The organism is Nocardia arthritidis (genome assembly GCF_011801145.1).
In the GTDB taxonomy this organism is placed as follows: Bacteria; Actinomycetota; Actinomycetes; order Mycobacteriales; family Mycobacteriaceae; genus Nocardia; species Nocardia arthritidis_A.
Map to the genome: position 1 here is coordinate 1 of NZ_CP046172.1, position 115343 is coordinate 115343.

A 115343-nucleotide genomic window follows, 5' to 3' on the forward strand; every position below is an offset into this window, starting at 1 on the left:
TTGGACGACGAGCAGAACGTTTTGGCCACCGTATGGCCCGAGGTGGTTGCCGAGCTCACCACCGGTTCGCCGGATGGTGCCATCCCGGCCGTGACCAGGGCCCAGCAGGCCTGGCTCAAGCTGGTCAAACCGCTGACGGTGGCGCAGGGATTCGCGCTGCTGTCGGTGCCGTCGTCGCTGGCCCAGGAGGCCATCGAACGCGACCTGCGCGAACCCATTCTGCGCTCGCTGGCTCGCAGGCTCGGCCTGCAGGTGGAGGGACTCGGCGTTCGGATCGCGGCGCCCGCCACCCAGCCCGCCGACCGATCCGGTGCCAATCCGCGCCACGCCAGGATGACGAGCAGGCCCGAGCGCAACCGGGACGCCGGTCGTGCACAGGGCGGTTACCCGGCTGTGGACTATCCGGCCCGCGGCGACTATCCGGCGCCGCGTTATGCACAGCCGAACGACTTCGCGCCATCGGCCGAGTACCCGGGCGCGGCGGAGTACGGACCCGCCGCCGAGTATTTGCCACAGGCCGACTACGGCCGCGACGACTACCCGACCACGGAATACCCGGCCCGCGGCGACTATCCGGGCCCCGACGGCCTGCCGCACGATCCGCCCCCGCCGCGCCGCGAACCCGGACTGCCGCCCCGCCGGGATTCCTCGATTCCGCCGGGTCAGGAATCGCTGTTCAATCCCGAGCCGACGCCGGCGCCGCGCGGTCAGGGCCGACCGCAGCTGCGCGAACCCGCGCCGGTCGACGAACCCGGAATCGCCGCGGCACACGAATCGGTGCGCGAGCCGATACCGGACGAGCACGGTGACGACGAGCCGGTGGTCCAGGTCCGCAACCCGGCTTGGCCCACGTACTTCACCAAGAGCCAGGAGAATCCGGCGCCCGCCGCGCCGTCCTCGGCAAGCCTGAATGCCAAGTACACCTTCGAGACCTTCGTCATCGGCGCGTCCAATCGCTTCGCGCATGCCGCCGCGGTGGCCATCGCCGAGGCGCCCGCCCGGGCCTACAATCCGCTATTCGTTTGGGGCGCTTCGGGTTTGGGCAAAACCCACCTGCTGCACGCGGCGGGCCACTACGCACAGCGGCTGTTCCCGGGCATGCGGGTGAAATACGTCTCGACCGAGGAATTCACCAACGACTTCATCAACAGCCTCCGCGACGACCGGAAGGTGGCGTTCAAACGCCGCTACCGGGAGACCGACATCCTGCTGGTGGACGACATCCAGTTCATCGAGGGCAAGGAAGGTATCCAGGAGGAGTTCTTCCACACCTTCAACACGCTGCACAACGCGAACAAGCAGATCGTCGTCTCCTCCGACCGCCCGCCCAAGCAGTTGGCGACGCTGGAGGAGCGGTTGCGCACCCGATTCGAATGGGGCCTGATCACCGATGTGCAGCCGCCGGAGCTGGAGACCCGCATCGCCATCCTGCGCAAGAAGGCGCGGATGGATCGGCTCGACGTACCGCACGACGTGCTGGAGCTGATCGCGAGCCGGGTCGAGCGCAATATCCGCGAGTTGGAGGGCGCGCTGATCCGGGTGACCGCGTTCGCCTCGCTGAACGGGCAACCGCTAGATCTGCCGCTGGCCGAGGTGGTGCTGCGCGACCTGATGCCGGATACCGCGGCGCTGGAGATCAACGCGGCGACGATCATGGCCGTCACCGCCGAATACTTCAACACCACGCTGGAGGAGCTGACCGGCCCGGGTAAGGCGCGGCCGCTGGCGCAGGCCAGGCAGATCGCCATGTATCTGTGCCGCGAGCTGACCGACCTATCCCTGCCCAAGATCGGACAGGCCTTCGGACGCGACCACACCACGGTGATGTACGCGGAGAAGAAGATCCGCAAGGAGATGACCGAACGGCGCCGGGTCTACGACCAGGTTCAGGAACTCACAGCCCGAATCAAACAGCGCTCGCGCTGAACCTCCGCTAACACCCGAGCACCGCCTCTGACCTGGGGCGGTGCTTTTTTATGGGTTGTGGATTCCTCGAGGAATACGTGTGGAGTCCTCGAGGAATCACGAGGTTATCCACCGGTTCGTCCACAGCTGTGGGGAGCGTCGCGGCGGCCGTTCGCTAACACGGTGGAATCAACAGTTTCCACAGCTGAATCTATGCACGGCCCCTGACCAGCGACGTACCGGCGTTTCGGGCTGTGGAATCCTCGAGGAGTCATTGTTGAGTCCTCGAGGATTCCACGGGTAGTCCACGATTTCCTGCACACGTGTGAACAACCGGGTGAATCCGGTGGAACAACTCGAGGACGGCTCGAGGATGATCGGTGGACAGACTCCGAACCTCCACAGACGCCTCGCGTTCATCCTCGAGTCACCCGACGGTCATCCCCACGGCACCACACCCTGTGAGCTGCGAAAACGGCCCAACTCCACAGATTCCACAGTGCCTACTACTACTTCAGTTCTTCTTCTTAGAAATCTCTCTTCAAAACAGGCTGTGTGGAAAGTTGGTCGACGAGGGTCCGGCCGCCGAGCGACTCACCGACCGAGGAGCAAGGAGAAGACGAACGGGCTCCGGCGAATCGAGAACGTCGCCCGCACTCGGCGCACAATGACCGGAGGGTCGGACTAGGTAGCCGTCGCGCACGCGGGTACGGTTTGATGTCGGTCGCCTGTGCCAGACTTCGAATCGCGGCGACAAGGCATCCCTGACGAGAACCACGCTGACGAACCGACTACAGATCAGAGATCACGGAACTGGAGAGGACAGATCGGGCGATGGAGCTTGCAAGCACGACGTCTCGGGTCGCCCGAGAGGATTTCGATTCCGGTGCCATGAAGTTCCGGGTCGCCCGTGAGGATTTCGCCGATTCGGTGGCTTGGGTGGCACGCAGCCTGCCCTCGCGCCCGCCGGTTCCGGTGCTCGGTGGTGTGCTGCTGGTCGCCGATGAGGACGGGCTCACCGTCTCCGGCTTCGACTACGAGGTGTCCGCGCAGATGCGGGTCGCCGCCGAGGTCGCCGGTCCCGGCCAGGTCCTGGTCTCGGGTCGTCTGCTCGCGGATATCACCAAGGCGCTGTCCAACAAGCCGGTCGACGTCTCGGTCGACGGCACCCGCGTGCTGATCGCCTGTGGCAGTGCGAAGTTCTCGCTGCCGACCATGCCGGTGGAGGACTACCCGCAGCTGCCCGAGGTGCCCGAGCAGACCGGTGAGTTGAGTGTCGACGTCTTCGCTCAGGCGGTCGGTCAGGTCGCCGTCGCCGCGGGCCGGGACGACACGCTGCCGATGCTGACCGGTATCCGGGTGGAGATCGAGGGTTCGCGTGCGGTGCTCGCGGCCACCGACCGGTTCCGGCTCGCGGTCCGGCATATCGAATGGCAGCCCGCCAAGCCGGATATCGAGACCGCCGTGCTGATTCCGGCGCGCACGCTGTCCGAGGCCGCCAAGACACTCGGCGCATCCGATCAGCCGGTGCAGCTCTCGCTCGGTACCGGTGCGGGCGCGGACGGCCTGCTCGGCATCGTCAACGCCGGTCGCCGCACCACGACGCGACTGCTGGACGCGGAATTCCCCAAGTTCCGTCAGCTGCTCCCCAAGGAGCACACGTCTATCGCCACGCTGCCCGTCGCATCGCTGATCGATGCCATCAAGCGCGTCGCCCTGGTGGCCGAGCGCGGCGCCCAGGTGCGGCTGGAGTTCTCCGGCGAGGGCCTGCTGCTCTCGGCGGGCGGTGACGACGCGGGCCGTGCCGAGGAGTGGTTGGAGGCCGACTTCCGTGGCGAATCGCTGACCATCGCGTTCAACCCGGGTTACCTGATCGACGGCCTGTCCGCACTGCACGCCGACAGGGTGACCTTCGGATTCACCACGCCGAGCCGTCCCGCGGTGCTGCTGCCCGCGGCCGAGGAGGAGCCCGAGGCGCTGGATTCGGGTGCGTTCGCCGCGCTGGAAAGCGACTACATCTACCTGCTCATGCCGGTCCGGTTGCCGGGCTGATTCGTTCGGGCATCTGTGTTCATACGGGCACTCGCGCTGCGCGACTTCCGTTCCTGGGAGCACAGCGAACTCGAATTATCCCCAGGCCGAACGGTTTTCTTGGGATCGAACGGCAACGGCAAGACGAATCTGCTCGAGGCCGTCGGCTACTTGGCCACCCTCGGTTCGCACCGGGTGGCGGCCGACGCACCGCTCATCCGGATGGGAGCCGAGCGTGCGCGGATCGGTGCCACCGTTGTCAACGCGGGCCGAGAGCTGCGCATCGATATCGAGTTGCAGCAGGGTGCGGCAAATCGCGCCCAGCTCAACCGATCTCCGGTGCGCCGACCCCGCGAAATTCTCGGCATCCTGCAGACGGTGCTGTTCGCGCCGGAGGATCTGGCCCTGGTCCGCGGCGATCCCGGTGAGCGCCGCCGGTTCATGGACGAACTGTGCACAACTCGGCTGCCCCGGCTCGCCGGTGTGCGTTCGGATTACGACCGGGTGCTGCGGCAACGCTCCGCGCTGTTGAAAACCGCTGGGCGCCACGTGCGTTCGAAGGCCGACCTGAGCACGCTCGATGCCTGGGACGGTCATCTGGCCACCCATGCCGCGGTGTTGCTGGCGCAGCGGCTCCGGCTGGTGCACGAGCTCTATCCACATCTGGCACAGGCATATCGGTCGATCGCGCCCGAATCACGCTCCGCCGCAATCGGATACCGCAGCTCCTATCTACCGCCGGAGTTCCTGGATCCGGCACGCGAACCCCAGGCGGATGACACGGCGGAACTGGAGGCGATCGTGCTGCGGGAATTGGGCGCCGCGCGATCCAGGGAGTTGGAGCGCGGGGTCTGCCTGGTGGGCCCGCACCGCGACGAACTGGATCTGCTGCTCGGCACGGCACCCGCGAAGGGCTTTGCCAGTCATGGGGAATCGTGGTCTTTCGCGCTGGCGCTGCGGCTCGCCGCATTCGAACTGCTGCGCACCGCGGGTACCGAGCCGGTGCTCTTGCTCGACGATGTGTTCGCCGAACTCGATCGGCGCAGGCGCACGGCCCTGGCCGCGGTGGCGGCCGGCGCCGAACAGGTGTTGATCACCGCGGCGGTGCCGGAGGATGTGCCTGCCGAACTGGCGGCCGTACCGCTGCGGGTGGAAACCACCGGTGCGGCCGATCGGCGGACCTCGCACATCGTCGAGGCGGCGGGACCGGTCGCCGGGTGATCGTTTCCACAGATATGACCTGATTTATCAACAGTTGTGGAGAGACCGATGACTCGTCACCTGACGAATCTCGGGTGCGGCCGCGGCAAACGCTCCACAGCGACATTGTGTACCGGACAGTGCCGGGACGCGCGGCGCACGGCGGCCGACGGTGCGCTGTCGTACAGTTGCCGTGCGTCGCGGCCCGCGCCGCGCCGTCGCCGTCCCGGATTATCCCCAGGACCTGTGGAGAACTTCGGTGCGGTGATCAGGTCTCGGATCTCAGCTATCGGCTGGACAGGCGGTGGCGGGGCCTGTGGGCAACTCGAATAATCACCACGAACGGGTGTTCGATCGACGACCGTGGTTGTGGGCCACCACGGAACCGTCCGCCAGCAACACCACCCCGAGGCTGGGGATAGTTGAACAAATCTGGGGACAACCCAGTCGGAAACGGAGCGTGCGATGACCGAGCAGCAGGGCGATCGGGAGCCCGGCGACGAGCCGGAATTGCGCGGTATCGACCTGGCCCGCCGGGCGCTGGAGGAGGCCAGGGCCGCGGCGCGGGCCAGCGGTAAATCGGTCGGTCAGGGCCGGGCCTCGCCGCGCCGGTCCCTGCGGACCGGTGCACGGCGGCGCACCGGTTGGTCGGGCGCCCGGCCCGACGACCGGGACCCGCAACTGCTCTCCAGCCTCACGACATCGATCGCCAAGAGTCGCGGTTGGTCCGGAAAGGTCGCCGAGGGAACGGTTTTCGGCCGCTGGGCCGGTGTGGTCGGCGAGGATATCGCCGCACATGCCACCCCGATTTCGCTGAAGGACGGCGTGTTGAGCATCGCCGCCGAATCGACGGCCTGGGCCACCCAACTCCGGATGCTGCAGAGCCAGATCCTGGCGAAGATCGCCGCCGCGGTCGGCAACGGCGTGGTGACCTCGGTGAAGATCTCCGGCCCCGCGGCGCCCAGTTGGCGCAAGGGCGAGCGGCACATCAAGGGCCGCGGCCCGCGTGACACCTACGGATAATCCGGCTGTGCGCCCGGCGGCACGTTATCCACAGAAGCTATCCACATGTCGATGAATTCGTTGATCGACACCGCAACTGCGCCAACCGGTTTCGTATGCCGGAGGTTCGCGGAGGCGCGGTGTCAGCGACTCGGACGACGGCAGGTCCAGCCGATGGACGGTTTCACGTGGAACCCAATCGGCTCGCCGACCGACGCGCCCGCCCCGGCGCCCCATGGGTCGGCCCGGAACGGTCCGAACGTGCGGAGGGGGCCGCGAAACCGGCCGTAGGCACAACCGGACCCGTGACAATCCGATTTCTCGCATTCACGGAGCCGTGAGGGGTGTCGTAGGTGCACTGTAGGTTGGCCGTACCAGTAGGATGGTGACGTAACTAGCGGCGATACCTTCGGCGCGTTCCGGACAGCCCGCGCGCGGACCCGTAATTCTCGACCAGTCAAGACCACGGGGCCATACGTGTGCTGTTCGACGGCTGCGCCAGGGATCAGCAAGTAAGGAGAGCTACCGACCAGTGGCTGCCAACGACTCCAACGCAGACGGTTCGACCCAGCCCAAGTCAGGCAAGCAGACGTACGGTGCCGACTCCATCACCGTTCTCGAGGGTCTCGAAGCGGTACGCAAACGCCCCGGTATGTACATCGGCTCCACCGGTGAGCGCGGTTTGCACCATCTGATCTGGGAGGTCGTCGACAACTCGGTCGACGAGGCGATGGCCGGATATGCCTCGCAGGTGGATGTCACCCTCCTGGCCGACGGCGGTGTCGAGGTGGTCGACGACGGTCGCGGTATCCCGACCGATATGCACGCGCAGGGCATCCCCACCATCGAAGTGGTCATGACCCAGCTGCACGCCGGTGGCAAGTTCGACGGCGAGTCCTACGCGGTATCCGGCGGTCTGCACGGCGTCGGCATCTCGGTGGTGAACGCGCTGTCGACCCGCCTCGAGGCCGAGATCAATTACGGCGGCTACCACTGGACCCAGGAGTACAAGGACGCCAGGCCCGGCAAGCTGGTCCAGGGTGAGCCCACCAAGCGCACCGGTACCACCATCCGGTTCTTCCCGGACCCGGAGATCTTCGAGACCACCACCTTCAGCTTCGAAACGGTTTCGCGCCGCCTGCAGGAGATGGCATTCCTGAACAAGGGCCTGACCATCACGCTGACCGATCAGCGGGTGAACGAGGGCGACATCACCGATGAGGTGGTCAGCGAAACCGCCGAGGCGCCCAAGCACGCCGACGAGAACACGCCGCCGGCCGAGCCGAAGGTGAAGACCAGGACCTATCACTATCCGGGTGGTCTGGAGGATTTCGTCAAGCACATCAACCGGACGAAGCAGCCGATCCACAACTCCATCGTCTCCTTCACCGGCAAGGGCACCGGCCACGAGGTCGAGGTCGCCATGCAGTGGAATTCGGGTTATTCCGAATCGGTCCACACCTTCGCCAACACCATCAACACCCATGAGGGCGGTACCCATGAGGAGGGTTTCCGCGCGGCGCTCACCACGGTGGTGAACAAGTACGCGAAGGACAAAAAGCTCCTCAAGGAGAAGGACGGCAACCTCACCGGTGACGATATCCGCGAGGGTCTCGCCGCCATCGTGAGCGTGAAGATCGCGGATCCGCAGTTCGAGGGCCAGACCAAGACCAAACTCGGCAATACCGAGGTCAAATCGTTCGTCCAGCGCACCTGCAACGAGCACATCTCGCACTGGTTCGAGGCCAATCCGGCCGATGCCAAAACCATTGTGAACAAGGCGGTTTCCTCGGCGCAGGCCCGGGTCGCGGCGCGGAAGGCGCGCGAGCTGGTGCGGCGCAAGAGCGCGACCGATCTGGGCGGGCTGCCCGGCAAGCTGGCCGACTGCCGATCCAAGGATCCGCACAAGTCCGAGATCTACATCGTGGAGGGTGACTCCGCCGGTGGTTCGGCCAAGTCGGGCCGCGACTCGATGTATCAGGCGATCCTGCCGCTGCGCGGCAAGATCATCAACGTCGAGAAGGCGCGCATCGACCGGGTGCTCAAGAACAACGAGGTCCAGTCGATCATCACGGCCTTCGGCACCGGTATCCACGACGAGTTCGACATCACCAAGCTGCGGTATCACAAGATCGTGCTGATGGCCGACGCCGACGTCGACGGCCAGCACATCTCGACACTGCTGTTGACCCTGCTGTTCCGCTTCATGCGGCCGCTGGTCGAACACGGACACGTCTATCTGGCGCAGCCGCCGCTGTACAAGCTCAAGTGGCAGCGCGCCGATCCGGAGTTCGCGTATTCGGACCGAGAGCGCGATGGTCTGCTCGAGGCGGGTCTGGCCGCGGGCAAGAAGATCAACAAGGACGACGGCGTGCAGCGCTACAAAGGTCTCGGCGAGATGAACGCGAAGGAGCTGTGGGAAACCACCATGGACCCGGCGGTGCGGGTGCTTCGTCAAGTGACGCTCGACGACGCGGCCGCGGCCGACGAGCTGTTCAGCATCCTGATGGGCGAGGACGTAGAGGCACGTCGCAGCTTCATCACTCGCAATGCCAAGGACGTTCGCTTCCTCGACGTGTAGCCGGCGCGGAATTCCGCTGCTACAGCGCCATTTCCAGCCAGGCTTCTAAGGAGACCACCGCATGACTGAGACCACGCTGCCCCCGAACGGCGGTGCAGGTGACCGGATCGAGCCGGTCGACATCCAGAACGAAATGCAGAGCAGCTACATCGATTACGCGATGAGCGTGATCGTCGGCCGTGCGCTGCCCGATGTGCGCGACGGCCTCAAGCCGGTGCACCGCCGCGTGCTCTACGCGATGTACGACAACGGCTACCGGCCGGATCGCGGCTATGTGAAGTCCGCCCGCCCGGTCGCCGAGACCATGGGTAACTACCACCCGCACGGCGACGCGTCGATCTACGACACGCTGGTCCGCATGGCGCAGCCATGGTCGCTGCGCTACCCGCTGGTGGACGGCCAAGGCAATTTCGGTTCGCGCGGTAATGACGGCGCGGCCGCGATGCGGTACACCGAATGCAGGCTGACCCCGCTCGCGATGGAGCTGCTGCGCGAAATCGACCATGAGACGGTCGATTTCGCGCCGAACTACGACGGCCGCTCGCAGGAACCGGTTGTCCTGCCGAGCCGGGTGCCGAACCTGCTGATGAACGGCAGCAACGGCATCGCGGTCGGTATGGCGACCAACATTCCGCCGCACAACCTCAACGAACTGGCCGAGGCCATCTACTGGGCGCTGGAGCACCACGACGCCGACGAAGAGGCCACCCTCGCCGCCTGTATGGACCGGGTCAAGGGTCCGGACTTTCCGACCTACGGCCTGATCGTCGGCAGTCAGGGCATCCGCGACGCGTACACCACCGGTCGCGGCTCGATCCGGATGCGCGGCGTCGTCGAGATCGAAGAGGACAACCGCGGCCGCACCACGATCGTCATCACCGAACTGCCGTACCAGGTGAACACCGACAACTTCATCAACTCGATCGCCGAGCAGGTGAAGGACGGCAAGATCGCCGGCATCTCCGATATCCACGACGAGTCGTCGGACCGCGCGGGTATGCGGATCGTGGTGACCGTCAAGCGCGACGCGGTCGCCAAGGTCGTGCTGAACAACCTGTACAAGCACACCCAGCTGCAGACCAGCTTCGGCGCGAATATGCTCTCGATCGTCGACGGTGTGCCGCGCACGCTGCGCCTGGATCAGATGATCCGGCTCTACGTCGAGCACCAGTTGGACGTCATCATCCGGCGCACCCGCTACCTGCTGCGCAAGGCCGAGGAGCGCGCGCACATCCTGCGCGGTCTGGTCAAGGCGCTCGACGCGTTGGACGAGGTCATCGCGCTGATCCGGCGGTCGGCCAATACCGATACCGCGCGCACCGGCCTTATGCAGCTGCTCGATATCGACGAGATCCAGGCGACGGCCATCCTCGATATGCAGCTGCGCCGCCTGTCCGCCCTGGAACGGCAGAAGATCATCGACGAGTTGGCCAAGATCGAGGCCGAGATCGCCGATTTGAAGGACATCCTGGAGAAGCCGGAGCGTCAGCGCGCGATCGTGCGCGACGAGCTCGCCGAGATCGTGGAGAAGTACGGCGACGAGCGGCGCACCCAGATCATCTCCGCCGACGGCGACGTCGCCGACGAGGATCTGATCGCCCGCGAGGACGTGGTCGTCACGATCACCGAGACTGGATACGCCAAGCGCACCAAGACCGATCTCTACCGCTCGCAGAAGCGCGGCGGCAAGGGTGTGCAGGGCGCGGGTCTCAAACAGGACGACCTGGTCAAGCACTTCTTCATCACCTCGACGCACGACTGGCTGCTGTTCTTCACCAACAAGGGCCGGGTCTACCGGGCCAAGGCGTACGAGCTGCCCGAGGCGAACCGCACCGCCCGCGGCCAGCATGTGGCGAATCTGCTCGCCTTCCAGCCGGATGAGCGGATCGCCCAGATCATCCAGATCAAGTCGTACGAGGACGCCCCGTATCTGGTGCTGGCCACCAAGAACGGCCTGGTGAAGAAGTCGAAGCTGTCCGATTTCGATTCCAACCGCAGCGGCGGCATCGTCGCGGTGAACCTGCGCGACAACGACGAACTCGTCGGCGCCGTACTGTGTTCGGCCGATGACGACCTGCTGCTGGTGTCGGCGAAGGGGCAGTCGATCCGGTTCTCCGCCACCGACGAGGCGCTGCGCCCGATGGGCCGGGCCACCTCCGGCGTGCAGGGCATGCGGTTCAATGCCGATGACGAGCTGTTGTCGCTCAATGTCGTTCGCGAAGACACCTATCTGCTGGTGGCGACTTCGGGCGGTTATTCCAAGCGCACCGCGATCGAGGAATACACTCCGCAGGGACGTGGCGGTAAAGGCGTATTGACCATCCAGTACGACGAGCGGCGTGGCACGCTGGTCGGTGCGCTCATCGTCGACGACGAAGACGAGCTCTACGCGATCACCTCCGGCGGTGGTGTCATCCGCACGGCGGCGAATCAGGTTCGGAAGGCTGGACGACAGACCAAGGGCGTGCGATTGATGAACCTCGCGGATGGGGATACGTTGCTTGCTATCGCGCGCAACGCCGATGAACCCGACCCGGACGCCAACGACGACTCCACCGGTTCTTCCGATCAATAAATCCTCACACCGGCGGCAACGAACGGATCTAAGGAATCCCATTGACCACTCCGAATCAGCCGAACGACGAGCGGCACCAGACGAACGGCGTGACCGAGCGGATCGCACCGTCACCGATCCCGCCGCGGCCGATTCCCCGGCCGGTCGCGTCCGGTGACAACGGGCAGCCGAACGGCGGCCAACCGGGTGGTGCCCAGCCGCACGACAGCCAAGAGTCGTCCGGCGCCGAGGCGGCGGCACCGGATAACGCGGAACAGTCCAACGGCAATGCGCAGTACCAGGACGGGTGGTCGCAGCTTCCGCAGCGGGAACCGCAGTCCAACCTGTTCCGGCCCGGGCAGGCGCCGGTCACCGGGCGGCCCGCCGGATCGGTCGGGCTCGGCGGCGGTATGACCAACGCGCGCACCACCGCCGACCTCGCCGCCAAGGCCGCACGCAAAGAGGCGGCGATGGTGAAGTCCGTCGGCATCGACGGACCGACCCGCAGCATCGCCCGCCCCGAACTGATCAAGGACATGCCGGACCTCTCCGAGATCCGGCATCCCCTGCCACCCACCGAAACCACCGGACCGCAGGCGCCGATCTCGCCCGCGGTACCGGTCGCGGTCGCACAATCCGTCGCCACCGGCGAACCATTGCGGGCAACCGTACAAATCCGCCGCATCGACCCGTGGTCGACGCTGAAAATCACCCTGGTGATCAGCGTCGCCATGTTCTTCGTGTGGATGCTCGCCGTCGGATTGCTCTACATCGTGCTCGAGGGCATGGGCGTATGGGGACGGCTCAACAGCAGCTTCACCGATATCGTCTCCTCCGACAGCGGATCCGGCGGATTGATCAGCGCCGGAACGGTATTCGGCTACGCGGGTGTCATCGGGCTCATCAATGTGGTGTTGTTCACCGCACTGGCCACCGTCGGCACCTTCATCTACAACCAATGCTGCGATCTCGTCGGTGGCATCCAGGTCACCCTGGCCGATCCGGACTGATTCAGCGCACTCGCACAACGGTCGGTACCGCCCCCAAAGGGTCGGCTACCGGCCGTTTTGGTTATCCGACGGGAGGTAAGGTAATCTCGTGCCTCGGTTCGGTTAACAGCTCCGGCAGGCAATCGAACACGATGAGGGCCTATAGCTCAGGCGGTTAGAGCGCTTCGCTGATAACGAAGAGGTCGGAGGTTCAAGTCCTCCTAGGCCCACTCCCGAACATCACAGTAGGGTGGGAACCATGAAAATTCTCCTCACAATCGGTGTTGTTGTAGCGGTTCTCATCGGAATCTCCAAGCTGCGGCAACGCAACGATGCCGACCTGTGGCACGAGGTAACCACCCGCTGAAAAATCCCTACGGGGTATCGAGCTCGGGGCCTTAGCTCAATTGGCAGAGCACTGCCTTTGCAAGGCAGGGGTTAGGGGTTCGATTCCCCTAGGCTCCACAAATGGGAGGCGAGTGCTCGCGCGAGCGCTCGCCTTGTTTGTTTCGCGTTGTTTTGTGGGGGCGAAGCCCCCACACCCCCACCCGGCGGGGCTGCGCCCCCCGGACCCCCCTTGGGGCTCCGCCCTTTCCCCTGATCCGTGTGGTTGCGGGGTGTTGGGGGTTTCGTTTTTTGATGGTGGGACGGGGTTGTTGCGTTTCTTTGTGGTTGTCTCGTGCCGCATACCAGCGCCAAGGGCCGCACCACCTGGAAGGTGCGCTACCGCATCGAACGCACGCCGGCGAAACCCTCGGGACCTCACAGACATTCGATGTCGCCGAGCGGGCGTGGTGGTTCTCCAGGCTGCTGGACCAGGTTGGTGCGGCCGAGGCCGAGCGCACCCTCGTGCTGTTGGTGCCGTATCTGCTGCAGTACGTGGCCGGGCTGACCGGGATCGAACCCGAAACCCGCAGACGCTACGGCAGATTCATCGATGTCGACATCGTGCCCTACTACGGCGAGCCCATCCCACTCGAGTTGGTCACCCAGCGACTGGTGCTGATCTGGGTCGCTGTCAACGCCAGCCTCTTTCGTTCATCCGCTGGAAGAATTCGTCGTCTGCGGCTTGGATTTCTTCCTCGGTCTGCGGTGAGCGTGGGGATGACTCGGGCGAGCCTGTGGTGGTTTGGAGTTCGTCGAGGCTGGTGCGGAGGCGTGGATCGGCTTTACGCACAAGCTTTTCGACTCGCGTTTTGGCGTCGACGCGGGCGCGACGATGGCAGTCGAGCAGGGCTTGTGTGAGTTGTGTGCTGGTCCAACGCATGGCGGTTGGCGCGATCTGCAGGCTGGTGATCTCACCGGTTGTGTCGACTTCGATGTTGACACCGGGGACCTCGCCGCGCCCGCGGACAGCGGTGACGGCTCGGTTGAGTTCGGCTGCGCTGCTTTGGATTTCGGCGAGGTCTCGGTGGAGCTGCTGTTCCCAGTTCGGTAAGTCGCTCACCTCGGTCCTTCCAGATGTTGCCCAACCTGGATGTGGGCGTGGTCGCGTCGGTCGATGATCAGTGTGAATCGACCGGGTTCGCGGCTGCTGTGGAATTCCACCCCGAGTACGGTGACCGGTTTTCCGGTGGTGGCATTACGCAGGACGTCACCGGCGGTGATCTCGCCGGAGACCAGTTGCCCGGCGACCAGGAGGCCGTCGCGGGTCTGGATATCGAATACGTCGGTCACGGTGAAGTTCACCTCGGTCACGGCTGTTCTCCTCGGAATCGGGCGAGGGCTGGTACTTCGGCTGCGTAGGCCTCGTCTTCCAGCCCGCGGATGGTGTCGGTTCCTAGGCGTACCTGGTCGCGGAGTTGTTGGACATGTTTGGCTTCGTGGGCGAGGGTGGCGACCAGGGTTTCCTCGTCGGTGAACGCGGCGGGGCCGAATCGGATTTGCCTACCGCCCAATTCGGCGGGGGTGACTCCGCAGGCGTCTTGGAAGTCGAGGTAGCGGGCCTCTTCCATGTCCTTGACGATGTGGAGTTCGACACCGGACAGATCGACTCCGGCCTTCTGTGCGAGCGCCAGAATGATTTCTTGGGTCATGGGGATGTGGCCGCCGTTGGTGAGCACGTCGACGTTGGTCCGTACGGCACTGCGGGAGTACAGCTGCAAACCTGTTTCGCCGCCTCGCCAGATTTTGGCCACGGCTTGTTCGAGCCATCGGCCGAGTTTGGAGGTCATCACCTTCAGCGTGGTCGAGGCGAGGCTGCCGACACGGCGGGCGATGGCCAGGACCTTGGTGCCGAGTTCGGTGATGATGCGCCCGATGCGGGCGGCGTAGATGCCGATTCGCGCGAGAACACCGGCGTTGCCGGCTTCCGACAGGCCGCCGGTGAAGAACGCGCCGATCTGGATGACCCCTTCCATCGCGGCGGTCTCGATGAGCATCTTCCGTAGTTCGGACAGGATCTCGGAGTGGGCGTCATCGAGGTGCTGGGCGTATTGCTCGCAGGCATCCCCGATCGCACGGTAGGCGCCAGCCAGTTGGTCAGCGTTGACGGCCATCTCGTTGCAGGTCCGGATGGCACTCGCGATTTCAGGGGATTGCTGGTTTTCCAGCAATCCGACTGCGGTGGGGATGGGGCCGGTCGCGTCGACCAACGCTGTTGCGGCACTGTGCCATACGGATTTCGCGGCCCGTAGCTGGTCTTGGTGGCCGTCGGGCCATGCCAGATCCGACACCGTCTTGATCAGACCCCATCCGAAGGGTTCGGGTCCGCTGTCCCCGGACGCCGATGGGTGGAACAGCGCCAGGGATGGCTCTGTGCTGAGGTTCGGTGGTGACGGCGGCGCGGTGGTCTGCGGGTTGGAGGCCGCTTCGCCCGCGGCGTGGTTGTAGGCACCGGCCGCCAGCAGATTGGCGGTGCGTCCGAACGCGGACACCAGTTTCGCCGACGCTTCCAGGGCGATACCCGCCGCTTCGTCGTAGGACTTGGCCCAGTCGGTACCGGTTTTATCGGTTCCGGCCATGCCTCCATAGTTCGCCAGTGTGGTGACCAACCCGCCGTGTACATCGACGGCGTTGTCCCGTACGGCAGTGAGCGACTCGCCTGCGGAGTGGTAGTCCTCATGACGGACGACGATGACTGGGAATGTCGGCGCCATCTAGGGCCACATTCCCTCGTTGGTGCGTCCGACCTCGGAGTAGTGGGTATGCGCGCGGTGCGCGACTTCCCGTAGCTCGTCGAGATTTTCTCGCATCTCGGCCGCACCGGCCATCCACCGGTCATGTGCGGCGCGCTGTGCCTGCGCGGCGTCGCTACTCCAGGACAGATGCAAATCGGCGACATGCCGGTCGACATCGGCCAGGATGCCGTCGACCTCCGTACCGAAGCTCGCCATCGCCTCGATCGCCTCGTCCAGCTGTGTCAGATCCACTCGGTAGCTGTAATCGTCGGACATCATCACATCCGATCGCCGTACTGGGTGAGTTTGCCGCTGGTGGCGGCATCCTGGGCCTGATATCGGTTGGCGGCGTCGACAAGCTTGGTCGCCGAGGTTTTCAACGCGTCGACGACCTTGTCCGCGCCGGCCTTCCACTCCACCCAGCTTTCGTCATACGCCGAGGCTGATTTGCCGCGCCAGCCATCGGCGAGCAGTTCCTTGCCGACAGTGTCGTCCAACTGCTTCACCCGATCACGAATACCCTGCGCCTTACCGGCGATGAACCGGGCCGCCTCCCGCAACCGCTCCGGATCAACCTGCAACTCATCGGCCACACTGCCCTCCCCTCGCCATGCCGCGACACTGATCGCTATCGACTATAAGACCGCCTGCGTGGGTGGGTGGGGTGCGCCCTACCGCCGTCGATAGAGGTGCGGACACGGTACACAAAGTCGGGGTATCGTCGGTGTTCCGACAGACAACGAGATGTTCTCAGATGTCCGGAAATGCTCAGTGACTTGCGATTTCGCTGGTTTGCCTCGTAAAGGCAAAGGGGTGGAAGGGGTTCGATTCCCCGGGGTTCACAAATGGGAGGCGAGCGCTCGCCTTATTCATTTGGTGCGGTTGGCGTTTGGGGCCATATAAGGGCGTTACGGTCGCTGGTTGTGGTCCACTGCGACGAATGAGATCAGCAGGGCTGCTGTCCACAGGAGGGCGGCGCCGATGGCCAGGAAAGGTAGTGCGTTCGCGAAGTGGGGGGTGTTCGGGGTGCCGGCTAGGGCGCCGAAGATGGCTACGCCGCTTGCGGTGCCGATCTGGCGGGACGTGTTGGAGACGCCGGTGGCCAGGCCGGAGCGGTCCGGTGGGGTTGCGCGCACTACGGCGGCTACGGCGGCGGTGGTGGTGAAGCCGGCGCCGCAGCCGAGAAGTGTCAAACCGGCTAGTAGCCAACCGATTTCGCTGTGGGTGTGCAGCTGGGTCAGCAGGGTGGAGCCGGTTATGGCCAGTAGGCAGCCGAGGACGAGGGCCGGGCGTGGGCCACGCTGGGCGGTGAGGCGGCCGGAGAACGGTGCGAGAACTACTAGCGGGACGGCCATCGGTAGTACCGACGCACCTGCGGCGAGGGGTGAGTAGTGCTGCATTTCCTGTAGGTAGCGGGTTATTACGAAGAGCAGGCCGTTGAAGACCAGGTTCATGATCAGTGCGACCTCGTTGGGGGCGCGGAAGTCGCGGCGGCGCAACAGATCCAGGGGCAGCACCGGATGTGGGGCGTGCCGTGCGGATAGCACCGCGACGGTCAGTGCGGCACAGGTCAGGGTCGCCGATATCGCGATGATTGCGATATTCGCGTGGTGACCGACCGAGATGACGGTGAAGACGAGGCCGCCGAGTCCGACGACGAACCCGGCAAGCCCAGCGATATCGAGCCGGTCGCCGTGCCTGCGGCCGGGCCGGTCCGGCACTACCAGGAGTGCGGCGGCGATTGCCAGCGCGGTGAGCGGCACATTGAGCCAGAAGACCGGGCGCCAGCCCAGCCAGCCGACCAGCAGGCCGCCGAGTAGCGGGCCGGCGGGCAGCGCCAGGGAGGAGATGGCTGCCCAGGTGCCGATCGCTTTGGCCTGCGCGGTCCGGTCGGGGTAGACGTCGACGATTACCGCCATGGTGCTCGGTAGCAGCAGTGCACCGCCGACGCCCTGCACGATGCGACCCGCGATCAGCACGCCGATGGCCGGGGCCAGCGCGCAGATCAGCGATGCCGCGCCGAATATCCCGAAACCGGTCAGCAGCACGCGGCGATGGCCGATTCGGTCGCCGATCGTGCCGCCCGCCAGCAGTAGGCCCGCGATGGCGACGACGTAACCGTCCACCACCCATTGCAGCAGCGGGGTGCTCGCGTCGAAACCGTTGCGGATGCTCGGCAGGGCGACGTTGACGATCGTGACATCGAGCAGCACCAGGAACATGCCCGCACACATCACGGCCAGCACCCGGCTCGGTCGCGCGACGGCGGTCGGTGATGGATGGGTGGTCGTAGCAGTCATGACCGCAGTCTGGCGCGCGAATCGTTCGGTCCTCGCCGAACAAAATCCTCGGCGGCCACCGAAACCTTGCGCACGGATCCGGTCACCCAGGCGTGGGGCGATGTCATGGACTGGCACACCGGGCACTGCCTCTGATCGGGCCGATGCCCTGGACCGATAGGCGAAAACAGCGGTTGACGAGCGGCGCGGGTCGGCTATCGTGACGGCGTGATCCACTGCCGGGTGCTCGGCCCGATCCAGGTCGAGATCGGCGGTAGCCCGATCGAACTCGGCGGCCCGGTGCCGCGCAGGCTGCTGGCCTCGCTATCGCTCGGCGGCGGGCTACCGGTATCGAATTCGGTGCTGGCCGAGACCGTTTGGGATGCGGAACCGACCGCGGAGGTGGTCAACGCCATCCGGGTGGTTGTGCACCGATTGCGGGCCGCGCTCGGCCCGGAGGGACGTGCCTGCGTCGAATCGGCGAGCTCCGGTTACCGGCTGGCGCTGACGCCGGAACAGACCGACAACGGCCGGTTCACGAGTTTGGTCGGACAGGGCATCGAGCAGCTGACGGCGGATCCGGCGACCGCCGCGGCCACCTTCGAATCGGCGCTGGCGCTGTGGCGCGGCCAGCCGTGGGCGGAACTCGGTGATTCGCTGCATGTTTCGGGTCCGCGGGCGCGTTTGGTGGAATTGCGCGGCGTCGCCGTCGAGGAATTGCAGGCGGCGCGGCTGGCCTGTGGTGACACCGCCCGAGCGATCGCGGAGCTGAGCGAGGCGGTGATCGAGACGCCCTACCGCGAAAGGCGTTGGGAACTGCTGGCGCTGGGGCTGTACCGGAGCGGTCGCCAGGGTCAGGCGCTGGCGGAGCTGCGGCGGGTGCGCGATCTGCTCGTCGACGAACTCGGTGTCGAACCCGGTCCCGCGCTGCGCGAGCTGGCGCGCCGGATGCGCGAACACGACCCGGAACTGCTGCTCATCGCCGCGCCCGGCCGCACCGACCGACCGGTGAGCGCGGCGCCGCCACCGCCGCGGATAACCCGGCCACTGTCCAGGTTCATCGGCCGTCAGGTGGAATCGGCTCTGCTCGCCGAATTGCTCGCCGATTCGCGCATGGTGACGGTGGTCGGCCCGGCCGGGGTCGGAAAGACCCGTCTCGCCATCGAATTCGCCGCCGACCGGTCCGATGCCTGGCTGGTGCGGCTGGCCGACGTGCACGATCCGCAGGTCATCGCGGCGACGGCCGCCGCGGCTATCGGTGCGATCGGTGCCGATCCGGTGGCGGCGATCCGCCGCACCCTCACCGAGCGGCCCGGTCTGCTGGTGCTGGACAACTGCGAACATCTGGTCGACGATCTGGCCGGATTCGTGCTGTCGCTGCTGACGGAATGTCCGGGGCTGCGGGTCCTCGCGACGAGCAGACGTCCGACCGGTATCGAGGGTGAGCAGGTGCTGCCGCTGGCGCCGCTGCCGATCGACGGGGACGGCGCGCTCGAGCTGTTCTTCGACCGGGTGCGGGCCAGCCGCGCCGACTGGCGGCCCACCGCGGCGGACCGGGCATCCGCGCAGGAGATCTGCGTCGCCGTCGACGGGCTGCCGCTGGCGCTCGAGCTGGCCGCCGCGCGGGCGCGCTCCTTCGGTCTGGCCGATATCGCCGCGCGGCTGCGCGAGCGTCTGGACGTGCTGGGCGCCACCCCGCGCGGTTCGGTCTCGCCGCACGCCTCGCTGGATGCCGCCATCGGCTGGAGCATCGACCAGCTGGCCGATCCGGAACGCGCACTGCTGCTGCGGCTTTGGCCGTTCGAGGGCGGATTCACCTGGCAGGCGGCCGAATTCGTGCGCGGCCCGGATGCCGGTGTCGCTATCTTCGCCGGGCTCGCCGCGCTGGTCGACCGTTCGGTGTTGACCGCGGATGTGACCACCGGGCATGCCCGCTATCGAATGCTGGAGACGATCCGCCGCTACTGTGCCGCGGCCGATCCGGATCCGGCGGCCACCCGCGCGGCACATGCCGCCTGGGTGCGGAATTTCGTCCGTGAGCAGGTGGCGCTGTTCACCGGGCCCGGCCTGGCAGGCGCCCTCGTGGCGCTCGCGGCCGAGCTGGCGAATATCCGCGCGGGCTTCGCCGAAGACCTGCACCATGCGCCGCTGCACGCGCTGCGCACCGCGGGCGGGGTCGCCTACATGTGGGTCACCGCGGGCGCGGTTCGGGAGGGCGAGCGGGTGTTGCGCCAGGCCCTATCCGGTTGTCCCGATGCGGATCCCATCGACACGGCCAGGGCGCATATCGGGTTGTCGCTGGCCGCGGCGCATACCGGTGCGCCCGAGCGGGCGTTGCACCACGCCGACTCGGCGCTGCGGTTGCTGGACGAATCCGATCCCGCCCACGACGTCTCGCTCCTGGAGGCGCATCTGCGCCGCTGCAACGCGTTGGCGGATCTGCACGATGTGGCCGGTCTGCGCGTCGCGGCGGCCGATTTCGTGGCGGCCTGCGAGCGCCGCGACGCACCGGAGTACCTGTACGCCACCGCGCTGTGGGGGATCGGCGTCGTTCGATTCCAGGATGGCGATCTGGATGCGGCCGTCGAAAGCCTCACTCGGGCACGCGAACTCAGCGTGCGCTGCGGATTCCATTCGGGTGCGGGTATTTCCGATGTGCTGCTGGCCTGGTGCCTGCTCGCCGACGACCTCGCCGACCGGTCGGAAGTCGTTCGGGCACTGGAGTTGTCGCGCCGCGCGCTGGCCGTCTTCCACGCGGAGTCCAATGTCTCCGAGACCCTCTCGGCGGTGTATACCGTCGCGTACGCCCTGGCCCGGCTCGACGCGAAAGACACCGCGGCCCGCCTGCACGCCGCCGTCACCGACCACGCCGAGCGGCTCGGCACCGACCCACGCCGCTACCTCGGATTCGCCGGGACGGATTTGGCCGAACGGGTGGCCGAGGAATTCGCGAGGGCGACCGATTTCGTTGCGCCACAACAGCTGTCGTGGTCCGAGCTGATCGAGCTCGCCGCCGCCGAGCGGCCGGATCTGTAAGCCGATTGAAACCGGCCGCGGTCAGGCTTTGCGGGTGCAGCCGATCCGACCGCCCCGGTCCACCGACGATCTGCGCGTCGTCGCGGACTGGTACGACGCATTGGCCCGCGGCGATCTCGATCGGGTGCGGGCCAAGCTCACCGCCGACTTCACCATGCGGCAGTCCTCGCGTTTGCCTTGGGGTGGAAGCTATTTCGGTCCGGATGGCTTCTTCGAGTGTTACGGCCGCCGGATCAGCCACCTGGATACCACCCTGTGTATCGATCATCTCTTCGACGCGGGCGACCGGATCGTGCAGCTGGGGCGGCTCGAGGGCACGGTGCGCGGCACCGGCGTCCCGGTGTCCGTCCGCGAAATCGACACGGTGGAACTGCGCGACGGCGCGGTGGTCCGCTACACCGCGCTGGTCGATGTGCCCGCGCTGCTCACCGCGCTGGAGATTCCGGTGTAATTCCGGTGAAACGTCGGCCGCCTAGCGTCTGACCTCGGTAGATAGCCGACGAACGGGGGGTCACCACGATGACGTACACCGCACAAGACCTGCGCAGCACCGCGACCAGGGCGATCCAGCTGATGGCTTCGGGCAGCGAGGACGAGTTCGCGGCCGTCATCCACCCGGACGCGATCAATCGGGAGAGCAAGGCCGAACCCGCGGCCTGTCGCGGCCGCGGGCCGTCGGCCTGCTATGCCAGCGCGCTGTGGTTGCGCTCGGCGTTCTCCGATATGCGCTGGGATATCCACGAGGTGGTCGTGGAACGCGACCTGGTGGTGCTGCATACAACGGCGTACGGCACGCATACCGGAACGTTTGTCGTCTATGACGCGGATGCCCGTCCCGCACAAGCCTTTCCGGCCACCGGACGATCCTTCGCGGTTACCCAGACGCACTGGTGCCGGATGGCCGACGGCCTGCTGATCGAACACTGGGCCAATCGCGACGATATCGGCCAGTCCACCCAACTCGGCTGGGTGCCACCGACACCCGTGTACATCGCGCGCATGCGGCTGGCGCTGCGGCGCGCCCGGCGCAACGAAAAATGAGGGAGCGGAATATGGTTCGGACAATCCTGCTGGTCGCCTGCGTGATCTCGCTCAGTGCCTGCGGCAGTTCGGATGGCGGATCGAAACCGTCGAGCGCCGCCGCGCCGTCGGTTGCCGGTGCGCCGGCGCAGGACAGCGGCGTCAAGCCGAGCGGCGATCCGTGCTCGGAGGTCGCGTTCGAGGTGGCGACGGTGCGCGCCATCCAGCAGGGCACCAGCCCGGGCGAGGTGCACGCGGTGGCCCAGCGCCTGTACAACTTTTCACAGGCGGCGCCGCCGGAGATCAAGCGCGCCGCGCAGGGCGCGACGGGTCCGGCGATCATCGCCATGCAGCATCCCGACCGGCGCGGCGAGGTCAGCACCGACGCGGTACAGGCCGATGTGCAGGTGCTGGAGACCTGGCACAAGGGCCATTGCTGACGGGTCAGTGCGCGGGCGGCCCGTGCCGGTCCAGGTGCAGGTAGGTGTAGTAGGTGACGATCAGGCAGACGACGGTGGCGGTGATCAGCATCGCCCATCCGGCGACGACCAGGCTCAGCAGACCACCGAGCAGTGCGCCCGCCGCGAAGCTCACGTACAGCAGGAAATAGCCGAGCCAGTCGGCGTAATCGCCGCCGCCGATATGCCTTTCGATGCCCTGGCCGAGTTTCACCAGGGTGCCGGTGACGTAGCTGAGCGGCACCGAAACCTCGCCGTTCTTGACGAACGAGGTGTTGAGCGCGCCGACCCCGAAGGCGACGAACAGGATCGGGACGAAGCTTATGTCCGCCTGGTGCGCCTTGTGGATGATCGCATCGGTCAGCGAAGCCATCGCCAGACATACGGTGGTGAGCAGGACCGGGCCGTGCGGATGTCCGGACCAATAGTGTCGGCGGCACCACGATGCGATGATCACGCCGGCCAGGAAGAAGATCAGCAGCAGCGTCGCGGGTATCGCGACATCCGTTTGACCGTGGAAATGCCCGAGGACGGCCCGTTCGGTGTTGCCGGTCATGAAGGTGACGAAATAGCCAGCGGTGTGCGTGAACGCGGCCGCTCCGATGAGCCCGGCCAGTGCCGCGAGCACCCAGGACAGGCGGGCCTCGCTGTCGAATAGTGCTTTTCTGCGGTCTTCGTCCGGTTGCTGCACAGGTAAGGCTCCTTTGCGACAGGGGCTACCCCATCAAGTGATACCTGCTTCGCCGGACGTGTGAAGTGTGCATCGCCGCACATCCGATACGTTTGCTGAATAATTACCATTCGCCGTGCCGTCCGGTAGATCGGGATTCGGGGGTACCGTGACGCGTGGACTCCGTATTCGATCACTTGATCACCGCCGCGCCGCCGGACCCGATCGCCGATATCGGTGCGGTGTGGGCGCGGCATCAAGAGGCGGGCCGGCTCTTCGACCGGACGCTCGATGTGGCCCTGGTCGGCGGATTCGGTGCCGACCGACTGGGATTCGCCTTCCTGTCCGGCTATCAGGAGGCGCTGCGGTCCCTGCTTCCCGGCCTGCCGGCGGAATTGGCGGCGCTGTGCGCGACGGAGCCGGGCGGCGCGCATCCGGCGCAGATCCGGACGACGCTCACCGAGGCCGCGGCGGGCTGGGTGCTCAACGGTACGAAATCCTTTGCGACCCTTGGTGCTTACGCCCGCCGCCTGATCGTTGTCGCCAGCGTCGGCGTCGCGGACGGGCGCAATCGCCTGCGGGCCGCGGTGGTTGACGCCGCGGCGCCCGGTATCGCGGTGACGCAGCTGCCGCCGACCCCGTTCGCTCCCGAAATTCCGCACGCCACAGTGACTTTCACCGACGCACCGGCGCAGCCGCTGCCGGGCGACGGCTATGCGGACTACCTGAAGCCGTTTCGCACCATCGAGGATGCGCATGTGTTGGCGGCGACCATCGGCTGGCTGGTCCGGGTGGCCAGGGAATCAGGCTGGCCGGACGCGGTGACGCAGCGGTTGCTGGCCGGTGCGGCGCTGGTGCGTGGGCTCGATGTGGACGGCTTCGGCCGGGTTCCGGGCGTCGGCGGTTCGACACCCGGCACACATATCGCCTTGGGCGGCGCCTTCGAATTCGTCGAGCGTGTGCTGGCGGAGCTGGATCCGCTATGGGCGCAGGTGAATCCGGATATCCGGACGAGGTGGGAGCGCGATCGTCCACTGCTGGCGACGGCGGGCCGGGTGCGGGAGCAGCGGCTGGCCGCGGCCTGGCGGGCGGTGCGCGGCGAGTGATTCGGTCCAGAAATGGGGAGCGGGCCTCGGCGAAGGGGGGGAGTTAGCCGAGGCCCGCGTAAGGTCGGCCCGGGGGGAGGGGCCGACGTGAACGATCCTACGCGATGATTCGAGATTCCGTGCGCGTGGGGAGCGGCACTTTTGAAGTTTTTTGGGGTCGGCTTACCTGCCGCGGAGCGGACCTCCGCTGGCACGGTGCACAACTCGGCGGCCGGATTGTGGTCGAGTAACCAATCGCGCCGTCAAAGTTGTTGATACACAACGTATTACAACGACTTTGGGAAAAACTGTCGGTCTACCGGTATAACGTCGAGGAAAAATGCCGACCGGTCTGCGTGTGGTGTGAATCGCGTCCGGTGGTTCCAGAAGGACCCGGAATCGGTCGGATTTGTCGCGTGTCGTAGGCGGGCCGGGCATGTCGCGCTCGGTTCGCGGGTTGCCGAATCAGTAGAAACTATGTACTTTGTATAGAGAAAACATGGGGAGAGGAGTCGAGTACCAAGATCGGGGGATTCGGGTAGTCCGGTACGCGCGATCGGTCCGCCGGACGGGTGGACGATCGAAGCGGTCGCATCCCGATCCGGTTCCCCCGAGCACCGCCTGGATCTGGATGCGACCACTTTCATATCCCGGATCCGGGGTTCTACCAGGTGAAATCCAAACATTGTCGGTGGCGGCGGCAATACTGACTCTCAGCACCGGCCGCCCGGATCCGGTCGGCGGAACACCGTCGGCGTCGCATACCCAGTCATCGAGAATCATTCGTATCTCAGGAGAGCTATGCCCGATGCAATAGTCGCCAAAGGGCTGGTCAAGCGCTATGGCCAACTGATCGCCCTGGATGGCCTGGATCTGACGGTGCCCGAGGGCACGGTCACCGCACTGCTCGGCCCGAACGGCGCGGGCAAAACCACCACCGTCCGGGTGCTCACCACGCTGCTGATACCGGATGCCGGGCGGGCGACCGTCGCGGGCATCGATGTGCTGCGTGATCCGCAGCTGCTGCGTTCTCGGATCGGCGCGTCCGGCCAGTACGCCGCGGTCGACGAATACCTCACCGGCTTCGAGAATTTGGAGATGGTCGGGCGGCTGTACCACATGGGGGTGCGGCGCAGTAAGGAGCGGGCCAGGGAACTGCTGGAGCGTTTCCGCCTGTCCGACGCCGCCGACCGTCCGGTCAAGGGTTACTCCGGCGGTATGCGCCGCCGCCTGGATTTGGCGGGTGCGCTGGTCGCCAATCCGCCGGTGCTGTTCCTGGACGAGCCGACCACCGGGCTGGATCCGCGGGCGCGCCTGGACCTCTGGGATGTCATCGAGGAACTGGTGGCAGGCGGCACCACCCTGCTGCTCACCACGCAGTACATGGAGGAGGCCGACCGGCTCGCCGACGCCATCGCGGTGATCGACCACGGCACGGTCATCGCCCGCGGCACCGCGGACGAGTTGAAGACCGCGGTCGGCGGCGACCGAATCGAGCTCACCGTCGATCACCCGGACAATCTGGCGACAGCGCTACAGGCGCTGAAACCGTTGGCGGACGGGGAGGTTCACCTCGAGCCCGGTCTGCGCCGGATCACCGTCCCGGTGGCCGACGGATCGCAGGCGCTGGTCGCGGCGGTCGGGCGGCTCACCGAGCTGAACGTGCGGATTCACGACGTCGGTCTGCGCAGGCCCTCGCTCGACGATGTCTTCCTGACGCTGACCGGTCACGAGGCCGATGCGCTCACCACCCGCGAATTCGATACGACGGAAGGAACGAACCGATGACCGCAGTTCCGGCCGTCGCAGCACCGCCCGCCATCACCGACCGTCTGCTGATCCTGGCGGGCGACAGCCTGACCATCGCGAAACGCAATGTCATCAAGATCAAGCGGGTACCCGATGTGCTGATCTTCTCGACGCTGTCGCCGATCATGTTCGTGCTGCTGTTCGCCTATATCTTCGGCGCTGCCATCGATGTGCCCGGACTGTCGGGCGGGTACCGGGAATTCCTGATCGCGGGCATCTTCGCGCAGACCGTCGTATTCGGTGCGTCGTTCACCGGCGCCGGCCTGGCCGAGGATATGCAGAAGGGCATCATCGACCGGTTCCGCTCGCTGCCGATGGCGCCGTCGGCGGTGCTGTTCGGGCGGACGGTCAGCGATGTGGTGATCAATGTCGTGAGCCTGACGGTCATGTCGCTCACCGGTCTGCTCGTCGGCTGGCGGATCCGCGGGTCGTTCGTCGACGTGGTCCTCGGCTATGTGCTGCTACTGCTGTTCGCCTACGCGATCTCCTGGATCATGGCGGTGGTCGGACTGCTGGTGCGGGCGCCGGAGGTGTTCAACAACGCCAGCTTCATGGTGATCTTCCCGCTGACATTCCTGGCCAACACCTTCGTGCCGATCGACAAACTGCCGACCGTGCTGCGAATCTTCGCCGAATGGAATCCGGTGTCGGCGGTGACCCAGGCGACCCGCGACCTGTTCGGCAACACCAGTCCCCTTGCGCCGAAACCGGATACCTGGCCGATGCAGCATCCGGTGGCGACGACGCTGATCTGGGTGGTGATCATCCTCGCGGTATTCGTGCCGCTGGCGCAGCGGCAGTACAAGCGGACCGTCAGCCGCTGACGGGTCAGGCCCCCGCGCCGGCACCCGCCGGTGTCGGCGCGGAACCGTTGCGCGAGTAGCCGATTCGCGGCGGGGCGGGGGCGGGCTCGGGCGGCTGCGGTCGTTTGCTGCGCACCAACCAGGCCACGCCACCGGCGAGCGCGGCGAAGGTCGCGATCAACAATCGGTTCCGGGTTCGTGCGGAGAGGTGGAAGCGCCCCAAGGTCATTCGACCACTTTGGCACAGCCGGGCGCATCGCGCAGTAGGCACTGGTCACACCCAATCCCCGGAATGTGTGGCCGGTCATGGCACGATGTCCCGCGTGACCTCACCGAATCAGACTGCTGTTGCGACGCTGCACACCAATCACGGCGATATCAAGATCTCGCTCTTCGGTAACCACGCCCCCAAGACGGTGCGCAATTTCATCGGCCTCGCCGACGGTTCCGCGCCGTACACCACCGCGAATGCGAGCGGCGGCAGCTCCGGCCCGTTCTACGACGGCGCGATCTTCCATCGCGTAATTCCCGGATTCATGATTCAGGGCGGCGACCCGACCGGCACCGGCCGCGGTGGGCCCGGCTACGAATTCGGCGACGAATTCCACCCGGAGCTGCGCTTCGACCGCGGCTACCTGCTCGCGATGGCCAATGCGGGCCCGGGCACCAACGGCTCCCAGTTCTTCATCACCGTCGGCCAGCAGCCGCACCTCAACCGCAGGCACACCATCTTCGGCGAGGTGATCGACCCGGATTCGCGCAAGGTCGTCGACGCCATCGCCGCCACCCGCACCGACCGCAATGACCGTCCGGTCGAACCCGTGACGATCTCCAAGATCACCCTGGAATGAGCCACGCTGGGCTCGCCGCTATTTGGCGAGCCCAGTCGTGATGAGGGATTCGAAGACGTCGTTCGGATTCGCGCCGAGATCCCAGCGGCCGAAGATCAGCAGCCGCTCGGCGCCGTCGTGCTCCACATCGATCTCCAACATCGGCATCTTGCGGCCGAGGCGGCGGTAGCCGACCACCCTGGCCCGTGTGATCTGGTCGCGGGTGTATTCGGTGGGGCCGGACAGGCCGCGCACCACCAACTTCGGCTCGGCGCCCGGCACGATGGTGAATCGTGGCCGCTGCCGGAAGCCGAGCCCGGCCAGGCCGAGCAGCCCGGCGGCGGCCAGGCCGATCAGCAGGCGGCTCGGTCCGTCGTCGGCCAGGATCGCGGCCACCACCAGACAGACCCCGCCGACCGCGACCGCGGTCAGCGCGGGGGCCGGGGTGGTCCAGGTGAGCCGGGGCTCGGAAGATTCGATCCCCAAGTTTTTCCTCGAGTTGTCCACAGGCTCATCCACAGGTGTGAATGAATGACATGTCTGTAATCAGCGCCAGCGCATGGTCATGATCAGGCCGATCACCATCAGACCGAAGCCGATCAGGAAGTTCCAGGCGTTGAGGTCGTTCATCCACGTGAGCTGATCGCCTGCCAGGTAGTAGACGAGCAGCCAGATCAGCCCGGCGAGCATGAAGCCGAGCATGATCGCGACGTACCAGACCGGTGACGGACCACCCTTCACCTTCACCGGGATCCGGCTGGCGGGGTTGATCGTGTAGTCGGTCTTCTTACGGACCTTGGACTTGGGCATGACGTCCTCGTGTTCGGCGTGCGGTCGGTACCGGCGGGGCGGATTCGGTTGTATGTGAGCCGAGCCGGACTCGCCACCTGCCGCGACTGTCCGATTCGGACTCCCCGGTCGCGGTGGGTTGCGGCTCGCTATGGCGTTGTTGTGGGTCGCACGCAGCGAGAGCTCCGGCGCCCGCCGGTGTGTCTCTAGGCTATCCCAACTGGTATTCCGCGCGACGCTCTGGCGGGTGTGCACGTAATCTCGAACCATGCGTGTTCTGGTCGTCGACAATTACGACAGCTTCGTCTTCAACCTGGTGCAGTACCTCGGCCAGTTGGGTGTCGAGGCCATCGTCTGGCGCAACGACGACCAGCGGCTCGCCGATGTCGACGCGGTGGTCGCCGACTTCGACGGGATCCTGATCAGCCCGGGCCCGGGCACGCCGGACCGGGCCGGCCGCAGCATCGACCTGGTGCACGCCTGCGCGCGGCACCGCACGCCGCTGCTCGGGGTGTGCCTCGGGCATCAGGCCATCGGCGAGGCCTTCGGCGCCACGGTCACCCGCGCACCCGAACTGTTGCACGGCAAGACGAGTTCGGTGTTCCACATCGGCGCGGGCGTGCTCGCCGGGCTGCCGGATCCGTTCACCGCGACCCGCTACCACTCGCTCACCGTGCTGGAGGAGACGCTGCCCGCCGAGATCGAGGTGCTCGGCCGCACCGAGAGCGGCATCGTGATGGCGATGCGGCACCGGACCCTGCCGATTCACGGCGTGCAGTTCCACCCCGAATCCGTGCTCACCCAGGGCGGACACCGGATGCTGGCCAACTGGCTCGAGGTGTGCGGTGAGCGGCCCGCCGAGGGGCTGGTCCAGACGCTGGAGGCGGAGGTCGCGGCACTGGTGGTGCAGTGACCGCGTGGTCGCGCCCCTATGTGCTGCTCTCGGCGGCCGCGAGCCTCGACGGATATATCGATGACGCGAGCGCGGACCGGCTGATTCTCTCCGACGCGGCCGATCTGGACCGGGTCGATCAGCTGCGCGCCGAATCCGACGCGATCCTGATCGGCGCGCAGACCATGCGGCGGGACAATCCACGGCTGCTGGTCAACAGCGCGCAACGGCGAGCGGCGCGGGTGGCCGCGGGCAAGCCGGAGTATCCGCTCAAGGTCACGGTAACCGCGAGCGGCGCGCTGGGAGCCGACCTGAATTTCTGGCGGCACGGTGGGGAAAAGCTGGTCTGCACAACCGATTCCGGGCTCGCGGCGCTAGGTGACCGGCTGGCCGGGCTCGCCGAGATCGTCTCGCTCGGTCCCGAACTCGATTTCGCCACGCTGCTCGATGAGCTTGGGCGCCGTGGTATTCGGCGGCTGATGGTGGAGGGCGGCACCCGCGTTCTCACCCAATTCCTGGCCGCCGATCTGGTCGACGAGCTGCGGTTGGCCATCGCGCCCATCCTGGTCGGCGATCCGGCGGCGCCGCGTTTCGTCGATCCGGCGAAATTTCCGGGCGGGCCGGGGCGTCGGCTCCGGCTGGTCGATGTATCGCGGGCCGGTGACGTCGCGGTGCTGTGTTATCTCGCGAAACCGGAGGCGAAACCGAGGAGTTGGGCGGGTGTCGAATAGGCTGTGCTGCGGGCCGTATCGCCGCGGTAGCTCGGCAACCACTGTGCACCAGCGGAATTCAGAGAGGTAGCGCATGCCCACCCAGGATGCCGACCACCGATTCATGCTCCGGGCAATCGAACTCGCGCGTCGCTGCCCACCGAGCACGACCGCCTATTCGGTCGGCGCGGTGATCGTCGTCGACGGTGTGGAGATATCCACCGGTTACTCCCGCGAGACCGATGAGAAGGTGCACGCCGAGGAAGCCGCGCTGAACAAACTGCCCGCGGACGACCAGCGGCTGGCCGCAGCGACGATCTACAGCACGCTGGAACCGTGCACCAAGCGCGCGACGGCGACCCGGGCGCCCTGCACGGAACGCATCCTGCGGGCCGGGATCCGGCGGGTGGTGATCGCCTGGCGCGAGCCCCCGCTGTTCGTGACCAACTGCGTCGGCGTCGAGCGATTGCGCGAGCACGGTGTCGAGGTGGTGGAGCTGCCCGAACTCGCCGCGGCGGCCATGGCGCTGAACCGGCATCTCGACCTGTCGTAATATCCTGCGGCTCAAGGCCTTCCGTAGAGCGCGGTGACGAACTCGCTGAGCTGATTGTCATCGAGGTGCCGGGCCAGATCGGCCTCGCTGATCATGCCGACCATCCGCTTGTTGTCATCGATGACGGGGATCCGCTTGATCCGGTGCTGCTCCATCTCGGTGAGCACGGTATCGATATCGGCATCCGCGGGCACCCAGCGCGGGGTGGCCTCGCAGAGTTCGCCCGCCCTGGTCGTCGCCGGAGACCGGCCCTGCGCAATGCATTTCACCACGATGTCGCGGTCGGTGATGATCCCGCACATCCGCTGGTTTTCATCGGCGACGACAACCGACCCGACGTCGAGTTCGGCCATCACCCTGGCGGCCTTTCCGACGGTCTCGTCCCGCGATATCCACTGCGCGCCGGGTTTCATGATGTCCCTGGCGGTCGGCCCACTGCGCGATGTGTCCATTTTCGGCTACCTCCTCGTACTCAGCACTGCTGGTCAGGGATGGAGCAGCCTCATTCTGCCGCCGAACACACCGATCGGTCTGGACTTTTACGAGATCAGTTCGGTCCGAGCACCCCGGTGCTGATGGTGATCGTGGCGTTTTTCGCGACGGACGACCCGGCGGCCGGTTGTTGACTCAGGATCCGCCCGACATCACCCGGGGCGAAGGTGCCCTGTGTGGTCTGGTTGATCTGGCTTGCGCCGCCGGTCCAGCCTGCGCCGTGCAGCGCGTCCAGCGCCTGGGTCGGGGTCAGGCCGATCAGTGGTGGCATGACGATCCCGCCGCTGGATACCTGGACGACCACCGTCGAGCCGCGGTCGGCGCTGGTGCCGCCCGCCGGAGTGGTCGCGATGACCTCACCCTTCGGCTTCGAGGACGGAACCTCCTGGACCTGGATCTTGAATCCGGCGCTGGCCTCCAGATTCGGCTGGGCCACGCTGATGTCCTGGCCGACGACGGTGGGCACCCGGACCTGGTCGGGACCCTTGCCGAGGGTGATGACGATGGCGCGGTCCACATCGACCCGGGAACCCGCCGAGGGATCCTGGCCGATCACCTTGTCCACGTCCTGCGTGCTCGACTCCTTGCGCTGCACGCTCGGATCCAAGCGCAGCTGCACCTCGTTGAGTTTTTGCTCGGCCTGCTGCTGGGTCAGCCCGTCCAGCCGCGGCACCGGCACCTGCTGCGGACCGGTCGACACCTGGATGGTGACGGTGCCGCCCTTATCGATCCGGGAGCCGCCGAGCGGCTGGGTGGCGATGACATTGCCGGTGGCGATCTTGCTGGACGCCGTCTGCTGGGTGGCCACGTGGAAGCCGAGCTTCTCCAGCTTGTCCTGCGCCTGCTGCTGCGATTGGTTCGAAACATCAGGTATCTCGACCTGATCCGGTTTGCTGCCCGGCCCGATCAACACCCAGAACAGCGCGAAGGCCACCGCGACCGCCGCGGCCACCGCGATGGCGAGGTAGGCGGTGCGGCGCGGATTACCCGCCTCGGCGGGTTCCTGTTCGGCGGTGTCGTCGCTGCGTTCGACGGTGCGGTAGCTGCGCGGCGGCGGACCCTCGGCGCCGAGCATGGTGGTGCGATCCTCATCGGTCATCACCATGGGCGCGCTCGGCCGCTGGCCACCGAGCACCCGGATGAGGTCGGCGCGCATCTCGGCCGCGGTCTGATACCGGTTGGCCGGATTCTTGCTCATCGCCTTGAGCACGACCGAATCGAGTTCGCGCGGCACGCCGGGGTGGACATGCGACGGCAGCCGCGGATCCTCCCTGACGTGTTGGTAGGCCACCGCCACCGGTGAATCGCCGGTGAAAGGTGGTTCACCGGTGAGGATTTCGAACAGCACGCAGCCGACCGAGTACACGTCGGAGCGGGCGTCGACGGTTTCGCCCCGGGCCTGTTCCGGTGAAAGATATTGCGCGGTACCGATCACCGCGGCGGTCTGGGTCATCGGGTTGGAGCTGTCGGCGATCGCACGGGCGATGCCGAAATCCATCACCTTCACCGCGCCGGCCCGGTTGATCATGATGTTGGCCGGCTTCATATCCCGGTGCACGATGCCGGCCTTATGGCTGAAATCCAGTGCGGCACAGACGTCGGCGATGATCTCCATCGCGCGGCGCGGCGGCAGCGGACCCTTGCCGCGCACGATATCGCGCAGCGTATCGCCGTCCACGTACTCCATCACGATGTACGGCAGCGGGCCGCCGTCCACCTCGGCCTCACCGGTGTCGTACACCGCGACGATCGCCGGATGGTTCAGCGCCGCGGCATTCTGCGCCTCGCGCTTGAACCGCAGATAGAAGGTCGGGTCGCGGGCCAGGTCCGCACGCAGCACCTTGATCGCCACATCCCGGCTCAGGCGCAGGTCGCGGGCCTTGTGCACCTCGGACATGCCGCCGAACCCGATGATCTCGCCCAGCTCGTACCGAGAGGACAGATTCTTCGGGGTCGTCATGGCAGTCCTTGCGAATACGTGGTCGGGCCCGACTGGCCGATCGCACCCGGAATCTCGATGGGCGGCCCGAGGGGCGGGGTGGTGGTCTTCGCTGTGGTCTTCGAGGGCGTAGTCGATTTGGTGGGGGGCGGCGTCGTCGTGGATGGCGGCACGGTGGTGGTCGTCGTCGGCTCCGGCGTTGTGGTCGGCGGCTCGGTGGTAGTCGTCGGCTGCTGCGTTGTCGTCGGGGGTTTCGTTGTTGTCGTCGGCTCCGGCGTCGAGGTGGTGGTCGGGGCCGGTGTCGTTGTCGTCGGACGAGTAGTCGGAACCACCGTACTGGTGACCGGTGGCACCGTCTTCGGATTCGATCCATCACCGATCAGCGCCCAACCGATGCCCGCGCCGAGCAGTACCGCGCCGATACCGATGGCGATCGCCCACTTCTGCCCGGCGGTGAGGCCCTTGTCTTTGCCCGCGGGCGGGGTGGCGCCCGGGTTCAGCTGGGTGGCCGGTGCGGTACCGGTGATCCCCGCCGCGCCGACACCGGCGGCCGGTGTCGCGTAACGCACCGTCGCATTCGAGTAATCGGTTGGGGTGGAAGGGATTTGAACGGTGGGACCGGGCGGGAGCAAGGTGGTCGCTCCGGTGAGCGGCACCGCCTTGTGCATACCGCTCGGCGGCGGTGGTCTGCGTCCGGCGCGCACTGCGGCCACCGCGTCGGCGAATTCGCCGCCGCGGGCATAGCGCTGCGCCGGATCCTTGCTCATGGTGATCTCGATGAGCTCGCGCACATTCTGCGGCAGATCCGCGGGCATCGGCGGCGGCGCCTCACGCACATGTTTCATCGCGACGGTGATCGCGCCGTCACCGCTGAACGGCCGCTGCCCGGCCAGCGCCTCGTAGCCGACGACGCCGAGCGAGTACACATCGCTGGCCGCGGTGGCGTCCTCGCCGACCGCCTGCTCCGGCGCGATGTACTGCGCGGTGCCCATCACCATGCCGGTCTTGGTGACCGGCGAGGCGTCGACTGCCTTGGCGATGCCGAAATCGGTGATCTTCACCTGGCCGGTCGGTGTCACCAGGATGTTGCCCGGTTTGACGTCGCGGTGCACGACACCCGCGGCGTGCGCAACCTCCAGCGCCCGACCGGTCTGCTCCAGCATGTCCAGACCCTGCGCCACGGAGAGCCTGCCCAGCCGGTTCAGCACCGAGTTGAGCGGTTCGCCCTGCACCAATTCCATGACCAGGTAAGCGGTTTCGCTGCCGTGCGGATCGGTGGTCTCGCCGTAGTCGAAGATCGCCGCGATGCCCTGGTGGTTCAGCAGCGCGGTGGTTTTGGCCTCGGTGCGGAACCGGTGCCGGAAGGTGGGGTCGGCGGAGAATTCGGATTTGAGCACCTTCACCGCAACCCGCCGGTCCAGTCGGGTGTCCAGCGCCTCCCAGACCTGGCCCATACCGCCGGTGGCGATCAGGCGGTGCAGGCGATAGCGGTCGGCGATCATCGCGCCGTTGTTCAGCATCGGGGCCCCCGAACCTTGACTCGCACGTTCATATCCTTCAGCCCCCCTGCAGCCCGGCGTCCAACACCGCGCGGGCAACGGGTGCCGCGACCGACCCACCTGTCGCGGCGAGCGCCCGATCGCCACCGTTCTCCACGATCACCGCGATGGCGATCTTCGGATTCTGGGCGGGAGCGAACGCGATGTACCAGGCATGCGGCGGCGTCTGGCGCGGGTTGGAGCCGTGCTCGGCGGTGCCGGTCTTGGATGCGATCTGGTACTTGGTCTGACCATGTCCAGCCGTGTTGTTCTCCGAGGCGATCATCAGATTGGTCAGCTGTGACGCTACATCGGCGCTGACCGCCTGGCCGACCGAGATCGGCTTGTTCTTCTTCAGCTCGCTCAGGTCGGGACCCTGCAGTGAATCGATCAGGTACGGCTCCATCCGGACACCGCCGTTGGCGACGGTCGCTGCGATGACCGCATTCTCCAGCGGGGTGAGTGCGACGTCGCGCTGACCGATGCTGCTCTGGGCCAATGCCGCGTCATCGGAGATGGTGCCGACGGTGCTCTCGGCGACCGGGATCGGGATGCCGCTGTGCGCGCCGACGCCGAAATTGTTGGCCTGCTCCTTCAGATTCGGGGCACCCACCTTGACGCCGAGCTCGGCGAACGCGGTGTTGCACGACATACGGAACGCGTCGTACAGCGAGGCGGTCGGGCCGCCGCCGCACGGGGTGCCGTTGTAGTTCTCCAGCGTGGTCGAGGTGCCGGGCAGCGTGATGTTCGGCGCCGCGGTGAACTGGTCCTCCGGTTTGGCGACGTGGTTGGACAGCGCCGCGGCGGTGACCACCACCTTGAAGGTCGAACCCGGCGGATACGTCTGGGAGACAGCGCGATTCAGCATCGGCTGATGCGGATCCCCGTTCAGCGACTCCCACGCCTGCGTACCCTTCGCCCCGTCGTGCACCGACAGCAGGTTCGGGTCGTAGCTGGGCGTGGAGACCATGGTGAGAATCTTGCCGGTGCTCGGTTCGATCGCCACCACCGAGCCGGTGTAACCCTTGCTGGTCAGCTGGTCGTATGCCACCTTCTGCATCGCCGGATTCAGCGTGGTGAGCACGTTGCCGCCGCGCGGATCCCGGCCCGAGATCAGGTCGGCGAGGCGGCGGCCGAACAGTTGGCTGTCCGAGCCGTTGAGCACCGAATCCTCGGCGCGCTCCAGACCGCCGCTGCCGTACTGCATCGAGTAGAAGCCGGTCACCGGCGCGTACGCCTCCGGGTTGTCGCGGTACACGCGCAGGTACTTGTAGCGGTCGTCGGTGGCCACCGAACTGGCGAGCACATTGCCGCCCGCCGATATCTGACCGCGCTGACGCGAATACTCGTCGAGCAGAATGCGTTTGTTGCGCGGGTCCGAACGCAGACTGTCGGCCTTGATCACCTGAACGTAGGTGGCGTTCAACAGCAGCGCGACGATCATCAACATGACCGCGACCGCGACCCGGCGTAGGGGAGTGTTCATTCCTGCGGCCTCGCTTCCGGTCGGCCTGCCTCGGTACGGGTTACCTCGAGACGACTGGTTTCCGCGTGATTGTTCTCGGACCTCGTCGGCCGCTTCAACAGTTCGGTCGTCGCATCGGTGATGGAGGAGGCAGGCTCCTTCTTGCGTACCGGCGCCGGGGCGCGGGCCGCATCGGAGATTTTGATCAGCAGGGCGAGCAACGCGTAATTGGCCAGCAGCGACGAACCGCCGTACGACATGAACGGGGTGGTGAGGCCGGTCAGCGGAATGAGTTTGGTGACGCCGCCGACCACGACGAACAGCTGGATCGCGATGGTGAAGGAGAGCCCGGCGGCCAGCAGTTTGCCGAAGCTGTCCCGCACGGCGAGCGCGGTCCGCAGGCCGCGCACCACCAACACCAGGAACAGCACCAGCACCGCGGCCAGCCCGATCAGCCCGAGTTCCTCACCGATGGTGGCGACGATGAAATCCGTTTTGGCGAACGGCACCTTGTTCGGCCTGCCGCTGCCGAGTCCGGTGCCCGCCAACCCGCCGGTGGCCAGGCCGAACAGCGACTGCGAGATCTGATAGCCGGTGTTGTTGTAGTCGTCGAACGGGTGCAGCCAGGTCAGCGTGCGCACCCGGACATGGCTGAATGCCTGATAGGCGAAGAAGTATCCGATGGCGAGCAGTGCGCCGCCGACGACCAACCAGCCGACCCGCTCGGTGGCGATATAGATCATCACCAGCACCGTCGCGAAGATCAACAGCGAAGTGCCGAGGTCTTTTTCGAAGACGAGCACGCCGACGCAGACGATCCAGACCACCACGATGGGTCCGAGATCGCGGGCGCGCGGCAACTCCAGTCCGAGCACGTGCCGCCCGGCGGCGGTGAACAGCTCCCGCTTGGACACCAGCACCGAGGCGAAGAAGACGATCAGCAGGATTTTCGCGAATTCGCCCGGCTGCACGCTGAATCCGGGCAGCCGGATCCAGATCTTGGAGCCGTTGGTCTGTGAGTAGGAGTCGGGCAGCAGCGCCGGAATCGTCAGTGCGACAAGGCCGATCAGCCCGAGGGTATAGCTGAACCGGGCCAGCGTGCGGTAGTCGCGCAGCACGATCAGCACGACACCGAATACGACGACGCCCAGCGCGGTCCACCAGACCTGTTGGTTCGCATCGGGATTGGGCATCGGCAGCGAGTTGAAGACGGCGTCCTGCTCATCGGCCAGATCGAGGCGGTGGATCAGCACCAGGCCGAGCCCGTTGAGCAGTGCGGCGATCGGCAGCAGCAGCGGATCGGCGAACGGGGCGAAGCGGCGCACCGCCAGATGCGCCACCCCGAACAGGCCGAGATACGCGCAGCCGTATTTGGCTATCTCCCAGGTGATCTCCTGCTCCTGACTGGCCTCGACCAGTATCAGCGAGATGGTTGTGATCACCGCGGCGCCGCCCAGCAGCAGCAATTCGACATTGCGGCGGGTGGACGGCGGCGGCGCGGGAGCGAATCCGCCCGGGGGACTGGGAAAGGCCCCAGCGGACGGTGGTGCCGGAGCGGACATCAGTCCGTCACCCGGCAGTTCTCCCCCTGCTGAGCTTGGGGATTGGCCGCGGTGGTCGGGGCGGCCGGGCTCGGCGTCTTCACATCGGCCGGGTTCGGCGTGGGTGACGGTGTCGGCGCCGGATTGGCCGGCGGCGCGGCCGGTTCACTCGGTGTGCCCGGCGGTGGCGGCGGAACATTCGGCGGCGCAACGGTGCTCGGCGGCACCACACCGGGCTGCGGCGCCACATCGCGCGGCGGGCACGGCGGCAACAGCTCGCGCGAGAGCGCGCGCATCGATTCCTTGGCCTGGTCGAGCGAGCCGGGCGGCAAACCCTTGTCCACCTGATCGCGGCCGGTCTGCTTGAGGTCGGACTGCTTGAGCGCCTTGCAATTCGGCGGCATATCCTTGCCGGGCTCCACCAGCGTGATGTCGCCGGACCGGCTGACGCAGCCGACGATATCCACATCGTGGATGGAGTAGCCGAGCACCGAACCCGGCAGCCCGCGCAGGATCACCACCTGGCCGTTATCGGCGCCGACGTAGTAGTAGCTGCGAATGGTGCGGTAGCCGACCAGAAGTCCCACAGCAACGGCGATCACCAGGGCGAGCCCCAGCAGGATCCACCGGAGCTTGTGGGACTTACTTTTTTCCGGCGGCTCCGGTGCGGCGACGGCTCGGCGCGGCGGTGTCGCGCGCGGTGGGCGCATGGCGGCCGCGCGTCCGGCGGCGGTATTCGGCGGCGGAGTGTCCTCGTCCTGACCGGAGGCGGCGCCCGCGACGATCGGATGACTCTGGCCGTAATCGAGATCGATCACATCGGCGACGACCACGGTCACGTTGTCGGGGCCGCCGCTGCGCAGCGCCAGCTCTATCAGCCTGTCGGCGCATTCATCGGTGTTGCCCTCGCGCATGGTGTTGGCGATGGTCTCATCGCTCACCACATCCGAAAGTCCGTCCGAGCACAGGAGATAACGGTCACCGGCGCGGGCCTCACGCATGATCAGCGTCGGCTCGATCTCGTTGCCGGTGAGCGCGCGCATGATCAGCGAACGCTGCGGATGGGTGTGCGCCTGCTCCGGGGTGATTCGTCCCTCGTCGACCAGCGACTGGACGAAGGTGTCGTCGCGGGTGATCTGCGTGAGCTCACCGTTGCGCAGGAGATAGGCGCGTGAATCGCCGATGTGCACGAGCCCGAGTTTCTTGCCCGCGAACAGGATTGCGGTGAGCGTGGTGCCCATGCCGTCCAGTTCGGGTTCTTCCTCGACCTGGTCGGCGATCGCGGCATTTCCGGCGCGCGTTGCGACATCGAGCTTTCCGAGCAGATCGTCACCCGGCTCGTCATCGTCCAGATGGGCAAGCGCGGCGATCATCAACTGCGAGGCAACCTCGCCCGCCGCATGACCACCCATGCCGTCGGCCAATGCGAGAAGCCGGGCCCCCGCGTAAACGGAATCTTCGTTATTGCCTCGGACGAGACCGCGGTCGCTGCGCGCTGCGTAGCGGAGAACAAGTGTCACGATCGCAGCTCGATCACTGTTTTGCCGACACGGACAGGGGTGCCGAGCGGAACCCGCACGGCGGTGGTGACTTTCGCACGATCGAGATACGTGCCGTTGGTGGAGCCGAGATCCTCGACATACCAATCGTCACCGCGCGGTGACAACCGCGCATGTCTGGTAGAGGCGTAGTCATCGGTGAGCACCAGCGTGGAATCGTCCGCGCGACCGATCAACACCGGTTGGGTGCCGAGCGTGATCCGCGTGCCGGCGAGTGAACCTTGAGTCACCACAAGATATTTGGCGCCCTTCTGGCCTCGGCTGAAGGAAGGCAGCACCGCGGAACCGCGTGCGGCCCTGGGCTGGATCCGGATGCCGGATGCCGCGTAGATGTCGCTGCGCAAAGTCCGCAACACCGCCCACACGAACAACCACAACAGCAGCAGGAACCCCGCACGGGTCAATTGCAGGATCAATCCCTGCACGGCGCTCCACCTCCTGTTCGACGTGTACGTCGGTGCCGTAGGTGCGGTTCGACCCACCCCCACCAGCCTGCTGGTCTTTTCGGCCCCGAGCATGGTGCCGCGTTGGCAGCATCATAGGGCCGTTGGTCGATTCCGATCACGATACGACCGCAGAATCCCTGTCCGCCATGTCGTGACCTGCACTGCACCGCGAGCTTACGGGATCAGACGATACGGATCAGGATCTCGGAGTGTCCGGCGCGGATCACATCCCCGTCGGCGAGCTGCCAATCCTGCACCGGCGAACCGTTGACCAGCGTCCCGTTGGTGGAACCCAGATCGGACAGCATCGCCGTCTGGCCGTCCCAGCGCACCTCGATATGCCGGCGCGAGACACCGGTATCGGGCAGCCGGAAATGGGCGTCCTGCCCACGGCCGATGATGTTGCTACCCTCCCGTAGCTGATACGTGCGGCCGCTGCCGTCATCGAGCTGCAGCGTCGCCGAATAGCTCGAACCGGCCTGCGGCGCCTGCGCGTAAGACGGTGCGCCATAACCGGGTTGGGCGCCATAGCCGCCGCCCTGCTGGGAATAGGCCTGCTGGCCATAGCCCTGTTCGTCGCCGTACGAGGAATTCGGGTCGGCGTAGGTCTGCTCGCCGTAGTTCGGGTCCGCGTAAGCCTGCTGGCCGTAACCCTGTTGGCCGTAGCCCTGGTCGGCGTAGCCCTGCTGCTGACCGTAGTTCGGGTCGGCGTAGGCCTGGTTCCCGTAGCCCTGCTGGCCGTAACCCTGCTCGGCGTAGCCCTGCTGGCCATAACCCTGCTGCTGGCCGTAGCCCTGATCCGGGTAGCCCTGCTGGCCGTAACCCTGATCGGCGTAGCCCTGCTGGCCATAACCCTGCTCGGCGTAACCCTGCTGCTGGCCGTAGCCACCCTGCTGGTAGTCGTAGCCGTTCTGGTAGTCGCCATACGCCTGCTGCGACTCGGGAGCCCGATGATCGGCCGCACCATACTGGCCACCACGACCGTAATCCTCGCGGTACGCACCGTTCTGCGGACCGCGTCCAGCGGGCGGCGGCGCGTACCCGCGGTTGCGTGGATCGGACTCCGCGGGCTCACGACTCGGGTCGTAGCCTGAGTTCTGCGTCATGGGGCCAGCTCCTGGTTGCGGGTTAGCGGGTCGTTGTCGCGGGGGTTCCGGGCTGCGAGCCGGGCCGGCTCGGCGGCCGACATCGGGATCGACCCGACCGCTCGCCCTGAACTGTCCGGTGTGCAGCGTAGGGGATGCCTCGAATTCGACGAGCACTTCGCCATAGGTCTGCCATCCCTGATCTCGGATGTAGTCCTGTAGGTGCTTGGCGAACGCACGCGTCGTGAGGTCCTCGTCGGCATCCAGTTGCTGATAATCGGACGAGTTGATGGTGATCACATAGTGGTTGGGCGCCAGCAGATGCCCGCCACCCACATCCTCGACGTGGTCGGCGGCCTCGCGCTGCAGCGCCGCCTCCACCTCCTGCGGCACCACATTGCCACCGAAAACCCTGGCGAAAGCATCACCGACGGCGCCCTGAAGGCGACGCTCGAACCGTGAGACGATGCCCATCTCGGCCTCCCTTCGGTGAGCGTCTCATCTGCTTTATAACAACGACACGCGGACATGGCGTGTCGCGTCTCGAGCACGTTCATTGCATGATATCCACGATCCTCCACACCTGTAACTCTTGGCGAGCACGGCGGGTTCCCCGTGCCGCCAGCATCCTTGACGGCCCTGGTTACGAGGCGATTTCGTTTCTCACCAACCTGCGTGATACTGTCTCCCAGTCGCTCGGGCGAGTGGCGGAATGGCAGACGCGCTGGCTTCAGGTGCCAGTGTCCTTCGGGACGTGGGGGTTCAAGTCCCCCTTCGCCCACTCGATCGAAGGCGTGTCCAGCTCGGCGGGCACGCCTTCGCTGTGTTCGATCATCGTTGTTTTTTGTGGGGGCCAAGCCCCCACGCCCCCGGCCGGGGGCGTGCCCCCGGACCCCCGTTTCGGTGGTCACCTTTTGTTGTGGTGTTGCGTACCAGGGTGTTTGGCTTTTTCGCTTCCCTCGATGGGGTTAGCCCTCGTCTCGACCGGTGGGCTTCGGTTTCTGGGACTTTCCATGGTGAGTGGATTGGGTGGGGGAGTGGGCTCGAGCACAGGTGGGCTCTTTTGTGGGGTTCGGTCTGTTTTGTGGCTTTGGTCTGGCTGGTTGGATTCCCTTCCTTGTAATCGCTTTCGCGTCGAAATCTCTTGATTCGGGGGCGAAGCTCGGGAGGGTGGTTCGGCGCTGAGGGGGCGTTCGAGGGGTGGCGGTAGGCGACGGTTAAGGGGTGGTCGGCGAGATGGGTTGTGGGGCAGTTGATTTCGGTGGCAGTGGTGTGTGACCCGGGTCGGTGAGGGGCGCCAAGGTGAGACGGTCGTTTGGCTGACCGACGATCTGGCTGGTTTGTGTCTCTGGAACGGGTTGTTTTGCGAGGCGGTTTTCTGACCGGCGAATTCTGCCTAGCAGGGAGGGGTGTATGGGAGTTCTGGGATGTAGTGGTGCCAGAGGTCGGGGGTTAGGGCGTTTTGGGTGGTGGCGCAGATTCGTTGGGTGGCGGATTCTGTGTTGTCCGTTGACAATTCGATGGTGCGGTCTAGGCCGGTGCTGGCCAGGGTGTGGCCGTCGGGGCTGTAGGCGGCGCTGAGGATGTGGGCGGTGTGGCCTGCGGATAGGGGTTGGCCTAGGGCGGTGGTGTGGTCGGGGTCGGTGATGTTCCACATTCGGAGGGTTTGGTCGTAGCCGGCGCTGGCTAGGGTGTGGCCGTCGGGGGTGAAGCCGACCCAGCTGACCTGGTCGGTGTGGCCGGTGAGGGGGTTGCCGATCATGGTGGGGTGGGAGGGGGTGTCGAGGCGCCACAGTTGGATGGTGTGGCCGGCGCCTGCGGTGGCGAGTATTTGTCCGTTGGGGTGGAAGGCGGCCCATAGGAGGCCGTCGGTGTCGCTGGTGACGATCGGGTCCAGCGGTTTGGGGTGGGATGGGTCGGTGGTGTTCCAGAGGCGGATTTTCTGGTCGTTGCCGACGCTGGCGAGGAGATGGCCATCGGGGCTGAAGCCGATCCAGTGGACGAGGGCGGCGGCTCCGGAGACGGTGGCGAGGGGGGTGGGGTGTGCGGGATTGCCGATGTTCCACAGCTGGATCGTGTTGGGGGCGCTGTCGATTGCCAGTATCGGTGCGGTCGGGCTGAATGCCACCGCCTCGACGGAGTCGTCCTGCCCGCCGGGGATTGTCGCCCGAAGTTGGGGATTATCCGGGTTTTCGACGTTCCACAGGTGGGCGGTGTGGTCGCGGCCGGTGGTGGCGAGCAGGTGGCTGTCGGGGCTGAAGGCGACTCCCGCGACGGTTGCGGTGTGGTCGGTCGGGAGGGGACCTCGTGGGCCCGGGCTGGTTGGGTTCTGAACATTCCACAGGCGGGCGGTGTGGTCTTTGCTGACGCTGGCCAGGGTGCGTCCGTCGGGGCTGTAGGCGAGGGCGTCGACGACGTCGGTGTGCCCGGTGAGTGGGTGCGGCAGATTCCACAGGCGGACGGTGTGGTCTTCGCTGGCGCTGGCGAGGGTGTTCCCGTCCGGCAGGAAGGCCACCGAGGTGATCATTCCGGTGTGCCCGACGAGGGGCGGTCCCAGCGCTGCCGGATGGGTCGGATCCGAGACGTTCCAGAGCCGGATGACGTTTTCCGCGCCACCGGTCGCCAGAATGCGGTCGTCGGGACTGAACGCCACCGTCAGCAGGGTGCTGGAGAGTCCGATCAACGGGGGAGCGGCCGCTACGGTGTGCGCTGGGTCGTGCACGTCCCACAGCCGCACGGTGTTGTCGTCGCCGACGCTGGCGAGGGTGCGTCCGTCGTGGCTGAACGCGACCGCGTAGATGACGGCATTGTGGTCGGTCAGTGGCTCTGTCCACAGGGTTGGGCGCTGTGGATCGGTGACGTTCCACAGCCGGATCGTGTGATCGTGACCGGCGCTGGCGACCGTACTTCCGTCGGGGCTGATCGCGGCCGATGCGACGGAATCGGTATGGCCGATCAGCGGGGGCCGAGCGGCGTCGCCCGCGCCGGGTCGGATACGTCCCAGAGTTGCAGTGTGTGGTCGTAGCTGGCGGTGACCAGTTTTCGGCCGTCGCCGCTGAAGGACACCGAGAAGACATAGCCGTGGTGACCGGTCAGCGGCGGCGCCCATGGCACGGGGCGCGCTGGGTCGGTCACATTCCACAGCCGGGCCGTTTCATCGCGGCTCGCGCTGGCGAGCGTATGTCCGTCGGGACTGAAAGCGAGCCAATAAACCCAGTTGGTGTGCCCGGTAAGCGGTGGGCCTACTGCGCGGGGCCGCCCGGGCTGGGATACGTCCCACAGCCGGATCGTGTTGTCACCGGCGCCGGTGGCCATCGTGTGACCGTCGGGGCTGAAGGCGACGGCGTATACCGCATCGGTGTGCGCCGTTATCGCCGTGGACAATGCGACGTTCTGGGTATCGATCAGCGCTGTGGCCGTGTCGGCGGTGGGATTCAATTGGCGGGCAACCAAATCGAGCTGTGCGGCCAGGGCGGAGTCGTGTCCCTTTATCTGGTTGGCTTCGGCGAGCACCTGACCGGATACGGCGCGGTCGCGTTGCGCCCGGGCGGTGGAACGTTGTTGGAAGGCGACGACCGCCGCGCCGGATGCGACCACGGCCAGGACCGTCAGCAGAACGATCGCTGCCCGGCGGAGCTGGACACGGTGCTGTTCCTGTCGCGTCGACACGGCGAGGAATTCGCGGACGTGCTCGCCGAGGAGCATGTCGTCGCCGTGGTTGCGGACCCATTCGGTGGCGGCGGTGAGACGGCTGCCGCGATACAGGATGCCGGGGTCGCGATCGTCATGGATCCACGCGCCCGCCGCCTCCAACAGCTGATGGTGGGTGCGCAATCCGGCACGGTCGCCATCGAGCCAGCCGCGCAATCGGGGCCACGCCTGAAGCAGCGCCTCATGGGTGATTTCGACCGAACCGGCGTCGAGGGTGAGCAGCCGGGCTCGGGCGAGCGCCTCGATGAGCGGGCCCGCCTCGGCGGGCAGCGCGCTCCTGGCCACTCTGCGTTTGGTGTCCTCGGTACCGTCGCCCAGCGCGACCAGTCTCAGCAATGTGGCGCGCAGGAGGCGCTGCTGCTCCGGCGACATTCCGCTGTAGATCGTCTCCGCGGTCTGTGCCAGCGCGTGCCGAATACCGCCTGCAGCTTCGTAACCGGTCAGCGTGAGGCTGTTGCCGCGGCGGCGACGCCAGGTCTCCCGTAGGGCGTGGGAAACCAGCGGCAGAGTGTTCTTCTGCCCGGCGGTGTCGGCGATGATCCGAGCCAGCAGCGCGCCCTCCACCGCGCACTGCGCGTCGGCCGCCGGTCGCACGATGGCCCGGCGTAGTTCCTCGGTGTTCATCGGGCCGACCAGGAGCTGGGCGTCGCGCAGTGCGTCGACCAGCTCGGGATGCTCGGAACAGCGAGCGTAGAAATCGGCTCGCACGCCGAGCACAATTCGGCTGCGGCTGTTGGCGGCTCGGGCGGCGGCGAGTAGGGCGGTGATGAAAAAGTCGCGCTCGCGGGGGTTTTCGCAGAGCGTGAACAACTCTTCGAACTGGTCGACGATGATCAGGAGATCGGCGCCGTCGGTGCGGGCCGCCAATGCTTGCAGCACGCTGACATGCAGAGCGCGCGGGTCCTCGGTCAGCTCCCGGTGCAGGGTCGCGGCGGACATCCGCCCGAATGCGGCCAAGTGGGCGGAACATGCCTCCAGCGGATGCGGGCCGGGAGTGAATAACAGTGTGGGCCACGGGGGTACACCGCCCTCGGCGTCGCCGGAGCTGATCCGCGGCAGCACACCCGCGCGCAGCAGCGATGACTTTCCTGAGCCCGATGCTCCGAAGACGGCGAGGAAACGCTGCTGCCGTATCCGGGTCACCGTATCGTCGGTCAGTCGCTCGCGACCGTAGAAAAGGTGGGCGTCTTCGGGCTGAAAGAACGCCAAGCCGACATACGGACACGGCTGCTCGTCATCGGTTGCCGCGTAGGCGACCAGATTCGCCTCGGCACAAGCCGATTCGGCGGCCAGCTCATGCCAGCGGGACTCCCACCTCTCGGTATCGCCGCCGCAGGCCCGGACATAGGCCAGCGTGACCGCCAGGCTCGGTAGCTTCCGTCCGCTTGCGGCATCGGCCAGCGCCGACGCCGAGAACAGCGCCTCGCGCGCGAGCTGCCGATATGGCGGGCTCCCGGCCTTTTTCCGCAGTTGTCGTAGGTCGATGGCGAATTGGGCCAACGCCCCCTCGCCCTCGATCGGCTGCTCGGTTCGCGGCATGGACCCCCCTCGCCGGATCGATCCGTGCAATCGATTCTCCAGAGGCCCTTGTTCATTGTCCAGACATCAACGTGGACAAAGGATTTGACCTTCGCGGCGGTCGGCTCCGGCCGGCGCCCCGGCCCGGTCGTACCCGTGATTTCGCCTCGAACAGGTCTTTGTTGTCCGCGGCTTGTTGTCAAGCGGCCGCTCGTCGACCGTGGACAAGGGGTTCCGGGCTGCATTGAGCCATGCCGATGCTATCGACAGCGAACACGGATTCCGTGCGATGTACCACCTCCTCCGACTCGACGTGGGAGTGGGCGTTGGCCCGGCCGCATCCGTCTTTATCCCCTGGTGTGCGGGGCTATCGGGGATTCCGGCTCGATCTCGGGAGGGAACGGCAACGCTGGGATGCTCCCGACGGCCTGGTGTCCCTGTGGTTGTTCAACGACGAATTGACGGTATTCCTGGCGGACGGCGGATATCGCGGCCGACTCGTCGGTCATGCGATGAGCGGACTGCGGACGGGGGTGCGGGTCGCGCGGCACCTCGGCTACCTGGAGGGCGTCGAAGTGCTGCTGGAGCCGTGGGCCGCCTACAGCTTGTGCGCGGTCCCGATGGATCAGTTGGTCAATCGATTGGTGCGGCCGGAGGAAATCCTCGGCAGTCGGGTGCGGATATTGGCGGAGCGGATCGCGGACAGCCCATCGTGGGCCGATCGCTTCGCGCATCTGGACACCGCACTCCTCGGCTGGCTCGAGCACGGCCCGCCGTGCGCACCACAGGTCGAGTCGGCATGGCGCGCGTTGGCCGCGACCGGTGGGATGACGCCGATCCGCCGGCTCGTCCACGAATCCGGTTGGGGATGGCGGCAATTGGACAGCCGGTTCCGCGAGCAGATCGGTTTGAGCCCCAAGACCGCGGCTCGCGTGCTTCGCCTGCGCCGCGCACTGCACCGGCTCGACGCCACCGGGGATGCCGCGGGCACCGCCGCGGTCTGCGGCTTCAGCGACCAAGCCCATCTCTGCCGGGAGATGCGGGCGATGGCGGGCCGCACGCCGCGCCGATATCTTGCCGAGCGCGCCACCGCGACCACCGCACCCGCCTGGGATCGGGACAGCGGCGCGGCGACAGTCACGGTGTCGGATGTCTGAGCCGATCGCGACCGGTGCGAATTCCTTCAATACCTGGCCGAGTTTTACCGGCACTGTCATGGGTGCCACTCAGTCGGCGGAAATCAGATAAGGAGAGTTCTGATGTTGAAGGTAATCGAGGGCCTGGGCGCTTCGCTGCTCAGTAGGTTCGTGCCCGAAATCGAGGCCGCGGCGGCTCACTGCTGGCCGGGACATTGGCCGCACTGCTGGCAGTGCAATAACCGGCCGTGCAATGCCGTGCACTGCGATGACGGCAACGACTACGACATCCAGTGCCTGTAGTCATCGCTTGAATGACCCAGCGAATATCCGGGTCGGGCCGCATACGGCGAGCCGCCAGCGGCCTGGCTCGGGCTGAAATTCGGATGATGGGCGGAGTAATGAATTATCTGGGTATCGGAGTGAGCTGTTCGATCGGAACGATATTCGTGATCTCGGTTGTCGGCAAGATCGCGAGCCCGGGCTCGCTGGCCGCGTTCACCGCGTCGGTGCGGGATATGCGGGTGCTCCCCCCGTCCATGGCCCGGCGGTCGGCTATTTCCGTGGTCGCGATGGAGATCGCGGTATGCGCGCTGCTCGCTGCTCCGTACCGGGAGGCGCGGATGGCCGGATTAGGAATGGCCGCGGCACTGTTGACGATTTTCGCGGCGGCGGTGGTATCGGCGGTGCGTCGGGGGGTGCGCGAGCCGTGCCGGTGTTTCGGTCGGTCGAATACTCCACTGAGCTATTGGCATGGCTTGCGCAATTCAATTCTTGCCACGATTTCGATCATCGGGGCCGCGGCGCTCGCGGCCGATGGTTCCGTGCAATTCGGTGGGGCCTTGTTCGCTGTTCTCGCGGGGATGCTGGCCGGTTTCCTGATCACCGTGCTGGACAGCATTGTCGAATTATTTCTGCCGGTTGCCAAGGTCTCTGGTACCGCCGGTGGCGTTGGATGAAAGACGAGGAGGAATCATGACTTTCCTGCTGTGCGGTGTTGTGCTGGTCGGGCTGTTGTGCGCGCTGGACCTACTACTGACGGTTGGCGTTATCAAGCGTTTGCGCGAGCACACCGATTTGCTATCCAACAGGGACCGGGCCCCGATGATCGGTGTGGGGGAGGAGATCGGCGAATTCGAGGCGTCCACCGTGGACGGCGAGCGGTTGAGCACCGAGCTGTTGGGGGATGAGACCCTGGTCGCCTTCTTCTCGCCGTCCTGCGGTCCGTGCAAGGAGAAGCTGCCGAAGTTCGTGGCATATGCCCGGGCCGCCGAGATTCCGCGACCGGTGGCGGTTGTCGTCGGCGCGGCCCATGAGGCCGAGGAGTTCGTGGCCGCGTTGCGCCCGGTGGCTCGGGTGGTCGTGGAGTCCGCCGACGGCGCGATGGGTACGGCATTCCGGGCACAGGCGTATCCGACGGTGCTGAAGGTGGGACCGGATCGATGGGGCAAGCTGGTGGTCCAGGCCAATCGGGTCGACCTCGATCAGCCTGCGCTGACCAGGTCATGAGCGGGCCGGTACCGGGTGGGCAGCCGACCACCGCCGTCCGGGTCCGGGTCATGGCGGCCGGTCGAATGGCGGTGGTGGCCGCGCCAGGGGTCCTGGCGTTCCATCTGGTGTTCACCTTGATCACCGGGGTTTTGCCGGTAGTCGGTGCGTGGCTCACGACGCTGATGCTGGATTCGATCGTGGCCAAGGCGGGGGCCGATGTCCTGCTGTGGCTGGCCGTGGGGTTAGGCGGGACGAGCGCGGCAACTGCCGTCGGGCCGCAAGTGACGCGATATCTGCGGGCGCAACTGGATCGCGAGGTCGGGTTGGTCGCGCAGGATCGGCTGTTCACGGCGGTAGAGGGGTTCGACGGACTGCGGCGTTTCGAGGATCCACGATTCCTGGACCGCTTGCGGCTGGCCCAGCAGGCAGGCGGCGCGACACCGGGCGCCGTCATCGATGGCGCGTTGGGTATTGCCAGGGCGGTGCTGACCATTTCCGGATTCCTCGGCTCGCTGCTGCTGCTCAGCCCGCTGATCACGGTGATAGTGCTGGCGGCGGGCGTGCCGACGGTGGTGGCCGAATTACGCCTTTCGCGGCGACGCGCCCGCATGCTGTGGGATATCGGCCCGGTCGAGCGGAAGGAGATCTTCTACAGCAGGCTGCTGAGCAGCGTCGAAGCGGCGAAGGAGGTGCGGCTGTTCGGAATCGGCGCATTCCTCCGGGATCGGATGAACGCCGAACGCCGCACAGCGAATCGGGCCAAGCAGCTGGTGGACCGCCGCGAAGCGGGCATCCAGGCGGGCGCGGCGCTGCTGGCCGCGGTGGTGGCCTCCAGCGGCCTGCTCTGGGCGATCTACCAGGCGCTGGACGGCAGGTTCTCGGTCGGCCGGGTGACCCTCTTCGCCGCCGCGGTGGCCGGAGTGCAGGGCGCGCTCATCTCCTTCGCCGGCGATCTGGCACGGTCGCATCAGGCATTGTCGATATTCGACAACTACCTCGCGGTGCTCTCGGCCGACCCGGACCTACCGGTGGCCGACCCACCCCTGGCGCTGCCGGAACTGCGTAGCGGGATCGAGTTCCGGGATGTGTGGTTCCGATACGCCGACGATCATCCGTGGGTGCTGCGCGGCGTGAACCTGCGAGTTCCACGTGGAACCTCACTTGCCTTGGTCGGGGCGAACGGTGCCGGAAAGTCCACGCTGGTGAAGTTGTTGTGCCGGTTCTACGACCCGACCAGGGGCACGATCCTCTGGGACGGGACGGATATCAGCAAGGTGGATCCCGCCGCGCTGCGGGCGCGGATCTGCGCGGTATTCCAGGACTACATGCAGTACGACCTGACCGCCGCGGAGAATATCGGCGTCGGCGATCTGGATGCGTTGCGCGATCGACCGCGGCTCACGGCGGCGGCGGATCTCGCCGGTGTCCATCGGAAGCTGGCGGGGTTGCCCCGTGGATATGACACCTTGTTGTCCCGGGTGTTCTTCATGGAGGCGGATAAGGACAATCCGGAGACCGGTGTGGTGCTGTCCGGCGGGCAGTGGCAGCGGATCGCCTTGGCCCGGGCGTTCCTGCGCGACCGGCGGGAGCTGATGATTCTGGATGAGCCGTCCGCGGGCCTGGACGCATCGGCCGAACATCGAATTCACTGCTCGCTGCGGCGGCATCGCGCGGGACGGACCAGCCTGCTCATCTCGCACCGCTTGGCCGCGGTCCGGGAGGCGGACCACATCGCGGTGCTGTCCGAGGGACGAATTGTGGAGCAGGGCAACCACGCTCAGCTGATGGCGGCCGGCGGGGAATACGCCGGACTCTTCACGACACAGGCCGCGGGCTATCGGGACGCGATCGGTGCGGAGGCGCTCGCGTGAGGCTCATGAGTGGGGCGCTCTGGCTGGCGGTCGCGATCCTGCGCCGGGAACTCGTCGCGGTGACCGTGCGTGGCGCGAGCATGGAACCCGCCTATCGCAACGGGGACCGAGTACTGGTCCGGCGCGGTGTCCTCCCGGCTCGCGGAGAGGTCGTTGTCGTGGAGCTGCACAGTGAGCCGTGCGAATGCGCCGTCCGCAAGTGGATGATCAAGCGGGTGGCCGCGGTACCCGGGGACCCGGTTCCGCGTGCGCAGGTTCCGGCATTGGCTCAGGTGCTGGAGGATCGCGTGCCGCAGGGACAGCTGGTGCTGCTGGGCGATAACGGGCAGATCAGCTTCGATTCGAGGCGGATCGGTTATGTCCCGGTGGCGCGAGTGCTGGGTCCGGTGCTGTGTCGCCTGCCGGGTTCACCGACCCGGTCAGGTCAGCACGCAGTGGGTGCCGGTGTAGATGGTCGGCATGCAGCGGTTGCAGTGTGTGCACGGAGAGGTCGAAAGTTCTTGCGCGCGTAGGTGATTGACCAGGTTGGGGTCGTAGAGCAGGGCTCGGCCCATGGCGACGAAGTCGAAGCCTTCGGTCATGGCGGTTTCGATGGCGGCGCGGGATGCTATGCCGCCCAACAGGATCAGGGGGATGGTGAGGTCGCCGCGGAAGAGGCGGGCCTGGTCCAGGAGGTAGGTCTCGTGGAATGGGTAGGCGCGGAAGAAGCGGTGGCCGATCAGCTGGATGCCGAGGCGTTGCGGCTGGCGGAACTGGGCGGCGAATTCCCGTAGCGGGACGTCGCCGCGGAAGAGGTACATAGGGTTGCGCAGGGAGCTGCCCGCGGTGAGCTCGAGGGCATCCAGGTTGCCGTCTTCGGCCAACCAGCCTGCGACGGTGCGGCTTTCGTCGACGGTGAGGCCGCCGCGCACGCCGTCGTCCATATTGAATTTGGCGAGTACCGCGAGTTCGTGGCCGACCTCGGTACGCACGGCGTCGGCGACCTGCCTGGCCAGGCGGGCGCGGTTGGGCAGTGCGCCGCCGTACTCGTCGCGGCGCTTGTTTAGGGCGGGGCTGAGGAAGGCGCTGACGAAGTAGTTGTGGCCGAAGTGCAGTTCGACGGCGTCGAATCCGGCCTGGACGGCGAGGCGGGCGGCGGTGGCGTGCGCGTCGATCACCCGGCGGATATCGGCACGGGTGGCCGACCGGGTGACCCGCAGGCTGAGTGGACTGAGCTGCCGGGAAGGTGCGAGGGCTGGCAGCCGGTTGGATGCGGCGTTGGCCACCGGGCCCGCATGTCCCAATTGCGCCGAGATGGCGGCGCCCTCGGCGTGGACGGCGTCGGTCAGGCGGCGTAGGCCGGGCAGCGCCTCGGGACGCATCCAGAGCTGATGACGATCGGTTCGGCCCTCGGGTGCGACCGCGCAGTAGGCGACGGTGGTGAGGGCGGCGCCGCCCGCCGCGACGGCGCGGTGGAATTCGATGAGCTCGTCGGTGACCAGCGCGTCCGGGGTGCGGCCCTCGAAGGTCGCGGCCTTGATGATGCGGTTGCGCAGACGCACCGGCCCGAGCATGGCCGGGCGGAATGCGTCGCGCGTCGCGGCTTCCGACATTCATCAACAGTAGAACAGGTTCCAGTTTGATGGCTAGATCCTGGTTGAAGTGGGTTGACCAGCCATGGAAACCTGTTCTAATTTTTGGCATGCGCAGATATGAGGGCCGCCGAGTTGTCGTCACGGGAGCCGGATCCGGCATCGGCCAGGGCATCGCCCTGCGCCTGCTGGACGAGGGGGCGCAGCTGGTCGCCGCGGATATCGACGAGGCGGGCCTGGCGGCAACCGCGGAGAAGGCGGGCGAGGCCGCCGAGCGGCTGCGGACGGTGCCGGTGAATATCGCCGATCCGGCGTCGGTTCGGGCCGCCATCGATGCGGCGCTCGAATTCCTCGGCGGCATGGACGTTTTGGTGAACGCGGCGGGCATCCTGCGCCCGGCGCGCACCCACGAGATGCCGCTGGACGCCTGGAATCAGGTGCTCGGGGTGAACCTCACCGGAACCTTCCTGATGACCCAGGCCGCGCTGCCGTCGCTGCTGGACACCGGACACGGCGTGGTGGTGAACCTGTCGTCCACCGCGGCTTTCAGCGCCGCGCCGTACCTGGCCGCCTACGCGGCGTCGAAGGGCGGCGTCAACGCCTTCACCCACGCGATTGCCCTCGAATACGCCAAACAGGGACTGCGCGCGGTGAATATCGTGCCCGGGGGCATCATCTCCGGTATCACCACGAAATCGATCCTCGACCAGCCGGCGGGTTTCGATCCGAAGCTGTTCTCCCGGATGACCGGCTGGCTCAACGGCGGCACGCTCGGAAATCCGGAAGATATCGCGGGAGTCGTGGCGATGGTGGCCTCCGAGGACGGCCGCTACCTGACCGGAACGGAGATCCGCATCGATGGCGGCATGCTGATGTGAGCGCCGGAAGTCATTGCGGCAGTGCCTTTTCGAATTCCGCCGCGGTCAGCACGGATGAGGTGGACTGCGCAAGCACGACCAGCGAGGCCCGGTGCACCTCCTCGGCCTTCATCGCGCCGTAGCCGAGGTCCGCGTGATCGTAGGTGGCGGTCACGTCGGCGAGCACGACGGTGTCGTAATTGCGGAACATGGCATCGCGCGCCGTCGCGTGGACGCAGTCCTCGACGGTGACACCGGTGAACACCACGGTGCGGATGCCGCGCCCGCGCAGGATCAGATCCAGATCGGTGCCGTAGAAGGCGCTGTAGCGGTGCTTCTTGATCAGCTGATCGCCGGGTTCGCGCGCGATACTCGACGCGATCTCGACGCCGGGTGTGCCGTCGATGAGCGCGGACCGGTCGGCGATCATCGGGTAGAGCTTGGCGAAGATGCCCATATCCGTGCCGTCGGCGCGGTGCACATGCGCGGTGAAGATCACCGGGATGCCCCGGTCCCGGCAGAGCGCGATGACGTTGTTCAGGCGCGGGATCATCGCGCGGCCGAGCGGTGTCTCCAATGCTGCGCCCGGCGTCAGGAAATCGTTCTGCATGTCGATGACCAGCAGCGCGGTCGACGACGGATCGATGGTGTCGATGCGGTATGGCATCCCGGGGTACCTCCGTAGCATTCGGTTGTGCCACAGGAGATTCGAGCTGCGGCTGGTGGGGACGGTAGCGGACCGCGCCACCCGTCGGGCGGCACGGTCCATATTTTTCATGCGGCGGGCAGCCGCACCAATCCCTCCTGGGCGACGCTGGCCAGCAGGACGCCTTCGCGGGAGAAGATCGATGCGCGGGTCAACGCCAAACCTCCACCGGCGACCGGACTTTCCTGTACCAGTGCGATCCATTCGTCGACCCGTCCGTCGGCGTACCACCACATGGCGTGGTCGAGGCTCGCGGTGACGACGCCGTCGTCGGCCCATGCCGCGCCGTGATACCGCAGCACGGGTTCGAGCAGTGTGTAGTCGCACAGGTAGGCCAGCGCGGCGCGGTGCAGGTTCGGATCGTCGGGTAGTCGGTCATATGCCTTGAGCCACACGGTTTGTCGGCGCACCCGCTCGCCGCCCGCGTCGACGTACACCGCGGGCGGTGTGTGCCGGATGTCGAAATTCCGTTCCGCGGACCAGTATTCGGCATCCCGCACGGTGGATCCACACAGCGCGTCCCCTGCGGTGGGAAGGGTCTCCGGATCCGGCAGCCCGGCGGAGAGCTCGTCCTGGTGGGCGACGCCGCGCTCCGGCACATGGAACGAGGCGGTGCCGCGGAATATCTCCCGGCCCAGCTGCCGTCCGGTCACCGCGCGGACCGAGAAGCCGCGTCCGTCGCGCACCCGCTCGACCGCCCACTCGCTCGGCTCGTTGACATCGCCCGCCCGCAGGAAATAGCCGTGGAAGGAGTGGATCGTGCGGTCCGGATCCACCGTATTCAGCGCGGCGGTGACGGCCTGCGCCACCACCTCGCCGCCGTAGGCCCGGCCGGACGGGATGACCTGGTGGGTCGCGCCGAAGATATCGGTGCCGGTGACGCTCAGGGTGAGCGCGTCGATCATGGCCTTGCTGTTGGTCATGCGCGGCGGTACCCCTGGAGGATGGCGTCGTCCACATCGGGCAGGTTGACGACGATATTGTCGGGTGTGCGGGTGGTGAGCCACACGAGCTCGTGCTCGGTGCTCATATTCACCTCGATATGCGGCATGTACGGCGGCACGAAGACGAAATCGCCCTCGCTCATATCGAGGAACTCCTGGTAGTTCTCGCCGAAGTAGATGCGCGCGACGCCGGAGAGCACATAGCCGCCGGTCTCGGCCTCGCCGTGGTGGTGCGGCAGCGAGCGGTAACCGGGCTCGTTGGACACCTTGCCGAACCAGATCTTGGTGGCGGGGGTGTGCTGGATGCTCACCCCGGAGATGCGGACGGCGCCGCCGGACTGGGCCGTGTCCTGATATTCCTGCCCGTGGCGGGTGACGACCGGTACGACGGCGGCCGAGGTGGACGGGTTCGTCATCGGATGTTCCTTCCTCAGTTCTTGATGCGAATTCTGTTGCGCTGCTGTCCGATTCCCTCGATGGCGGTTTCCACGACATCGCCGTCGGCCAGGAAGACCGGCGGTTGCGCGCCCGCGCCGACGCCGCCGGGGGTTCCGGTCAGCACCACGTCGCCGGGACGCAGCGCGGTGAAGGCGGAGATATAGGACAGCAGAGCCGCCGAGTCGAATAGCAGGTCGTCGGTCGAACCGTGTTGTCGCCGAGTACCGTTCACCCGGCAGGTGATGAGATGTGCGGCCCCGGGATCGAATTCGTCGGGGGTGACCAGCAGTGGGCCGAGCGGTGTCGTCGAGTCGAAGGCCTTGCCCTGCAACCACTGCAGGGTTCGGCGCTGCCATGAGCGCACCGAGAAGTCGTTGGCCACCGTGTATCCGGCGATCGCCGCCGCGGCGGCCTGCCGATCCGCGTGAAAGATCGGCGCGCCGACCACGACCGCGAGTTCGGCCTCCCAATCCAGTTGTTCGGCATAGGCATCGACGGTGATGTCGTCGTTCGGGCCGGTGAGGGTGTCGGCGAACTTCGCGAACAGGGTGGGGTATTCCGGTTCCGCGCGGCCCATTTCGGCGATGTGCGCCCGGAAGTTCTGGCCGCAGCAGATGATTTTGCGTGGGTCGACCACCACCGGCGCGTAGTCGGCCGTCGCCGGATCGGTGGTGCGGCCTGCGGCGTGGACGGTGTCCAGCACCCGCTCCCGCCAGCCGTCGGTCCGCAATAGGGCGCCGACATCGGCGGCGGGGAGATGGATCAGTCGGTCGGCATCCAGTATCGCGGCGCAGGTGCCGCCGTCATCGAGCCGAAGGGTACAAAGGCGCACGCGGCGGCTCCTTGTGGTCTCGATACTTCGAATCAGCGATATCGTGTTGCGCTGACGATCATGACTGTAGCACCATATTTACACGGATTCGACAGACAGCGAGGACCGCAGGTGACCATCAGCCGCATCAATCCACCGTCCCTGGCCAAGCCGTCCGGGTTCGCGCACGCGACGCGCGCGGGCAATGTCATCCACCTGGCCGGGCAGACGGCGCTGACGCCGGACGGCGCGATCGTCGATGGTGGAATCGTCCCGCAATTCAGGCAGGCGCTGAGTAATGTGCTCACCGCGCTGGCGGCCGCAGGCGGGCATCCGTCGGACCTGGCGAGCGTCACCATCTACCTGCTCGATATCCCCGACTACCAGGCGCACGGCCGCGAGATCGGCGCGATCTGGCGCGAGCTCGCCGGCACCGACTACCCGGCGATGGCGGGTATCGGGGTGAGCGCGCTCTGGCAGCCGGAGGCGCTCGTCGAGATTCAGGGCGTCGCTATCGTCGCCGATGAATGACCTCGACCGCGTGCTCGCGGGCCGGGCCGGACAGCGCCTCGTTGAGATCGTTGAACAGCTGCTCGGCCGTCACGCCATGCCAGCCCGGCGGTAGCAGCGAAAGCGGAAGGCCCGGATCGAGATAGGGCAGCCGCCGCCATTCCGTCAGCATCGGCACATAAATGGCGAACGCCTTGTCCGGCGGCACGGCCCGGCCGCCGAACTCCGCGAGCGCGGGCCGGTGGCGCTGCACGAAATCCGCGTACTGCAGCGTCAATTCCTCCAGATCCCACCACCGGCGCACCTTCGCGCGCAGATCGCCGAATGCGAGGTGGTGGCCGTCGAACATTTCCACATAGGCCGAAAGCCCACGGCGCTCCAGCATTTCCCGCGTCTCGCGCGCCAATTGGCCCGGCGCGATCCACACTCCGGGCGCGACGGTCCCGAAACCCAAGCGGGTCAACGCGGTTCGCAGCGTATGCCGCTTGTCGCGCTCCGATTCCGGCACCGAGAAGACCAGGATGATCCAGCCGTCCTCGGCGGTACCGCGCCTGCGGTGGAAGATCCGGGTGTCGCCCTCGGTGATCACATCGAGCGCCGACTGCGAAAGCGCGTAGCCGACCGCGCCCTCGTGCCGCTCGCTGCGCAGCACGTCGCGGCGCTTGAGCCGGGATACCGACGAACGGACCGCCGGTCCATCGATACCGAGATCGGCCATCAGCCGGACCAGGCCGGCCACCGGGAGCCAGTTGTTCTCCGCCCTGGCGTACAGCCCGAACAGCGTGACTATCAGCTCCCGCGGCTGCGGCTCCGCGCCGTCGATGGTGACCGTCATGCGAACACCATAGGTGGTCGTGGCCTCGGATCCCGAGGTGGCCGGGCGATTCGGAACATTGTTCATATCGCCTATTCACTTGTCGTCACAAAGAATGCATACTTGGGCATCGAGATTCTCGGAAAGGCTCGTATCGATGCTCTTCCCCACCGCACACATCGACACCTTCTGTCGTGACAACCTGCCGCCCGAATCGCAGTGGCCGCGGTTTCGTTTCGAACTGCCCGAGCTGAAGTATCCGGAACGGCTGAACTGCGCGACGGCCCTGCTCGACGACGTCGTCGCCGTCTGGGGTGCGGACCGGCGCTGCCTGCTCACCCCGACCAGCGAGTGGACCTACGGCGAACTGCTCGCGCACGCGAACCGGATCGCCCGGGTTCTGGTCGAGGACCACGGCCTGGTGCCCGGCCAGCGGGTGCTGCTGCGCGGACCGAATACGCCGTGGCTGGTGGCCTGCTGGTTCGCCGTCATCAAGGCCGGTGGCGTCGTCGTCACCACCATGCCGCTGCTGCGCAGCGCGGAGCTCGGCAAACTGATCGAGCTCACCAAACCGGCGCTCGCGCTGTGCGATCACCGCTTCGTCGAGGAGTTGGCGCTGGCGGGCGGCGTGCAGGCCGTCGCGTACGGATCAGATGCCGCAACAGATCTGATCGCCGTCGCGGCGGGTAAATCCGATCGGTTCGCCAATGTCGACACCGCGGCCGACGATGTCGTACTGCTCGCGCCGACCTCGGGCACCACCGGAATTCCCAAGGCCACCATGCACTTTCACCGCGACGTACTGGCCAACGCGGACACCTTCTCCCGGCACGTGCTCAAACCCGTTCCCGCGGACCTGTTCGCGGGAACGCCGCCGCTGGCCTTCACCTTCGGACTGGGCGGACTCGTGGTGTTCCCGTTCCGGGTCGGCGCCGCGACGCTGCTGCTGGAGCGGGCCACCCCGGCCGAACTCGCCGATGCCATCGAAAAGTTCGGCGTCACAGTGCTTTTCACCGCGCCTACGGCGTACCGGGCCTGGCTGCGGGACGGGCAGACCGGCAAGCTCGCCTCGCTGCGGCGCTGTGTGTCGGCGGGTGAACATCTGCCGGAGACGGTGTGGGAGCAGTTCCGCGCGGCGACCGGGGTGCGCATCATCAACGGCATCGGCGGCACCGAGATGCTGCACGTCTTCATCTCGGCCGCCGACGACGACATCCGGCCCGGCTCCACCGGCCGCGTTGTCCCCGGCTATCGCGCCGAAATCCACGACGAGCAGGGACATCCGGTGCCCGATGGCACCCCCGGCATGCTCGCGGTGCAGGGGCCGACCGGCTGCCGCTATCTGGCCGACGCGCGACAGCTCAGCTATGTGCGCGACGGCTGGAATCTGACCGGCGACGTCTTCACCCGCGATGCCGACGGCTACTTCTGGTATCACGCGCGCAGCGACGACATGATCGTCTCGTCGGGGTACAACATCGCCGCCGCCGAGGTGGAATCGGTGCTCGACCGGCATCCGGATGTGCTGGAGAGCGCCGTGATCGGGCTGCCGGACGACGAGCGCGGGATGATCGTGCACGCGGCCGTCGTGCTGCGGCCCGGGGTGATCGCCTCTGATGCCAAGATTCTTGACATCCAAGACTTCGTGAAGAACACCGCCGCGCCGTACAAGTATCCGCGCAGCGTCGCATTCGTCGACGAACTGCCGCGGACGCCGACGGGCAAGATTCAGCGCTTCCGGCTGCGTCCGGCATGACTCGCGCGGATTCTGGCCGGTCCCAACCGGATTCGTCGCCCGCCGGGTTCGCGCGGATGTATAGCGATATAGTTACTGTCGTCAGGAATGCGTCATATATGAAACGGCGGAGGTACCGATGCGAATCGCGGTAGTCGGCGGCGGCCCCGGTGGCCTGTACTTCGCGGCGCTGGCGAAGCAGCTCGACGCCGGGCACGAGATCACCGTCTGGGAGCGCAACGCCCCCGACGACACCTTCGGTTTCGGAGTGGTCTTCAGCGATGAGACGCTCGGCGGCATCGAACACGCCGACGCGCGGATCTATACGCGGATGGCGAGCCGGTTCGCCCGCTGGGACGATATCGACATCCACTACCTGGACACCGTGAACACCTCGGGCGGACAGGGTTTCGCCGCGATGAGCCGCAAGGACCTGCTCGGCATCCTGCAGCAGCGCTGCCGGGAACTGGGCGTCACCATCCATTTCCGCACCGAGGCGCCGGATATCGAGGTCCTGCGCGCCGAATGCGACCTGGTGGTGGCCGCCGACGGGATCAACTCGGCGATACGCGCCCGCTACGCCGAGGCGTTCCGGCCGACCCTGGACCGGCGCGACAACAAGTTCATGTGGCTCGGCACCGACAAAGTCTTCGAAGCCTTCGAATTCTTCATCCGGGAAACCCCGCACGGCGTCATGCAGATCCACGGCTACCCGTACGGCGCCGATGGCAGCACCTTCATCGTCGAGATGCACGAAGACGTCTGGCGCGCGGCCGGTTTCGACGACTATGCCGACCGCGAATTCGCGCCCGGCGATAACGACGAGAAATCCATCGCGGTGATCGGCGAGCTGTTCGCCGATATTCTCGACGGACATCGCCTGCTGGCCAACAACTCTCGGTGGATCAACTTCGTCACGGTGCGCAACGAGAGCTGGCGGCACGGCAATACCGTGCTGATCGGCGACGCCGCGCATACCGCGCACTTCTCCATCGGCTCCGGCACCAAGCTGGCCATGGAGGACGCGCTGGCGCTGGCCGCCGCGCTACACGAAAACCCGACGCTGGACGCCAGTTTGGATGCCTACGAGGCCGAGCGCAGGCCGGTGGTGCTTTCCATGCAGCGGGCCGCGCAGGCCAGCCTGGAATGGTTCGAATCGATTTCGAATTACGCCGGACAGGAACCGCCGCAGTTCGCCTTCAACCTGCTCACCCGCAGCCGCCGGGTCACCTACGACAATCTGCGGCTGCGCGATCCGGGCTTCGTCGATGCGATCGACAACTGGTATGCCGCGGACCAAACGCCGCCGGTATCGACCGTGCGGCCGCCGATGTTCTATCCGTACCGGGTGAAGGGCGTCGAATTCGTCAACCGCATCGTGGTTTCGCCGATGGATATGTATTCGGCGGTCGACGGTGTGCCCGGGGATTTCCACCTGGTGCACCTGGGGAGCAAGGCACTCGGCGGCGCCGGTCTGGTGATGACCGAGATGGTCTGCGTCTCACCGGAGGGGCGGATCACGCCCGGCTGCGCGGGGCTGTACACCGAGGAGCAGGAGGCGGCCTGGCGGCGGATCGTCGATTTCGTGCATTCCGGCAGCGAGGCGAAAATCGGTGTGCAGCTGGGACATTCGGGCCGCAAGGGCTCCACGAAGCGGATGTGGGAAGGTATCGATGTGCCGCTGGAGTCCGGCAACTGGGAGGTGGTGGCCCCGTCGGCGCTGCCGTACGGACCCGGCTGCCACGTACCGCGCGAGCTCACCGAGGACGAACTCGACCTGATCGCGGCGCAATTCGTCGCCGCGGCGGAGGCGGCGGCGCGAGCCGGATTCGACCTGCTCGAATTGCATGCGGGCCACGGGTATCTGCTCTCCTCGTTCCTCTCGCCGCTGTCGAATGCGCGCACCGACGCCTACGGCGGCACACTGGCCAACCGAATGCGCTTTCCGCTGCGGGTATTCGACGCGATCCGCGCCGTGTGGCCCGCCGATCGCCCACTGTCCGTTCGCATCTCGGCCACCGACTGGGCCGACGGCGGCAATACCGTCGACGATGCGGTGCATATCGCGCAGGCATTCGCCGCACACGGGGCCGACCTGGTGAACGTGTCGTCGGGGCAGGTGGTCAAGCACGAGAAACCCGCGTTCGGCCGCAGCTACCAAACCCCGTTCGCGGACCGGATCCGCCAGGCGCTCAAGGCGAAATACGCACATGTCGGGGTGATCGCCGTCGGCGCGATCTCCTCCTACGACGACGCGAACTCGATTCTGCTGGCCGGGCGCGCCGATCTCGTCGCGGTCGGCCGCGCCCACCTCTACGACCCGCAATGGACACTGCACGCCGCCGTCGAACAGGGTTACGCCGGACCCGGCGCGCACTGGCCCGACCAGTTCGCCGCGGGCAACCGCAAACCGCCCACCGGCCGCACCGACGGCCCACGCCCGCGCTTGGAACTGTTGCGCGCCAAGGATTCCGAGGCAAGCGGCCGCCGCAGGTGGCGGCCGGGCATCCCAGCGGCCAGCTGAGGAGGTCCGGGGGGCGTTACTTCGGCAGCGCGATAAGCAGGTTGTGCGGGATGGGCGGTACCGGCAGCCGACGGTGTTCGACGGTGCAGCCCGTCTTCTCCAATGCGGCGATCACCTCCGGTACCGGACGCAGGGTGATGTTGCCGTACGGGGCGAACGGCATTCGCGCCATCACCTCCGGATCGCCGATGCCGACCACCAGCCGTCCGCCGGGCCGGATCACGCGGACCAGCTCGGCGCAGACGCTGTCCAGGTCGTCGATGAAGTAGATGGTGTTGACCGTGATCGCGGCATCCAGCGCGGCGTCGGCGAGCGGCAGGTCGGTGAGCGAGCCCGCGGTGATCCGCAGCCGGTCCGCGGCGATCTCGGCGGCGTAGCGCCTGCGGGCGCGGGCCAACATATCCGGGGAGAGCTCGATGCCGTGCACCGAACCATCGGGGCCGACCCGTTTGAGCAGCAGCGGAAGTCCGGCACCGCCGCCGAATCCGATATCCGCGGCGGTCGCGCCCTTCGCGACTTCGGCGGCGTCGACCGCGGCGGCGATCGAGCGTCCGTTGCCGCGGTTGAGGATCACCGCGATGCCTTTGCCGAGTACACCGTGTGGGTTGCCCAGCTGGTCGGCTACCGCGGACAGCGCGCGGGTGCGGATACCCATGAATCTCCTCTTTTCGGACCATTCCCGATGGGCGCCTGCGACCGTTCGAGAGCGAATTCCGGCGTGCCGGAAGTATTCCGACGATCGACTGTACTTCCGCAGCGCGGCCCCGGTCGGCGGTTCGGCGCACCGTCGCGACCTGACTGGACGCTTGATTGAATACCGTGAGCGAAGAACCGGCGATAGAGGTGGTCGAAATGCGAGGTCCGTTGGCGCTGCTTGCCGCGTGCACCCTGGCGCTGGCCCCGGCGGGCACCGCGAATGCGGCCGGTGAGTTCGGCCCGTTCGCCGCGAACCCGTACCTCGGCCCGCTCGGCACGTCGACCATGCACGGCGATGCCGAATCATCGGACGCCACACCGCTGCCCGGCCCCGGCGCCGGTGCGCGGCCGGTGACGATGTTCCCGTTGGCCGCGGCCTGCCCGACGCTGTTGCAGGGCGCCGACGGACCGGTTGTCGCGCTGTGCACCGAGATCGCCGGGCGCGCACCGACGGTCGAGCTGATCGATCCGGACGCGGCAGGGCCGCTCGCCACCTCGCTCGCCGCGCTGCCGCTGGCGAAGGGCAGCCTGCTCGGCGGGGTATACGCGTACCTGGACAACCTCGACCGGCTCGTCGTCGTCGACGGGAATCGGCAACTGCTGCGCGTCGCCCATCACCGCGAGGCGGGCGGCTGGCGGCTATCGATCGACGAAACCACCGACCTGTCCGGTGCCATCCCCACCGGCGACACCGTGGTCGGACTGGTGCCGGACTGGTCGGGCAATATCTGGTTCGCCACCGGCGACGGTGTGGTCGGGTCGGTGACACCGGCCGGTGCGGTGCGCACGGTCGCACTCCCCGGGGGCGAGCGGGTGGCGAACAGCATTTCGGCCGCGCCGAGCGGCGCGGTGAGCGTCGCGACCACGCACGCGCTGTATGAGCTCGGCCTCGACGCATCCGGTGCGCCGCGGGTGCGCTGGCGCGCGGCATACGACCGCGGATCGGCGCGCAAACCGGGCCAGCTCAGCTGGGGAACCGGTTCGACGCCAACCTATTTCGGCGCCGACGCGAAATATCTGACCATTGTCGACAATGCCGACGGCCAGGTGCATCTGCTCGTATACCGTTCGGGGACCGGGCAATTGGTGTGTCAGGTACCGGTGCTCACCAAAGGCGGTCCGGGCAGCGAGAATTCGCCGATCGGCAGCGGTAATTCGGTCTTCGTCGCCAGTACGTACGGCTACCCGTATCCGGCCGTTCCGGACGACGCCGGTCCCGCCGTGCCGCCGAGTGCACCCTTCGTCGGTGGGATGACGCGGGTCGATGTGGGCGACAACGGCTGTCACACCGTATGGGACAACACGATTCGCAGCGCGGCGGTGCCCCGCCTTTCGACCGCCGACAACCTCGTCTACACGGTCACCAGGATCGGTCCCGACGCGACCACGCCGCTCGACGGCTATGCCTTCACCGCCATCGATCCCGATACCGGCGCGATCGCCTCGACCACCCCGTTACCCGGCACCGTCGCCGATGACCCATTGCAAACCGCCCCGCTGATCGCCAACGGCCGCAGGGTTTTCCAGGGCACCGTCACCGGGATACTGCGCATCGGCTGAGCCCGCCGATCGCCGCGGCGGATGCACCGATCGGCGCAGGCAATTTGCCTCCTGCGTCGGTATGTGCCGTCGAACCGGTAAGTCGTCCCGCTGAACCGGACGGTGTCGCTACTCCGTAGTCCCGGTGGGTGTCCCCGCAGCGTTCGGCGCGGTCGCGAGCCCGCGTTGTATGCCGTCGAGGGTGGCCGCGATCGCTTGTTCGCGGGCGTCGTCGTCGAGCCAGGACAGGGCGCCGTCGATGAGCAGGGAGGCCAGTCCGTGTACCGTCGACCAGGCCATGATCTCGGCGTGCGGCCGGTGCGCCGGATCCATGAACCCGCTCTGGACCAGGTCGTCGAGCAGCTTGGCGAGCAGCCCGAACGCGTCGTTGTCGTCGGATGGTTCGGCGGCCCAGGGGGATTCGCAGAACGCGGTGCGGAACAGGCCGGGTTCGCGGGTCGCGAAGGCGATATAACCACGCCCGGCCGCATTCAGTCTGTCGATCGGATCAGATTCGGGCGCAAGGGAATTCACCGCTTCGGACATCGAGCCGAGCAGGCTGGCCTGCGCCTGCTCCTGTGCCGCGCCGAGCAACTGCTCGTGGTTGGTGAAATGCCGGTAGGCGGCGGTGGGGGTGACACCGACCTTGCGGGCCGCCGCACGGACCGTCACCGCCTCCGGCCCGCCGTGCTCGGCCAGTTCGGCGGCCGCGCGCACGAGGGCGTTGCGCAGGTCGCCGTGGTGGTAAGGGGTCTCCCGTTTCGCCGATCCCGAATTCGTCATCGAATCGATGTTGACACCCACCCACATCGATGGCAAGTTAACACCTGCAAAGTTTACGAGTGCAAACATGCACCGTCGAAAGGCTCGTTATGTTCCAACGGCTCGGCGCCTTCGTCACCCGGCGCGCGCGGTGGATCCTGATCGTCAGCGTGCTCGCCCTGATCGGGGGCGGTGTCGTCGGCACGACCGCCTTCAGCAAGCTGCAACCCGGCGGTCAAACCGACCCGAACGCCCAATCCAGCACCGCCGCAACCCGATTGGCCGACAAGTTCGGCGCCGAGGGCGACTTCGTCTTCCTCGTCCGCGCGCGCAACGGCACCGTCGACGACCCAGCGGTCGCCGCCGCGGGCCGGGAGCTGGCACATAAGCTCACCGCGGACAACCGGCTCACCAACGTCGTCTCGTATTGGGATACCGGTGCGCCCGCCATGCGCGCCGCGGACGGGACCGCCGCGGTGGTGCTCGCCGGCAGCGCCGCCGCGAACGGCGAGAACAAACACGCGGCCGATATCGTCGCCGCCTATCGCACCGACGGTCCGGTGGTGCAGGTGCGAATCGGCGGTGGCGCGGCCATCTTCAATGCGATCACCAAACAGATCGGCGCCGACCTCGGCCTGGCCGAAGCCGTTGCGGTACCGCTCATCCTGGCGCTGCTGGTGCTCGCCTTCGGCAATGTGGTCGCGGCGCTGCTCACCCTGGTGATCGGCGGCATCGCCATTCTCGGCACCTTCACCGAACTGTCCGTTCTCGGCTCGCTCACCGATGTTTCGGTATACGCGGTGAACCTCACGACGGGTCTCGGGCTCGGCCTCGCCGTCGACTACGGCCTGCTGATGGTCAGCCGCTTTCGCGAGCGGCGCGCGGCGGGCGCCGATACCGATGCCGCCGTTATCGCGGCGGTGACGACGGCCGGGCGCACCATCGTTTTCAGCGCGAGCACCGTCGCGGCGGCACTGTCCGCGCTGGTCATCTTCCCGCAGTACTTCCTGCGGTCCTTCGCCTACGGCGGTATCGGCGTCGTGGTGATCGCGGCCGTTGCCGCCGTCGTGACGCTGCCCGCGCTGCTCGCGGTGCTCGGTCCGCGCACCGATGCCTGGCGGGTACCGGGCGTGCGCGGCATCCGCGGTGACGCGACGCCGTTCTGGGCGGGGGTCGCGCGGTTCGCGATGCGCAGGCCGGTGCTCGCCGGGCTGCCGGTGGTCGCGCTGCTGCTGCTGGCCGCCGCGCCGCTGCTGCATGTCCAATTCGGCACGCCGGACGACCGGGTGCTGCCGAACACCACCGAGGTGCGCCAGGTCGGCGATGCGATGCGCACCGGATTCGGTGGCGGTGACGCGAATTCGCTGTCGGTGGTCACCACGGGTGCGGTGGCGCCAGGGCCGCTGGCCGAATACGCGAGCGCGCTGTCCCGGGTGTCGCATGTGACCGAGGTCGAGTCCAGTGCGGGCACTTTCGTCACCGGCGCGCTGCGGACGAGTTCACCCGCGGACGCGCGCTTCGCCCGGCCGGATGCGCAGCGACTGACCGTATTCACCGACCTCGATCGCGATTCCGCGGCGGCCCGCGAGCTGGTCGACCAGGTGCGCGCGGTGCCGCTCGCCGGATCGACCGCGCTGGTCGGCGGTCAGGTCGCCGAGCTGCGGGACAGCCTCGCCGCCATAGGGTCGAAGTTGCCGATCGCGATCGGGTGGATCGTGCTCACCACTTTCGCGCTGCTGTTCCTGTTCACCGGCAGCGTGGTGCAGCCGCTGCGGGCGCTGCTGTCGAATGTGTTGAGTCTCGGCGCGACGCTCGGGCTGATGGTCTTCGTCTTCCAGCAGGGACATTTCGCCGGTTTGTTCGGATTCACGCCCGCGCCGCTCGATGTGTCGATGCTGCTGCTGTTGTTCTGCATCACCTTCGGCCTGTCGATGGATTACGAGGTGTTCGTGATCAGCCGGATCAAGGAGCTGCACGACCGCGGGCACACCGCGGCCGACGCGGTGGTGGAGGGTCTGGCCCGGACCGGTCGTCTGGTGACGACGGCGGCGGCGCTGATCTCGATCAGCTTCCTCGCCTTCACGACCAGCGATGTCCGGTTCATCCAATTCTTCGGCCTCGGTGCCGGTTTGGCGATTCTGATCGACGCGACGCTGGTGCGCGGCGTGCTGGTGCCGGTCGCGATGCGGCTGTTGGGTCGCGCGGCATGGTTCGCGCCACGGCCGTTGCAGACGGTGCACGCCCGGATCGGGCTGGCCGAGGCCTGACCATTCCGGCGGGTGGTGCGACCGGGTCGCACCACCCGTGATCGCCTGTCGCACTGCCGGTTTCGCCCGGCTTCCCAGGTATGAGACGAAGATCACATCATCGTGTTGTGGCCGCCGTCGGCGGTGCTCGATGACGCGACAAGATACCGTCCGGACAACCTTTTGGCGACCGGATATTGCAGATCACGACTGGACATACGTCCGACACAAGCGTCCGCTACCAGTCGTGGGTCGTGTTTATTCCGCACTAAACAAACTTCAGGTTGCTTTCTGTTCATCCAACGGCCAGCTAACTCGTTTATCGATCGCGAAAGCCCAGGTAGATGGCCATGATCGGAATTCGCGACCGATTCGGCGGAAGGCTTGCAGTTAACCGATCGAAGAATGTGCGCCCGATCCGCCGGCGGGTTCATCGGGTCGCCACGCATCGGTCCGGACCGGGTTTCGAAGGGTCAATTCGGGGCCGTTCGAGTCGCCGCCGCGGGTTAGCCAGAACTGTGAAAAACCCTGTGGCCACATTGGTTTGCTGCGCCGAGATTTATACGCTTTACCTCCGCGTGGAGGGTTGCGTAGGCATAACGATTGTGTACAGTTATCGGCAACGCTGACCGCAGCTGAGCTCGACTCGCTGCGGTCAGCGGAACTCAATTGGGGGACTTCAAGATCGAACGTCAAGCGACAGTTGCCAGCGGTTAGCTAGCCGTCCTTGATTCGCGGTGTGCCCGCGGTTGTCTACCCGGCCGGTTCCAGTAGCTCACCCGCCGCATCACCCTGCTCCCGCACCGCATTACGGCCGAACACGAACACGTAGGCGATGAACAGCGCCCACACCACGAACCCGATCGCGACCCGCAACGCGGCAGGCAGCGGGCTCGGCGTCACGAAACCCTCCAGCAAGCCCGAGACGAACAGCACCCCGGCCAGCCCGAGCGCGATCGTCGCCGCGGCCCGGCCCTGCCGCGCCACTGCGGTCAACCGGCTCGACCGCCCCGGATCGATCAGCGTCCACCCCAGCTTCAATCCGGCGCCGCCCGCGACGAATACCGCGGTCAACTCCAACATCCCGTGCGGAAGGATGAAACCGAAGAAGGCGTCGAGCCGGCCCGCATGGGCCATCAGGCCCGCGCTCACCCCGACATTCAGCGCATTGCCGAACAGCAGCGACACCGCGGGCAGAATCAGCACCCCGGTGAACAGCGCCAGCGCCGCCACCCACGCGTTGTTGGTCCACACCTGTGCCGCGAACGCGTCGTGCGGATGCTCGGTGTAGTAGGTCTCGAAATGGCCGCCCGGCTTGGTGAGCGAATCGGTATTGCCGGGAAGGCCGAGTATCCGCCGCGCCGAACGATATTCGGCGACCCAGTAGGCCAGCCCGGTGGAGAGCACGATGAACACCGCGGCCACCGACACCCACCACGGCCACGCCCGATACACCGCCGCCGGAAAACGATGGGTGAAGAACCGGCCGATCTCGCGCCAGGTATCGGTCCTGGTGCCGACGATCCGGCCGCGCGCCCTCGCCAGCACCGCGCTCAAACCGGCGAGCAGCTCCGGGTCCGGGCTGTGCGTCTGCAACCGGGCCAGCTGTTGGGAGGCGCGCCGGTACAGCGCCACCAGCTCGTCGGCCTCCTGGCCGGTCAGCCTGCGCTTTCCGGCCAGCCCGTCCAGCCGCTCCCACGAGCGCCGGTGTGCGTAGCTGTACGCGTCGACGTCCATTCGGTTGCCTCCCACTCCCGCCGTCGGAAGAATGCTATCGACATGGCTGCGTTCACAACCGGCGAAGCGGTGGCCCTGGAGCTACCCGTCGCTCGCGTCCCGACCAGGGCCGCCGCGTTCCTCATCGACGTGGTGGCCCAGCTTGTTGTCGCCCTGACACTAGGCCTCGGCCTGTTCGGTGTGGCGGCGTGGCTGCGCCCGGATATCGCGTGGCTCGACGTCGTGGTGCTGGTCACCATCGTCGGCACGCTGGTCGGTTATCCGGTGGTCTGCGAAACCCTCAGTCGCGGGCGGACATTCGGCAAACTGCTGCTCGGGCTGCGGGTGGTGCGCGCGGACGGCGGCCCCATCGATTTCCGGCACGCGCTCACCCGCGGACTCGCCGGGGCCATCGTCGATTTCTGGATGCTCGGCGGATTCGGCGCCATCGCGGTGATCACCTCGATGTGCTCGCCCAATGCCCGCCGGATCGGTGATGTGCTGGCCGGAACCGTGGTGATACACGGGTCGCGACGGCTGCCGCCACCGGCGCTGGCCGTACCGCCGCCGTGGCTGGTCGGTTGGGTGCAGCAGCTGGACCTGTCGGGCATGTCGGAAGATCTGGCGCTGGCGGCGCGGCAGTACATGACCCGGTTCAAGGGATTGACGCCCGAGGCGCAGGCGAACCTCGGCTACGAACTGGTGGTCGCGGTATGCGCGTGCCTGCGGGTGCCACCGCCGAACGGCTACCCGCCCATTCAGATACTCGGGGCGATCGTCGCGGAGCGGCAGCGCCGGGCGCTGACGCCGCCGTTCACGAATCCGGAACTGCTCGGGCAGCCGGTATTCGTCCTGCAACCGCCGAATCAGGTTGCGCCGCAGGTCAGTCCGTGGTGACCGGCTGGCCCCGGCTCACATGGTGCCGGACTGCTTGAGCTCCAGGTACTCCTCGGCAAGCGCCTCGGGCAGCCGGTCCGGGGGAGCGGAAACCACGTCGATGCCCTTGCGGCGCAAGGATTCCTGAACGAGGGCCCGTTCGGCTATCACGGTTTCGGCCGCGGCGGCGGAGTACAGGTCCGCCAACGACTCGCGCTGTTTCGCGGCGGCGGCGACGTCGGGATCGGTCACCGAGACGATCAGCACCCGATGCCGCTGTGCGAGGGTCGGCAGCACCGGAAGCAGATTCTCCTGCACCGCGGCCCCGTCCAGGCTGGTGAACCACACGACCAGGCTGCGCCGCCGGGCCCGCTGGATCGCCGCGCGCACCAGTCCGGCGGTGTCTGTATCCAGCAGCGCCGGGGTGACGCCCGCCATCGCGTGCATCAGCTTCACCTGGAGATTGCGGCCGCCGACGCCGCGCACCTCGGCGCGCACCTGACGGTCGTAGGCGAGCAGATCCACCGAATCGCCCGCGGCCGAGGCCAATCCGCCGAGCAGCAGCGCGGCCTCGATGCTCGCGTCCAGCCGGGTGCCGTCGCCGACGCGGCCCGCGCTGATCCGGCCGGTATCCAACAGCATCAGCATGTGCCGGTTGCGTTCCGGGCGCCAGGTGCGGACCAGGACATCGGTGGCGCGGGCGGTGGCCCGCCAGTCGATGGCACGCACGTCGTCACCGGGGACGTACTCGCGGAACGAATCGAATTCGGTGCCCTGCCCGCGCATATTCGCGATATTGCGGCCCTCGAGGTGCTGTAGCCGTTTGACCTTCGAACGCAGCAGGCGCTCGGTGCGAAACGGCGGCAGCGCCCGCACCCGCGCGGGTACGGTGCGGCGCAGCTGCCTGCCCGCGAGGCCCAGCGGGCCGATCAGCCGGATGGTGACCGGCCCGGCGACCCGGTCGCCGCGGTAGGTCGGCGTGAGCGTGGTGCCGAAGCGGGTTTTCGTACCCGGCGCCAAATGCAGCCGGTGCGTGCGGTTTTCCGAGCGCGCGCTGTCGGGCCAGTCGTCCCAGAGGGTGCCGCGCAGCGTACGCGCACCGGAATTCGCCACCACCAGTTCGACTTCCGCCGATCGCCCGAGCCGCACCACGGTGAGCGGCGGCCGGGACAACTGTAGTTCGGGTGTACCGATCGCGCTGAGGTCGACGAGCACCGCGACGACCATGACGCCGGTCGCCAGCAGCACGCCCACCCAGGACGGCAGGACCAGCGCGACGAACAGGCCGCACCCGGCGGCGACGGCGGCGAGCCGTCCGGTGACCACCACGGCTACACCGGAACCGGAACCGACAGCAGCAGCGAGGTCATCACGCCCTCGGTGGTGACGCCGTCGAGTTCGGCCTCGGGCCGCAGGTGCAGCCGATGCCGAAGCACCGCGACCGCAACGGTTTTCACGTCGTCGGGGGTGACGTAGCCGCGGCCGTTGAGCCAGGCGAACGCGCGCGAGGCCGACATCAGCGCGGTCGCGCCCCTGGTCGACGCGCCGTGCTGCACGGCGGGGGAGGTGCGGGTGGCCCGGCACAGGTCCACGGTGTACGCCAGCACCTCCGGGCTGACGGTGATATGCCCGATGGCCGCCCTGGCGGCGGCGATATGCGCGGGCCCGGCCACCGGACGCAGCCCTGCGGCGGCCAGGTCGCGCGGATCGAAGCCGGCGGCGTGCCGCTGCAGGATGCGGAATTCGTCGTCGCGGCCGGGCAATTGGATATCGACCTTGAACAGGAACCGGTCCAGCTGCGCCTCGGGCAGCGGGTAGGTGCCCTCCTGCTCGATCGGATTCTGGGTGGCCACCACCACGAACGGGTCCGGCAGCGGCCGCGGCTTGCCGTCGACCGAAACCTGGCGCTCCTCCATGGATTCCAGCAGCGCTGACTGGGTTTTCGGTGGGGTGCGGTTGATTTCGTCGGCGAGCAGCAGGTTGGTGAATACCGGGCCGTGCCGGAAGGTGAATTCGGCCGAATGCGGGTCGTAGATCTGCGATCCGGTGACATCGCCCGGCATCAGGTCGGGCGTGAACTGCACCCGGGCGTGCTCGAGGTCCAGCGCGGTGGCCAGCGCGCGCACCAGCAGCGTCTTCGCAACGCCCGGTACGCCTTCCAGCAGCACGTGGCCGCGGCACAGCAGGGCGAGCACGAGGTACATGATCGCGTTGTCGTTGCCGACCACCGCCTTGCCGATCTCGCCGCGCAGCGCGGCGAACGCGGCGCCCGCCTCCTCCGCGGTCGGCGTGTGGTTGGTGTCCGTCGCGCCGGTCATCCGACCTCCTGTAGTGGCTTCATCCGACCTCCGTCTCGATCCAATGCAGTTGCGTGGCAACGAGTTCCAGGGTCGGCGCATCGGGCACCGGTCCGAACAGCGCGCTGCCGATCAGGTTCGGGTCCGCGCCGGTGCGGGCGGCGACCGCGGCCACCAGCCGGTCCGGGGTGGTGTCGGCGGTGACGCCGAGCATCGGGCGGATGCGGCGCATGGTCGCGGCACGCAGCTTGCCCGCGACGTGCTGATGGTCCTTGCCGCGCCGATACAGCGCGGCCTGGCCGGCCAGTATCTCGTTCGCGGCCACCTCGACCGGCCGCGGCTCGGCCACCAGCGCACCTCGGCGCCTGCCCCGCCACCACGCCAAAAGCCCTGCCGCGATGAGGAATTGCAGTCCGCCGAAGACGACGGGTCCCGGAAGTCGCTCGAAGATCGAATCGGAGCCCTTGCCGAAGTCCGAATCGTCGGGCTCCGAGGTCGGCGACTTGGTCGGCGGCGTCTGGGTCGGAATCGGCGGGGGTTTCGGCGGTGTCGGCGCGTTCGGTGCGCCGCATGACTGCAACATCGCCCACAGCAGCAGCCCGAGCACCAGCACACCGAGCACCGCGGCCCAGAACTTCGGGTTGCGCAGCAGTTCGGGTAGTTCGAGCGGGCGTCGTTGGGCGCGTGGCGGTTTCTCGACGAAGTCGGTGTCGACCGGTTCCGGCGCGGGCGGCGGCGCGGCGGCCGAATACCGATCGGCGTATTCGAGCCTGCGGTATTCGTCCTCGGTCGCGGGCCGGCCGCCGTAGACGACCTCGTCGAAACTGCTTGCGGCGGGCCGTAGTTCGTCGGCCAGCTCGGGAGCTATGGCGGTGGACGCCTCGTCGGGGGTCTCCCGCGCGGTGCGCGAGCGGCGCACGTCAAGCACGCCGCGCTGTTCCATACCGCGCAGCACGGCACGGAAACGTTCGCGCAGTGCGCGATCGAAATCGCGCTGCTGGGCCGCGTTTTCGGCGGCGGCGCGATGTTCGGCGGCCGCGCCGAGGTGCGGCTGCTCCGGAATCCGGTCCTCCGGTGGCATGCTCATCCCACCACCTGCGCCCTCGGCACCCGGATATCCAAACCCTCACGGCGGCAGCGCTTGTCGATATAGCAGACCACCCTGGTCGACGCCTCGACCACCTCGCCGAACGCGGCGATCAGCAGTACGGCCGAGGTGAGTAGCGCGATCACCGCCCAGCGATGGGTGCCGGAGAAATCCGCCAGATAGTTCGGGATGCCGAGCAGCGGGACGGTGAGCAGCACCAGCAACAGCCGCTGCGTGATCCACAGTCCCGTCGTCGGCCATTCCGTCCCGCCGACAAGCAGTTTGGAGCGCGCGACCGCGGCGGCGTGACCGGCCCGCTCGGCGAACAGAACCGGCACCGCGACGAATCGGCCCGCGCGCAGATAACCCAGCCACAGCATTCCGAACGGCAAGGTGATGATCAGCAGGGCGCTCACCGCGATGACGGCGACACCGACCAGCGTGTACAGCAGTGAGAACACCAGTAGCGGAACGAATTCCGCGCCGAAGCGGACGAACCCCTGCCGCCAGCCGATCCGTTCGCCCGCGACGGTGGCCGTGCCGAGTGCGACGGTGAAGCCGCGTAGTACGAATCGCAGCACCCAGACCCCGGCGGCCGTGGCCAGGACGGCAGACCACGCGGTGCTCACATCGGAGCCGTCGGTGAGTCCGGAAACGCCCGCGACGACGCCGAGCACCACGAGTTCGACGAGCACCAGGGTCGCCGCGCCCACCGCGGCCAGCGCGACGATATTCGCTTGGATGAGCGCGAACGGCGTATCGAGCAGTTCGCGGAAACTCATGGGGCGGATCGGCACCGTCGTTCCAGGGGACCCTGGTTCCGGATCTGTTCCCGCCCCGACGGCACCGGCCGGTTCGGCGGCTGGTGGCACGCGGCCGAGTCTAGCCGTCAGCCGTGCAGCAGGCGCCGCACAACGTTGCGATAGCGCGTCGGATCGATGGGCGGCAGGCCCAGCAGGGCGCGCAGGTAGACGCCGTCGCCGACCAGCCGGATCAGATCGGCCCGCACCGGATCATCGATCTCCTCGTCCAGGCCCGCCGACCAGGCCCGCATGACTTCGGCGAGCGCCTGCTGCACCTCGTCGGTCTCCGGGCGCGCGCCCGCGTCGACGGTGCGCATGGTGGCCAGCATCGACCGGTAGAGCGCGAGCTCCAGCGCATCGGTGGAATTCTCCGGATTCGGGGTCTGCAAGTACCACTCGGCGACCGAAACGCCGCGCGCGGTCGCGCCGCCGAGCTGCTGTTCGGCCCGCTCGCCGAGGCGGCGAACCAGCCCAGCGAGCAGTGCGTCCTTACTTTTGAAGTGGTAGAGCAGGCCGCCTTTGGAGACGCCCGCGGCCGTGGCCACGTTCTCCAGCGTCACCTGGGCCATGCCCTTTTCCAGCAGCAGCGTCTCCAGCGCGTCCAGGATCCGGTCCCGGGTGGTTGCGGTCACCGGGTCACTATACCGGCCGGACGGTAATGTCATGTACTATACCGTCTGGACGGTTAAAAGAGCGGTGTCGAATCCGGAGCCTCCCGGCCCGGATTCGTGCCGCGGAAATCGAGAAAGTCATGACCACACGGACCGAACCCAGGACCAAAGTCGAGCTCGCGCCCGCTCCGCCGCGCGCGAGCGCACGCGACTGGGGTGGTCTCGCGGTACTCGCGCTGGCCCTGCTGCTGCTCGCGGTCGACGCGACGGTCCTCGACCTCGCCGTGCCCGCGATCAGCGCCGACCTCGCGCCCAGCACCCCGCAGCTGCTCTGGATCATCGACGCCTACTCGTTCGTGCTCGCCGGCCTGCTGGTGGTGATGGGCAACCTCGGCGACCGCATCGGGCGGCGCAGGCTGTTGCTGATCGGTGCCGCCGGTTTCGGGCTCGCCTCGGTACTGGCCGCCTGGGCGGTCTCACCGGCGATGCTCATCGCCGCACGGGTGCTGCAGGGCGTCGCGGGCGCGACGCTGATGCCCGCCACACTCGGCCTGATCCGGGCGATGTTCCTCGAGCCGCGGCAGCGCACGGTGGCCATCGCGGTGTGGAGCGCGATGGCGGGCGGCGGCGCGGCGGCCGGTCCGCTGCTGGGCGGCTGGCTGCTCGAGCACTACTGGTGGGGTTCGGTATTCCTGGTGAACCTGCCGGTCATGCTCGCGCTGATCGCACTGGGGCCGCTGCTCGTCCCGGAATCGCGCGACCCGAATCCGGGCCGCTTCGACCTGCCGAGCGCGGCGCTGTCCATGTTGGCGCTGGTGCCCATCGTCTACGCGGTGAAGGAGGGCGCCGCGCACGGGCTGAGCCCGGCCCTGGCCGGAATCGGTGCGTTCGGCGTGCTCGCCGGCGTGCTGTTCGTGCGCAGGCAACGCGGGCTAGACCATCCGATGCTGGATCTGAAGTTGTTCGCGCTGACCGGATTCCGCACCGCGGTGCTGACCAACCTGCTCGCGGTGTTCGCGCTGGCCGGTGTGCTCTTCTTCGGTTCGCAATACCTGCAGCTGGTGCTCGGGCAGGCGCCGATGCGGGCCGGACTGCTGCTGCTCCCAGGTCTGGCGGCGAGCGTGCTCGCATCGCTGGCCTCGGCCTGGCTGGTGCGCGGCTTCCGCCCCGGCGCGGTGCTCGGCGCCGCGCTGCTCGTCGCCGCGATCGGCGCCGGACTGTTCCTGTTGCTGAGCCCGGACGCCACCAGCACGACACCGTTCATACTGGGCTTCCTGCTGATCGGCGCGGGTGTCGGTGTCGCGCTTACGGTTTCGTCCGACCTGGTGGTCAGCTCGGCTCCGCTGGAACGGGCGGGCGCGGCCGCCGCCGTGTCTGAAACCGCCTACGAAACCGGTATCGCGATGGGCGTCGCGGTGCTCGGCAGCGTGGTGATGGCGATCTTCCGCAACGGAATCGATCTGAGCTCGGTACCGGCCGACCAGATGGCTTCGGCAACCGAATCACTGGGCGGCGCAACACAGCTCGCCCGCGAACTGCCCGGGACGACGGCGGATGCGTTCCTGGCGTCGGTGCACGAGGCATTCGTCTCGGGCATCCACTTCGCGGCCGCGGGCACGGCGCTGATTCTGCTGGTAACGGCGGTGATCGCGTTCCGGCTGCGCGCTGAACGGGCGTAAGCGTCGCGGCGCGACCCGCGCCCGTCTCCGTTGTCGGGCGGGCGCGGGTGCCGCATTGACAGGACTCGCCTTAGCGGTTCGGACTGCCAACGCCGAGTTGCTTATCCACGGCCGGGCGGTGGTTCGGATAGCCGCTCCGTCGCATCCTGTTGGGCTCGCTCCACCTCGTCCCGCCAGCTGGACTCCCCGAACCAGCGCTCGAGTCCGGGGCCGGCGATCTCTGCTCGTTGGAAGTCGCGGATCGGATCGCCATGCCGCCACTGCGCGCGGTCGACGAGGCCGGAGTCGACATGTGGATAACGGATTACGTTGGGCACCAAAGCTTCCGCGACTTCGATCCGTCGCACGGCATCCGCGCGGAGGAGGGTCTGCTGCCATGTTCGGCAATCGTCGATCCGGAAGCCGATCTTGCTTCGGCAGCGCGCACAAGCGAGATTGGCTCCCCCCGAGCCCACGATGCCGAAGCAGCCGAGATCGTCGTCCGCGTCGATGAGCAACACCGTGTTGCGGGTATCGCCGGGATTCAGCACATACTGCGCGCCTTCCGGCCCCAGATAGCGCCGCCCATCCGGGCGGATGTAATCGATCGGTGGATATGTGTGCATGGCGAAGGTGCCCGCTATCATTCGCGGTGGTAGCGGCTCCCCGATCCAGTGCGGCAGTTCGGGCAACTCCTCATCGCCACGCCACGCAACCTCACGCAATGTGACGCTCACGAGCACACCACATTCGACGCAACAGAAGACCCACACCATGCCACCATCGGCCATCATTCCCAGCCTCGCAACGACATTGACGGGAAACGGCCGCGCACCCTTTGTTCGAACCGGGCACTTGTCGTAGACGGTGTCCGTTAATGGGACGAGGTGCGGTGGCACAGGTATTCCGCAACAACTACTTTCGACGCGGCCGGGCCAAACGGGTCGGCACCACCCGCCCGCGCAACATGACCAGATCGCCGAGCTCCCATCGAGCGGCTTCGGTGGGACCCGCCGCGTCGACCGTGCTCGCCGACGCGAGCAGCAGGTCATCGTGTTTGGCCAGTTCGCACAGGCGCGCGGCCTCGTTGACCGGATCTCCGATGACGGTGAATTCGTATCGCTGATGGGCCCCGACATTTCCGGCGACCACCGTTCCGGCCGATACGCCGATGGCGGCGATGAAGTCCCGTGCGGAGGTGTCGAGCTTGTTGCGGATGGCGCGGCCGCAGGCCAGGGCCGCGCCGGGCGCGTCGGACAGCGGTGTCGGCGTGCCGAAGACGGCGAGCGCGGCATCGCCCTCGAATTTGTTGAGCAGGCCGCCGTGCCGCTCCACCTCGTCGACCACGATCCCGAAGAAGCGGTTCAGGATGGCGACGATTTCCGCCGGGGACCGGGTGGCGGCCATGGTCGTCGATCCGACGATATCGATGAACAGCGCGGCCGCCTCGGTCTCCACGCCGCCGAGGGTCGGATTGCCCGCGAGGGCCGCCGCGGCGACCTCGCGCCCGACATGCCTGCCGAACAGGTCGCGCAGCCGCGCCCGTTCACGCAGCCCGTCGACCATGTGGTTGAAACCGCTTTGCAGCTCACCCAATTCGGTGCCGTCGTACACGGTCACCGCGACATCGAGATTGCCGTCCTCCACGTGCCGCAATGCCCGCCGCACATCGCGGACCGGCGCGACGATCGCCGCGACCGCCTGCATCATCAGCAACAGCCCGAAAACCAAAGTCGCGCCGCCCAGCGACAGCACACATACCGCCAGCCGGGCCGTGCTGACATTCGTCGAGGCGAGCGCCCAGATCGCGACGGCCATCAGCAGGGTCAGCGGGACACCGGTGCCGAGCAGCCAGACCAGCAGCGCCCGCCCCGATACACCGATCCCGCGCCGTCGCCGCGACGGCCCCGCCTCCAGCACCTGCGCGGTCACCGCACGCAACGCGAATTCGGTGAGCAGATAGCTGTTGGTGCACACGATCAAGCCACTGAATCCGGTACCGAGCAGAACCTTCGGAATAACCGCCGGCTGCGCGATGCCGTACAGCGGCGTCAGGATGGCCACGCCGCTGAACCACAGCAGCGCCTGTTGCAGTACCAGTTGCCGCGGCAGGCGCGTCGCGGCGATCTGTTCGGCCTCGTTCGGCACCTGATCCGCGTTGGCCCAGCGCAGTTTGCGCAGCGAGTAAACGGTGCCCCAGGACAATCCGACCAGCAGGAGCGCGCCGATGCAGATCGGCGCGGCGACGAAATTCAGCAGCACCAGTTTCCTGGTGAACAGCGGCGGTCCCGGCAGGATGAATCCGACCAGCGCGGCCGCCACCGCGATGCCGATCGTGTTCGCGGCCAGCGCTGTCACCGTCAGCAGCACCTGGATCCGGATCCGTCGCATGAGAACGTCCTCGTCGACGGGTCCGAGCAGCCAGGATCCATACGCAGAGGATGACGGCTTGCTGTCGCCCATGATCGCCAAGCGTAGGCCGCCCGCCGCGGATTACCCCGGATCTGGGTGCCGACCGTCCGGTCTCGGTTCGGTCCGGCGTGACCGGTCGCCGCCCGTATCGACCAGGCGGCACTCAGCGGACCGCGCCCTCAGTTGCCCGGTGGAAGTTCCCGCGGCCCGTGCCGACCCGGCAGCCGCGGATCGTTGCGCCCGCCGAGCTCGTCGTGCGACGCTCCCGCCGAAAGCCGCTGTCCCTGCGGCGCGTTCGGCAGTTCCGAATAATCCGCGTCGACGACGGTCGCGGCGATCTGGTGCGCGTACCGGGCCGCCTCCGGAGATCCGGGCTGGAGCTGATAGCTCGGATGTCCACCATGCGAATCCTGCGCGTCGACCGTCACCTTGCGGGTGCGCCGCAGCGTGAAGGTGATCTCCTCGACCTCCTCGAAGGCCTGCCGCGCGGTGCGCAGCGGGTGGGTCGCGGTGTCGATCGCGTTGGCGACGAAGGACGGCACCAGCGGGCGGATCAGGCGGGCGGCGGTATCGGTGAACGGCACCGTACCGATGATCGGAAGTTCCAGGCCGCCACCGCGCTTCGGTATTTCGGGGGCCGGATGCGCGCTCGCCTCGGTGAGCGCGGCGCCGGTGACGGGCGCGGGCAGATTCGGTGTCATATGTCCTTCTCGAGTCTCTTCGGCTGCGGGCAGTTCGCGGCGGGGTGGTTCGGCGACGCCGATCCGCAGTCCACCGATGGCGGCGACGATGCGGGTGCGCTGCTGCTCCCGATCGATGGCGGTCTGCGCCTCGACGGCGAGGCGGGTCGCGGTGAGTTCCTGGTCGGCGCGCAGGGTTTCGGCGGCGGCGCGCGCCTCGGCCCGTTTGATCGCGATGGCCGCGTCGGCCTCGCGTTCGGCCCGATCCTCGACGATGCGGGCGGCGAGCCTGCGGTCGAGGAAGGTTTCGCCGCGCCACCAGCGCAGGATCAGCGGCAGCAGCGCGAGGATGGTGAACACCGTCGCGCCGAGCACCCGCAAGGCGAGCGCACTGCCATTGTGCGTCGTGTAGTCGTTCATCGCCGCCCAGCGCGCGCCCAGCCCGTGATCGGCCGTGGTGACGGCGGCGGATCTGGCTGCGGCCAGCGCCTTTTCGTCGGCGGCGATGCGCTGGTCGAGCGGGTCGACCTTGGCCTGTGCGGCGGCGAGCTGTTTGCGCGTGTCTTCGAGCATGTCGTTGGCGGTTTGCGATTCCGGGCCGCGCCCGGGTACGTGGGTGATCTTGGTGGGCGGGCATTCCGGCGTCGGGTTGAATTCGCAGCGCGCGATGATCAGCGCGTTTTCGGTATCGTCCCGCGCCTTGGCGATTGCCCGGTCCAGCGCGGCGCGATCGGCGACGGCGCGCTCGAGTTCGGCGTTCCCCGCCGCCACCGCGGGCACGGAATCGGCGGAGCGCTGGGCCTTTTCGGCGATCGTCCGGTCGATGCTGCCGCCGAATGCGAGTACCGCGGCCAATTCGGCGACGCAGCAGCCGAGCACCACCGCGACCCCGATCCGCGCGGCCATCCCGAGCCGGTCCGGCATCCGCCCCGGGCGAGCCGTGGCGAGCGCCCGCCCGACGAAGCAGCCCAGCGCGCCGACCAGCAACGCGGCCAACAGGTTTGCGAACAGGGGCGCATCGGCCGAGCCGAGCGCGAGCCCGGTGACAACGCCGGCCACCACCCCGGACAACAGCACCACCGCACCGGTGACCGCGTATCCGGCTCGCTCATGCCGTTCCCCGAGTTCCGCGCTGCGCGCCGGGGTCGCGGACCCACCGAGCCAGGCGAGTACGCCGGTGAGGTTCCTATCGTCGCTGCCTGCGCCTCGCCGCTCGTCCACCGGACCTCACATCCTCTACGCCCCAGCCACTTTCGCGCACGATGAAACTGTCACGGATTCGTTGTGACAGCGTGACAGGCCTTGGGCCGACACACCGAGTACGGCCCGGGGTATGTGCGCAGCCTCACAGAAATGCGTATCCGCTATGCCCGCTGAGCAACCGGCCCGAATACGCTGATTCGGTGACTCGTTTCCGAGCGGATTGGTTGGCACATGCGGGCGTTGCTGGTGTCGGTGTTGTCGGTGGCGCTGCTGGTGTTGGCGCCCGATAGCGCGAACGCGACGCCGGGCGGGCCGGATTCCGGCCCGCTGGACCGGCTGGTGGCGCTGGTCGCGGACCGGCTCGACACCGCCGACGCGGTGGCCGCGGCTAAATGGGCGACGGCCGAACGCAGCGGAACCCCGCCGGTCATCGACGATCCGGCCCGTGAGGCGGATGTCTACGATTCGATGGCTCGGCTGGGCGAGCGGCTGGATCTGCCCGAAAACTGGATCAGGCAGGTCTTTTTCGGTCAGATCGAGGCCAATAAGGTGGTGCAGCGCGGGCTGATCGCGGGCTGGCGCTTCGATCCGGCGGGCGCGCCCACCGCGCCGCCGGACCTGTCGTCGGTGCGGCCGCGGATCGATCGGCTTAATGCCGAGATCGTCGACGAGGTCGCGGCCCATCGGGGCGAGCTGTCCGGCCCGGATTGTGCGGAGCGGTTGGCGCACAGCGTATTCGGTGCCTTCGCGACCTGGCGCGATGATGCGCTGCACCGGGTCGCGCTGGTCCGGGCGACCACGGTGCTGTGTGCACCGTAAAGGCGATTCGTCCGTCTTTTGGTAGGCAGTATGCCTAGAAATATCGCCGCAATATTTCCGGAACGGCATCTCTTCTGTCGGTTTCGCGACATCCGCGGCGCGTCGGGATGCCCGTGACCAGTGTGTCCAATCCCACTCCCTGCTGTTTGCTAGTCATGTGCTGAAAGCCACAGAGCGCGAAACAGTCCGGACGGTCGGATCACTGCCCGGGCATGTCACGGGCTTGTTGGAAATCTCTCACCAGATATCGGTTTGGTTAGCCGCCGAGCCGACGGTTTGTCGGCCGCCGGACCGGGGAAATCACTTTCGACGCAGGTGAGCGGTGTTTCCGGCGCAATGGGATCGACTCGGAACCGGTGGCGCACAATCGTTGTCGGCCGCTGGTACGCGACGGCGGGGTCTCGATCACGCCGTGGGCGCTGCTTTACACTGGACAACGCGCACACGTGGAGGACCTCATGAAGAAGCCCAGCTAGACCAGGTTATTAGTGCAACCTTAGTTGGTTGGGCCTCGGACCTGACTTATCGTTTGCTCTTACGCCGAACCCAAAAATGTTCGGCGGATCGCCCGCTCGGGCAGCCCCCAGCGTAGCGGGCGAACACCCGCTCGAAGGTAATGATCGTGTTAGAGATCCGTTACCGACGCAGCACCCACGACGTCGAAAAGCGGGTGGCACAACTGGAGACGTGACTGCACACAGCGGTGCGAACGTCAGGCTCGCCAGGCGAAAGCCTGCGCAAACCGCGCAGAGCCCGAGAGCACCGCTTATCGAACACCGAGACCATCAGCGCGGCTGGTTTCCGGAACGTACGGGCGCAGTCTTGATGGAGGCGTTCGACGAAGGCCGTTTCTTCGAAGGCCGATTTCTTGAAGGCAGAGGCATGACGCAACTACCTGGCCACCGGTCACCCGGCCCCATCGGGCTCTACGACCCCGCGCACGAACACGATGCCTGCGGTGTCGCATTCGTCGTCGATATGCACGGTCGTCGCAGCCGCGACATCGTCGACAAGGCTATTACCGCCCTGCTGAACCTCGAACACCGCGGTGCCGCGGGCGCGGAACCGAATTCCGGTGACGGCGCGGGCATCCTGATCCAGGTTCCGGACGCGTTCTTCCGTGCCGTCGTCGACTTCGAGCTGCCCGCCGAGGGTGCGTACGCCACCGGTATCGCCTTCCTGCCGCAGGCCCGTCGCGAGGCCGCCCGCGCCGCGTACGGCGTGGAGAAGATCGTCAAGGAGGAGGGCCTCGACGTCCTCGGCTGGCGCGAGGTGCCGATCGACGAATCCTCGCTCGGCGCGCTCGCCCGCGACGCCATGCCGACGTTCCGGCAGATCTTCATCGCCTCGCCCAAGAACTCCACCGAGCAGCTCTCCGGTATGGACCTGGAGCGGCGCGCCTACGTCATCCGCAAGCGGGTCGAGCACGAACTCGGCAGCTCGGGCGCCGGTGAGGGCGCGGTCGGCAAGGAATCGGTGTACTTCCCGAGCCTGTCCGGCCAGACCTTCGTCTACAAGGGCATGTTCACCACCCCGCAGCTGCGCGCGTTCTACCTGGACCTGCAGGACGGCCGGGTGGAGAGCGCGCTCGGCATCGTGCACTCGCGCTTCTCCACCAACACCTTCCCGTCGTGGCCGCTGGCGCACCCGTTCCGCCGGGTCGCGCACAACGGTGAGATCAACACGGTCACCGGTAACGAGAACTGGATGCGCGCGCGAGAAGCGCTGCTGCACAGTGACATCTTCGGCACCGACTCCGCCGGCAACAACCGGCTGGAGAAGATCTTCCCCATCTGTACCCCGGGGGCCAGCGACACCGCCCGCTTCGACGAGGTGCTGGAGCTGCTGCACCTCGGCGGCCGCAGCCTGCCGCACGCCGTGCTGATGATGATTCCCGAGGCCTGGGAACGCAACGAGAACATGGACCCGCGACAGCGGGCGTTCTACGAGTACCACTCGATGCTGATGGAGCCGTGGGACGGCCCGGCTTCGGTGTGCTTCACCGACGGCACCGTCGTCGGCGCCGTGCTCGACCGCAACGGCCTGCGCCCGAGCCGCGTCTGGGTGACCGACGACGGCCTGGTCGTGATGGCCTCCGAGGTCGGCGTGCTCGATATCGATCCGTCGAAGGTGGTCCGCAAGGCCCGCCTGCAGCCGGGCCGGATGTTCCTGGTCGACACCGCGCAGGGACGCATCGTCGGCGACGAGGAGATCAAGTCCGAGCTGGCCGCCGAGCACCCGTACCAGGAGTGGCTGGACGCGGGCGTCACCAAGCTGGCCGATCTGCCCGACCGCCCGCACGTGCACATGTCGCACGACCGGGTGCTGATCCGGCAGCAGATCTTCGGATACACCAACGAAGAGCTGAACCTGCTGATCGCGCCGATGGCCAAGACCGGCGGTGAGGCGCTCGGTTCGATGGGCACCGACACCCCGATCGCGGTGCTCTCGGCCCGGCCGCGCCTGCTGTTCGACTACTTCTCCCAGCTGTTCGCACAGGTCACCAACCCGCCGCTGGACGCGATCCGGGAAGAGGTCGTCACCAGCCTGAACCGGGCGATCGGCCCGGAGGCCGACCTGCTGCACCCCGGCCCCGAGTCGTGTAAGCAGATCGCGATCGAGCAGCCGATCCTGGACAACGACGAGCTGGCCAAGCTCATCCACATCAACGACGACGGCTCGCAGCCCGCGCTGCGGTCGGTGGTCATCCACGGTCTGTACCCGGTCGCCAAGGGCGGCAAGGGACTTCGCCGGGCGCTCAAGGCCATCAACACCCAGGTGTCGGCGGCCATCGACGGCGGCGCGCGCATCATCGTGCTCTCCGACCGCGAGTCGAACGAGAAACTGGCGCCGATTCCGTCGCTGCTGCTGACCTCCTCGGTGCACCACCACCTGGTGCGCGAGCGCACTCGCACCAAGGTCGGCCTGGTCGTCGAGGCCGGTGACGCCCGCGAGGTGCACCATATGGCCACCCTGGTCGGCTTCGGCGCGGCCGCGATCAACCCGTACATGGCCTTCGAGACCATCGAGGACATGCTGGAGCGCGGCGCGATCTCGCTCGGCACCGGCAGCCTGGAGTCCGACTACCGCAAGGCCGTCGCCAACTTCAACAAGGCGGCGGGCAAGGGTGTGCTGAAGGTGATGTCCAAGATGGGCATCTCCACCATGGCCTCCTACAACGGCGCGCAGCTTTTCCAGGTGATCGGTCTGTCGCAGGAACTGGTGGACGAATACTTCACCGGTCTGCGCTCGCACCTGGACGGCATCGGCCTCGAGGAGATCGCCGCCGATGTCGCCGAGCGGCACAAGCTGGCCTTCCTGGAGAACCGCAATGAGCGCGCGCATCGCGAGCTCGAGGTGGGCGGCGAATACCAGTGGCGGCGCGAGGGTGAGTACCACCTGTTCAACCCGGACACCGTCTTCAAGCTGCAGCACGCGACCCGCTCGGGTCAGTACTCGATCTTCAAGGAGTACACCAAGCTGGTCGACGACCAGTCCGAGCGCCTCGCCTCGCTGCGCGGTCTGTTCAAGTTCAAGACCAAGGAGCGCAAGCCGATCTCGATCGACGAGGTCGAGCCCGCCTCGGAGATCGTGAAGCGGTTCTCCACCGGCGCGATGAGCTACGGCTCGATCTCGTCCGAGGCGCACGAGACCCTCGCCATCGCGATGAACCGCCTCGGCGGCCGGTCGAATTCGGGTGAGGGCGGCGAGCATCCGGCCCGCTTCGAGGTCGAGGAGAACGGCGACTGGCGGCGTTCGGCGATCAAGCAGGTGGCCTCCGGCCGCTTCGGCGTCACCGCGCACTACCTGACCAACTGCACCGATATCCAGATCAAGATGGCGCAGGGCGCGAAACCCGGTGAGGGCGGCCAGCTTCCGGCGCACAAGGTGTACCCGTGGGTGGCCGAGGTCCGGCACTCCACGCCCGGCGTCGGCCTGATCTCGCCGCCGCCGCACCACGACATCTACTCGATCGAGGATCTGGCGCAGCTGATCCACGACCTGAAGAATGCGAACCCGCAGGCGCGGATTCACGTGAAACTTGTTGCCGAACCGGGCGTCGGCACCGTCGCCGCCGGTGTGTCGAAGGCGCACGCCGACGTGGTGCTGATCTCCGGCCACGACGGCGGCACCGGTGCGTCGCCGCTCACCTCGCTGAAGCATGCGGGCGGTCCGTGGGAGCTCGGCCTGGCCGAGACCCAGCAGACGTTGCTGCTCAACGGACTTCGCGACCGCATCGTCGTGCAGGTGGACGGTCAGATGAAGACCGGCCGCGACGTGATGATCGCCGCGCTGCTCGGCGCGGAGGAATTCGGTTTCGCCACAGCGCCTTTGGTGGTGTCGGGCTGCATCATGATGCGCGTGTGCCACCTCGACACCTGCCCCGTCGGTGTCGCGACGCAGAATCCGGTGCTGCGCGAACGCTTCACCGGTAAGCCGGAATTCGTCGAGAACTTCATGCTGTTCATCGCCGAAGAGGTCCGGGAACTGCTGGCGCAGTTGGGCTTCCGCACCTTGAACGAGGCCATCGGCCGGGTCGACATGCTGGATACCACGCGGGCCAAGGCACATTGGAAGGCCAGCAAGCTGGACCTCTCGCCGATCCTCGACGATGTCGAGACGGCGTTCATGTACCAGGACCGCCGCTGCACCAAGGCGCAGGACCACGGCCTGGACAAGGCGCTGGACCAGCAGCTGATCGAGCAGAGCCGGGACGCGCTGGAGCGCGGCCAGGCGGTGAAGTTCGAAACCAAGATCACCAATGTGAACCGCACCGTCGGCACCATGCTCGGCCACGAGGTGACCAAGCTCTACGGCGGAACAGGCCTGCCCGACAACACGATCGACATCACCTTCACCGGTTCGGCGGGTAACAGCTTCGGCGCGTTCGTCCCGGCCGGTATCACCCTGCGGGTGCACGGTGACGCGAACGACTATGTCGGCAAGGGACTTTCGGGTGGTCACCTGGTGGTCCGTCCGTCGCAGAACGCACCGGCCGATTTCGTCGCCGAGCAGAACATCATCGCGGGCAACGTGATCCTGTTCGGCGCCACCAGCGGGCGGGCATTCATCCGCGGTGTCGTCGGCGAGCGATTCGCGGTGCGCAACTCCGGCGCCACCGCGGTGGTCGAGGGCGTCGGCGACCACGGCTGCGAATACATGACCGGCGGCCGGGTGGTGATCCTGGGTGAGACCGGGCGCAACTTCGGCGCCGGTATGTCCGGCGGTGTGGCATTCGTCTACGACCCGGACGGCACCCTGGCCGACCGGGTGAACCCGGAGCAGGCGCAGGCGCTGGAGCCGCTCTCGGGCGACGACTTCACGTGGCTGCACGACATCGTCGCGCAGCACCGGGACGAGACGGGTTCCGCTGTGGCCGAACGCATTCTGAGCGATTGGTCGCAGCAGGTGAACCACTTCGTGAAGGTTATGCCGCGCGAATACAAGAAGGTTTTGCTCGCGATCTCCGAGGCCGAGAAGAACGGCAAGGATGTCGACGACGCGATCATGGAGGCCGCTCGTGGGTGACACGCAGGGATTTCTGAAGCACACTTCGCGTGAGCTCCCGAAGCGGCGGCCGGTGCCGCTGCGCCTGATGGACTGGAAAGAGGTCTACGAGGAGAACTTCTCCAAGGACACCTTGAAGACCCAGGCCAGCCGCTGCATGGACTGTGGAATTCCGTTCTGCCACAACGGTTGTCCGCTGGGCAACCTGATTCCGGAATGGAACGACCTCGTCTACAAGGATCGCTGGCGCGACGGTATCGACCGGCTGCACGCCACCAACAACTTCCCGGAATTCACCGGGCGGCTGTGTCCGGCGCCGTGCGAATCGTCCTGCGTGCTGGGCATCAACCAGGACGCGGTGACCATCAAGCAGGTCGAGGTCGAGCTGATCGAGAACGCCTTCGACGAGGGCTGGGTGACCCCGGTCTACCCGACCCGGTTGACCGGTAAGCGGGTGGCCGTCGTCGGCTCCGGCCCGGCCGGTCTGGCCGCCGCACAGCAGCTGACCCGTGCAGGCCACACCGTCACGGTGTTCGAGCGGGCCGACCGCATCGGCGGTCTGCTGCGCTACGGCATTCCGGAATTCAAGATGGAGAAGCGCTTCATCGACCGCCGCCTCGCGCAGATGGAGGCCGAGGGCACCATCTTCAAGACCGGGGTGAACGTCGGCGTCGACATCACCGCCGAGCAGCTGCGCGAGCAGTACGACGCGATCGTGCTGGCCGGCGGCGCCACCCTGGCCCGCGACCTGCCGATTCCGGGTCGCGATCTGGACGGTATCCATCAGGCGATGGAATTCCTGCCGTGGGCCAATCGGGTGCAGCTCGGCGACGACGTCACCGACGCCGACGGGCTGCCGCCGATCCATGCGAAGGATAAGAAGGTCGTCATCATCGGCGGTGGTGACACCGGCGCCGACTGCCTCGGCACCTCGCACCGGCAGGGCGCGGCGAGCGTGCACCAGTTCGAGATCATGCCGCGGCCGCCGGAGGAGCGTGCGACGTCCACCCCGTGGCCGACCTATCCCCTCATGTACCGGGTGTCCTCGGCGCACGAGGAGGGCGGCGAGCGGGTGTTCTCGGTGAACACCGAGCGTTTCGTCGGCGCGGACGGCAAGGTGACCGGCCTGGAGGCGCACGAGGTCAAGATGGTGAACGGCCGCTTCGAGAAGGTGGACGGCACCGACTTCACCCTCGAGGCCGACCTGGTGCTGCTCGCCATGGGCTTCGTCGGTCCCGAAAAGCCGGGCCTGCTCACCGATTTGGGCGTCGGCTACGACCAGCGCGGCAACGTCCAGCGCGACCGGAACTGGGCCACCAACGTCCCCGGCGTATTCGTCGCGGGCGATATGGGCCGCGGCCAGTCCCTGATCGTGTGGGCCATCGCCGAGGGCCGCGCCGCCGCGGCCGCCGTCGACAACTACCTGGAGGGTGAGACCGCGCTGCCCGCGCCCATCACCCCCACCATGGTCGCCCAGCGCTGATCGGCTTCGCTCGAAAACGCCTGTGGACAAATCGTCCACAGGCGTTTTTATTGTGCGTGCCGCGGCGCCGATCAGGTGAGTTGCCGGGCGTCGTCCGCTATGACAATGTCCGGCGAGCACTTTCGTAGCGGAGGGTGGCGGCGCGTATTTCTTGCACTGTCTCGGCGAGAATGCCGAATTCGCGGTGGGCGATGCAGGAGAGGCTGATCAGCGGGACCATCGTGTGCTGAAATGCTCGCGGCGTATTGGATCGGATCATCGGGACTCGGTTGTACATCGAATAGTCGGAGCTCGTATCCCCGATGTCCTGGTAGGCCCAGTGGCACGGCGCGTTTCGGATGAGCGTCTCACCCAGGTAGCGGACCGCGCCGGTCACGAAGGGATCGACGACCGTTGATTTGCTCCCTGACCAGCTCGGGAATCGGTCGAAGACGAGGGTTTCCAAGGTATGCAGGGAATCGATGCCGAAGTCGAAGGGGAAATCGCTCGGTAGGAAACGGATCCGCCAGTCGACCAGTGCCGGGACCATATCGGACAACCACCGGTCGAGGAAGATCTTGGCGGGTTCGGTCATGACCCGCCGATCCATCGCCATATACCACTCGAGCGAATCCGGTTCGGCAACAATGAGATTCCCATCCGATGGCGGCTCATCCGGGACGCCGTAGAAGTCGAGGCCGAACGCATTGCCGAGCGCGGCGGCCTGTTCGGGCGAGGCCAAGAGGTAGACGTCGTCCCCGAACCGACTGTCCCTGCGACGGATCTGGTGGAACATCCGCGGATCGTTGCCTCCGGGGTCCAGATCGTTGAACTGCTCCGACACCGACGCCAGGTCGACATAGTCGTCGGACTCGTGGTCGACATACCACCACATCGATTCGCCATTGCGCCGGAAATGCAGGTATTCATAGTCGTTCTCGATCCGCACCAGCGCGACATCGGAGACCACAACCGCGCCACCCGTGCAATCGACCACATCGTCTTCCAGCTTGGATCGGTAGTAATCCGCGACGTCGTCGACATCCTCACTGTGGATCGAAATGGCAATGCCGAACTCTGGAATCCAACCGATCACATTCTTTTCGTCCAGTTCCTCGTCCAAATGCTCCGCCCGCCACTTGGCGATTTCGGCTAGCACCGCCGCGGCCTTCTCCTCCGTCACCATGCCCAGCTCGATCAGCAGTTCGGCCAGCGCTCGGACGGTCCTTCTCGTCATGCCGCCCGATTGTGGCCCATACCTCCGACATGCCGAACCGATTGCGCCTGTGGACAATTCATCCACAGGCGCGATCGGTTGGGGACTACGCGACCGCGTAGCGGAGGTAGACGACCCCGTTGTCGAAGATGTTGGATTCGGCGAGGGTCGGGCCGAGGTTGCTCTTCGGGGCGAAAAGGGGTGTGCCGCCGCCTATTACGACCGGGTGGACGAAGACGCGGTATTCGTCGATCAGGTCTGCGGCGGCGAGCGAGTGGACCAGGACGGGGCTGGCGAAGATCATGATGGTCTCGCCGTCGGCGGATTTCAGGTCCTGGACGGCGGCGGTGAGGTCGGTGGAGATCAGCCGGGAGTTGTGCCAGTCGGCCGATTCCAGGGTGGTGGAGGCGACGACCTTGGCGACATTGTTGACCCAGTCGGCGTGTGCGAGGTCGCTCGCGCCCGCGTCCGGGTTGTCGGGCACCGCGCTCCAGTGGCCGTACATGCCGAGGTAGGTTTTGCGGCCGTACATCGCGGTGTCCACATCCCCGATGACATGTCCGGCGAAGGCGGAGACCTCCTCGGACATTCCGGGGAACGTCCATTCGAAGCCCATACCCTCGCCCGAATCGACATAGCCGTCGACGGTCATGTGCTCGAGGGCGACCAGTTTGCGCATGGTGATTTCCTTTCACAAGCGGTTGCAGGCTGCAATCACTCGTGTAGACGAGATGGTCCCGCGAAAGTCATCGCCGCCCGGCGATCAATCTTCGGCAGCCATGGCTCACCCGGTGAGCATCCTGATGTCCGGTCGCCGAGCTGATCGTGAAATCGCCTGCCCGGCTTTGCTATCCGTGTGCTGAGGGCTTGGACAACCCCTTAGGCCGTGATTTCAGCTAACTTTCAGCACACTTTTGGTCATGAAAACTGCTCTGGCCTAGGAGGTTTGGGCAACCGACGGAAATTGGACAGGACCGTGTGTTCGGATGGCGTCGGCACGCCCGAACACTTATTGTGTTCAGCGGCGTGCTGTTGATCTTGGCGTGTTCGCACGTCATCTCGCTGGGTTGGCAGAGTTAACCCGGTGTGCACTGGAACGACATCCGTCGAGTTCAGCATCATAGTGGCAACTTGTCGGGGCGAGTCCCTTGCGAGGGGCGAGGTTTGAACTGGAGCAGTATGCGGTTGAAGAAGATTGTCGCGGCTCTCGGTGCATCCGCGGCGTTGACATCTGGTTTGGTGTTCGGCACCGGATCGGCGAGTGCCGATTCCGGCTGCCCGAGTCTGTATGTGGTTGCCGTTCCCGGCACTTGGGAAACCGGTCACGACAAGAAGCCGCAGCCCGGCATGCTGGCAGGCGTCACGAACAACATGCCCGGTTCGGTCGACGTCGACTATGTGACCTACGCCGCCACCGCCTTCCCTTGGGAGGGTGACGTTTACGGCGCGTCGAAGAAGGAAGCCGTCGACAATGCCCGCGGCATGGCGGAGAACATGCTCAACCGCTGCGGCAACACCCGGCTCGCGCTGGTCGGCTACAGCCAGGGCGCCGATGCGGCGGGCGATCTCGCGGCCGAAATCGGCACCGGCGTCAGCCCGATCCGTCCGGAGCGTCTCGCCGCCGTCGGCCTGATCTCCGACCCGCGCCGCTCGCCCTCCGACACACAGATCGGCCCGTTCGCTCCGGGCGCCGGCGCCGGTGGCGCCCGCCCGGGCGGTTTCGGTTGGGTCAGCGACCGCGTTCGCACCATCTGCGATCCGCAGGACCTCTACTGCTCCACCGCGGACGACGATTTCGTCACCCGCTTCGCCGGCTTCCTGGCGCAGAGTTCGGAGGCGAACCCGGCCAACATCTGGCGCTATCAGCTCGAGCTCGGCTCGATCATGGGCGACCTGTTCGCGCACGGCGGTATCCCGACCCTGCAGTCGCAGCTGTCGGATTCGGCGAACGAGCAGCGCGCCAAGGATCTGGAGCACTTCTACAAGTCGCAGGCGCACACGCTGTACGGCAGCTACTCGGTGGGTGGCGGTCAGACGGCTGTCTCCTGGATGCACAACTGGATCGCCGGACAGGCCTGATTCCACCTAGTCGAAGGCCCCTCGCCCGGGGACTATCGGGCGAGGGGCCTTCGTCGTGTTTCGGCGCGAAAACCCGTCAGCCCGCGGATCCGGTGCCGGGCAGCGGCAGACCGGGAATCTGCCACTGATGGTCGTGGCGATGATGCCGACGGTGATGCCACCAGTTGTTGATATCTCCGGCCTGCTGCGGCGCATCCTGGGAGACCTGCACGACCGGAACGGACTGATCGGTGGCTGGCGCCTCGGCGGAGGCGGTGGCCGCGACGGCGGCGAGCGGAACGGCGGCCAGCGCACCCGCGATGGCGAAACGGACGGCCCGGCGGCGCAGCGATGTCTTCGACGACAACGGAATTCCTTTCTGTCAGACCGTGAGCCGCTGGTGCGGCGACCCACCGGTCTCATCGAAGTTTCCGTCGCTGGGACGCCGGTGCGACGCCCCTGGCAATCGACTGTGTGCCTAATCGCGCGCCGCGATATTGCGCGGCAACAGATCCCAGACGTGCCCGTTCTCGTTGATCGTCGCGGCGGTGCGGCGGCCGGTGCGGGAGAACAGGATTCGGGTGATCGAGCAGTAGTCGATCGGGAAGGTCAGCGGGCGGGCCAGGCCGAGCACGTCCTGCAGCAGCACGTTGATCACGCCGCCGTGCGCGAAAACCACGACGGTGTCGGCGGGTTCGGTATTCGCGGCGAGTTCGGCGACGGCGCCGAGCACCCGGCCGATGAACGCGGGCGCGTCGATCTGTTCCGGCAGGTGCCCGGATTTGATCCGCTCGTATACCGCGCGGAATTCGGTCTTGGCATCCTCGATCGGGATGTAGGCGGGCAGGTCGCGATCGTATTCGGCGAGATCGTCGACGATTTCGACGCCCAGGCCGAGTTTGGCCGCGAGCGGCGCCGCGGTCGCCGCCGCACGGCGCTGCGGACTGGCGACCACGCGGCGAATTCGATGCTGGCTCAACGCCGCGGGCACCCGCTCGGCCTGCTCCAACCCGATCGGTGCCAGCTCGGGATCGGCGATGCCGTCCGCGAGCACCGTCCGCAGCGGCTGCGCGTGCCGCACGAGAATCAACTGCACGGCACCACTCTGCCGCAGCGACGTGGCCGGTGCGTGGCCGGGCGGTTACTGCGGCGGCGTGTACTGACCCGACGGCGGAGTCGGCGGCTGCTTCTTGCGCACGATCAACCAGACGATCAACGCGATGATCCCGATGACGACGACGCAGCACAGGCCGCCGAGGAAACGGAACACTCCGCCGCCGCCCCGGCTGCCGCGCCGAGCCTGGTACTCCACCGCGGAGGCCAGCACATCCGGATTGGCCCACACCGAGGTGTCCACCAGGTGTGCGTTGGTGAGCAGATCAAGGTACATCGGGCAGTCCCATCTAGTAGCGGCCGGAACATCAAGCGTAGTCGCGGCATCCGGCTCGGTCAGCGCGGTTTCACCAGTGGGAACGGCAGCGTTTCGCGGATGCTGCGGCCGGTGATCAGCATGACGATCCGGTCGACGCCCATGCCGAGACCGCCGGTCGGCGGCATCGCGTGCTCGAGCGCCTGCAGGAAGTCCTCGTCCAGCTCCATCGCCTCCGGATCGCCGTTGGCCGCGAGCAGCGACTGTTCGGTGAGCCTGCGCCGCTGTTCGACCGGATCGGTGAGTTCGCTGTACGCCGTGCCGAGTTCGACGCCCCACGCCACCAGGTCCCAGCGCTCGGTGACGCCGGGGATGCTGCGGTGCGCCCTGGTCAGCGGCGATACCGAGGTCGGGAAGTCGATATAGAAGGTCGGTTCCTCGGTGCGCGCCTCCACCAGGTGCTCGTACATTTCCAGCACCACCTGGCCCGCATCCCAGCCGTGCTGGTACGGCACCTTCGCCTTCTCGCACAGGTTGCGCAGCGTCTCCAGATCGGTCGCGGGGGTGATCTCGGTGCCGAGCGCGTCGGATACCGCGCCGTGCACCGTCTTCACCGACCAGTCGCCGGAGATGTCCACCTGCTCGAACGACCCGTCCGGCTTGGGCCGCATGGCGACCATCGCACCGTTGGCGGCCAGCGCCGCATGCTGGATGAGCTGGCGGCAGATGTGCATCATCCGCTCGTAATCGCTGTGCGCCTCGTACGCCTCGAGGATGGTGAACTCCGGATTGTGGCTGAAGTCGACCCCCTCGTTGCGGAAGGTGCGGCCGATCTCGAACACCTTCTCCATACCGCCCACGCACAGCCGCTTGAGGTACAGCTCCGGCGCGATGCGCAGGTACAGGTCGAGGTCGTAGGCGTTGATGTGGGTGTGGAACGGAGCGGCGTTCGCGCCGCCGTGCACCTGCTGCAGGATCGGGGTCTCCACCTCGAGATATCCCAAGCCGTGCAGCGAATCCCGCAGCGAGCGCACCACCGCGCTGCGTTTGGCGAGCACCTCGCGGATATCGGTGTTGATCGCCATATCGACGTAGCGCTGGCGCACCCGCGCCTCCGGGTCGGCCAGACCCTTCCACTTGTCCGGCAGTGGGTGTAGGCATTTGCCGAGCATCCGCCAGTCGGCGGCGAGCAGCGAGAGTTCGCCGCGGCGGCTCTGGCCGATCTGCCCGCTGACCTCGATCAGGTCCCCGAGGTCGAACAGATCGCTGAACGCGCCGCTGCGTTCGGCGCCGACCCGGTCGCGGTCGATGACCAGTTGGATCTCGCCGGACCAGTCGCGCACCACCGCGAAGATGACACCGCCGTAGTCGCGGATGCGCAGCAGCCTGCCGCACACCCGGACGGTGGTGCCGCGCGGTGAACGCCTGGCCTCGGCCACCGTATGCGTCGGCGGGTAGGCGACCGGATATGCCTCGACTCCGGTGGCGGCTAGCCGGTCCAGCTTCTCCATCCGCACCCGGACCTGTTCCGGGCGGCGCGAAAGATGTTCGGTGCCATCGGTTTCCGGTAGATCCGGCGCGCTGCCGTCGACCCGCAGGCCGGTGAGCGTCGGCGGTACCGCGCTGTGCAGGCCGGTGTGCACGGCGGTATCGGGCTCTTTGCCGAAGCGCGGCAGGAAGCCCTCGGCGAGTGCGCTGGCCACCGCGACCCGCGGCAGCTGCCTACGCTCCTCGAACAGGAAAAACCTTGGCACCCAATGCGGTTGGTATTTCACATTGGAGCGGTACAGCGCCTCCAGCTGCCACCAGCGGGAGAAGAACAGCAGCACGCCGCGCCACAGCCGCAGCACCGGCCCGGCGCCGATCCGGCCGCCCTCCTCGAATACCGAACGGAATACCGCGAAGTTCAGCGACACCTTGGTGATGCCGTGCTGATCGGAGGTCAGCGCCAGCTGGGAGATCATCAGCTCCACGGTGCCGTTGGGGCTCTTGGGATCTCGGCGCATCAACTCCAGCGAGACACCGGTCCGCCCCCACGGCACCATCGACAGCATGCCGAGCACCCGGCCCTGCGGATTCACCGCCTCCACCAGCAGGCAGTCGCCGTCGAGCGGATCGCCGAGGCGGCCGAGCGCCATCGAGAAACCGCGTTCGGTCTCGGTATCGCGCCACGCGTCGGCACGCGCGATCACCTGCGGGAACTCGTCGGCCGGAACCTCGCGGTGCCTGCGGATGCGCACCTCGATGCCGTGTTTGCGCAGCCGGTTCGCGGCCTGGCGGACCTGCTTCATCTCCGGACCGGCCAGCGAGAAAGCGCGGGTGTCCAGGATCGCCTCGTCGCCGAGGCGCAGCGCGGAAAGTCCGGCCCGGCGATATGCGGTGGCGCCGAGTTCGCTCGCACCCATCACCGCCGGGGCCCAACCGAATTGGTCGGCCTGGCGCAGCCACGCGTCGATCGCCTGCGGCCACGCCTCGCGGATGCCGATCGGATCGCCGCTGGCCAGGGAGACGCCGAGCTCCACCCGATAGGTGATGGCGGCCTTACCGCTCGGTGCGAACACCACCGCCTTGTCTCGGCGGGTAGCGAAATAGCCCAGCGAATCCTCGACATCGGACCGTTCCAGCAGACCCCGGATGGCCGACTCGTCGACGCCGGTCATCGCGTTCGCCGCGCGCTGCGAACGCAGCAGCACGATCACCGCGGTCAACAGCGCGATCGCGCCGAACAGGCCGAGCAGGAAGTTGACGAACGGTCGGGGGTGACCGTCGAAATGCTCGTTGTCCACCAGCACTGTCGCCGTCACTCGATACATCGCCCACAGCGGCCGCTGCACGCCGCTCGGCAGCGTCCCCGGGAACAGCTCGATCAGACCCCAACCGAACAGCCACCCGATGGCCAGCCCGGCGGCCAAGGTGCCCAACGCCTTCCACCCCGCACCGCGGCGCACCTTGGTGTAGAACTCGGGCCACGCGGCGATCAGCACGCCGATCACGGTCAGCTGGACGATCCCGGCGACCAGATTGTTCACATTGTGCGAGCCGAGGAATTCGGTCACATTGCCGAGACAGAACAGCCCCTGATAGCCGACGAGCAGCCACCAGGCAATCCGTTTGCGGCTCGCGGTCGCACCGGCGAGCAGACCGACCACCAAGGCCCACACCAGGCTGGTGTCCGGGGCGTCGAAGTAATACAGGTCGACATAGCGGCGCGGCACATGCGTCAGGAACCGCAACCCGGGCGAAAGACTCCACAGGAAACACAGCACCGCGAAAACGCCGAGCACCATCCCCGTGATGTGGGGTACCTCCCGCAGACGGCCGTGCCCGCGATGCGGGACCGGTGGTGTCGCCTTTTCGGGTGGTTCGGAGTCGGTGTGTTGCCGGGCTTGCGTGGAAGTCACCGCACCAGTGTGAATGTTGCCCCCGGTCTGTGTTCGCTTTGCCACCCCTTCACCGCGGCGTGTTCGCCTGTCCGAGCGTTCGCCGTGAGCGGCGAAGTAGGCCCGCGGTTTACCGATGACCTCGCGCACGGTAAGGATGTATGCCATGTCAGATCCAGTCGATGTGCCGATCGAAGACGACGTCATTCGACTCGGTCAGTTCCTGAAGCTGGCCAACCTGATCGATTCCGGTTCGGAGGCGAAGACGGTCATCGCCGCCGGCCTGGTTCGGGTGAACGACGAGGTGGAGGTGCGCCGGGGACGCCAGCTACACGTCGGCGACGTGGTCGCCATCGCCGGTCACAAGGCCAGAGTGGCTGTTGCCTGATTTGCGGCGTGCGGGGCCCTACATGGTTACGCTGCGCTACCGCCTCCGGGCCTGACCGCACGCCGCGGGGTTAATCCTCCGCGCGCACCACGACACCGTCGTGGTCGCTGTAGAGCATGTCGCCGGGTACGAAGGTGACGCCGCCGAATTCGACGGGCACATCCTTGTCGCCCGTTCCGGTCTGGGTGCTCTTGCGCGGGTTGGTGCCGAGCGCCTTGATGCCGATATCGAGCGTGCGCAGAATCGCCGAATCGCGGACCGCGCCGTTGACGATGACGCCTGCCCAGCCATTGGACACCCCGCGTCCGGCGATGATGTCGCCGACCAGGGCGGTGTGCACGCTGGCACCGCCGTCGACGACGAGCACCTTGCCCGCGCCCGGCTCGCTCAGCGTCTGCTTGACCAGGAGGTTGTCCTGGAAACAGCGGATGGTGACGATGCGTCCGGAGAATACCTCGCGGCCGCCGAACTGAATGAACTGCGTATCGCAGCTGCGGATGTCGGGGCCGATCTCATCGGCCAGATCGGCGGTGGCGACAACGTTCGCGTTTTCGGTCACTCCGTTATTTTGCAGCGCCTGCGGCGCTGCGTGTTCGCGGCCCCTGGGGTCTCGCTGGCCGGTTGCTATCTGTGTCCGTACTGGGCCTGATAGCGGACCCGATCGCGTTCGCGAATCTTGTTGTGGTCGATCCAATTCGGATCGAGTCCGTGCTGAACCATGCGCCAGCGCCGCCACACGTAGCCGAGTGCGACGGTGAAGACGATCAGCGGGACGAGCATCATCACGAACATGCCGACCTTGAGCGGCAGCGGGCCCGGCAGCAGCAGGACCAGCGCGAGTAACGGGATGATGGGCACGAGGAACCGGACGAGATAGCGCTCCATGGCCCCGTGCCCGACGAGGTCGTGGATGACCCACTCGTGCAGCTCCGCCGGGAGCTCGCGGCCCAGATCGTATGCGATCCGCTGCCCTATGGTGGGAGTATTCATACCTCAAGGCTATGCCTGTGGTGCCGGTCATCGCTAGGTAGCCGGCGCAGCCCTCAGGCCGTGACGGCCAATGTCGCGGCCAGCCCGAACGCCACCGCCATCACCGTCACCTCGACGACGGCCCGGCGCAGCGAGTCCTCGGCGGCCATCCGGTGATCGGTCGCCCTCGGCACCCAGTCGCGCCGCCACCACCAGCCGAGGGCCAGCAGGCCGAGCAGCACAAGGGTTTTCGCGAGCAGGATGCGCCCGTAGCCGGTGGTCACCAGGGGAGGGAGGCCGTGAATCTTGATGAGCCCGTTGAGGATTCCGGTGAGCGCGACGGTGAGCACCAGCGGCAGCGCCACCGCCGAATATCTGGGCAGCGTCACCGCCCATTCGCCGCGGGTGCGCACCACCAGCGCCAACGCCATCAGCAGGCCGAACCAGGCCGCGGCGGCCAGCGCGTGCACCGCGCCGAGCACCGAACCGAACGGCTGCTGCGACATATGCCCGGTGATCGGCCGCAGCGCCAACGCGACCGCCGCGAACACCAGCACCAGATCGGTCGACGCGCTGTCCGGCCGCCGGAACGCCAGCGCCGAATATCCGGCCGCCGCACCGGTGCCGACCAGTATGGCGATCCCGATCTGCCCGCCGCTCAGATGCAGCAGGTACGTGCCGAATTCGGTGGCGCCGAGCCGCCGCACCGGGACCCCGACCACCTCGGCAGCCGAGCAGACCAGCACCCCGAATTCGGCGCCGCACCAGAGCCCGGCGAGTACGGCCAGCGGTCGCCATGCGGGTCGCAGCCGCTCGTGCAGCCGCGGCAGCGCGGCAAGGCCGAGCACCGTCGCGCCCACGCCGTCGGCGATCACCCGGACGACGGATTCGGCGGGCAGCCCCGCCGGGCGGGTCAGCAACCAGGCCAACCCGACCCCGCACAGTCCCGACGGAATCACCAGCAGCAGCGCCGATCCCGCCGGCGCGAGCCACCGGCGCTGCGGAACCTCTTTCACCTAGCCCTGCTTCGGCTTTCGGCTCCGCCCGGCCAGCAGCGCGAACGCCAGACCGCCGCCGAACAGCACCACCGCGCCGACGATGAAGACCCACAGCGGGATTCCGCCGGAGCTGTCGTCATCGGAGCCGGACTTCGCGTCGGCTTTCGGCCCCGGCGTGCCGTTGCCCGGTTTGCTCAGGGTGAAGGTCCTGGTGCCCTTCACCGGATGGCCGTCGGCGGAGGTCACCCGGTAGGCGATGGTGTACTGACCGGCCGGACCCAGCTCGCCGACCTCGATGCTGATGGTGTTCCCATCGACGGTCGGGCTGCCCTTGGACCACAGGTTGCCATCCGGGCCGACGACGGTCAGCGACGGAAAGCTGGTCTGCAGCGCCTCGTTGAAGCTGACGCTGGCCCGCGCCGGGCCGGTGTCGACGGTCGACCCGTCCGCGGGCACGCTGCCGGTCGGCGTCGAATGCGCCGCGGCCAGCCCGGCCGCGCCGATCCCGAAGCCGAGCAGGAACAGGCCCGTGACGGCGAGCGTCAGCAGTCGTTTCACGGTGGTCATGATCGCCTGTTCCGGATCACCGAGCCGAGCCCGAGCGCGAAGCCGAGCAGGCCGAGCGCAAGGCCGATGCCGCCGAGCCAGCGGGCGGTGGTGTCGGTGGAGTGGTGGTCGGCGGATGTCGTGACACTGGTGGACGACACCAACGCATCGCTCGACACCGGGGTCGAGGTCAGCGTCAGCGACGGCACCGGATGTTCGGGCTCGGATCCGTTGGGGCCCATGGGCTGATCCCAAGTGACCACCTTGCCGTCGCTGTAGGTCTGCTTGGCCGGGAAGGTGAGTTTGTCCTGCTTGGGCAGCGGGCCGAGCGAGACGACGAAGCGCTGGAACTGGCCGGGCGCAATACCGGTGGAGCCCGCGTCGGCGGTCCAGGTGATGCCGGTGATCTCCGACTTGTCGTTCTTGTCGACCTTCACCGACCAGCCCGGAATCGGTTCCGGCCGTGCGCTTTTCATATTCGGAATGGTGACGTTGAGCGAGGTTGTGCTCGCGGTGTCGGATTCGTCGGGCACCTTGAAGGTGGCCACCGCGTAGCCGCCCTGTTTGGCGCCCGGCGCGTCGACCGTGACGTGCGCGGCGGCCGTCCCGGCGCCGAGCAGCATCAGGCCCGCGGCGGCGACGGGCGCGCACAGGGCGCGCGAAAGCGAGAGGTTCATGGAATGGCTTTCTGTCCGAAGTGAATTGGTGCGCGCGAGCGCGGCGGCGATAGCCGCGCTCAAACGGACACCGGCGGCGCACGCGGACCGATCGCGCCGTTCGGATGAAAGCGGTAGTGCGGCACACCGGGATCCGCCCAGCGGCGGCGATCGACGACACGCGATCGGCGAGGTACCCCGAGCGCGACCCGAATGGCCTGGGAAACAACGGCATAGAGCCGCTCGGCGACCAGAATCAGTGCGGCGCAACAGAATGTCGCGACGATATGTGCGAACAGCATCGGCCCGGTCGGCAGCGACGATGAATGCGACTCATGGCCGAGCATTCCGGACAGCGCCACATGCCCGCCGAACTGACCGAGCGCCAGCAGCCCGAACACCGAACCCCGGCTCGCCGGGCGCAGACCCGCCGCCCCACCGGCCGCCGCCGCGACGAGCAGCAGCAGCGTCAGTTCGGCCGAATTCGGCAGTCCGCCACCGGCGGTGCCGTGCGCGGCGACGGCCAGCGCACCGACCGCGGCGCCGACCAGGCAGCCGCGCACCTGGCCGGTGGGCGGGCCGGGGCGCATCGGATCAGCGCACGCCGAGGCGCGCGAGCACATCCGCCTCTAGACCCGACAACTCGTTCGAGATCGAGGCGTGCACGGCGCGCCGCCGCGGTGTCGGCATCTGCTCGGCGGTCTGCACCGCGGCGGTCAGGCTGTTCAGCCGTTCCTTGGCGGCGGTGACGAACTTCTGCGCGTCGCCCTTTTCCGTGCCCTGCTCGCCGATTTTGCCAAGGGCCGCTTCGGTATTGGCGATGCGCGCCTGCAATTTGGCGCCGTGCCCGCTGAAATCGCCGAGCTGGTCGATGCCGATGCCGAGCTGATGCGCCCGCCGGGTATCGATCCGGCCGCGAATGAACGTCGCCGCCCGGTAGGCCAGCGGCGCGAGCACCGGGACCAGCACCCGCGCCACGCCGAGATACTTCTTCACCTGGCTCGCGCTGAACGGATCCCGCTCGGCCTTGGCCGCCGCCTTCAGCGCGGCCTTCTCCTCCGCCTGCAGGGTGGCGATCTGCTGCTTGGCGACCTTGCGGTTGGTCCGCGCCTCGGCGCGCTTGGCCTTGCGATCGTTCTTCGCGGTGAGTTTGGCCTCCAGCCCGGCCTTGTGCTTGAGGGCTTTCGCCTCGGCCCTGCGGCTCGGGCGCCGCTTGCGCTTCGTGAACAACCCCATCTCGAAGGCCCTCCGTAATGCCTGTCTGCCCGGTGCACGCGGTTTGCGCTCACCCTAGCCGGTCGACGGGCTCGACCGTGCGCAGGTGTGCTCAGTTCGGTTGTACCCCGTGCGTTACACCACCCGCCCCGGCCGGTCGCGGCGGCGATATCGATCCCGCCCCGGGACCGCGTTGTGTCATGCGGTTCACGGGTTTGTCGGGGGTGGGGACCATACTGCTTACGTGTATTCGGGTATTGATGACCGGGATGGTCGCGGCGACAACGGCGGAACCGACGAACGTTCGGCCGCCGTCGAACTCGCGCCGACGGCATACATCGATGCCCGCTCGCTGATCGGCTGCCGGCACCGCCTGCACCTGAACGCGACGCATCCGGACCTGCTCGCCGATGTCACGGAGGATGCGGGCGTGCGGCAGCGGCGCGAGGCCGCCGCGGCCCATCGGTCCCGGGTGCGCGATTCGCTCATCGGCGCCGATCCGGACGGCTGGGTGGTGATCGACCCGATGCTGCGCGCCGCGGACCGAGCCGCGGCCACCATGCTCGCGTGTGTCGAAGGGGCGCACCGCATTTGGGGCGGACTGCTGCCGCAGGAGCCGGATACCGGCCGTCGCGGCGGTTCGGAGATCCTGCTGCGCGACCTCGACCGCGGCGGATACATCCCGGTGATCGTGGTGAACCACAAGGTGACCGATCCGCGTCAGCCGGAACCGGCCGACTTCCACCCGCTCACCTCCGATCCGTATCACTGGGATCCACAACCGGATCCGCATCGCAAACTGCGGCAGCAGCCGCGCGATCAGCAGCGCCTCGCACACCTGTACCGGATGCTGCAGCGGCACGGCCTGGCCAGTCCGGCGCTGGTCGGCGGCGTCATCGGCTACCACTTCGACCGCATCCTGGTGCACGATCTCGGCCCCGTGCTCGCCGACTACGACCGCCGCTACGCGGACCGGATCGCGGTGGTGCGCGGCGAGGCGCCGACGGTTCCGTCGAAGGTGCCCGAATGCCGCCAGTGCCCGTGGTGGAACCGCAGCGTCGAGGGCCCGAGCTGCGAGGGCTGGCTCACCGAACACCACGATGTCAGCCTGGTCGCGCCCGGTTCGCGGGCCGAGGTGCTGCGCGGGCACGGCGTCGAGACCATCGAGGATCTGGCCGCGTGGTCCGCACCCGATCCCGACGACTGGCAGCACGGCCCGTTCGGCGAGGCGGTGGTCACCGCGCGCGCCTGGCTGGCGGGCGCGCCGCTGGTGCGCCGGGTGCGGCCGATCACGGTGCAGCGCGCCGACGTCGAGGTCGATGTCGATCTCGAGAGCTTCCAGGAGTACGGCGCCTACCTGTGGGGCACGCTGCTCGACGGGGTGTACCGCCCCTTCGTCACCTGGGATCCGCTGCCCACCGAGGACGAGGGCCGCTCCTTCGGCGAGTTCTGGACCTGGTTGATGACGGTGCGCGCGCAGGCCGCCACCGCGGGGAAAACCTTTGCGGCGTACTGCTATTCGCGCACCGCAGAGGACAAGTGGCTGTACGAGTCGGCCCGCAGGTTCGCCGGCCGCCCCGGCGTGCCCACCGTCGATCAGGTGCGCGCGTTCGTCGACGGGCCGGAGTGGGTGGATATGTTCCAGGCCGTCTCCGATCAGTTCATCTGCCCGAATGGCAAGGGGCTCAAGAAGATCGCCCCGGTGGCCGGATTCGCCTGGCGCGATCCGGAGGCAGGCGGCGAGGCGTCGATGAGCTGGTACCGCCAGGCTGTCGGCTACGACGGCCCGCCCGATCTGGGCCAGCGCACCCGGCTGCTCGAATACAACGAGGACGATGTGCGCGCCACCCGGGTGCTGCGCGAATGGATGAGCGAGCGGGCCGATGCCGAGGTGCCCGCGCTCGCCGATTTCGGACCGGGAGCGCCCGCCGAGGTTCCGCCCTCGGTCCGGTAGTCCGGCCGCCGCCCCCGCGCCTGACCCTAGGCTCTGTGTCGAAGTCCCATCGGCCACGGATGCATCCGGCCGGACTTCGACACAGGGCCTCGCACGGCGGCGGTACCATCGCGACCGTGACAGAGCACGTCGAACAACTCGAGTTTCAGGCAGAGACTCATCAGCTGCTCGAGCTGATGATCCATTCGGTCTACTCCAACAAGGACACGTTCCTGCGGGAGCTGATCTCGAACGCATCCGACGCGCTGGACAAGCTGCGGCTGGAGTCCTTCCGGGACAAGGATCTGCAAGTCGACACCACCGATCTGCACATCGAGCTGGCGGTCGACAAGGAGAACCGAGTTCTCACCGTCCGGGACAACGGCATCGGAATGTCGCGCGCCGAGGTGGTCGATCTGATCGGCACCCTTGCCAAATCCGGCACCGCCGAATTGCGCAGGCAGCTGAACGAGGCCAAAGCTGCCGCGGCGGCCAGCAATGTCGACCCAGCGGAGCTGATCGGTCAATTCGGCATCGGCTTCTACTCGACCTTCATGGTCGCCGACAAGGTCGTCCTGACCACCCGCCGCGCCGGCGAAACCGCAGGCACCAAATGGGAATCGGCCGCGGGCAGCTCGACATACACCATCGAGGAGCTGGCCGAGGCCCCGCAGGGCACCGCGGTGACCCTGCACCTCAAGCCGGTCGACGAGGACGATCACCTCTTCGACTACACCCAGGAGTGGAAGCTCCGGGAGATCGTCAAGAAGTACTCCGATTTCATCGCCTGGCCGGTCCGCATGCAGGTGGAGCGGACCGTCACCGAGGGTGAGGGCGAGGACAAGAAGGAGACGACGGTCCTCGAGGATCAGACCCTCAACTCGATGAAGGCGCTGTGGACGCGCCCGAGGAGCGAGGTCTCCGATGAGGAGTACAAGGAGTTCTACAAGCATGTCAGCCACGCCTGGGACGATCCGCTGGAGATCATCCCGCTGAAGGCCGAGGGCACCTTCGAATATCAAGCGCTGCTTTTCCTTCCGTCGCACGCGCCGTTCGATCTGTTCATGCGCGAGCACAAGCGCGGCGTGCAGCTCTACGTCAAGCGGGTGTTCATCATGGACAACTGCGAGGAGCTGATGCCGGAGTACCTGCGGTTCGTCAAGGGTGTCGTCGACGCGCAGGACCTGTCGCTCAACGTCTCTCGCGAAATCCTGCAGCAGGACCGGCAGATCCAGATGATCCGCAAGCGCCTGGTGAGGAAGGTGCTGTCCACGGTCAAGGATCTGCAGGGCGCGGACGATCAGGAGAAGTACCAGACGTTCTGGAAGGAGTTCGGCCGCGTCCTCAAGGAGGGCCTGCTGTCGGACTTCGACAACCGCGACACCATCCTGCAGGTGTCCTCGTTCGCCTCCACCAACTCGACCGATGAGCTCACCACGCTCGCGCAGTACATCGAGCGGATGAAGGACGGTCAGGACAAGATCTACTACATGACCGGTGAATCCCGGCAGCAGATCGAAGCCTCGCCGCACCTGGAGGCGTTCAAGGCCAAGGGTTTCGAGGTGCTCGTGCTCACCGACCCGGTCGACGAGATGTGGGTCGGTTCGGTGCCGGAGTTCGACGGCAAGCATTTCCAGTCGATCGCCAAGGGCGAGGTCGATCTGGAGACCGAGGAGGAGAAGAAGGCCTCCGAGACGCTGCGCGAACAGCAGGACAAGGAGTTCGCCGATGTGCTCGGCTGGCTCGGCAAGACCCTGGAGTCGAACGTCAAGGAGGTGCGCCTGACCTCGCGGCTCACCACCTCGCCCGCCTGTCTGGTCGGCGACGTCTTCGATTTCACGCCGCAGCTGGAGCGCATGTATCGGGCGTCCGGTCAGGCGCTGCCCGAGTCCAAGCGGATCCTGGAGTTGAACCCGACCCATCCGCTGGTCACCGGTCTGCGCGACGCGTACGCCGCGAAGAAGGCGGACGCCGACGCGGATTCGGCGCCCGAACTCGCGGAAACCGCTGAACTCCTTTACGGCACAGCGGTTCTCGCCGAGGGCGGCGAGCTGAAGGATCCGGCGCACTTCGCGCACATCCTCACCAACCGGCTCACCCGCACTCTCTGACGGGCGGCTGCGGCGGGGTGTGACGACCACCCCGCCGCATAACACCGACCGGTCGGAACGTCAAGCGCTACAGCAATATTCGGGTCGGTTTGTGGTTGCAAAAGGCGTCTCGCGGTTAGCCTTGGGCGGTCGAAAGGATCGCCAGCACATGTGCGCAAACCCGCTCGCCGTCGCCGAACCCTGGGATCTCGTGGCCGATGGCTACGCCGAATTCGCCCCGGCAATCATGCAGCCATTCTCGGCGCGCGCACTGGAATTCGCTGCGCTGACGGCGGATTCGCGCATCGTCGACGTCGCCGCGGGCACCGGCATGCTGAGCCTGCTCGCGGCGCCGCGGGTGGCCGAGGTGCACGCGGTGGACTTCTCGACGCCGATGATCGATCGGCTGCGCGCCGCGGCGCGCGCGGCGGGCCTGACCAATATCCAGGCCTCGGTCGGTGACGGGCAGGCGCTGCCGCTCGCGAGCGACCGGTTCGACGCGGCCTTCTCGATGTTCGGGCTGATGTTCTTTCCGGTGCGCGCCAAGGGTTTTGCTGAATTGTTCCGGGTGCTGCGGCCGGGCGGGACGGCCGTGGTGTCCAGTTGGGCTCCGGTGCTGGAATCGCCGCTGATGCGGTTGATGTTCGGCGCGGTGCACGCGGCGGATCCGGCGATCCAGGAACCGCAGCCGAACTATCTGAGCCTGGAGAATCCGGAGATCTTCGAATCCGAAATGCGCAGAGCGGGTTTCGAGGCCGTCTCGATTCAGCGGCACACCGGTTCGGTCGTCTTCACCGACGGGGACGACATGTTCGAGACCATCGCCCGCAGCAACGCGGCGCTGTTGCTGTTGCGCCGCCGGATCGGCGAGCAGCTGTGGGCCGAGCGCGCCGCCGTGATGCGGGCCTACCTGGCCGAGCACTACCGCCCCAACCATCCCCTTTCCACCACCGCATTCCTCGGCATCGGACACAAACCGGAGAGCTGAGACGACGAAGGCCGCCGCGCCCATCCGGTCGTGGCGGCCCTGTTCGATCGGTTTAGCGCGGCGCCATACGCAGCGCGCCATCCATCCGGATGGTCTCGCCGTTGAGGTAGTCGTGCCGGACGATGTACTCGGACAGCTGGGCGTATTCGTCCGGGCGGCCGAGCCGGGACGGGAACGGAACGCCTGCCTCGAGTCCCTTGCGGTATTCCTCGGTGACCCCGGCCAGCATCGGCGTGTCGATGATGCCGGGCGCGATGGTGTTGACGCGGATGCCGAACTGCGCAAGATCGCGCGCGGCGGGCACGGTCATACCGTGCACGCCACCCTTGGAGGCCGAGTAGGCGATCTGGCCGATCTGGCCCTCGAACGCGGCGACCGATGCGGTGTTGATGATGACGCCGCGCTGGCCGTATTCGTCGACGGCGTCGGTCTTGGCGATGGCGTCGGCGGCCAGCCGCATGACGTTGAAGGTGCCGAGCAGGTTCACGGTGATGACGGTGCGGAACAGCTCCAGATCGTGCGGGCCGTTCTTGGACAGGATGCGCCCGGCCCAGCCGACGCCCGCGCAGTTGACGACGATGCGCAGCGGCGTACCGGACTCGACCACCCTGGCGACCGCGGCGCCGACCTCGTCACCGCTGGTGACATCGGATGCGATCAGTGTGACGCCGGCGGGCACGCTGTCGCCGGCCCGCTCGATCGACTGCGGCACGTCGAGGCCGAATACGGTGGCGCCCAGATCGGCGAAGCGCTTGGCGGTGGCGGCGCCCAAACCGGATGCGGCTCCGGTGACTATGGCGGCGGAACCCGAAATCTCCACGATGGTCCTCTCATTCGTGACAGCCAGTTGGCCCTTCGTCAATTGCACCCTAACGGGCACCGTCGACGAAGTCGTCCGCAGACCCGCGCACGGCTGGGGCGAAGATGGCGGACCTTCCGGAGGACCGGAAATTTATTTGCGAACATATCTGTTCACAGGTGGTACCGTCCAGCTATGACGTTGTTGTCCCGGGCGACCGTAGCCGGGCGCAAAATCCTGATCACCGGTGCGGCGCGGGGGATCGGTGCGGTGCTGGCCAGGCAGCTGTACGCGAGCGGGGCGCAGGTGGCGCTGCTGGGGCTGGAGCCGGAACTGCTCGCCGAGGTGGCGCGCGAATGCGGTGACGCACCGTGGCGCTACTGCGATGTCGGCGACCTGACCCAGGTGGACCGGGTAGTCACCACTCTGGTCGCCGAACTCGGCGGGCTCGATGTCGTCGTCGCCAATGCCGGTGTGGCCAGGCAACTTCCACTCATCGGCGGCGATCCGCGGGTGCTGGAGGAAACCCTCGCGGTCAATGTGCTCGGCGTCTACTACACGCTGCGCGCCGCCGGACCGTATATCGGCCACCAGGACGGCTACGCGCTCATCGTCTCCTCGCTGGCCGCCGCGGTGAATCTGCCGCTGGCCGGCGCGTACAGCGCGTCGAAGGCCGCGGCCGAGGCGCTCGGCCACACCCTGCGCAACGAGATCCGGCACACCGGGGCCAAGGTCGGCCTCGCGTACTTCGCCGAACTGGATACCGAGATGACCACTACTGGTTTCGGCACCGCCGCCGCGCATGCCATCCTCGGCCGCGAGACGGTCTCCGGTGTCGCACCGCTCGGCCCCGCCATCGACGGACTCGAACGCGCCATCGCGCGGCGCAAGCGCCGGGTGGTCTCGCCGTGGTGGGTCGCGGTGGCGCTGCCGCTGCGGCCGCTGGTCCAGTTGGCGGTCGATTTCTCGCTGCGCCGCGGGGTGGCCCGGGGCCTCGATATCGCACGCGCCGAAGACGCACCCTTCACCACCGATCAGCCCGCGCGACCCCGCAGAATGGAACGGCCCGCCTGAGGCCGGGCAGTTCGGAAAGGGCGTGGAACAGATGACCGAATCGGGCAGCAACGCCCGCCAACTCCCGCGCGGCAGGCACGGACTGCCGCGCGAACAGGTGATCGCGTCGCAGCGCGAGCGGATCCTGGACGCGATGGCGGCCGCGATGGCCGAAAACGGTTACGTCGGAACGTCTGTCGCGGCGATCCTGAAACGGGCCGGTGTCTCCAGGGAGACCTTCTACGAGCAGTTCCGCTCGAAGGAGGATTGTTTCGAGGCCGCTTACGAGCGCGCCGTCGGCCTGATGCTCGGCCGCATCGCCGAGGCGGCCGACCCGCCCGCCGCCGAACCGGTCGCGCCATCCGACGATCCGGACCGGATCGAGCGGATCCTCGGCGCCTACCTCGACGGGCTGGTCGCCGAACCCGCCTATGCCAGGCTGTTTCTCGTCGAGGTGTACGCGGTCGGTTCGCGTGCGGTGGCCCGCAGGGCCGAACTGCAGGAGGCGTTCGTCGAACTGGTCTGCGATGTCCTCGGCGCCCGATCCGAGCAGCAGCGCTTCGCCTGTCAGACGCTGGCCGCCGCGCTCAGTTCGATGGTCACCGCGCGGATCGCGGCCGACGATCTGAATGGTCTTCGGGCGCTGCGGGAACCGCTGCTCGATCTGGTTCGGCGAAGTGGGGAGCTGTACGGGACGGCCCAGTCGCGTCCCGGTGTTGCCCTGCCATCCCCGAGCGTGCGCGCCTGATCATCAGCAGCACCGCACCGGCCAGCGCGGGCGCGAGGGCGGCGAGTCCGGCTGCGGCGAAGCCGTCCGGCCCCGCCGGTATCGCGGTGAGCAGCGTCAGCGCGCCGAAGTAGAGGAACAGCAGGCCGGAGCAGATCGCGATCACCCGCTCCGGAAGGTGTTTGCCGACGGCGATGCCGATCGCGATGGCCAGCCCGCCCGCCGCGACCATGCCGGCGACCGATCCGATCCAGATGCCGAGCCAGTTGTTCTTGGCGGCCAGCGCGGTGGTGGCGAACATGGTCCGGTCGCCGAGTTCGGCGAGTAGGAAGGCCGAGAGCACGACGACGAAGGCCGACCTGGTCGGCGGGGCCGCGGGTTCGTCCGCTTCCTCCTGCGGAGTCTGGACGACCTCCCGCAGGGTCCACAGCCCGACCACGATCAGGATGGCCGCCGCGAAGTAGGCGATGAGGTCGGTGGGCAGCGCCGCGCCGAGGAAATGCCCGACCGCCACCGCGATGAGGTTCACCCCGATGCTCGCGACCGTGATCGCGCCGAGCACCACCCACCAGCGGTAGCGCAGCGCGAAGGTCAGCGCCATCAGCTGGGATTTGTCGCCGAGTTCGGCGATGAACAGCGCGCCGAAACTCAGCAAAATCGTGGCGATCATGGTTGGGTGCTCCCGGGTCTTCGGCCTGTCGGCCGGAGATCTGGGTATGCCTCCGGCCGACAACTCGATGGTTGTCCTGGCCGAAGGTCTCGCCCACCGGATGGTCGCCGGTTCACACGGCCGGACCCGCAACCGGGTTCGGTGGCGGGTCAGTATGTCGACCGCATGATTGGGGGCTACTCCCCTTCGCTATCACCGACTCTACCCAGGGCCGTATTGTCGCGCCAACCCGTTGTTATCGAAATCGCAATGCGCGCAATAAGTTTGGCGATCCAAGCGCAGAGTTTCGGTTACCCTTACGCGGCCAGCAGCATGGCCAGAACCGCGGTGTCGGGATCGCTGATCGGGTCCAGGCCGACCCGGCTCACCAAAGACGTTACGGTGCCGTCGGATTCGGCCTCCGCCCAGGCCGCCCGATGCTCCAGCCCGAGATGCGGCACCCCGGGCAGCAGCACACAGCCCGATGCCGCGCCCGCGCACTCGGGCAGCGACGGCCGGGTTTCGGACGGCGGATGCAGCATCAGCAGGGCCGGTGGCACATGTTCGGCAAACCGTCCCGGCTCCACCGCCGCGTCGCCGAGCACCGGCCCTTCGGCCAGCACCAGGCCGACCGTGCCCGGTTCCGGATCGTCCGGCAATTCCTCGCGCACGCCGAATACGGTCGAGGTGACCAGCAGGCCGGGCAGCGTCGCGACCCGCACCGCGAGCACGAGGACCTGTGCCCATTCCTTGGTGGTATCCGGCCAGCGACCGGAGATGATGAATCCGCGCAACAGCCCGCGGGAATGGAACGGCGTGACGCCGATGGGTCCGTTCGTGTGCACCATGCCTCCCGTTGGGGGAACCGGGGCGGCCCTGCCCGTCCACTGATCTGTGGATTCCCGAATATGAATCAAGAATCACCTGGCACACAAGTACCAAAGAGTGCTAACAGGACAGACGAAAAGAGCCTGTGGACGAAATCCGTCCACAGGCTCCCTCGGGGTGTATCAGCCGAAGATCAGGCCCTTGCCCTGGCTGACGGCGCGGGCGAAACGCTCCTGCACGTCCTCCCAGTTGACGACGTTCCAGAACGCGGTGACGTAGTCGGCCTTCACATTCTTGTACTGCAGGTAGAAGGCGTGCTCCCACATGTCGACCTGCAGCAGCGGGATGATGCCCAGCGGCACGTTGGCCTGCTGGTCGTACAGCTGGAAGGTCAGCAGCTTCTGGCCCAGCGTGTCGTAGCCGAGCACGGCCCAGCCGGAGCCCTGCAGACCGTTCGCCGCGGCGGTGAACTGCGCGCGGAACTTGTCGAACGAGCCGAACTGATCGTCGATGGCGGAGGCCAGCTCGCCGACCGGCTTGTCACCACCGTTGGGGGAGAGGTTCTTCCACCAGATGGAGTGGTTCACGTGACCACCGAGGTGGAACGCCAGGTTCTTCTCGTAGAGGAAGATGGCGGCGTGGTCGCCGGATTCGCGAGCCGCCTCCAGCTTCTCCAGCGCGGTGTTCGCGCCCGCGACGTATGCGGCGTGGTGCTTGGAATGATGAAGTTCGTTGATCTGCCCGGAGATGTGGGGCTCCAGGGCGCTGTAGTCGTAATCCAGATCTGGCAACGTGTACTCGGCCACGATGTCCCTTCCTGTGTCGGGCTGCTCGCGCCTGTCGGTTCAAACGCGTACAGCCATCATTCGTACACCCGATGGGTACCAACCTGACCCCACACCCCAACATTCCGGGGAGGCTCATCTGTGGACCATGCCACGAACGGCGGGGCCGATCGATACCGCACGCGTAGCATCGAATCATGTCGTGGTACGACGATCTAGTCGGGCGGGTTCGCCTGCCCGAGCCGGTGATGGTGGCGCCGGAGCAGGCGCTTCCGGGCCGGCGGGATCCGCTCGTGGTACCGGAAAACCATTACGTGAACGGCCATTCCATTCGTCCGCCGTTTCCGGACGGCATGCGGGCGGCGATCCTCGCGATGGGCTGTTTCTGGGGCGCCGAAAAGGAATTCTGGGAGTTGGACGGCGTCTACACCACGGCGGTCGGCTACGTCGGCGGATTCACCCCGAATCCGACCTATGAGGAGGTTTGCAGCGGCCGCACCGGGCATACCGAAGCGGTGCTCGTCGCCTTCGATCCGGCGGTGCTCGACTATTCGGGTGTGCTGAAGCGGTTCTGGGAGAATCACGATCCGACCCAGGGCATGCGTCAGGGCAACGACCGTGGCACGCAATACCGTTCGGCGATCTTCCCGCTCGACGCGGAACAAGCCGAGCAGGCACACGCCACCGCGGCCGCCTTCGGTCAGCGGCTGACCGCGGCCGGGTACGGCGCGATCACCACCGAGATCACCCCGCTGCCGGATCTTTCGGCGTTCTACTACGCCGAGGGCTATCACCAGCAGTATCTGGCCAAGAACCCGGGCGGGTACTGCCCGGTGCACGCCACCGGCGTCAGCTGCCCGGTGGGGTCGGGTGCTTAACAGGTAATCCGTACGAAAATACCGCGCACCGCTCTCGGTGCGCGGTATTCGGTTGCGGGACAAGCGGTTTCGTCTAAAGCGAGGGCGGGATGCCGGGCTGCAGCATCCGCGGGTCGCCACTGTCGTGCGCCTGCCACCAGCGCACACCGCCCGCGACGAAGTCCTGCAGCGGGATCTCGCGACCGTTGGCGTCCTCGATGATGATGTTGTCGAACCAGACCCGCACATCCAGCTCGCGCGGATCGATGCCCTCCTCCTGGGAGAACTCCAGCACATGCGCGGAGACGTGCTGATCGATCAGGGTGTCGAAGCTGAGCAGCTCACCCCAGATCGCCCAGCCGCTGTCATCGATATCGATGAACTCCCAGCCGTGCAGCCTGCCGCCGCCGAAGCTGTGGATCGCGTCGGCGAGGCCGTCCAGTGTCAGCGGCAGCACCCGCGGGTCGACGTCGTCCCACTTCTGGATCCGCAACGATGCGGCAACCCGGCTGACACCGGCGAAGGTCAGGCTCACCCGATTGTGCTCCCGGGTGGACCCGTCCTCCTGAAGTGTCAAAACCTCCAGGTCGAGCCGGAGGCGGCGGCCCGGTTCGTCCACCTCCAGTCCTAGGCAGGTGGCCTCGGCCAATGCGGTGTTGAGGCCGTTCGTGTCCATTCCGTCGAGCAGACCCCTGGTCACGTTCATAGCGCCAGGCTACCGAGAACACCGCCGGGAGCCCGGTATTTCAGTTTTTCGCTAGTGTTCTCGTTTTTTTGTGGAACCGATCGAACCGTCCTGACGTCCAAGTAGGTATCGGACCCGGTGCGCCCGGGATCCGAGGTCGGCGGCGAATGAACGCTCCGGGATGACGAAGGAGGGGAGTCTCGGATCGCGCATTCGCCGCTCCCGGTTCGCCAGTCATCAGCTGACTCGCCGGGGGAGTCAGCTGATGAGCTGGTAGGCGGACGGTTCTTTTCTTCGCTACAAGTTTGCTTGTTGGTTAGAAACGGTGTGTCGCGCGCTGTTCGGCAGTCTGACCCTGTGGATCAGGTTGTGGATTATGTGGATAACTCTTACCTGGATATGCACAGCTGGCTGCGCAACGGGGAAGGGAGCCGGAAAGCTGCCCTGAAAACAGACCGTTTGTTGTGAAAATCCCCGAGCGGTATCTTTCCGGAAGGGCAGCAAACAGATGGCATGGCCCACACTTCCCGCAGCTGCCCACCCCGCCGTCAACCATGGCAGGATCGAAACCGTGACGAGCCCCGAAGTTCCCTCGGTGCCGGTCGACGCCGTACCCGCCGAGTTCGACCGAGCCGATCCCGCAGTACCCGCGATCCTGCTCGACGTGCGCGAGGACGACGAATGGGAACTCGGGCACGCGCCGGGCGCGATCCACATTCCGATGGTCGACGTCCCGGCCCGCACCGACGAACTGGACTACGACTCGGAGCTCTACGTCATCTGCAGGCAAGGCGGCCGTTCCATCCAGGTGGTCGAATATCTCACGCACATCGGTTTCGACGCGGTGCACGTCAGCGGCGGCATGGTGGCCTGGCAGCGGGCGGGCCGCCCGCTCGCTGCCGACGGCGACCGGCAGGCGAAGATCTACTGACCAAAGGAACGAGGTGCGCGGATGAGTACGGTGGTGCAGCCCTGTGCGCGCTGTGGCGCGCGCTGGGCCGTCCAGGGCGCGCCGATGCACTGGTGCCCGCGCTGCCGCGGCGTCCTGCTCTCGCCCGCGCCCATCGACGCACCGGCCGAGCGCCGCAACTATCGCTGGGTGGCCCGGCGGCCGGATCAGCGCATCCGCCGCGCGCAGGCCAAACCACGCGCGGCCGTCGGCACACCGCGGTATTCGGAGATTCCGCGCTGGGGTCTGCGCGATCAGCCGCCGTCGGCCCCGGCCGCGCCGCGGTGGCCGTTCGCCAGGGTGGCCGGTTATGCGGTCGCGCTGCTGCTGGCGACCGCGGGCGCGTTCGGCGTCGCGGTGCTGGCCGAGCTGGTGCGCTACCTGATCCTGCTGCGCAATCGCAGCAGGCTGATCAATCCAGCGCTCTTGACGGCATCGGACTGGTTCGTCAATGTCTCGGCGCTGCTCGCGCTCACCGTCGCGCTGGTCACCGCGCTGGCCGTCGCCGGATGGCTGATCGCCATGCGCCATCGCGAATTCGAGCGACGCGGGCAACGGGATTCGCGCCCCGCCTGGGTGCTCGTCGTCGGATGCCTTGTCCCGGTGTGGAATCTGATCTGGCCCGGCGTCTTCCTGACCGAGGCGCTCGGCGACAAACCCGATCCGCACGCGCTGCGCGCCATCCGCATCTGGTGGTGTGCCTGGGTGCTCGGCGCCGGGTTCGCGGTGGCCGCGGTGCTGTGGCACTTCCCGAATACCTTGCAGGCCAAGGCCGATGGGGTGGTGCTCACCATGTACACCGAGCTGATCGCGATCGCCGTCGCGGTGCTGACGCTGTGGGTGATGCGCCTGATCGACGGCCGGGACCTGCGCGGGCGCACCAGGATCGCGCGCCGCTGGGTGATCGCGGTCGATCCGATGACGCCCGTCATCGAGCCGGTGCGGCCGGGCGGTAGAAACGGGGAGGCGGACCAGGACGTCACGCGGACCCGTGCACAAGAGGAGGTTATGGCCAAGTGAGCCAGGGCAGTCGCGCACCGTTCGTCGTCGCGCATCGGGGGGCCTCGGCGGCGCGCCCTGAGCACACCCTCGCCGCATACGAGCTGGCGCTGCAGGAGGGCGCCGACGGCGTCGAATGCGATATCCGGCTGACCCGCGACGGGCACCTCGTGTGCGTGCACGACCGCACCGTCGACCGCACCTCGTCGGGCACCGGTCTGGTCAGCGAGATGACGCTGGACGAGCTGCGCGCACTCGACTTCGGCGCCGACGGCGAACCGGCTTCCGTGCTCACCCTCGCCGAACTCATCGCGCTGGTGCTGGATTGGCGCAGCAGGCCGACGAAGCTGTTCATCGAGACCAAACATCCGGTCCGCTACGGCGCACTGGTGGAGAACAAGTTGCTCGCCGAACTGCAGCGGTTCGGCATCGCGACCCCGGCCTCGGCCGACCATTCGCGCGCCGTCGTCATGTCCTTCGCGGCCACCGCGGTCTGGCGTATCCGCCGCGCCGCCCCGCTGCTGCCGACGGTCCTGCTCGGCGAATCCTCGCGCTACCTGGGCGGCGGCGCGGCGACCACCGTCGGCGCGACGGCCGTCGGACCGTCGGTGAAGACCCTGCGCGAACATCCGGACCTGGTGGACAAGGCCGCCGCCGCGGGCCGCGCCACCTACTGCTGGACCGTCGACGAACCCGATGACGTGAAACTCTGCGCGGATCTCGGTGTCAGCTGGGTCGCCACCAACCATCCCGGCCGCACCAAGGCACTGCTCACCCCGGCTTGATCGGCGTTTGCGCAAGTACCGGCGCGGGCGCGCTGATCCGCCGACGTGGCTTGCGGGACGCGGGCCGTCCACCATGTAGGTTGACCCTCCGTGGGTAAGAGCAAGCGAAACAGTCCGAAGCCCGGAGGCAACCGGGCACAGCGTCTCGCCGAGCGGCGGGCGGCGCAGGAACAGGCCGCGCAGGCCGTCACGCGCCCGTTCGATGGGCTCGCCGCGGAATGCGATCTGGTGGCTTTGCAGGAGTTCGTGCCGTCGGCCACCGCGACCCTGAAGCTGGCTCCCGGCGCCGCCGCCGAGCGGCCGGTCGTCATCGGCACGGTGCTGCCCGGTGCGGTCGCCGCGCTGGTTCGCGCGGGCGACAACCCGACCGGTTACGTCGGTGCGCAGATGCAGCACCGCGGCGCCGATCCGGGCGCCGATCTGGCGGCCGCCATCCTGTGGACCCAGTCGGCCGAGCCCGGCGAATCACTGGACGCCCCCGAGGCCGTCACCGGTGGCCCGCGGCTGGCGGACGTCATCGATCCCGGCGCCGCCCTGGAGCTGACCGTGCACCAGGACTTCGACTGGTGGGTGCCCGAGGGTGTGCAGCCCGATCCGCAGGTGGCCGCCACCATCGAACAGGCCAAGCAGGCCATCATGCCGTCGGCTCGCCTCTCGCTGGGCGCGGATTCGGTCGGCGCGGCCTGGTGGGTCGAGGCGGGCGAGAAGGCGCATGTGCGCTGGGTCCGGCCGGAGCCGGAGGACGAGCTGATGCTGGCCCTGGCCCGGCTGCACGCCGCGGGCGGACTGACCTTCGGCGAGGGTTCCCGCTTCGCCGGATCGTTCCGCACGCACGGCGTGCTGGTGCCGGTCTTCGACCTGGATCCGGAGCGGCACGCGAACGAATGGACCAAGCCCGCAGAGGAATTCGGTGCGCGCCTGGCCGAGGCGCTCGCCGTCGACGCGCCGCTCAGCCCAGCCGAGCGCCGCTCCCGCGACGGGTTGCGTTCGCGTCAGGTCACCCTGCGCTGACGCCATGGACGTGGCGGT

The 115343-nt window shown here is 67.1% G+C and carries 102 protein-coding genes, 3 tRNA genes and 2 pseudogenes; 52 read left to right on the plus strand and 55 right to left on the minus strand.

Features of this window, described 5'->3' with window-relative positions:
- The 11 genes from dnaA to F5544_RS46120 all read left to right on the plus strand — a co-directional run bounded on the left by dnaA (position 1) and on the right by F5544_RS46120 (position 13700).
- On the plus strand, positions 1-1926 hold the full coding sequence (dnaA, locus tag F5544_RS00005) for a chromosomal replication initiator protein DnaA (protein ID WP_167471256.1): 1926 nt from the start codon (positions 1-3) through the stop codon (positions 1924-1926).
- A gap of 870 nt (positions 1927-2796) precedes the next feature.
- Positions 2797-3957, plus strand: coding sequence for a DNA polymerase III subunit beta (dnaN, locus tag F5544_RS00010; protein WP_167478878.1), 1161 nt, complete (start codon positions 2797-2799; stop codon positions 3955-3957).
- Between the two features lie 15 nt (positions 3958-3972).
- Positions 3973-5157 (plus strand): DNA replication/repair protein RecF, encoded by a 1185-nt coding sequence (recF, locus tag F5544_RS00015; RefSeq protein ID WP_167471257.1) that lies wholly within the window; start codon positions 3973-3975, stop codon positions 5155-5157.
- Between the two features lie 444 nt (positions 5158-5601).
- Complete coding sequence (locus F5544_RS00020; protein ID WP_167471258.1) at positions 5602-6159, plus strand: DUF721 family protein; 558 nt, start codon at positions 5602-5604, stop codon at positions 6157-6159.
- A 511-nt stretch (positions 6160-6670) separates the two neighbouring features.
- The gene (gyrB, locus tag F5544_RS00025) at positions 6671-8719 is read left to right on the plus strand and encodes a DNA topoisomerase (ATP-hydrolyzing) subunit B (protein ID WP_167471259.1); all 2049 of its coding nucleotides are present in this window, start codon (positions 6671-6673) and stop codon (positions 8717-8719) included.
- Positions 8720-8780: 61 nt separating this feature from the next.
- Positions 8781-11294 carry a DNA gyrase subunit A gene (gyrA, locus tag F5544_RS00030; RefSeq protein ID WP_167471260.1) on the plus strand — a complete coding sequence of 838 codons (2514 nt, stop codon included), beginning with the start codon at positions 8781-8783 and terminating at the stop codon, positions 11292-11294.
- 41 nt (positions 11295-11335) lie between these two features.
- Positions 11336-12283 (plus strand): DUF3566 domain-containing protein, encoded by a 948-nt coding sequence (locus tag F5544_RS00035; protein WP_167471261.1) that lies wholly within the window; start codon positions 11336-11338, stop codon positions 12281-12283.
- Positions 12284-12418: 135 nt separating this feature from the next.
- A tRNA-Ile gene (locus F5544_RS00040) sits at positions 12419-12492 on the plus strand.
- 29 nt (positions 12493-12521) lie between these two features.
- Positions 12522-12629 (plus strand): DLW-39 family protein, encoded by a 108-nt coding sequence (locus F5544_RS46115; protein ID WP_225725704.1) that lies wholly within the window; start codon positions 12522-12524, stop codon positions 12627-12629.
- Positions 12630-12654: 25 nt separating this feature from the next.
- Positions 12655-12727: transfer RNA gene (locus tag F5544_RS00045), tRNA-Ala, on the plus strand.
- A 664-nt stretch (positions 12728-13391) separates the two neighbouring features.
- Entirely contained in the window at positions 13392-13700 is a 309-nt protein-coding gene (locus F5544_RS46120) for a hypothetical protein (protein ID WP_238847019.1), read from the plus strand.
- A gap of 5 nt (positions 13701-13705) precedes the next feature.
- Here F5544_RS46120 and F5544_RS00055 read toward each other — a convergent pair whose 3' ends face one another.
- From F5544_RS00055 to F5544_RS00075, 5 genes are all read right to left on the minus strand, one after another.
- Positions 13706-13960 carry a hypothetical protein gene (locus F5544_RS00055; RefSeq protein ID WP_167471263.1) on the minus strand — a complete coding sequence of 85 codons (255 nt, stop codon included), beginning with the start codon at positions 13958-13960 and terminating at the stop codon, positions 13706-13708.
- The gene (locus tag F5544_RS00060) at positions 13957-15360 is read right to left on the minus strand and encodes a hypothetical protein (RefSeq protein ID WP_167471264.1); all 1404 of its coding nucleotides are present in this window, start codon (positions 15358-15360) and stop codon (positions 13957-13959) included. The genes F5544_RS00055 and F5544_RS00060 overlap by 4 nt, the downstream gene beginning before the upstream one ends.
- Entirely contained in the window at positions 15361-15633 is a 273-nt protein-coding gene (locus F5544_RS00065; protein ID WP_238847020.1) for a WXG100 family type VII secretion target, read from the minus strand.
- Positions 15634-15659: 26 nt separating this feature from the next.
- The gene (locus F5544_RS00070; RefSeq protein ID WP_167471266.1) at positions 15660-15974 is read right to left on the minus strand and encodes a WXG100 family type VII secretion target; all 315 of its coding nucleotides are present in this window, start codon (positions 15972-15974) and stop codon (positions 15660-15662) included.
- A gap of 315 nt (positions 15975-16289) precedes the next feature.
- Positions 16290-17681, minus strand: a complete 1392-nt coding sequence (locus tag F5544_RS00075; protein WP_167471267.1) for an MFS transporter — start codon at positions 17679-17681, stop codon at positions 16290-16292.
- Between the two features lie 207 nt (positions 17682-17888).
- Between F5544_RS00075 and F5544_RS00080 the strand changes: the two genes are divergently transcribed.
- The 4 genes from F5544_RS00080 to F5544_RS00095 all read left to right on the plus strand — a co-directional run bounded on the left by F5544_RS00080 (position 17889) and on the right by F5544_RS00095 (position 22156).
- Positions 17889-20696, plus strand: coding sequence for an AfsR/SARP family transcriptional regulator (locus tag F5544_RS00080; protein ID WP_167471268.1), 2808 nt, complete (start codon positions 17889-17891; stop codon positions 20694-20696).
- 34 nt (positions 20697-20730) lie between these two features.
- A complete protein-coding gene (locus F5544_RS00085) occupies positions 20731-21147 on the plus strand; it encodes a nuclear transport factor 2 family protein (protein ID WP_167471269.1) in 417 nt (138 codons plus the stop codon).
- Positions 21148-21215: 68 nt separating this feature from the next.
- Positions 21216-21737 (plus strand): ester cyclase, encoded by a 522-nt coding sequence (locus F5544_RS00090; protein ID WP_167471270.1) that lies wholly within the window; start codon positions 21216-21218, stop codon positions 21735-21737.
- A gap of 11 nt (positions 21738-21748) precedes the next feature.
- Positions 21749-22156 (plus strand): hypothetical protein, encoded by a 408-nt coding sequence (locus F5544_RS00095; protein ID WP_167471271.1) that lies wholly within the window; start codon positions 21749-21751, stop codon positions 22154-22156.
- Between the two features lie 4 nt (positions 22157-22160).
- Here F5544_RS00095 and F5544_RS00100 read toward each other — a convergent pair whose 3' ends face one another.
- Positions 22161-22865: a YoaK family protein gene (locus F5544_RS00100; protein WP_167471272.1), complete on the minus strand. Its 705-nt coding sequence runs from the start codon at positions 22863-22865 to the stop codon at positions 22161-22163.
- Between the two features lie 155 nt (positions 22866-23020).
- Here F5544_RS00100 and F5544_RS00105 point away from each other — a divergent pair, with 155 nt between their 5' ends.
- Both F5544_RS00105 and F5544_RS00110 read left to right on the plus strand, forming a co-directional pair.
- Positions 23021-23950, plus strand: a complete 930-nt coding sequence (locus F5544_RS00105) for an acyl-CoA dehydrogenase family protein (RefSeq protein ID WP_167471273.1) — start codon at positions 23021-23023, stop codon at positions 23948-23950.
- Between the two features lie 780 nt (positions 23951-24730).
- A complete protein-coding gene (locus F5544_RS00110) occupies positions 24731-25717 on the plus strand; it encodes an ATP-binding cassette domain-containing protein (protein WP_167471274.1) in 987 nt (328 codons plus the stop codon).
- Here F5544_RS00110 and F5544_RS47375 read toward each other — a convergent pair.
- The gene (locus tag F5544_RS47375; protein WP_428847210.1) at positions 25674-25865 is read right to left on the minus strand and encodes a twin-arginine translocation signal domain-containing protein; all 192 of its coding nucleotides are present in this window, start codon (positions 25863-25865) and stop codon (positions 25674-25676) included. The two genes, F5544_RS00110 and F5544_RS47375, sit on opposite strands and share 44 nt — an antisense overlap.
- Between F5544_RS47375 and F5544_RS00115 the strand changes: the two genes are divergently transcribed.
- The gene (locus F5544_RS00115) at positions 25792-26562 is read left to right on the plus strand and encodes an ABC transporter permease (protein WP_428847211.1); all 771 of its coding nucleotides are present in this window, start codon (positions 25792-25794) and stop codon (positions 26560-26562) included. The genes F5544_RS47375 and F5544_RS00115 overlap by 74 nt on opposite strands.
- Positions 26563-26566: 4 nt before the next feature.
- Here F5544_RS00115 and F5544_RS00120 read toward each other — a convergent pair whose 3' ends face one another.
- Entirely contained in the window at positions 26567-26770 is a 204-nt protein-coding gene (locus F5544_RS00120) for a hypothetical protein (protein ID WP_167471276.1), read from the minus strand.
- Between the two features lie 94 nt (positions 26771-26864).
- Between F5544_RS00120 and F5544_RS00125 the strand changes: the two genes are divergently transcribed.
- Complete coding sequence (locus tag F5544_RS00125; protein WP_167471277.1) at positions 26865-27392, plus strand: peptidylprolyl isomerase; 528 nt, start codon at positions 26865-26867, stop codon at positions 27390-27392.
- An 18-nt stretch (positions 27393-27410) separates the two neighbouring features.
- On the opposite strand, the gene F5544_RS00130 is transcribed toward F5544_RS00125, so the two are convergent.
- Positions 27411-27857, minus strand: coding sequence for a PH domain-containing protein (locus F5544_RS00130; RefSeq protein WP_167471278.1), 447 nt, complete (start codon positions 27855-27857; stop codon positions 27411-27413).
- Positions 27858-27917: 60 nt separating this feature from the next.
- Positions 27918-28181, minus strand: coding sequence for a cell division protein CrgA (gene crgA / locus F5544_RS00135; protein WP_167471279.1), 264 nt, complete (start codon positions 28179-28181; stop codon positions 27918-27920).
- Between the two features lie 247 nt (positions 28182-28428).
- On the opposite strand from crgA, the gene F5544_RS00140 reads away from it, so the two are divergent.
- The 3 genes from F5544_RS00140 to F5544_RS00150 all read left to right on the plus strand — a co-directional run bounded on the left by F5544_RS00140 (position 28429) and on the right by F5544_RS00150 (position 30315).
- Positions 28429-29073, plus strand: a complete 645-nt coding sequence (locus tag F5544_RS00140; protein ID WP_167471280.1) for an aminodeoxychorismate/anthranilate synthase component II — start codon at positions 28429-28431, stop codon at positions 29071-29073.
- On the plus strand, positions 29070-29783 hold the full coding sequence (locus tag F5544_RS00145) for a RibD family protein (RefSeq protein WP_167471281.1): 714 nt from the start codon (positions 29070-29072) through the stop codon (positions 29781-29783). The genes F5544_RS00140 and F5544_RS00145 overlap by 4 nt, the downstream gene beginning before the upstream one ends.
- A 73-nt stretch (positions 29784-29856) precedes the next feature.
- Positions 29857-30315, plus strand: coding sequence for a deaminase (locus F5544_RS00150; RefSeq protein ID WP_167471282.1), 459 nt, complete (start codon positions 29857-29859; stop codon positions 30313-30315).
- An 11-nt stretch (positions 30316-30326) separates the two neighbouring features.
- Here F5544_RS00150 and F5544_RS00155 read toward each other — a convergent pair whose 3' ends face one another.
- The 8 genes and pseudogenes from F5544_RS00155 to F5544_RS00190 all read right to left on the minus strand — a co-directional run bounded on the left by F5544_RS00155 (position 30327) and on the right by F5544_RS00190 (position 40854).
- Complete coding sequence (locus F5544_RS00155) at positions 30327-30767, minus strand: CBS domain-containing protein (protein ID WP_167471283.1); 441 nt, start codon at positions 30765-30767, stop codon at positions 30327-30329.
- Positions 30768-30862: 95 nt separating this feature from the next.
- Complete coding sequence (gene pknB, locus F5544_RS00160) at positions 30863-32767, minus strand: Stk1 family PASTA domain-containing Ser/Thr kinase (RefSeq protein ID WP_167471284.1); 1905 nt, start codon at positions 32765-32767, stop codon at positions 30863-30865.
- Positions 32764-34266, minus strand: a complete 1503-nt coding sequence (locus tag F5544_RS00165; RefSeq protein ID WP_167471285.1) for a protein kinase domain-containing protein — start codon at positions 34264-34266, stop codon at positions 32764-32766. Before F5544_RS00165 ends, pknB begins: the two co-directional genes overlap by 4 nt.
- Before the next feature lie 37 nt (positions 34267-34303).
- On the minus strand, positions 34304-35770 hold the full coding sequence (locus tag F5544_RS00170) for a peptidoglycan D,D-transpeptidase FtsI family protein (RefSeq protein WP_167471286.1): 1467 nt from the start codon (positions 35768-35770) through the stop codon (positions 34304-34306).
- 89 nt (positions 35771-35859) lie between these two features.
- Positions 35860-37311: pseudogene (locus tag F5544_RS00175) on the minus strand (FtsW/RodA/SpoVE family cell cycle protein); the annotation flags it as partial.
- Complete coding sequence (locus F5544_RS00180) at positions 37311-38810, minus strand: PP2C family protein-serine/threonine phosphatase (protein ID WP_167471288.1); 1500 nt, start codon at positions 38808-38810, stop codon at positions 37311-37313. The gene F5544_RS00180 and the pseudogene F5544_RS00175, both read right to left, overlap by 1 nt.
- Positions 38807-39274, minus strand: coding sequence for an FHA domain-containing protein FhaB/FipA (locus F5544_RS00185; RefSeq protein WP_167471289.1), 468 nt, complete (start codon positions 39272-39274; stop codon positions 38807-38809). The genes F5544_RS00180 and F5544_RS00185 overlap by 4 nt, the downstream gene beginning before the upstream one ends.
- Positions 39275-39477: 203 nt before the next feature.
- A complete protein-coding gene (locus tag F5544_RS00190) occupies positions 39478-40854 on the minus strand; it encodes a DUF3662 and FHA domain-containing protein (protein WP_167471290.1) in 1377 nt (458 codons plus the stop codon).
- Between the two features lie 224 nt (positions 40855-41078).
- Here F5544_RS00190 and F5544_RS00195 point away from each other — a divergent pair.
- A tRNA-Leu gene (locus F5544_RS00195) sits at positions 41079-41161 on the plus strand.
- A gap of 615 nt (positions 41162-41776) precedes the next feature.
- Here the strand turns inward: F5544_RS00195 and F5544_RS46125 are convergent.
- On the minus strand, positions 41777-43384 hold the full coding sequence (locus F5544_RS46125) for a WD40 repeat domain-containing protein (RefSeq protein WP_275107076.1): 1608 nt from the start codon (positions 43382-43384) through the stop codon (positions 41777-41779).
- Positions 43336-45630: a hypothetical protein gene (locus F5544_RS00220; protein ID WP_167471291.1), complete on the minus strand. Its 2295-nt coding sequence runs from the start codon at positions 45628-45630 to the stop codon at positions 43336-43338. The genes F5544_RS46125 and F5544_RS00220 overlap by 49 nt, the downstream gene beginning before the upstream one ends.
- Positions 45631-45968: 338 nt before the next feature.
- Here F5544_RS00220 and F5544_RS00225 point away from each other — a divergent pair, with 338 nt between their 5' ends.
- From F5544_RS00225 to F5544_RS47380, 6 genes are all read left to right on the plus strand, one after another.
- Positions 45969-46766, plus strand: a complete 798-nt coding sequence (locus F5544_RS00225; protein ID WP_167471292.1) for a helix-turn-helix domain-containing protein — start codon at positions 45969-45971, stop codon at positions 46764-46766.
- 102 nt (positions 46767-46868) lie between these two features.
- Positions 46869-47048 carry a hypothetical protein gene (locus F5544_RS00230; RefSeq protein ID WP_167471293.1) on the plus strand — a complete coding sequence of 60 codons (180 nt, stop codon included), beginning with the start codon at positions 46869-46871 and terminating at the stop codon, positions 47046-47048.
- A 98-nt stretch (positions 47049-47146) separates the two neighbouring features.
- Entirely contained in the window at positions 47147-47704 is a 558-nt protein-coding gene (locus F5544_RS00235; RefSeq protein ID WP_275107002.1) for a MauE/DoxX family redox-associated membrane protein, read from the plus strand.
- Between the two features lie 16 nt (positions 47705-47720).
- Entirely contained in the window at positions 47721-48254 is a 534-nt protein-coding gene (locus F5544_RS00240) for a hypothetical protein (RefSeq protein WP_167471295.1), read from the plus strand.
- On the plus strand, positions 48251-50107 hold the full coding sequence (locus F5544_RS00245; protein ID WP_167471296.1) for an ABC transporter ATP-binding protein: 1857 nt from the start codon (positions 48251-48253) through the stop codon (positions 50105-50107). Before F5544_RS00240 ends, F5544_RS00245 begins: the two co-directional genes overlap by 4 nt.
- A gap of 5 nt (positions 50108-50112) precedes the next feature.
- Positions 50113-50619 (plus strand): S26 family signal peptidase, encoded by a 507-nt coding sequence (locus F5544_RS47380; RefSeq protein ID WP_167471297.1) that lies wholly within the window; start codon positions 50113-50115, stop codon positions 50617-50619.
- On the opposite strand, the gene F5544_RS00255 is transcribed toward F5544_RS47380, so the two are convergent.
- A complete protein-coding gene (locus tag F5544_RS00255) occupies positions 50527-51699 on the minus strand; it encodes an NADH:flavin oxidoreductase (protein WP_167471298.1) in 1173 nt (390 codons plus the stop codon). The genes F5544_RS47380 and F5544_RS00255 overlap by 93 nt on opposite strands.
- Before the next feature lie 89 nt (positions 51700-51788).
- On the opposite strand from F5544_RS00255, the gene F5544_RS00260 reads away from it, so the two are divergent.
- Positions 51789-52556 (plus strand): SDR family NAD(P)-dependent oxidoreductase, encoded by a 768-nt coding sequence (locus tag F5544_RS00260; protein WP_167471299.1) that lies wholly within the window; start codon positions 51789-51791, stop codon positions 52554-52556.
- Positions 52557-52566: 10 nt separating this feature from the next.
- Here F5544_RS00260 and F5544_RS00265 read toward each other — a convergent pair whose 3' ends face one another.
- The 4 genes from F5544_RS00265 to F5544_RS00280 all read right to left on the minus strand — a co-directional run bounded on the left by F5544_RS00265 (position 52567) and on the right by F5544_RS00280 (position 55455).
- Positions 52567-53202, minus strand: a complete 636-nt coding sequence (locus F5544_RS00265) for a cysteine hydrolase family protein (RefSeq protein WP_167471300.1) — start codon at positions 53200-53202, stop codon at positions 52567-52569.
- Between the two features lie 107 nt (positions 53203-53309).
- Positions 53310-54164 (minus strand): acyl-CoA thioesterase, encoded by an 855-nt coding sequence (locus tag F5544_RS00270; protein ID WP_167471301.1) that lies wholly within the window; start codon positions 54162-54164, stop codon positions 53310-53312.
- On the minus strand, positions 54161-54601 hold the full coding sequence (locus F5544_RS00275) for a cupin domain-containing protein (RefSeq protein ID WP_167471302.1): 441 nt from the start codon (positions 54599-54601) through the stop codon (positions 54161-54163). The genes F5544_RS00270 and F5544_RS00275 overlap by 4 nt, the downstream gene beginning before the upstream one ends.
- Positions 54602-54615: 14 nt before the next feature.
- Positions 54616-55455 (minus strand): fumarylacetoacetate hydrolase family protein, encoded by an 840-nt coding sequence (locus F5544_RS00280; protein WP_167471303.1) that lies wholly within the window; start codon positions 55453-55455, stop codon positions 54616-54618.
- Between the two features lie 111 nt (positions 55456-55566).
- On the opposite strand from F5544_RS00280, the gene F5544_RS00285 reads away from it, so the two are divergent.
- Entirely contained in the window at positions 55567-55965 is a 399-nt protein-coding gene (locus F5544_RS00285; protein ID WP_238847022.1) for a RidA family protein, read from the plus strand.
- On the opposite strand, the gene F5544_RS00290 is transcribed toward F5544_RS00285, so the two are convergent.
- Positions 55946-56779: a PaaX family transcriptional regulator gene (locus F5544_RS00290; protein ID WP_167471305.1), complete on the minus strand. Its 834-nt coding sequence runs from the start codon at positions 56777-56779 to the stop codon at positions 55946-55948. The two genes, F5544_RS00285 and F5544_RS00290, sit on opposite strands and share 20 nt — an antisense overlap.
- Before the next feature lie 136 nt (positions 56780-56915).
- On the opposite strand from F5544_RS00290, the gene F5544_RS00295 reads away from it, so the two are divergent.
- Together F5544_RS00295 and F5544_RS00300 are read left to right on the plus strand one after the other, a co-directional pair.
- Complete coding sequence (locus F5544_RS00295; RefSeq protein WP_167471306.1) at positions 56916-58514, plus strand: AMP-binding protein; 1599 nt, start codon at positions 56916-56918, stop codon at positions 58512-58514.
- 118 nt (positions 58515-58632) lie between these two features.
- A complete protein-coding gene (locus F5544_RS00300) occupies positions 58633-61017 on the plus strand; it encodes a bifunctional salicylyl-CoA 5-hydroxylase/oxidoreductase (RefSeq protein WP_167471307.1) in 2385 nt (794 codons plus the stop codon).
- Between the two features lie 16 nt (positions 61018-61033).
- Here F5544_RS00300 and F5544_RS00305 read toward each other — a convergent pair whose 3' ends face one another.
- Positions 61034-61672, minus strand: a complete 639-nt coding sequence (locus F5544_RS00305; protein ID WP_167471308.1) for a methyltransferase domain-containing protein — start codon at positions 61670-61672, stop codon at positions 61034-61036.
- A 197-nt stretch (positions 61673-61869) separates the two neighbouring features.
- Between F5544_RS00305 and F5544_RS00310 the strand changes: the two genes are divergently transcribed.
- Positions 61870-63273 carry a hypothetical protein gene (locus F5544_RS00310; RefSeq protein ID WP_167471309.1) on the plus strand — a complete coding sequence of 468 codons (1404 nt, stop codon included), beginning with the start codon at positions 61870-61872 and terminating at the stop codon, positions 63271-63273.
- A gap of 108 nt (positions 63274-63381) precedes the next feature.
- On the opposite strand, the gene F5544_RS00315 is transcribed toward F5544_RS00310, so the two are convergent.
- Entirely contained in the window at positions 63382-64035 is a 654-nt protein-coding gene (locus F5544_RS00315) for a TetR/AcrR family transcriptional regulator (protein ID WP_167471310.1), read from the minus strand.
- A gap of 89 nt (positions 64036-64124) precedes the next feature.
- On the opposite strand from F5544_RS00315, the gene F5544_RS00320 reads away from it, so the two are divergent.
- Positions 64125-66281, plus strand: a complete 2157-nt coding sequence (locus F5544_RS00320; protein ID WP_167471311.1) for an MMPL family transporter — start codon at positions 64125-64127, stop codon at positions 66279-66281.
- A 732-nt stretch (positions 66282-67013) separates the two neighbouring features.
- Here the strand turns inward: F5544_RS00320 and F5544_RS00325 are convergent.
- Entirely contained in the window at positions 67014-67997 is a 984-nt protein-coding gene (locus tag F5544_RS00325) for a stage II sporulation protein M (RefSeq protein ID WP_167471312.1), read from the minus strand.
- 42 nt (positions 67998-68039) lie between these two features.
- Here F5544_RS00325 and F5544_RS00330 point away from each other — a divergent pair, with 42 nt between their 5' ends.
- Positions 68040-68873 (plus strand): RDD family protein, encoded by an 834-nt coding sequence (locus F5544_RS00330; protein ID WP_167471313.1) that lies wholly within the window; start codon positions 68040-68042, stop codon positions 68871-68873.
- Between the two features lie 15 nt (positions 68874-68888).
- On the opposite strand, the gene F5544_RS00335 is transcribed toward F5544_RS00330, so the two are convergent.
- From F5544_RS00335 to F5544_RS00355, 5 genes are all read right to left on the minus strand, one after another.
- Positions 68889-70181 (minus strand): DUF58 domain-containing protein, encoded by a 1293-nt coding sequence (locus tag F5544_RS00335; RefSeq protein WP_167471314.1) that lies wholly within the window; start codon positions 70179-70181, stop codon positions 68889-68891.
- Positions 70182-70183: 2 nt separating this feature from the next.
- Positions 70184-71170, minus strand: a complete 987-nt coding sequence (locus F5544_RS00340; RefSeq protein WP_167471315.1) for an AAA family ATPase — start codon at positions 71168-71170, stop codon at positions 70184-70186.
- Positions 71171-71189: 19 nt separating this feature from the next.
- A complete protein-coding gene (locus tag F5544_RS00345) occupies positions 71190-72236 on the minus strand; it encodes a DUF4129 domain-containing protein (RefSeq protein ID WP_238847023.1) in 1047 nt (348 codons plus the stop codon).
- On the minus strand, positions 72233-73018 hold the full coding sequence (locus F5544_RS00350) for a hypothetical protein (protein WP_167471316.1): 786 nt from the start codon (positions 73016-73018) through the stop codon (positions 72233-72235). Before F5544_RS00350 ends, F5544_RS00345 begins: the two co-directional genes overlap by 4 nt.
- Before the next feature lie 107 nt (positions 73019-73125).
- Positions 73126-73671, minus strand: a complete 546-nt coding sequence (locus tag F5544_RS00355; RefSeq protein ID WP_167471317.1) for a TetR/AcrR family transcriptional regulator — start codon at positions 73669-73671, stop codon at positions 73126-73128.
- Between the two features lie 119 nt (positions 73672-73790).
- On the opposite strand from F5544_RS00355, the gene F5544_RS00360 reads away from it, so the two are divergent.
- Positions 73791-75329 (plus strand): MFS transporter, encoded by a 1539-nt coding sequence (locus F5544_RS00360; protein WP_167471318.1) that lies wholly within the window; start codon positions 73791-73793, stop codon positions 75327-75329.
- A 101-nt stretch (positions 75330-75430) separates the two neighbouring features.
- On the opposite strand, the gene F5544_RS00365 is transcribed toward F5544_RS00360, so the two are convergent.
- The 3 genes from F5544_RS00365 to F5544_RS00375 form a co-directional block, all read right to left on the minus strand.
- Positions 75431-76045, minus strand: coding sequence for a hypothetical protein (locus tag F5544_RS00365; protein ID WP_167471319.1), 615 nt, complete (start codon positions 76043-76045; stop codon positions 75431-75433).
- Between the two features lie 178 nt (positions 76046-76223).
- The gene (locus F5544_RS00370) at positions 76224-77771 is read right to left on the minus strand and encodes an adenylate/guanylate cyclase domain-containing protein (RefSeq protein ID WP_167471320.1); all 1548 of its coding nucleotides are present in this window, start codon (positions 77769-77771) and stop codon (positions 76224-76226) included.
- 128 nt (positions 77772-77899) lie between these two features.
- A complete protein-coding gene (locus F5544_RS00375; protein WP_167471321.1) occupies positions 77900-79621 on the minus strand; it encodes a DUF4407 domain-containing protein in 1722 nt (573 codons plus the stop codon).
- A 213-nt stretch (positions 79622-79834) separates the two neighbouring features.
- Here F5544_RS00375 and aroQ point away from each other — a divergent pair, with 213 nt between their 5' ends.
- From aroQ to F5544_RS00390, 3 genes are all read left to right on the plus strand, one after another.
- Positions 79835-80422 (plus strand): gamma subclass chorismate mutase AroQ, encoded by a 588-nt coding sequence (gene aroQ / locus F5544_RS00380; RefSeq protein ID WP_167471322.1) that lies wholly within the window; start codon positions 79835-79837, stop codon positions 80420-80422.
- Positions 80423-81304: 882 nt separating this feature from the next.
- Positions 81305-85951: a glutamate synthase large subunit gene (gltB, locus tag F5544_RS00385; RefSeq protein ID WP_167471323.1), complete on the plus strand. Its 4647-nt coding sequence runs from the start codon at positions 81305-81307 to the stop codon at positions 85949-85951.
- The gene (locus F5544_RS00390) at positions 85944-87413 is read left to right on the plus strand and encodes a glutamate synthase subunit beta (protein ID WP_167471324.1); all 1470 of its coding nucleotides are present in this window, start codon (positions 85944-85946) and stop codon (positions 87411-87413) included. The genes gltB and F5544_RS00390 overlap by 8 nt, the downstream gene beginning before the upstream one ends.
- A gap of 97 nt (positions 87414-87510) precedes the next feature.
- On the opposite strand, the gene F5544_RS00395 is transcribed toward F5544_RS00390, so the two are convergent.
- Together F5544_RS00395 and F5544_RS00400 are read right to left on the minus strand one after the other, a co-directional pair.
- Entirely contained in the window at positions 87511-88629 is a 1119-nt protein-coding gene (locus tag F5544_RS00395) for a hypothetical protein (RefSeq protein ID WP_167471325.1), read from the minus strand.
- Positions 88630-88714: 85 nt separating this feature from the next.
- Entirely contained in the window at positions 88715-89287 is a 573-nt protein-coding gene (locus F5544_RS00400) for a dihydrofolate reductase family protein (RefSeq protein WP_167471326.1), read from the minus strand.
- Positions 89288-89787: 500 nt separating this feature from the next.
- Between F5544_RS00400 and F5544_RS00405 the strand changes: the two genes are divergently transcribed.
- Positions 89788-90687: a cutinase family protein gene (locus F5544_RS00405; protein WP_167471327.1), complete on the plus strand. Its 900-nt coding sequence runs from the start codon at positions 89788-89790 to the stop codon at positions 90685-90687.
- A 76-nt stretch (positions 90688-90763) separates the two neighbouring features.
- Here F5544_RS00405 and F5544_RS00410 read toward each other — a convergent pair whose 3' ends face one another.
- The 4 genes from F5544_RS00410 to lysX all read right to left on the minus strand — a co-directional run bounded on the left by F5544_RS00410 (position 90764) and on the right by lysX (position 95436).
- Positions 90764-91033: a hypothetical protein gene (locus tag F5544_RS00410; protein WP_167471328.1), complete on the minus strand. Its 270-nt coding sequence runs from the start codon at positions 91031-91033 to the stop codon at positions 90764-90766.
- A 111-nt stretch (positions 91034-91144) separates the two neighbouring features.
- Complete coding sequence (locus F5544_RS00415) at positions 91145-91762, minus strand: histidine phosphatase family protein (RefSeq protein ID WP_167471329.1); 618 nt, start codon at positions 91760-91762, stop codon at positions 91145-91147.
- Between the two features lie 45 nt (positions 91763-91807).
- On the minus strand, positions 91808-92056 hold the full coding sequence (locus F5544_RS00420; protein ID WP_167471330.1) for a hypothetical protein: 249 nt from the start codon (positions 92054-92056) through the stop codon (positions 91808-91810).
- A 59-nt stretch (positions 92057-92115) separates the two neighbouring features.
- On the minus strand, positions 92116-95436 hold the full coding sequence (gene lysX / locus F5544_RS00425; RefSeq protein ID WP_167471331.1) for a bifunctional lysylphosphatidylglycerol synthetase/lysine--tRNA ligase LysX: 3321 nt from the start codon (positions 95434-95436) through the stop codon (positions 92116-92118).
- A gap of 145 nt (positions 95437-95581) precedes the next feature.
- On the opposite strand from lysX, the gene F5544_RS00430 reads away from it, so the two are divergent.
- Positions 95582-95803 (plus strand): RNA-binding S4 domain-containing protein, encoded by a 222-nt coding sequence (locus F5544_RS00430; RefSeq protein WP_167471332.1) that lies wholly within the window; start codon positions 95582-95584, stop codon positions 95801-95803.
- A 70-nt stretch (positions 95804-95873) separates the two neighbouring features.
- Here F5544_RS00430 and rraA read toward each other — a convergent pair whose 3' ends face one another.
- From rraA to F5544_RS00465, 7 genes are all read right to left on the minus strand, one after another.
- On the minus strand, positions 95874-96362 hold the full coding sequence (gene rraA / locus F5544_RS00435; protein WP_167471333.1) for a ribonuclease E activity regulator RraA: 489 nt from the start codon (positions 96360-96362) through the stop codon (positions 95874-95876).
- A gap of 65 nt (positions 96363-96427) precedes the next feature.
- The gene (locus F5544_RS00440; RefSeq protein ID WP_167471334.1) at positions 96428-96793 is read right to left on the minus strand and encodes a DUF5313 family protein; all 366 of its coding nucleotides are present in this window, start codon (positions 96791-96793) and stop codon (positions 96428-96430) included.
- Positions 96794-96846: 53 nt separating this feature from the next.
- Complete coding sequence (locus F5544_RS00445) at positions 96847-97788, minus strand: CopD family protein (RefSeq protein ID WP_167471335.1); 942 nt, start codon at positions 97786-97788, stop codon at positions 96847-96849.
- Complete coding sequence (locus F5544_RS00450) at positions 97789-98337, minus strand: copper resistance CopC family protein (RefSeq protein WP_167471336.1); 549 nt, start codon at positions 98335-98337, stop codon at positions 97789-97791. It abuts the gene before it with no gap.
- The gene (locus F5544_RS00455; protein ID WP_167471337.1) at positions 98334-98993 is read right to left on the minus strand and encodes a YcnI family protein; all 660 of its coding nucleotides are present in this window, start codon (positions 98991-98993) and stop codon (positions 98334-98336) included. Before F5544_RS00455 ends, F5544_RS00450 begins: the two co-directional genes overlap by 4 nt.
- A 59-nt stretch (positions 98994-99052) precedes the next feature.
- Positions 99053-99562 carry a hypothetical protein gene (locus F5544_RS00460; RefSeq protein ID WP_167471338.1) on the minus strand — a complete coding sequence of 170 codons (510 nt, stop codon included), beginning with the start codon at positions 99560-99562 and terminating at the stop codon, positions 99053-99055.
- Positions 99563-99566: 4 nt separating this feature from the next.
- On the minus strand, positions 99567-100208 hold the full coding sequence (locus tag F5544_RS00465; protein WP_167471339.1) for a DUF6474 family protein: 642 nt from the start codon (positions 100206-100208) through the stop codon (positions 99567-99569).
- Positions 100209-100431: 223 nt separating this feature from the next.
- Between F5544_RS00465 and F5544_RS00470 the strand changes: the two genes are divergently transcribed.
- From F5544_RS00470 to F5544_RS00480, 3 genes are all read left to right on the plus strand, one after another.
- The gene (locus F5544_RS00470) at positions 100432-102141 is read left to right on the plus strand and encodes a TM0106 family RecB-like putative nuclease (RefSeq protein WP_167471340.1); all 1710 of its coding nucleotides are present in this window, start codon (positions 100432-100434) and stop codon (positions 102139-102141) included.
- A 116-nt stretch (positions 102142-102257) separates the two neighbouring features.
- A complete protein-coding gene (gene htpG, locus F5544_RS00475; protein ID WP_167471341.1) occupies positions 102258-104231 on the plus strand; it encodes a molecular chaperone HtpG in 1974 nt (657 codons plus the stop codon).
- Between the two features lie 148 nt (positions 104232-104379).
- Positions 104380-105198 (plus strand): class I SAM-dependent methyltransferase, encoded by an 819-nt coding sequence (locus F5544_RS00480; RefSeq protein ID WP_167471342.1) that lies wholly within the window; start codon positions 104380-104382, stop codon positions 105196-105198.
- A gap of 52 nt (positions 105199-105250) precedes the next feature.
- On the opposite strand, the gene F5544_RS00485 is transcribed toward F5544_RS00480, so the two are convergent.
- The gene (locus F5544_RS00485; RefSeq protein WP_167471343.1) at positions 105251-106018 is read right to left on the minus strand and encodes an SDR family NAD(P)-dependent oxidoreductase; all 768 of its coding nucleotides are present in this window, start codon (positions 106016-106018) and stop codon (positions 105251-105253) included.
- Between the two features lie 174 nt (positions 106019-106192).
- On the opposite strand from F5544_RS00485, the gene F5544_RS00490 reads away from it, so the two are divergent.
- Both F5544_RS00490 and F5544_RS47385 read left to right on the plus strand, forming a co-directional pair.
- Positions 106193-107071, plus strand: a complete 879-nt coding sequence (locus F5544_RS00490) for an SDR family NAD(P)-dependent oxidoreductase (RefSeq protein ID WP_167471344.1) — start codon at positions 106193-106195, stop codon at positions 107069-107071.
- 145 nt (positions 107072-107216) lie between these two features.
- A pseudogene (locus F5544_RS47385) lies at positions 107217-107273 on the plus strand (hypothetical protein); the annotation flags it as partial.
- A 376-nt stretch (positions 107274-107649) separates the two neighbouring features.
- Here the strand turns inward: F5544_RS47385 and F5544_RS00500 are convergent.
- The 3 genes from F5544_RS00500 to F5544_RS00510 all read right to left on the minus strand — a co-directional run bounded on the left by F5544_RS00500 (position 107650) and on the right by F5544_RS00510 (position 110060).
- A complete protein-coding gene (locus F5544_RS00500; protein ID WP_167471345.1) occupies positions 107650-108447 on the minus strand; it encodes a TMEM165/GDT1 family protein in 798 nt (265 codons plus the stop codon).
- Between the two features lie 296 nt (positions 108448-108743).
- The gene (locus F5544_RS00505) at positions 108744-109274 is read right to left on the minus strand and encodes a peptidase (protein ID WP_167471346.1); all 531 of its coding nucleotides are present in this window, start codon (positions 109272-109274) and stop codon (positions 108744-108746) included.
- 162 nt (positions 109275-109436) lie between these two features.
- Positions 109437-110060 carry a superoxide dismutase gene (locus F5544_RS00510; RefSeq protein ID WP_167471347.1) on the minus strand — a complete coding sequence of 208 codons (624 nt, stop codon included), beginning with the start codon at positions 110058-110060 and terminating at the stop codon, positions 109437-109439.
- Between the two features lie 176 nt (positions 110061-110236).
- On the opposite strand from F5544_RS00510, the gene msrA reads away from it, so the two are divergent.
- The gene (msrA, locus tag F5544_RS00515; RefSeq protein WP_167471348.1) at positions 110237-110917 is read left to right on the plus strand and encodes a peptide-methionine (S)-S-oxide reductase MsrA; all 681 of its coding nucleotides are present in this window, start codon (positions 110237-110239) and stop codon (positions 110915-110917) included.
- A gap of 73 nt (positions 110918-110990) precedes the next feature.
- On the opposite strand, the gene F5544_RS00520 is transcribed toward msrA, so the two are convergent.
- On the minus strand, positions 110991-111602 hold the full coding sequence (locus tag F5544_RS00520) for a hypothetical protein (protein WP_167471349.1): 612 nt from the start codon (positions 111600-111602) through the stop codon (positions 110991-110993).
- A gap of 550 nt (positions 111603-112152) precedes the next feature.
- Between F5544_RS00520 and F5544_RS00525 the strand changes: the two genes are divergently transcribed.
- The 4 genes from F5544_RS00525 (at position 112153) to F5544_RS00540 (ending at position 115325) form a co-directional block, all read left to right on the plus strand.
- Entirely contained in the window at positions 112153-112512 is a 360-nt protein-coding gene (locus F5544_RS00525) for a rhodanese-like domain-containing protein (RefSeq protein ID WP_174867234.1), read from the plus strand.
- 21 nt (positions 112513-112533) lie between these two features.
- Entirely contained in the window at positions 112534-113550 is a 1017-nt protein-coding gene (locus F5544_RS00530; RefSeq protein WP_167471351.1) for a DUF4328 domain-containing protein, read from the plus strand.
- Entirely contained in the window at positions 113547-114314 is a 768-nt protein-coding gene (locus F5544_RS00535; RefSeq protein WP_167471352.1) for a glycerophosphodiester phosphodiesterase, read from the plus strand. The genes F5544_RS00530 and F5544_RS00535 overlap by 4 nt, the downstream gene beginning before the upstream one ends.
- A gap of 90 nt (positions 114315-114404) precedes the next feature.
- The gene (locus tag F5544_RS00540) at positions 114405-115325 is read left to right on the plus strand and encodes a DUF5926 family protein (RefSeq protein WP_167471353.1); all 921 of its coding nucleotides are present in this window, start codon (positions 114405-114407) and stop codon (positions 115323-115325) included.
- Positions 115326-115343 lie beyond the last annotated feature (18 nt).

Bases quoted from the DNA above. Each gene is read 5' to 3' on its own strand.
- dnaN (WP_167478878.1), top strand. From the start codon at position 2,797: ATGAAGTTCCGGGTCGCCCGTGAGGATTTCGCCGATTCGGTGGCTTGG.
- F5544_RS00020 (WP_167471258.1), top strand. From the start codon at position 5,602: ATGACCGAGCAGCAGGGCGATCGGGAGCCCGGCGACGAGCCGGAATTG.
- gyrA (WP_167471260.1), top strand. From the start codon at position 8,781: ATGACTGAGACCACGCTGCCCCCGAACGGCGGTGCAGGTGACCGGATC.
- F5544_RS46115 (WP_225725704.1), top strand. From the start codon at position 12,522: ATGAAAATTCTCCTCACAATCGGTGTTGTTGTAGCGGTTCTCATCGGA.
- F5544_RS00060 (WP_167471264.1), bottom strand. From the start codon at position 15,360: ATGGCGCCGACATTCCCAGTCATCGTCGTCCGTCATGAGGACTACCAC.
- F5544_RS00075 (WP_167471267.1), bottom strand. From the start codon at position 17,681: ATGACTGCTACGACCACCCATCCATCACCGACCGCCGTCGCGCGACCG.
- F5544_RS00090 (WP_167471270.1), top strand. From the start codon at position 21,216: ATGACGTACACCGCACAAGACCTGCGCAGCACCGCGACCAGGGCGATC.
- F5544_RS00095 (WP_167471271.1), top strand. From the start codon at position 21,749: ATGGTTCGGACAATCCTGCTGGTCGCCTGCGTGATCTCGCTCAGTGCC.
- F5544_RS00110 (WP_167471274.1), top strand. From the start codon at position 24,731: ATGCCCGATGCAATAGTCGCCAAAGGGCTGGTCAAGCGCTATGGCCAA.
- F5544_RS47375 (WP_428847210.1), bottom strand. From the start codon at position 25,865: ATGATCGGCGACAGCGTCGAGAAGATCAGCACATCGGGTACCCGCTTG.
- F5544_RS00120 (WP_167471276.1), bottom strand. From the start codon at position 26,770: ATGACCTTGGGGCGCTTCCACCTCTCCGCACGAACCCGGAACCGATTG.
- crgA (WP_167471279.1), bottom strand. From the start codon at position 28,181: ATGCCCAAGTCCAAGGTCCGTAAGAAGACCGACTACACGATCAACCCC.
- F5544_RS00140 (WP_167471280.1), top strand. From the start codon at position 28,429: ATGCGTGTTCTGGTCGTCGACAATTACGACAGCTTCGTCTTCAACCTG.
- F5544_RS00150 (WP_167471282.1), top strand. From the start codon at position 29,857: ATGCCCACCCAGGATGCCGACCACCGATTCATGCTCCGGGCAATCGAA.
- F5544_RS00155 (WP_167471283.1), bottom strand. From the start codon at position 30,767: ATGGACACATCGCGCAGTGGGCCGACCGCCAGGGACATCATGAAACCC.
- pknB (WP_167471284.1), bottom strand. From the start codon at position 32,767: ATGACGACCCCGAAGAATCTGTCCTCTCGGTACGAGCTGGGCGAGATC.
- F5544_RS00165 (WP_167471285.1), bottom strand. From the start codon at position 34,266: ATGCTGAACAACGGCGCGATGATCGCCGACCGCTATCGCCTGCACCGC.
- F5544_RS00170 (WP_167471286.1), bottom strand. From the start codon at position 35,770: ATGAACACTCCCCTACGCCGGGTCGCGGTCGCGGTCATGTTGATGATC.
- F5544_RS00190 (WP_167471290.1), bottom strand. From the start codon at position 40,854: ATGGGCATCGTCTCACGGTTCGAGCGTCGCCTTCAGGGCGCCGTCGGT.
- F5544_RS00220 (WP_167471291.1), bottom strand. From the start codon at position 45,630: ATGCCGCGAACCGAGCAGCCGATCGAGGGCGAGGGGGCGTTGGCCCAA.
- F5544_RS00230 (WP_167471293.1), top strand. From the start codon at position 46,869: ATGTTGAAGGTAATCGAGGGCCTGGGCGCTTCGCTGCTCAGTAGGTTC.
- F5544_RS00235 (WP_275107002.1), top strand. From the start codon at position 47,147: ATGAATTATCTGGGTATCGGAGTGAGCTGTTCGATCGGAACGATATTC.
- F5544_RS00240 (WP_167471295.1), top strand. From the start codon at position 47,721: ATGACTTTCCTGCTGTGCGGTGTTGTGCTGGTCGGGCTGTTGTGCGCG.
- F5544_RS00245 (WP_167471296.1), top strand. From the start codon at position 48,251: ATGAGCGGGCCGGTACCGGGTGGGCAGCCGACCACCGCCGTCCGGGTC.
- F5544_RS47380 (WP_167471297.1), top strand. From the start codon at position 50,113: ATGAGTGGGGCGCTCTGGCTGGCGGTCGCGATCCTGCGCCGGGAACTC.
- F5544_RS00255 (WP_167471298.1), bottom strand. From the start codon at position 51,699: ATGTCGGAAGCCGCGACGCGCGACGCATTCCGCCCGGCCATGCTCGGG.
- F5544_RS00260 (WP_167471299.1), top strand. From the start codon at position 51,789: ATGCGCAGATATGAGGGCCGCCGAGTTGTCGTCACGGGAGCCGGATCC.
- F5544_RS00265 (WP_167471300.1), bottom strand. From the start codon at position 53,202: ATGCCATACCGCATCGACACCATCGATCCGTCGTCGACCGCGCTGCTG.
- F5544_RS00270 (WP_167471301.1), bottom strand. From the start codon at position 54,164: ATGACCAACAGCAAGGCCATGATCGACGCGCTCACCCTGAGCGTCACC.
- F5544_RS00275 (WP_167471302.1), bottom strand. From the start codon at position 54,601: ATGACGAACCCGTCCACCTCGGCCGCCGTCGTACCGGTCGTCACCCGC.
- F5544_RS00290 (WP_167471305.1), bottom strand. From the start codon at position 56,779: ATGACGGTCACCATCGACGGCGCGGAGCCGCAGCCGCGGGAGCTGATA.
- F5544_RS00295 (WP_167471306.1), top strand. From the start codon at position 56,916: ATGCTCTTCCCCACCGCACACATCGACACCTTCTGTCGTGACAACCTG.
- F5544_RS00300 (WP_167471307.1), top strand. From the start codon at position 58,633: ATGCGAATCGCGGTAGTCGGCGGCGGCCCCGGTGGCCTGTACTTCGCG.
- F5544_RS00305 (WP_167471308.1), bottom strand. From the start codon at position 61,672: ATGGGTATCCGCACCCGCGCGCTGTCCGCGGTAGCCGACCAGCTGGGC.
- F5544_RS00310 (WP_167471309.1), top strand. From the start codon at position 61,870: ATGCGAGGTCCGTTGGCGCTGCTTGCCGCGTGCACCCTGGCGCTGGCC.
- F5544_RS00315 (WP_167471310.1), bottom strand. From the start codon at position 64,035: ATGACGAATTCGGGATCGGCGAAACGGGAGACCCCTTACCACCACGGC.
- F5544_RS00320 (WP_167471311.1), top strand. From the start codon at position 64,125: ATGTTCCAACGGCTCGGCGCCTTCGTCACCCGGCGCGCGCGGTGGATC.
- F5544_RS00325 (WP_167471312.1), bottom strand. From the start codon at position 67,997: ATGGACGTCGACGCGTACAGCTACGCACACCGGCGCTCGTGGGAGCGG.
- F5544_RS00330 (WP_167471313.1), top strand. From the start codon at position 68,040: ATGGCTGCGTTCACAACCGGCGAAGCGGTGGCCCTGGAGCTACCCGTC.
- F5544_RS00340 (WP_167471315.1), bottom strand. From the start codon at position 71,170: ATGACCGGCGCGACGGACACCAACCACACGCCGACCGCGGAGGAGGCG.
- F5544_RS00345 (WP_238847023.1), bottom strand. From the start codon at position 72,236: ATGAGCATGCCACCGGAGGACCGGATTCCGGAGCAGCCGCACCTCGGC.
- F5544_RS00350 (WP_167471316.1), bottom strand. From the start codon at position 73,018: ATGAGTTTCCGCGAACTGCTCGATACGCCGTTCGCGCTCATCCAAGCG.
- F5544_RS00360 (WP_167471318.1), top strand. From the start codon at position 73,791: ATGACCACACGGACCGAACCCAGGACCAAAGTCGAGCTCGCGCCCGCT.
- F5544_RS00370 (WP_167471320.1), bottom strand. From the start codon at position 77,771: ATGGGCGACAGCAAGCCGTCATCCTCTGCGTATGGATCCTGGCTGCTC.
- aroQ (WP_167471322.1), top strand. From the start codon at position 79,835: ATGCGGGCGTTGCTGGTGTCGGTGTTGTCGGTGGCGCTGCTGGTGTTG.
- gltB (WP_167471323.1), top strand. From the start codon at position 81,305: ATGACGCAACTACCTGGCCACCGGTCACCCGGCCCCATCGGGCTCTAC.
- F5544_RS00395 (WP_167471325.1), bottom strand. From the start codon at position 88,629: ATGACGAGAAGGACCGTCCGAGCGCTGGCCGAACTGCTGATCGAGCTG.
- F5544_RS00400 (WP_167471326.1), bottom strand. From the start codon at position 89,287: ATGCGCAAACTGGTCGCCCTCGAGCACATGACCGTCGACGGCTATGTC.
- F5544_RS00405 (WP_167471327.1), top strand. From the start codon at position 89,788: ATGCGGTTGAAGAAGATTGTCGCGGCTCTCGGTGCATCCGCGGCGTTG.
- F5544_RS00420 (WP_167471330.1), bottom strand. From the start codon at position 92,056: ATGTACCTTGATCTGCTCACCAACGCACACCTGGTGGACACCTCGGTG.
- F5544_RS00430 (WP_167471332.1), top strand. From the start codon at position 95,582: ATGTCAGATCCAGTCGATGTGCCGATCGAAGACGACGTCATTCGACTC.
- F5544_RS00440 (WP_167471334.1), bottom strand. From the start codon at position 96,793: ATGAATACTCCCACCATAGGGCAGCGGATCGCATACGATCTGGGCCGC.
- F5544_RS00450 (WP_167471336.1), bottom strand. From the start codon at position 98,337: ATGACCACCGTGAAACGACTGCTGACGCTCGCCGTCACGGGCCTGTTC.
- F5544_RS00455 (WP_167471337.1), bottom strand. From the start codon at position 98,993: ATGAACCTCTCGCTTTCGCGCGCCCTGTGCGCGCCCGTCGCCGCCGCG.
- F5544_RS00460 (WP_167471338.1), bottom strand. From the start codon at position 99,562: ATGCGCCCCGGCCCGCCCACCGGCCAGGTGCGCGGCTGCCTGGTCGGC.
- F5544_RS00465 (WP_167471339.1), bottom strand. From the start codon at position 100,208: ATGGGGTTGTTCACGAAGCGCAAGCGGCGCCCGAGCCGCAGGGCCGAG.
- F5544_RS00480 (WP_167471342.1), top strand. From the start codon at position 104,380: ATGTGCGCAAACCCGCTCGCCGTCGCCGAACCCTGGGATCTCGTGGCC.
- F5544_RS00490 (WP_167471344.1), top strand. From the start codon at position 106,193: ATGACGTTGTTGTCCCGGGCGACCGTAGCCGGGCGCAAAATCCTGATC.
- F5544_RS00500 (WP_167471345.1), bottom strand. From the start codon at position 108,447: ATGATCGCCACGATTTTGCTGAGTTTCGGCGCGCTGTTCATCGCCGAA.
- F5544_RS00505 (WP_167471346.1), bottom strand. From the start codon at position 109,274: ATGGTGCACACGAACGGACCCATCGGCGTCACGCCGTTCCATTCCCGC.
- msrA (WP_167471348.1), top strand. From the start codon at position 110,237: ATGTCGTGGTACGACGATCTAGTCGGGCGGGTTCGCCTGCCCGAGCCG.
- F5544_RS00520 (WP_167471349.1), bottom strand. From the start codon at position 111,602: ATGAACGTGACCAGGGGTCTGCTCGACGGAATGGACACGAACGGCCTC.
- F5544_RS00530 (WP_167471351.1), top strand. From the start codon at position 112,534: ATGAGTACGGTGGTGCAGCCCTGTGCGCGCTGTGGCGCGCGCTGGGCC.